This window comes from Rhodohalobacter sp. 8-1, assembly GCF_038150125.1.
Taxonomy (GTDB): domain Bacteria; phylum Bacteroidota; class Rhodothermia; order Balneolales; family Balneolaceae; genus SW132.
This window is the reverse complement of sequence record NZ_JBBVMF010000016.1, coordinates 1-115,343: the sequence shown is the minus strand read 5'-3', so window position 1 is coordinate 115,343 and position 115,343 is coordinate 1. Positions and strand designations below refer to the sequence as shown.

General features: G+C 44.6%; 81 protein-coding genes (1 of these 81 running past the window's edge). 32 read left to right on the top strand and 49 right to left on the bottom strand.

Features of this window, described 5'->3' with window-relative positions; translation table 11 throughout:
* The 18 genes from AABW11_RS14975 to AABW11_RS14890 all read right to left on the bottom strand — a co-directional run.
* A protein-coding gene (locus AABW11_RS14975) for a hypothetical protein (protein WP_340105937.1) crosses the window boundary here: on the bottom strand, positions 1 to 23 show its start. Its footprint begins 394 nt before the window's first position; only the first 23 of its 417 coding nucleotides appear in the window; it begins with the start codon at positions 21 to 23; the stop codon falls past the left edge of the window.
* A gap of 69 nt (positions 24 to 92) precedes the next feature.
* Complete coding sequence (locus AABW11_RS14970) at positions 93 to 3,857, bottom strand: FG-GAP-like repeat-containing protein (protein ID WP_340105936.1); 3,765 nt, start codon at positions 3,855 to 3,857, stop codon at positions 93 to 95.
* Between the two features lies 1 nt (position 3,858).
* Positions 3,859 to 5,796 (bottom strand): glycoside hydrolase family 97 protein, encoded by a 1,938-nt coding sequence (locus tag AABW11_RS14965; protein ID WP_340105935.1) that lies wholly within the window; start codon positions 5,794 to 5,796, stop codon positions 3,859 to 3,861.
* Positions 5,797 to 5,900: 104 nt separating this feature from the next.
* Complete coding sequence (locus AABW11_RS14960; RefSeq protein ID WP_340105934.1) at positions 5,901 to 6,845, bottom strand: alpha/beta hydrolase; 945 nt, start codon at positions 6,843 to 6,845, stop codon at positions 5,901 to 5,903.
* 238 nt (positions 6,846 to 7,083) lie between these two features.
* Complete coding sequence (locus tag AABW11_RS14955) at positions 7,084 to 9,651, bottom strand: glycosyl hydrolase 115 family protein (RefSeq protein WP_445263783.1); 2,568 nt, start codon at positions 9,649 to 9,651, stop codon at positions 7,084 to 7,086.
* A 35-nt stretch (positions 9,652 to 9,686) separates the two neighbouring features.
* A complete protein-coding gene (locus AABW11_RS14950; RefSeq protein ID WP_340105932.1) occupies positions 9,687 to 11,366 on the bottom strand; it encodes a glycoside hydrolase family 43 protein in 1,680 nt (559 codons plus the stop codon).
* 87 nt (positions 11,367 to 11,453) lie between these two features.
* Positions 11,454 to 12,653, bottom strand: a complete 1,200-nt coding sequence (locus AABW11_RS14945; protein ID WP_340105931.1) for an endo-1,4-beta-xylanase — start codon at positions 12,651 to 12,653, stop codon at positions 11,454 to 11,456.
* 340 nt (positions 12,654 to 12,993) lie between these two features.
* The gene (locus AABW11_RS14940; RefSeq protein WP_340105930.1) at positions 12,994 to 15,465 is read right to left on the bottom strand and encodes a glycoside hydrolase family 95 protein; all 2,472 of its coding nucleotides are present in this window, start codon (positions 15,463 to 15,465) and stop codon (positions 12,994 to 12,996) included.
* A gap of 257 nt (positions 15,466 to 15,722) precedes the next feature.
* Positions 15,723 to 19,448 carry an FG-GAP-like repeat-containing protein gene (locus AABW11_RS14935; protein WP_340105929.1) on the bottom strand — a complete coding sequence of 1,242 codons (3,726 nt, stop codon included), beginning with the start codon at positions 19,446 to 19,448 and terminating at the stop codon, positions 15,723 to 15,725.
* Positions 19,449 to 19,724: 276 nt separating this feature from the next.
* Positions 19,725 to 21,374: an endo-1,4-beta-xylanase gene (locus AABW11_RS14930; RefSeq protein ID WP_340105928.1), complete on the bottom strand. Its 1,650-nt coding sequence runs from the start codon at positions 21,372 to 21,374 to the stop codon at positions 19,725 to 19,727.
* 30 nt (positions 21,375 to 21,404) lie between these two features.
* Positions 21,405 to 22,457 (bottom strand): DUF5627 domain-containing protein, encoded by a 1,053-nt coding sequence (locus AABW11_RS14925; RefSeq protein ID WP_340105927.1) that lies wholly within the window; start codon positions 22,455 to 22,457, stop codon positions 21,405 to 21,407.
* Positions 22,458 to 22,506: 49 nt separating this feature from the next.
* Positions 22,507 to 24,276 carry a RagB/SusD family nutrient uptake outer membrane protein gene (locus AABW11_RS14920; protein WP_340105926.1) on the bottom strand — a complete coding sequence of 590 codons (1,770 nt, stop codon included), beginning with the start codon at positions 24,274 to 24,276 and terminating at the stop codon, positions 22,507 to 22,509.
* Positions 24,277 to 24,300: 24 nt separating this feature from the next.
* On the bottom strand, positions 24,301 to 27,171 hold the full coding sequence (locus AABW11_RS14915) for a SusC/RagA family TonB-linked outer membrane protein (protein WP_340105925.1): 2,871 nt from the start codon (positions 27,169 to 27,171) through the stop codon (positions 24,301 to 24,303).
* Between the two features lie 44 nt (positions 27,172 to 27,215).
* A complete protein-coding gene (locus tag AABW11_RS14910; RefSeq protein WP_340105924.1) occupies positions 27,216 to 29,090 on the bottom strand; it encodes a RagB/SusD family nutrient uptake outer membrane protein in 1,875 nt (624 codons plus the stop codon).
* Between the two features lie 25 nt (positions 29,091 to 29,115).
* A complete protein-coding gene (locus AABW11_RS14905) occupies positions 29,116 to 32,556 on the bottom strand; it encodes a SusC/RagA family TonB-linked outer membrane protein (protein ID WP_340105923.1) in 3,441 nt (1,146 codons plus the stop codon).
* Between the two features lie 43 nt (positions 32,557 to 32,599).
* Complete coding sequence (locus tag AABW11_RS14900) at positions 32,600 to 33,691, bottom strand: FecR family protein (protein WP_340105922.1); 1,092 nt, start codon at positions 33,689 to 33,691, stop codon at positions 32,600 to 32,602.
* Positions 33,692 to 33,853: 162 nt separating this feature from the next.
* Positions 33,854 to 34,432: an RNA polymerase sigma factor gene (locus AABW11_RS14895; protein ID WP_340105921.1), complete on the bottom strand. Its 579-nt coding sequence runs from the start codon at positions 34,430 to 34,432 to the stop codon at positions 33,854 to 33,856.
* A 1,243-nt stretch (positions 34,433 to 35,675) separates the two neighbouring features.
* Positions 35,676 to 36,164: a DUF1456 family protein gene (locus tag AABW11_RS14890; RefSeq protein WP_340105920.1), complete on the bottom strand. Its 489-nt coding sequence runs from the start codon at positions 36,162 to 36,164 to the stop codon at positions 35,676 to 35,678.
* A gap of 277 nt (positions 36,165 to 36,441) precedes the next feature.
* Here AABW11_RS14890 and AABW11_RS14885 point away from each other — a divergent pair, with 277 nt between their 5' ends.
* Both AABW11_RS14885 and AABW11_RS14880 read left to right on the top strand, forming a co-directional pair.
* Positions 36,442 to 37,134 carry a cytidylate kinase-like family protein gene (locus AABW11_RS14885; protein WP_340105919.1) on the top strand — a complete coding sequence of 231 codons (693 nt, stop codon included), beginning with the start codon at positions 36,442 to 36,444 and terminating at the stop codon, positions 37,132 to 37,134.
* A 201-nt stretch (positions 37,135 to 37,335) separates the two neighbouring features.
* A complete protein-coding gene (locus tag AABW11_RS14880) occupies positions 37,336 to 38,343 on the top strand; it encodes a 2-hydroxyacid dehydrogenase (protein ID WP_340105918.1) in 1,008 nt (335 codons plus the stop codon).
* Between the two features lie 244 nt (positions 38,344 to 38,587).
* On the opposite strand, the gene AABW11_RS14875 is transcribed toward AABW11_RS14880, so the two are convergent.
* The 4 genes from AABW11_RS14875 to AABW11_RS14860 all read right to left on the bottom strand — a co-directional run bounded on the left by AABW11_RS14875 (position 38,588) and on the right by AABW11_RS14860 (position 42,929).
* Complete coding sequence (locus AABW11_RS14875) at positions 38,588 to 38,836, bottom strand: TFIIB-type zinc ribbon-containing protein (protein ID WP_340105917.1); 249 nt, start codon at positions 38,834 to 38,836, stop codon at positions 38,588 to 38,590.
* Positions 38,837 to 38,849: 13 nt separating this feature from the next.
* Positions 38,850 to 39,146 carry a hypothetical protein gene (locus AABW11_RS14870; RefSeq protein ID WP_340105916.1) on the bottom strand — a complete coding sequence of 99 codons (297 nt, stop codon included), beginning with the start codon at positions 39,144 to 39,146 and terminating at the stop codon, positions 38,850 to 38,852.
* 394 nt (positions 39,147 to 39,540) lie between these two features.
* Positions 39,541 to 40,728: a hypothetical protein gene (locus AABW11_RS14865; RefSeq protein ID WP_340105915.1), complete on the bottom strand. Its 1,188-nt coding sequence runs from the start codon at positions 40,726 to 40,728 to the stop codon at positions 39,541 to 39,543.
* A gap of 905 nt (positions 40,729 to 41,633) precedes the next feature.
* A complete protein-coding gene (locus AABW11_RS14860; RefSeq protein ID WP_340105914.1) occupies positions 41,634 to 42,929 on the bottom strand; it encodes a mechanosensitive ion channel family protein in 1,296 nt (431 codons plus the stop codon).
* A 242-nt stretch (positions 42,930 to 43,171) separates the two neighbouring features.
* Here AABW11_RS14860 and AABW11_RS14855 point away from each other — a divergent pair, with 242 nt between their 5' ends.
* The 23 genes from AABW11_RS14855 (at position 43,172) to AABW11_RS14745 (ending at position 77,972) form a co-directional block, all read left to right on the top strand.
* Complete coding sequence (locus tag AABW11_RS14855; protein WP_340105913.1) at positions 43,172 to 43,993, top strand: N-acetylmuramoyl-L-alanine amidase; 822 nt, start codon at positions 43,172 to 43,174, stop codon at positions 43,991 to 43,993.
* A complete protein-coding gene (locus tag AABW11_RS14850; protein ID WP_340105912.1) occupies positions 43,990 to 45,351 on the top strand; it encodes a hypothetical protein in 1,362 nt (453 codons plus the stop codon). Before AABW11_RS14855 ends, AABW11_RS14850 begins: the two co-directional genes overlap by 4 nt.
* A gap of 208 nt (positions 45,352 to 45,559) precedes the next feature.
* Positions 45,560 to 46,174: a DUF4255 domain-containing protein gene (locus tag AABW11_RS14845; RefSeq protein WP_340105911.1), complete on the top strand. Its 615-nt coding sequence runs from the start codon at positions 45,560 to 45,562 to the stop codon at positions 46,172 to 46,174.
* Entirely contained in the window at positions 46,167 to 47,297 is a 1,131-nt protein-coding gene (locus tag AABW11_RS14840; protein ID WP_340105910.1) for a hypothetical protein, read from the top strand. The genes AABW11_RS14845 and AABW11_RS14840 overlap by 8 nt, the downstream gene beginning before the upstream one ends.
* Positions 47,298 to 47,315: 18 nt before the next feature.
* Complete coding sequence (locus AABW11_RS14835) at positions 47,316 to 49,082, top strand: phage tail sheath family protein (protein WP_340105909.1); 1,767 nt, start codon at positions 47,316 to 47,318, stop codon at positions 49,080 to 49,082.
* Positions 49,083 to 49,198: 116 nt separating this feature from the next.
* Positions 49,199 to 50,662, top strand: coding sequence for a phage tail sheath family protein (locus AABW11_RS14830; protein WP_340105908.1), 1,464 nt, complete (start codon positions 49,199 to 49,201; stop codon positions 50,660 to 50,662).
* Positions 50,663 to 50,734: 72 nt separating this feature from the next.
* Positions 50,735 to 51,169, top strand: coding sequence for a phage tail protein (locus AABW11_RS14825; protein ID WP_340105907.1), 435 nt, complete (start codon positions 50,735 to 50,737; stop codon positions 51,167 to 51,169).
* A gap of 13 nt (positions 51,170 to 51,182) precedes the next feature.
* Positions 51,183 to 51,650, top strand: coding sequence for a phage tail protein (locus AABW11_RS14820; RefSeq protein ID WP_340105906.1), 468 nt, complete (start codon positions 51,183 to 51,185; stop codon positions 51,648 to 51,650).
* 16 nt (positions 51,651 to 51,666) lie between these two features.
* Positions 51,667 to 51,828: a DUF5908 family protein gene (locus tag AABW11_RS14815; protein WP_340105905.1), complete on the top strand. Its 162-nt coding sequence runs from the start codon at positions 51,667 to 51,669 to the stop codon at positions 51,826 to 51,828.
* Positions 51,829 to 51,835: 7 nt separating this feature from the next.
* Positions 51,836 to 52,627, top strand: a complete 792-nt coding sequence (locus AABW11_RS14810; RefSeq protein WP_340105904.1) for a CIS tube protein — start codon at positions 51,836 to 51,838, stop codon at positions 52,625 to 52,627.
* An 11-nt stretch (positions 52,628 to 52,638) separates the two neighbouring features.
* Complete coding sequence (vgrG, locus tag AABW11_RS14805) at positions 52,639 to 54,378, top strand: type VI secretion system tip protein VgrG (protein ID WP_340105903.1); 1,740 nt, start codon at positions 52,639 to 52,641, stop codon at positions 54,376 to 54,378.
* 228 nt (positions 54,379 to 54,606) lie between these two features.
* On the top strand, positions 54,607 to 54,885 hold the full coding sequence (locus tag AABW11_RS14800; protein ID WP_340105902.1) for a PAAR domain-containing protein: 279 nt from the start codon (positions 54,607 to 54,609) through the stop codon (positions 54,883 to 54,885).
* 7 nt (positions 54,886 to 54,892) lie between these two features.
* Positions 54,893 to 55,300: a GPW/gp25 family protein gene (locus AABW11_RS14795; RefSeq protein WP_340105901.1), complete on the top strand. Its 408-nt coding sequence runs from the start codon at positions 54,893 to 54,895 to the stop codon at positions 55,298 to 55,300.
* Positions 55,301 to 55,303: 3 nt separating this feature from the next.
* Positions 55,304 to 58,822: a baseplate J/gp47 family protein gene (locus AABW11_RS14790; RefSeq protein ID WP_340105900.1), complete on the top strand. Its 3,519-nt coding sequence runs from the start codon at positions 55,304 to 55,306 to the stop codon at positions 58,820 to 58,822.
* A gap of 11 nt (positions 58,823 to 58,833) precedes the next feature.
* On the top strand, positions 58,834 to 63,804 hold the full coding sequence (locus tag AABW11_RS14785; RefSeq protein WP_340105899.1) for a hypothetical protein: 4,971 nt from the start codon (positions 58,834 to 58,836) through the stop codon (positions 63,802 to 63,804).
* A 12-nt stretch (positions 63,805 to 63,816) separates the two neighbouring features.
* Positions 63,817 to 67,335: an Ig-like domain-containing protein gene (locus tag AABW11_RS14780; protein WP_340105898.1), complete on the top strand. Its 3,519-nt coding sequence runs from the start codon at positions 63,817 to 63,819 to the stop codon at positions 67,333 to 67,335.
* Positions 67,336 to 67,338: 3 nt separating this feature from the next.
* A complete protein-coding gene (locus tag AABW11_RS14775; protein WP_340105897.1) occupies positions 67,339 to 68,991 on the top strand; it encodes a contractile injection system tape measure protein in 1,653 nt (550 codons plus the stop codon).
* Complete coding sequence (locus AABW11_RS14770) at positions 68,958 to 70,337, top strand: ATP-binding protein (RefSeq protein WP_340105896.1); 1,380 nt, start codon at positions 68,958 to 68,960, stop codon at positions 70,335 to 70,337. The genes AABW11_RS14775 and AABW11_RS14770 overlap by 34 nt, the downstream gene beginning before the upstream one ends.
* A gap of 88 nt (positions 70,338 to 70,425) precedes the next feature.
* Entirely contained in the window at positions 70,426 to 71,745 is a 1,320-nt protein-coding gene (locus AABW11_RS14765) for an eCIS core domain-containing protein (RefSeq protein ID WP_340105895.1), read from the top strand.
* A gap of 21 nt (positions 71,746 to 71,766) precedes the next feature.
* Positions 71,767 to 75,492 (top strand): polymorphic toxin type 15 domain-containing protein, encoded by a 3,726-nt coding sequence (locus tag AABW11_RS14760; RefSeq protein WP_340105894.1) that lies wholly within the window; start codon positions 71,767 to 71,769, stop codon positions 75,490 to 75,492.
* 2 nt (positions 75,493 to 75,494) lie between these two features.
* Positions 75,495 to 76,073, top strand: a complete 579-nt coding sequence (locus AABW11_RS14755; RefSeq protein WP_340105893.1) for a GAD-like domain-containing protein — start codon at positions 75,495 to 75,497, stop codon at positions 76,071 to 76,073.
* A 41-nt stretch (positions 76,074 to 76,114) separates the two neighbouring features.
* Entirely contained in the window at positions 76,115 to 76,627 is a 513-nt protein-coding gene (locus AABW11_RS14750) for a hypothetical protein (protein WP_340105892.1), read from the top strand.
* Between the two features lie 382 nt (positions 76,628 to 77,009).
* Positions 77,010 to 77,972: an endonuclease/exonuclease/phosphatase family protein gene (locus tag AABW11_RS14745; protein ID WP_340105891.1), complete on the top strand. Its 963-nt coding sequence runs from the start codon at positions 77,010 to 77,012 to the stop codon at positions 77,970 to 77,972.
* Between the two features lie 128 nt (positions 77,973 to 78,100).
* On the opposite strand, the gene AABW11_RS14740 is transcribed toward AABW11_RS14745, so the two are convergent.
* The 3 genes from AABW11_RS14740 to AABW11_RS14730 form a co-directional block, all read right to left on the bottom strand.
* A complete protein-coding gene (locus AABW11_RS14740; protein WP_340105890.1) occupies positions 78,101 to 78,484 on the bottom strand; it encodes a helix-turn-helix domain-containing protein in 384 nt (127 codons plus the stop codon).
* Between the two features lie 608 nt (positions 78,485 to 79,092).
* Positions 79,093 to 80,313 (bottom strand): S1C family serine protease, encoded by a 1,221-nt coding sequence (locus tag AABW11_RS14735; RefSeq protein ID WP_340105889.1) that lies wholly within the window; start codon positions 80,311 to 80,313, stop codon positions 79,093 to 79,095.
* Complete coding sequence (locus AABW11_RS14730) at positions 80,291 to 81,289, bottom strand: DHH family phosphoesterase (protein WP_340105888.1); 999 nt, start codon at positions 81,287 to 81,289, stop codon at positions 80,291 to 80,293. Before AABW11_RS14730 ends, AABW11_RS14735 begins: the two co-directional genes overlap by 23 nt.
* Before the next feature lie 115 nt (positions 81,290 to 81,404).
* Here AABW11_RS14730 and AABW11_RS14725 point away from each other — a divergent pair, with 115 nt between their 5' ends.
* Together AABW11_RS14725 and AABW11_RS14720 are read left to right on the top strand one after the other, a co-directional pair.
* Positions 81,405 to 82,058: a thiamine diphosphokinase gene (locus AABW11_RS14725; protein WP_340105887.1), complete on the top strand. Its 654-nt coding sequence runs from the start codon at positions 81,405 to 81,407 to the stop codon at positions 82,056 to 82,058.
* A complete protein-coding gene (locus tag AABW11_RS14720) occupies positions 82,055 to 83,470 on the top strand; it encodes a sodium:solute symporter family protein (RefSeq protein ID WP_340105886.1) in 1,416 nt (471 codons plus the stop codon). The genes AABW11_RS14725 and AABW11_RS14720 overlap by 4 nt, the downstream gene beginning before the upstream one ends.
* Positions 83,471 to 83,524: 54 nt before the next feature.
* On the opposite strand, the gene AABW11_RS14715 is transcribed toward AABW11_RS14720, so the two are convergent.
* The 4 genes from AABW11_RS14715 to AABW11_RS14700 form a co-directional block, all read right to left on the bottom strand.
* Entirely contained in the window at positions 83,525 to 83,809 is a 285-nt protein-coding gene (locus tag AABW11_RS14715) for a hypothetical protein (RefSeq protein ID WP_340105885.1), read from the bottom strand.
* 27 nt (positions 83,810 to 83,836) lie between these two features.
* Entirely contained in the window at positions 83,837 to 84,250 is a 414-nt protein-coding gene (gene tsaE, locus AABW11_RS14710) for a tRNA (adenosine(37)-N6)-threonylcarbamoyltransferase complex ATPase subunit type 1 TsaE (protein WP_340105884.1), read from the bottom strand.
* A gap of 2 nt (positions 84,251 to 84,252) precedes the next feature.
* On the bottom strand, positions 84,253 to 85,800 hold the full coding sequence (gene porX, locus AABW11_RS14705) for a T9SS response regulator signal transducer PorX (RefSeq protein ID WP_340105883.1): 1,548 nt from the start codon (positions 85,798 to 85,800) through the stop codon (positions 84,253 to 84,255).
* A gap of 87 nt (positions 85,801 to 85,887) precedes the next feature.
* Complete coding sequence (locus AABW11_RS14700; protein ID WP_340105882.1) at positions 85,888 to 86,415, bottom strand: ComEA family DNA-binding protein; 528 nt, start codon at positions 86,413 to 86,415, stop codon at positions 85,888 to 85,890.
* Positions 86,416 to 86,481: 66 nt separating this feature from the next.
* Between AABW11_RS14700 and AABW11_RS14695 the strand changes: the two genes are divergently transcribed.
* Positions 86,482 to 87,279, top strand: coding sequence for an alpha/beta fold hydrolase (locus tag AABW11_RS14695; RefSeq protein WP_340105881.1), 798 nt, complete (start codon positions 86,482 to 86,484; stop codon positions 87,277 to 87,279).
* A 96-nt stretch (positions 87,280 to 87,375) separates the two neighbouring features.
* Here the strand turns inward: AABW11_RS14695 and AABW11_RS14690 are convergent, their stop codons facing one another.
* Together AABW11_RS14690 and AABW11_RS14685 are read right to left on the bottom strand one after the other, a co-directional pair.
* Positions 87,376 to 87,597, bottom strand: coding sequence for a cold-shock protein (locus tag AABW11_RS14690; RefSeq protein ID WP_445263782.1), 222 nt, complete (start codon positions 87,595 to 87,597; stop codon positions 87,376 to 87,378).
* Positions 87,598 to 87,851: 254 nt separating this feature from the next.
* Positions 87,852 to 88,028 (bottom strand): hypothetical protein, encoded by a 177-nt coding sequence (locus tag AABW11_RS14685; RefSeq protein ID WP_340105880.1) that lies wholly within the window; start codon positions 88,026 to 88,028, stop codon positions 87,852 to 87,854.
* A gap of 252 nt (positions 88,029 to 88,280) precedes the next feature.
* On the opposite strand from AABW11_RS14685, the gene AABW11_RS14680 reads away from it, so the two are divergent.
* Positions 88,281 to 89,018: an NYN domain-containing protein gene (locus tag AABW11_RS14680; protein ID WP_340105879.1), complete on the top strand. Its 738-nt coding sequence runs from the start codon at positions 88,281 to 88,283 to the stop codon at positions 89,016 to 89,018.
* A gap of 30 nt (positions 89,019 to 89,048) precedes the next feature.
* Here the strand turns inward: AABW11_RS14680 and AABW11_RS14675 are convergent, their stop codons facing one another.
* The 13 genes from AABW11_RS14675 to AABW11_RS14615 all read right to left on the bottom strand — a co-directional run bounded on the left by AABW11_RS14675 (position 89,049) and on the right by AABW11_RS14615 (position 104,406).
* Entirely contained in the window at positions 89,049 to 90,794 is a 1,746-nt protein-coding gene (locus AABW11_RS14675; RefSeq protein ID WP_340105878.1) for a Na/Pi cotransporter family protein, read from the bottom strand.
* A 161-nt stretch (positions 90,795 to 90,955) separates the two neighbouring features.
* Positions 90,956 to 91,729: a M90 family metallopeptidase gene (locus AABW11_RS14670; protein WP_340105877.1), complete on the bottom strand. Its 774-nt coding sequence runs from the start codon at positions 91,727 to 91,729 to the stop codon at positions 90,956 to 90,958.
* A 70-nt stretch (positions 91,730 to 91,799) separates the two neighbouring features.
* Positions 91,800 to 94,202, bottom strand: coding sequence for a PAS domain S-box protein (locus AABW11_RS14665; RefSeq protein WP_340105876.1), 2,403 nt, complete (start codon positions 94,200 to 94,202; stop codon positions 91,800 to 91,802).
* A 594-nt stretch (positions 94,203 to 94,796) separates the two neighbouring features.
* The gene (locus AABW11_RS14660; RefSeq protein ID WP_340105875.1) at positions 94,797 to 95,186 is read right to left on the bottom strand and encodes a hypothetical protein; all 390 of its coding nucleotides are present in this window, start codon (positions 95,184 to 95,186) and stop codon (positions 94,797 to 94,799) included.
* Positions 95,161 to 96,171 carry a hypothetical protein gene (locus AABW11_RS14655; protein WP_340105874.1) on the bottom strand — a complete coding sequence of 337 codons (1,011 nt, stop codon included), beginning with the start codon at positions 96,169 to 96,171 and terminating at the stop codon, positions 95,161 to 95,163. Before AABW11_RS14655 ends, AABW11_RS14660 begins: the two co-directional genes overlap by 26 nt.
* Positions 96,172 to 96,174: 3 nt before the next feature.
* Complete coding sequence (locus tag AABW11_RS14650) at positions 96,175 to 96,522, bottom strand: hypothetical protein (protein WP_340105873.1); 348 nt, start codon at positions 96,520 to 96,522, stop codon at positions 96,175 to 96,177.
* Between the two features lie 14 nt (positions 96,523 to 96,536).
* Positions 96,537 to 96,962 (bottom strand): hypothetical protein, encoded by a 426-nt coding sequence (locus AABW11_RS14645; protein WP_340105872.1) that lies wholly within the window; start codon positions 96,960 to 96,962, stop codon positions 96,537 to 96,539.
* A 17-nt stretch (positions 96,963 to 96,979) separates the two neighbouring features.
* Positions 96,980 to 98,713 (bottom strand): hypothetical protein, encoded by a 1,734-nt coding sequence (locus tag AABW11_RS14640; RefSeq protein ID WP_340105871.1) that lies wholly within the window; start codon positions 98,711 to 98,713, stop codon positions 96,980 to 96,982.
* Positions 98,714 to 99,324: 611 nt separating this feature from the next.
* Complete coding sequence (gene trxA / locus AABW11_RS14635; RefSeq protein ID WP_340105870.1) at positions 99,325 to 99,654, bottom strand: thioredoxin; 330 nt, start codon at positions 99,652 to 99,654, stop codon at positions 99,325 to 99,327.
* 254 nt (positions 99,655 to 99,908) lie between these two features.
* Positions 99,909 to 100,679 carry an SDR family NAD(P)-dependent oxidoreductase gene (locus tag AABW11_RS14630; protein ID WP_340105869.1) on the bottom strand — a complete coding sequence of 257 codons (771 nt, stop codon included), beginning with the start codon at positions 100,677 to 100,679 and terminating at the stop codon, positions 99,909 to 99,911.
* 106 nt (positions 100,680 to 100,785) lie between these two features.
* The gene (locus tag AABW11_RS14625; protein ID WP_340105868.1) at positions 100,786 to 101,772 is read right to left on the bottom strand and encodes a universal stress protein; all 987 of its coding nucleotides are present in this window, start codon (positions 101,770 to 101,772) and stop codon (positions 100,786 to 100,788) included.
* Between the two features lie 96 nt (positions 101,773 to 101,868).
* The gene (locus AABW11_RS14620) at positions 101,869 to 102,999 is read right to left on the bottom strand and encodes a DUF368 domain-containing protein (protein WP_340105867.1); all 1,131 of its coding nucleotides are present in this window, start codon (positions 102,997 to 102,999) and stop codon (positions 101,869 to 101,871) included.
* Between the two features lie 183 nt (positions 103,000 to 103,182).
* Positions 103,183 to 104,406 carry a spinster family MFS transporter gene (locus AABW11_RS14615; protein ID WP_340105866.1) on the bottom strand — a complete coding sequence of 408 codons (1,224 nt, stop codon included), beginning with the start codon at positions 104,404 to 104,406 and terminating at the stop codon, positions 103,183 to 103,185.
* A 111-nt stretch (positions 104,407 to 104,517) separates the two neighbouring features.
* On the opposite strand from AABW11_RS14615, the gene nth reads away from it, so the two are divergent.
* Together nth and amrB are read left to right on the top strand one after the other, a co-directional pair.
* Entirely contained in the window at positions 104,518 to 105,207 is a 690-nt protein-coding gene (nth, locus tag AABW11_RS14610; RefSeq protein WP_340105865.1) for an endonuclease III, read from the top strand.
* Positions 105,207 to 106,442, top strand: a complete 1,236-nt coding sequence (amrB, locus tag AABW11_RS14605) for an AmmeMemoRadiSam system protein B (RefSeq protein ID WP_340105864.1) — start codon at positions 105,207 to 105,209, stop codon at positions 106,440 to 106,442. Before nth ends, amrB begins: the two co-directional genes overlap by 1 nt.
* Before the next feature lie 267 nt (positions 106,443 to 106,709).
* Here amrB and AABW11_RS14600 read toward each other — a convergent pair whose 3' ends face one another.
* Together AABW11_RS14600 and AABW11_RS14595 are read right to left on the bottom strand one after the other, a co-directional pair.
* A complete protein-coding gene (locus AABW11_RS14600) occupies positions 106,710 to 107,435 on the bottom strand; it encodes a polyprenol monophosphomannose synthase (protein WP_340105863.1) in 726 nt (241 codons plus the stop codon).
* Positions 107,436 to 107,437: 2 nt separating this feature from the next.
* Positions 107,438 to 108,847: a sugar transferase gene (locus AABW11_RS14595; protein WP_340105862.1), complete on the bottom strand. Its 1,410-nt coding sequence runs from the start codon at positions 108,845 to 108,847 to the stop codon at positions 107,438 to 107,440.
* A 95-nt stretch (positions 108,848 to 108,942) separates the two neighbouring features.
* Between AABW11_RS14595 and tgt the strand changes: the two genes are divergently transcribed.
* The gene (gene tgt / locus AABW11_RS14590) at positions 108,943 to 110,070 is read left to right on the top strand and encodes a tRNA guanosine(34) transglycosylase Tgt (RefSeq protein ID WP_340105861.1); all 1,128 of its coding nucleotides are present in this window, start codon (positions 108,943 to 108,945) and stop codon (positions 110,068 to 110,070) included.
* Positions 110,071 to 110,085: 15 nt separating this feature from the next.
* Here the strand turns inward: tgt and AABW11_RS14585 are convergent, their stop codons facing one another.
* From AABW11_RS14585 to porZ, 3 genes are read right to left on the bottom strand one after another with little or no spacing between them, the layout of a single operon-like run.
* Positions 110,086 to 112,212 (bottom strand): glycosyltransferase, encoded by a 2,127-nt coding sequence (locus AABW11_RS14585; RefSeq protein ID WP_340105860.1) that lies wholly within the window; start codon positions 112,210 to 112,212, stop codon positions 110,086 to 110,088.
* Entirely contained in the window at positions 112,209 to 112,859 is a 651-nt protein-coding gene (locus AABW11_RS14580) for a glycosyltransferase family 2 protein (RefSeq protein ID WP_340105859.1), read from the bottom strand. Before AABW11_RS14580 ends, AABW11_RS14585 begins: the two co-directional genes overlap by 4 nt.
* On the bottom strand, positions 112,856 to 115,165 hold the full coding sequence (gene porZ / locus AABW11_RS14575) for a type IX secretion system anionic LPS delivery protein PorZ (RefSeq protein ID WP_340105858.1): 2,310 nt from the start codon (positions 115,163 to 115,165) through the stop codon (positions 112,856 to 112,858). Before porZ ends, AABW11_RS14580 begins: the two co-directional genes overlap by 4 nt.
* Between the last annotated feature and the right edge of the window lie 178 nt (positions 115,166 to 115,343).

The window sequence follows — 115,343 nt, the reverse complement described above, 5'->3', positions numbered from 1 at the left end:
GCAAAAAAAGATTTATTCTTCATTTTCATATTATGTTAGATTTAGATCTATTTGTATAGCTTAAACGTTTAGGGTGGCAACAATTTACTTGACTATTGCCCAATCACATAGTTTAATTGACCATCTTTTACATCTATGTTTTGCTTGGTACCATCAAACCAGAAAACTTCAATAGCTGCTACATTTTGAGCACGTCCCATGACCTGCGAAGCGCTGTTTTGCGACCAATACCCGGACCCTGCCTGGATTTCCCGACGCGGACCTTTTTGGCCATCTACATAAACCAGCCTGAGACTGGACCCAAAGGCATTTCTGTTTTCCGGAGGGCCTATCAGCCGTACACGTAATCCGGGTGATTCAGTACGGTTAACAAATAATCGTGTAGGCCCATCATTCTGACCAACCGCAAGATCAACCCGGCCATCCATATCAATATCAGCTAAGGCTGCTCCGCGCTGTTCACCGTATATGTTAATGCCACTTATATGACCCGGGATAGCAGTAAAACCACCATTTCCATCACCTCTTAACCAAAGGCCTCTACCAGCGTCAAATCGAGGCAACAAGGGGCGAACGGAAAAAAGATTTTGGCTCAGAAACAGGTCTTCTTTACCATCATTATCATAATCGGCCACATTTACTGAAAATGCAGCTGAAAACTGTGCCTCTGCCGGTAATGGGTACCCGGAAAACGTCCCCCCTTCATTCATAAATACCATTTGCTCCACTCTATTTAGCTCTTTAGATGGGATGTTTTCAGTATCAGTCCAAAGAAGATCCTGAAGAGTAGCGTTAGCAAAATCGCGATAACTATACACATTTTTCAGCATCGTTTCGCCTATAGACCCAAAAGCGAACGGACGTCGACGGGGAACATAGCTATCTTTTTGCGGATGATGATAAGCTTCAATAATGTCTACCCGGCTATCATTGTTGAAGTCCTGATAAAACATCTTGAGTGGTTGGCCGGTATTGAGCTGATAGGGAGAATTTTTGCCAATATTCGTAGCGACAATATCGGGGAGCCCATCGTTATTGAAGTCGCCCGTGGCAATCCCGTTCCACCAACCTTTGTACTGCTCCAGACCGGCGGACTGCGTTACGTCCCGGAAGTTCCCCTGCTGGTTTTGAAATAATTTGATAGATCCCCATTCTGTAGCCACGATCAGATCGGGATCTCCATCAAGATCGTAATCAGAAAAAACAGCACTGGTCACAAGGCCAATCTCTTCTAAAACTTTAGAATTTTCTTTGTCGAGCTGAAACGACCCGTCGTTATTGGTGAACATCCTTGAGTTGGCGTTCTGAGGATACCTGCCAGGAATAAACCGGCCGCCGACAAAAAGGTCAAGGTCACCATCGGCGTCATAATCGGCTGCGGCCATGGGGCCTGTTGTAGAATAGACTCCTTCCAGACCGTCGGCAAGTGTTTGTTCTCCCTCAATGGTATAACCATATGCTGATGGTACCTGCTCACTACCCTGTTCGTAGTTAGCACTGCCAACCATCAATTGCGTCCCCCCTGCAGCTTCCCATCCAAGCACCATGGTTTGGTCGCCGGGTGCCTGACGGCTTATGTTACCAAGTGTAACGGGCTCGAAATTTCCGCTGCCGTCATTCTGATAAATACCGATGGGTTGGCCCCGACCGGCTGCTATAAAGAGGTCGTCATCTCCATCGCGGTCATAATCAATCCACGATAAACCCGGACCCAGCCGACTCAGATGATAGGGCAACAATGGCTGTATTTGAAAATCATCAAAAGATGACTCTTGGTGAGTGTGGTCAATGGATGCAGAAATATCTTGAAACAGTGATTCCATAGGTGATGTAGAAGGATACTCAGTTTCCACAGTTTGTGGATCCTGAATTTCATAAATGCGGTTAGCCCTTAAGCTGTCAATACTGGTGCGCTTTCCATTTGGCCAGTTGATCATCAATTTATGATCGGGGTTGAAAAGATCCGCGGCAAATGCGATCATCTCTTCCGAACCTGACAGGTAATCACCACCGGCGGTTATCTGCTTTTTCTGTGTTACCGGTCCACCGGTAAGTTTGAGTGTAGAACCAATAATCGATCTGTTTTCGGGAGATGACACGAGGCGAATAGCGATTCTTGGTGCATCAGAACGATTTTCAAAGACAGTGGCTGTATCGTTTAATCGATTCAGAACTACATCCAGATCACCATCCTGATCAAAATCTGCGACAGCCATGCCGTGAGAAATATCCAGGCCTCCAAACCCCCATTCGCCGCTTTTTTCAGAAAAAGTCAGGTCGCCATTGTTGCGGAAAGCCTGGTTCGGCAATTCTAAAGATGGATAATTTATAATATGACCCATTGACTGTTCGCCCGTCTCGCTGTATCTCCGGTTCATCGCCTGTTGTGTGTCGAGGTCCAGCACATCATACGCAAATCCGGTAGTGATCAGCAAATCTTCATAACCATCTAAATCTACATCCAAAAACCGGGTGGCCCAGGACCACTCACTGGCTTCCAAACCGCTGAAATAGGCAATCTCAGCAAAGGTATTGTCCCCGCGGTTCAGGTACATTGAGTTGCGATTGTATTGCGGATCCCGGTCCGCATCAAATCTGATACCCGGAAACGGCTCTGAAGTCTGCTGGCGGAGGCGCCTTTCATGGACCTTACTGAGCATTTCCGTCACAAAAAAATCAACCGCACCATCCCGGTTAATGTCAGAAAAGTCTACGGCCATCGACGAAAAGCTTAAATTGCTAACCATATTAGGGTCAGCTGCTTTGAATACTCCCTCTCCCTGGTTGATCCAGATCCGGTCTCGTGTCCAAAAGTCATTAGCTACAAACAGATCAGGCAGCCCGTCGTCATTTAGATCCTGAAATTTAGCCGCCAGGCCCCAATCACGTCTCAATCCGGCCGGGTTTCCCTGGCTATCTAAAAAATGATTGTCCAAATTGTTTACTTCCGTAAATCCTCCAGATCCATCATTAATAAACAACTGGTCTTTCTCACCGATCTCTTGTCGTGCCGGACGTTTGCCCTCCTCTCCATGGGGAATCAGCGTGTAATAATCATCAAAAGGAGGTATAAGCGTGTATTCATCCCCGCTCGGTGAGCTTTCCTTATTTATGGTGTTCTCCCATTTAAGCTCATCAAGCTGCATCACATCATCTACAGAACGTTCACGATAATTAGTGACATAGAGATCCAGATCACCATCTCCGTCAATATCCGCCAATGCAAGGGTGGTATTACCTTTCTTTTGTGTGGTGTTGAAACTGTTTTGCGCACTCATCTCAAATTGGCCCTGCCCGTTATTAAGGTACAGGCTAATCCCTTTGTGGTACGACGATATCAGGAGATCAGGATCACTATCATTGTCGACATCGGCAAATACGACGCCGGCGGAATAATATCCCTCATGGGCAACCCCGGCTGAATCAGTTATTTCCTTAAAGGAAAAGCCACCAAGATTTTTGTAGAGCCTGTTGGGGCCATCCAGCTGTGCCAAATAGAGATCCATACGTCCGTCACCGTCCACATCTGCCGTAGCTACTCCAGAACCATTCAGGTAGTGATGGTTCCTGGCAATATCTTCTTTAGAAATGTGATTCGAAAAATTAATCCCCGTTTCTGATGCATTCACACGATTAAAACCGGGTTCATCAGATCTGCCCGTGTCAATTTCTGCCCATCGATATCCATCTTCCTGATTCCATTGAAGTTCCACTTGTTTTCGTGATGAGCAACCGGTCAATAGAAAACAGAGAAATATCACGTGCATAAAAGAGAGGCCTCTGGCACAATTTCCAGGACGGCAATCTCTGTACGCCATACCCACCACACTGTCACCTATATCAGACACTATTACCATATCATCGATTAATTATCACAAAGCCACCATTGGGCTGAATTGTAATTGAAATTTCTCCATCCTCAGGAACTTCAACCTGTTCCATATATGTCTCTTTATCACTGTCATCGTTATACATCGCCACTTCTTGCCCCGCAACCATAGGTAACTGAAGCGATAGTCTTTTTGCGGATCTTTCAGCATTTACACCGGCTATGTACCATTTTTGTCCATGGCGACGGGCGAGCACTGTAAACTTACCCGGGTAACCATCAATAAAAATTGTTTCATCCCATGTCGTTGGTATATTGCGCATGAAATTCAATTCAAACTCCGGTACATCATGCAGGTTATTGGGCGTCAGTGCAAACATCTGTACAGGGCTTTGAAAAAGAATACCTGTTGCCAATTGAAACGCATCGGTGGTCTGCCGTTTCTGGCCCTGCTCATTTCCTTTGTTTAGATAGTCGTTCAGCACAACGCCGCCAAACTCCATGCTTGCTACTGAATTTCTTATAAATGGATGTAATGATGCATAGAACGCTTCTTTTTGGCGAACGTCCTCAACAAAGACAAGCATTTCTGATGCCAGAACGGCCTCGTTTCCTACAAAATTAGGATACATCCGTTCCCAACCGCGGGGAAGGGTCGTCCCGTGGAAAATAACCTGCAGTCCATGATCATTAGCGTCTGATAGGATATTCTCATAGAGACGCATCGTAGTTTGTTTGTCCCCACCCATGAAATCTACTTTTATACCTTTTACTCCCATATCCTGCAGCCATTTCATCTCCTTTTTTCGAGCGATCGATGTGTGCATCTTGTCTCTGGGTGTCTGCGGAGCGTCATTTACGACTCCATTGGAATTATACCAAAGAAATACGCCAACGCCTTTCGAGCGTGCATATCGTATTAGCTCTTCAATCTTATTGTAGCCGATATTTTCATCCCACCATGCATCAATCAGAATGAATTCATAATTCATTGCAGCTGCTAAATCTATGTAGGTCACCTGATCTTCAAAATTCATGCTGCTATCCTGCCAGATAATCCAGCTCCAGGTACCACGCCCAAAATCATATGACTGGGAAGGCTCATAAAGAGGCTCAACCACATCCCATGAGATGGTTGTTTCAACAATCGGTTTCAGTGTCTCTCCAACCGTAATGGTACGCCAGGGAGTTACACCCGGAAGACCGATTTGTGCACCAGTACTACCGAAGCCATTATTTTGTTCAGCACTGGGATATTCAACCGTAAAAATTCCATCATTGTAGCTGCTCAGATGCGAGGCATTGTAATTGCTTCCAACTCCGGTTTCCGAAAGCAGCACCCAACCGCTGTCTCCTATCTTGAATAGCCCCGGATAAACATATCCATAGTCAGCATTGGTATTCTCAATGGGTTCATCGGCTACATACCCATTTTCATAGCTGGGTGCGGTACGAGCAAAGCCGGTCATAGGTGTCATCATCGGGGAAAGAAAACTTGTTGTTGAGGCTGGGAACTTGAAACCGGTGGTTTCCCGCTCAACTACGGCAGCCCTGGTTTCACCCCAGACGGGAAATTCATACCTAAACGCGATGTCATTATTGCTTACCTGGAAAAGGACCGAAATCTGTTTTTCGGCTTCATTTTCCAGAATAACGTTTAACGTATTGGCATGATATTCGACAAAGGACTGCTTGATTTTCCTCTGAGTATATTCCTTGCTGACCTCACCGGTCGTTGATGCCGCAAAACTCATATCAGACCTGAAATCCCCTTCATTGGTCACCAATCCGAGCGGAGAGTTTTCAAGCATCGTTTTCCCGTTGTAGGTAACTGAATAGACCGGATTGCCGTTGTCTACTGATACAGCTATTTCAAGATTCCCATCAGGACTGGATACCGTCATTGGAGTTTGTGAATATGTGACTGATGCCATCATCAGACTCAATAAAAATATTAATATTCTCATGGTAGTATTGATCCTTTAGTCGAAATGATTTTTAATTGATTCCTTTCCTTGGCGTATTAAATGGATGGTATTAGTTTTATTTCACAACAGATGTAAGTTTCATATCAAAGACCGATCCATCCGGCATTTGTCATCCACTTAAAAATTGGCGCCATCCACTCGCTGGTTGGTTGCGATAATACAAATCCATGTCCCCCTTTGGGATAAAGGTGTAATTCCACAGGCACGCTGTTGCGCTGCAAACTCTCATAATAATCGATGCTGTTATCTACAATTACAAGATCATCATCTCCGGTATGGGTGATGTAGGCAGGAGGTGTCTGCTCAGTTACTTGCAGCTCATTTGAATATGCATTTACATATTCTCTCAAAGGAGACCTGCCCAACAAATTGTTACGTGACCCCGAATGGGTCAGATCATCCCGCATACTAATGACGGGATAAATCAAAATCTGGAAATCAGGTCGCAGGCTGGTATTCTTCTCATTGGGGATGAGCGCTTTTTCAAAATATGTTGCAGCCATTGACGCCAGATGTCCTCCGGCCGAAAATCCCATAATACCTATTTTATCTTCATCAATTTCCCATTTATCTGCATCTTCCCTAACCGATTTTATGGCTTGCTGTGCATCCTGTAAAGGACCTATTGTTTTGTTCTCCATGGTGGCATCCCGCGGCAGCCGGTACTTCAAAACAAATGCAGTCACTCCATTTTTTGCAAATTCTTTGGCGGTAGTTACTCCTTCACTCTCATACACAACCACACTATAGCCGCCACCTGGACAAATCACAACGGCCGCACCAGTAGCGTTATCTTTTTCCGGTAAAAATACTTCAAGGGTGGGGGTAATCACTTCACGAAATACGCCCGATGTTAGTTCGGTATCAGACTCCGACAGGTCACTGCTTTTTGAATTGGGAATTGCACCGGGATACAGGTTAAATACTTCCTGAGCACATAAGGCATCTGCAGATAGGAATGATAACATAAAACATGCAGCAATCACCACCCATTTATCCTGAACTTTAATAAATCGATTATTAACCATTTGTTCGTATCCGTTAAGTGACTCTGTTTAAAGCGGTATCGTAGCGTAATGATCCTAAATCCAACACCAAAAAACAGGATCCCGATGTTTCAATTATTCCAGGTCAGTACATAACTTATTTTGGAGTGTCCCCTTTCTCCCGAAGGAATCTATTACGGGGAAAGGGAGACGTATATCTTTTTCCGACCCAAAGGGTCTGCAAATTAAACCATTTACATATTAAATCGATTGTTAACGTTTATTCCCTTTCGTACGGGCTTTCCGGCATCTTGAGATGTGTTTGTTCATAACCACCATCATCAATAATAATCTTATGAAATACCACGCCGGGATTTAGCGGCCGGATAGTTAGGGTGTGAATACCGTCAGCACTGTTGGACAGCTGTAACGTATGGGTCGTTTCAATGATACGATCTGCAGCAGTGGGGTACATCAGCGAGTAATTATTCTCCCAGGTCAGATCTTCGTTGATGTTCCAAATAACTTCTTCCCCGCCATTGATAGAGGCAGCCACGCGATGCCCCTCCCCGTTAAATGGAAGCGTCGTTCCGAAAATCGTCCGAAGCTCTACGGTGTCCGCTTCTGTATCCAGCGTGAATTTGTATGTAAGCTCGGCACCATCCGGCATTTCTGTGTAGGGCATCAGGGCAAGTCCTGACAGAGTCCGCCCCATATCCGGGATGATTGTCCATTGGGTATTTTCAGCTGCTTTACTCTCGTAATAGTGTTCGGCTTCCATAGACACCACGTTATGCTCACCCTTAAAGGTGTATCCACCTCCCCGGTTGGCTATGCTTGAATCTACACGTGTTACTTCCGGCATTTGATCACCGCCCTGAGGAGCGTTCCAAGAAGTATAACCAATATGGGCTTTATCCATCATGTGGTTCCATTTGCCATCGGCAATGCTGTGATACTCCTCCGTAAGCTCGTCATCGTACGCAAAGCTATCTTCGGCACGATCGGCCCAGTAGTTGGCCCGGGGGTCATTCTCGGCTGCTAACTTGCGGTTCATAGCCACTGAATAATAGAGATCGTATAGATTGGCCATCGCCTGTACCGGGAACAGAATTAGCTGGTGGTAGGAATCTTTATACTCTTCCTGCAGACCGCGGAATTGCCGCAGCGCGCGGGCCTCGAGTGCCATGTAGGCATCGCGAACCTGGCGAAACTCACCGCTCTCCAGGTTATAGGTGTTTTCATCCAGCATTTCTGCAGTAACGCGGCTGTTGTACTTTGTAGAGGTAGTTAAAATATCGGCTGCCTCTTCTGCTTCTGCAGTACCAACTTTCTCTCGCAGAAATTTCTGTGCATAATCTTTAAGATTATGGGCATTAAATGAGTCAGGATTCCATGCCATATCAAGGAAAAAGGTCATCGGGTATTCCATAGGCTTGAGATCGCCCACATTCAGGACCCATACTTTATCCACGCCATAGTCGTAGGTGAGCTGCAGCTGCTCCCACATGTGGGGCAGCTGATTCATGTTCAGCCATTCGTAAGAGCGGGGCGCACCGTGATAATCTACATGATAGTACATGCCGTATCCACCGGGGTGTTTCGGCTCATTGAGATCCGGAAGCCGTCGAACGTCGCCCCAATTATCGTCAGCCAGTAAGATGATAACATCATCTGGCACTTTCATCCCCTGCTCATAATATAGCAAAACCTCTTTATAAAGCGCCCAAACCTGCGGCGTTTCAGAGGCCGGTTCCCCCGTAACATCTTCGATAATATTACGCTGGTCGGAGATAATGCGCTCCATAAGGTCGATATTTTTCTGCATGCTGCCGGCACCCTCCATCGCCATGTCACCATCTCCGCGCATCCCCAGCGTCACCAGGTTTTCATACTCGTGATTTCGCTCAAAACCATCACGCCAGAACTGCTTTAGACCTTCTTCATTTGTCAGGTAATTCCACTCGCCGTTGCCGTACTCATCACCGTGTGCCGTCCACTCGGCCTGGGCCCTCATCATTGGCTCGTGGTGAGAAGTCCCCATCACAATACCATACTCATCAGCCAGTTTCGGATTTTTCGGATCGTCCTCGTTGAACGCCTTGCCCCACATAGCCGGCCACAGGTAGTTCCCCCGCAGACGGAGAATCAGCTCAAACATATGTGTGTACATATCACTGTTAATGCCGCCAAATTTTTCTCGTGCCCATCCGCCAAAAGCCGGTTCTTCATCGTTAATAAAAATACCCCGATATTTTACGGCGGGCTCACCTGAAGCATAATAACCAGATAAGGCAAAAGCTGACGAACGCTGTATCACCGGCACATCGGCCCACCAGTACCACGGAGAAACGCCCAGTTGTCGGGATAATTCATAAATGCCATAAATCGTACCGCGCATATCACTGCCGGCTACGACAAGGGACTTTTCCACACCAGGACGTGGATTTTCAACCGTAGTTATAACGAAACTTTCCCACTTCCCTTCCAGGTCTTTATCGTCAAGCTTGTCTTCAGACACCATTTTATCAATCAGCTCACTTTTGCCAAGCGTGCCGATGATAATCTCAAGATCTGAGAAGGGCCCCGATGTCATCATTTCAGGCTTCACTCCTGAGACCGTATCTATATCGGACTGCAGGTCGCCAATGGCCCGAATCACTCCTCCATAATCATTGGGATCATAACGCAGGGGTGCCGCTTGCTGATCTTCGTTTACAATCGGGAAATCCTCTTCCGATTCTGCCTGTGTGTTAATAATTGTTGATGTTAGTCCGCTTGTTTGCTGTGCCAGAACAGGCAGGCAGAATATAATGCTAAGCAAACATGATAAAATCATCTTTCCCATGGTGTTCATCCTTCAATAGTTTTTTCACTTTCTAATTAGTTGGTTTGGTGCAAACCGGGCTCTACCCTGAAATAATCGAAATCTACTGACCCTCCGGCTGTCTCCGTTGCATAGTTGAACAGGGCAAACCGGTATCCTACAAAGTGATCCAGCGTATACTGCATCTGCAGCATATCGCCAATTTGTTGCCATGATTCACCATCCAGGCTGTAGTAGAAATAGGCTTTATCGGTCCTGTTTTCAAAGTCAAACGCAACTCTGAGGTACACCTGGTCTTGAACCAGTGGAAGAATCTCTATCTCCTCCTGATCCTCAGGTGTCTCTTTCATCATCACAAGATGTGTAGTTCCATTTTCTTTTTTTACGCCCATAAAACCGTTTATACCCTGTAGTGCGCCCAATCCTGCGTAATCACCATCTTTCATATTTTGGGTATCCATCAAAACGGTGCCGGTACATTGCGGCCCGAATGTCCGTTGAGTGAGAGTATTCCGGGTATTTACCCAGCTGGTGTCAATCTCGGCGTTGGTCAGCCGAAGGTAGCCGAGACGTTCGTCGAGCGACCAGTGCTCGGAATCGGGGTTGTGATTCCACTGCCATGCCAGTGACAAGCCTGACAGGATTTCAGTTTCATCGTTATATTGGGCAGGCCCCGCATCTCCATCAAATTCATCAGAGGAAACAATTCCGGCCGGATCATCATCCTCAGCCTGAATATTCAACAGCTTAGGAACTTCGCCGTCAACACCAAATATTGGCCAGTCATTTTCCCATCGAACGGGAACTAACTGAGGGATGCGACCTACTGCCCCGTGATCCTGAAATAAAAATGCATACCAGTCGCCGTCAGGCGTATCAATGAGCCCGCCCTGGGCAATCCCTTCATATTGCAGTGATACACGCCCCGTATATTCACCCAACAGACTGTCCGACCTGTAGGTTAGCTGAGTACGTCCATCACCGGCCGGCCAGGAAATCAGAGACACATAGTAGTACCCGTTTATTTTTTTGATGTGGACTCCCTCCGCCGGCACATAAAACTGGTCTCCTGCAATACTTTTAGAGTCAGAAATGAGCACGCGGTCAACACCGCCGGATTTAATAGCCGTAGCATCTGCCGCGAGTTCAACAATTCTGATATCATCGACACCATACAGCAGGAAGGCGCGTCCATCGTCAAAAATGAGGGACGGGTCGTGGAACAACCGGTCTATGGTGAATCTCTCCCATGAACCGGATTCGATATCGTTGGTGCGGAAAACATATGTTTTCCCGGTTGTATTCGAAAAGGTAGCCAGATAGTACGTTCCGTTATGGTACCGGAGACTGCTGGCCCAGGTACCCTCTCCATACGCATTCCGGCCATTTTGGAGCAGAAAAGCGTCACTATCAGCGAGTGTATCATACACATAATTAACAATCTTCCAGTTGACCAGATCATTCGACTTCATGATTGGTACGCCCGGATTAAAATGCATGGTAGTACTGCTCAAATAATAGGTATCTGCAACCCGTATAATTGAGGGATCAGGCACATCAGCCCATATTACCGGATTTTGAGCACTATTTGTGGCAGCATCTGTATTGTCTTCTGTATCAGGACCAGCGACCGGCATTGACGTGTTTTGTGCACACCCAGCCTGTACAATCATCAGGACAAATAAAAGCAGTATCCCCTTTAAACTGAATTCTTTAAACGACATTGAACTATCCATCTGCACAGTTTATAAACTTTATCAGATTGCTTGTAAATTTCGGTTCTTCTAATTGGTTATTCGTTTGAAATGGGCACGGCCAATCCTCTAATCCTCAGCAACTTCCAGGATGCCAAAAAGGGCCGGTTTGGGTTCATAATTCCTGTCAAAAAGTAGCGGATGATTTGTTCTGTTCGGAATAGGAAAACCATTTAGCCATGTGTTTCCGTCATCCAGTCCCCATAACGTGACCCGATCTATCTTATCCTGTTGTTTTTTGAAGAGTTCAAACAGCTCCACATATCGATCTTTGAGAATCTGCTGCATGTAATCCGGAAGTCCATTCGTGAAAGGATTTAATTCTGATGGTACCGGCTCTCCGGAATCGGGATCATAATCCACATCAACTTCATTTTCAGATGGCAGTACATTGACGTCGAGCTCCGTAATCATCACTTTGACACCCAGCTCAGAGAATGCAAGAATACTTGCTTCAATTTCTTCGATCGACGGGCCATTGATGCCATAATGCGCTTGCATTCCAATGCCGTGAATAGGAATATTATTTTCCTGAAGCCGCTTCACCATATCAACAACCGTTTGCCGCTTACCGGAAGCCCACAAATTATAGTCATTGTAGTAAAGCTCAGCGCCGGGATCGGCCTCATGGGCATATTGAAATGCTTTATCAAGGTAATCTTCCCCAATAATCTCTAACCACTTCGACTGGCGAAGCCCATCCGACCAGGTTGCTGCCTCGTTTACCACATCCCAGGCGTCAACACGTCCCTTGTAACGACCCACTACCGTATCGATGTGATCTTTCATTCGTTGCAGCAACGCTTCGCGGCCAAGCTCATCCCCGTTTTCATCTACAAAGGTCCAGTCCGGAATTTGGGAATGCCATACCAGGGTATGCCCCACTATAAACATGTCTCGTTGTTCTGCAAATTCGACAAACGTGTCCGGGCCATCGAATGTGTATTGGTTGGGCTGTGGATGGATGCTTGTCCACTTCAGTAGATTTTCAGGCGTTGCAGAATTAAAATGTTTATTTATAAGCGGTATGGCTTCCGGTTGATTACCATAGACCTGTGAACTATTCAAGGCTACCCCTATTTTAAACGTCCCTTCATAAGCACCGGATAATGATGCAGGTTCTTCTTGTACTCCTCCATTATCTACTTCCTCATCAGGTTCATAAATCACTGTATTTGTTGAATTATCGCACCCAACGAGCAAAACAACTAAAAGCATTGCTACTGCCTTAATGTTACTTAAATCGAGGTTTCCTTTTGAAAAAATCATGGTTTTGTATTTAAATTAATTTATGATAATAATCAGAACAGATGCCGGGTCAGTCCTAATCACTTACGTAGTTACCACTAACCTCGATAAGGTTTAATTTATAGACGTTCATATAGCATTTTATGTTCTACTAATGGAGCGACAATGTCATATGTCAAGTCATCGACCGCCAATACTTTTAAGACTGTAGTTATATTCCTTAATTGCAATGGGTTGGTACATATTTGTAATATTGAACTGCTTTTACTCATTGATGGCTTCTGTTTGGGATTTTAAATTTGGTGCATTATCATAGAATTTTCAGCTTAAATAAAGCCCGTTGATATTGGCTGCCCATCATTTACTTCCCTACCAGTGTATAGGTTTGGCCTTCTACGGTGTCGAAATCATATTCAAAGATGTCAGAAACATTGGGTAAATTCAGTTCGGCGTCGGGCGATACCAACGGCTCCGGGGTTTCCACTAGCTGATAAAAACTGTTTTGATTGGTCCCGGTAGCTTTCTGAAGAGTCAGGCCATTGGTTCCCAATATCTCACCTGCAGCCCTAAGCCGAACGTTGCCGCCAAGTGTAGATTTTATTTTCAGTTCGGAAACCCGCCCATCCTCCCATGTCAATGATTCTATGATAAACCCGCCCCGGGCCCTCAGACCACTGATCCGGCCACTGTCCCATTCACTGGGCAGCGCCGGCAGCAAGTGGATTGCTCCGTCATGGCTTTGCATCAGCATTTCGGCAATACCGGCGGTGCATCCAAAGTTGCCGTCAATCTGAAACGGCGGGTGTGCGTCAAACAGGTTAGGATAAGTTCCGCCACCTCCCAAGTTCCGTTCTGAGCCGACTGGTGCCAGCTGATCTTCAATGAGTTTTAGGGCGTGATTACCATCCAGCAGACGCGCCCAAAAGTTCACCTTCCAACCCATCGACCAGCCGGTGGACACATCCCCGCGGTATTCCAGTGACGTACGGGCTGCGTCAAATAGATCGGGCGTACGGTAAGGAGAAATCTGGGCGGCCGGATATAGGCCAAACAAATGTGAGACATGGCGGTGTTTATCATCCTGGCTGTCCAGGTCTTCCATCCACTCCTGCAGCTGCCCCAATCTGCCGACTTGCATCGGGGGCAACTGAGCTCGTTTTTCTTTGAGTGTTTCTACAAAAACAGAATCTCGTCCTAATACCTCGGCCGCCCGTATCGTATTGGTAAACAGCTCAAAAACAAGCTGATTATCCATAGTAACCCCGGCTGCGATTGAAACACCCGAGCGGCTTTGGGGCGCATTTTCCGGTGAATTACTCGGAGCTACCACCAGCCAGCCATGTTCCGGCTCCTCCACAAGGAAATCCACATAAAAATCTGCACTGCTCTTTAATACCGGGTATACTTCTTTCAGATATTCTTCATCGCCGGAGTAAAGATATTTCTCCCACAATTGGTGCGTCAGCCAGGCACCACCCATCGGCCACATGCCCCAAAATACGCCATCAACCGGGCCGGTGATCCGCCATATATCGGTGTTATGATGGGTCACCCAACCATCAGCACCGTACATTACGTCGGCCGTTTCTTGTCCGGTAATGGATAGCTCTTTGACCATCTGGATCAGCGGCTCGTGCATCTCATCCAGGTTGGTCAGCTGGGCCGGCCAGTAGTTCATCTCCGCATTGATGTTGAGGGTATATTTACTATCCCAGGGTGGTGTCATCTGCTGATTCCAGATCCCTTGCAAGTTAGCCGGCTGTGATCCGGGACGCGAGCTGGAAATCAACAGGTATCGTCCAAACTGGAAATACAGCTCAATAAGTTGTGGATCGGCACCCCGAGCAAAATCTGCAACACGTTCGTCAGTCGGCTTTCCGGGTGCCCCAGCGCTCCCCAAGTCTAGTTCAACCCGGTTGAAAAAGGTTTGATAATCGTCCGTGTGAGCTTCGAGTATCTGGCTGTAAGATTTTTGCCGGGCATGGTTTAAATAGTCACGGGCCAATGCCTGTTCATCCGCGCTGATATCATCATACCTCTTGAAGTTTGTGACAATGGAGATACGTATAGTAACCTCATCAGCTTTACTCACATTCACGGTTGAATCGGTAGCCACTACAGATCCTTCCTTAGTCTCAAAGGCGGTAATAGACTGAAACCGTACTTTTCCCGGAATACCTTCGTGATCACCTGACTTTCCTGATAAAATCAATTTCCCGTTTTTAACTGATACAGTTGATTGCTGGGGACTTTCCATAGATGCGGAAAAAGTGATAGATTCCGGGTGACTGGCCGAAAGCTGTATAACAATAACATCATCAGGCGCGGAAGAAAACACTTTCCGGGTGTACTCTACCCCATTCAACGAATAACGGGTGGTGGCCACGGCGGTTTCCAGGTTCAGGTCACGGTAGTAATTTTGAACTTCTCCATGTCCCGGAAAAGATAACAGCAGGTCGCCGACGGTTTGATATGGCATCCCATACGGACCACTGAAGAAAGTTTCTCCTGCCAGCTGCTGAGCCTGCTCGTGTTTTCCTTCAAAGATAAGCTCGCGTACCTTCGGCAAAGCCTGGCGTGCAGCCGGACTGTCGTTACGGTAGGGACTTCCCGCCCAAATCGTATTTTCATTCAGCTGTATCCGCTCTATGTGGGTATTACCATATACCATGGCACCCAGCCGGCCATTTCCAACCGGCATCGCTCGCACCCATTCTTCCCCGGAAGGTTCATCATACCACAGCAACAGATCCCCAGCCGGTTGGCTGCGGGCTACTTCACCCATTATGAGGAATGCCGAAACAATGCATAGAAATATCATTACTGGTTTCATCTTATCAGTGGATTGAGCTCTATAAGATACTGTTCAACGAATTCCAATAGCCGGGTTGGTCCATGTTTCATTAATGTTCCAAGTTTGGTTGAAGTTTTAAACGATTAATGTGCTTCGCAAAACCTATGCTGAAACGTTTTTACAGGCTTATTTGCGCTCTTTTTAGGTTCTTCGGCTAAATGAATGTCACCTGTGTATGAAAATATTTAAGTAATGATCAGGTACAGCTTTTTTTGATTCGATTAGCAGACCTTCATTTACTCCTCATACGCAATCACATAATTCCATCTTTCAGGTTCAATTGAGATGTTCTCAGATTTCCCATCCGGCCATCGCACTTCAATAGCTGCCGGTTGATTATCATCTGAATACCCAATGACCTGGATTGATCCATTCTGAGACCAGTAGCCTGCCCCGGCCTGTAGTTCTCGCATTGGGCCTTTTTGACCGTTTTTATAAACTAACCGCATGCTTGCACCAATTGCATCACGGTTATTCGCCGGACCTAAAAGCCGGATCCGAAATCCACGTTTTTCTGTCTGATTTTCATAAAGTTTTGTACGGTTTCCATTTTGGGTAACCACTAAATCTATACGACCATCGGCATTAAAATCGCTAAGTGCTGCTCCTTGTTGCTCACCATATATCATTACACCGCTTTCCTGGCCAGGCAAGGCCCTAAACTGACCGCTGCCGTCTCCTGCCAGCCATAGTCCCCGGCCACCATCCAGACGGGTATCACCCGGGGGCAGATCAAAGAAGTTCTGGCTCAAAAACAGATCCTCATTTCCATCGTTATCGTAGTCGCCTATGTTCGCACTAAATCCGGCTGTCAGTTGAGCCGTACGCGGCAATGGATGAGCCTCAAACTCTAAGCCATTTTTGTTGATAAATACCATGCTCTGAAGTGTATTTATCTCTTTATATGGGGTGATTTGAATCATAGCTCCAAGGATATCCTGTAGTGAAGATTCAGCATAATCCTGGTATGAACGCAGGTTGGAATATATCGGCCTAAATCCTGAGTAAAACTTTAGCCCTCGTATAGGCACATATGCCTGCGTCTCTGTATTATAATTGGCTTGTATAATATCAAGTGAGTTATTTCCATCAATGTATCCGTAATACATGCGCATCGGATGATCTTCAACAATCTCATACCGGCTATTTGTGCCCCAGTTTGTGGCTATAATATCTGGCCGGCCATCACCATTAAAATCTCCTGTGGCAAGTCCATTCCACCACCCCTGATATTCATCTAATCCCAATTCTTGGGTTACTTCCCGGAACTGCCCCTGATCATTTTCATATAGTTTAAGGCTGCCCCACTCTGTGCTGACCAGTAAATCCGGCCAGTCATCACCATTATAGTCGGTAAAGACCGCACCGGTAACCAACCCGATGTCTTGCAAAAGCTCAGTGTTGGCTTCATCCTGTACAAACTGCTCATCATCGAGTGTATATAGCGCTGAACTTGCTGATTCAGGATATTCACCGGGAATAACCCGGCCGGCTACAAACAGGTCAAGCGTTCCATTCTTGTTGTAATCAGCTGCGGCAATAGTTCCGGTACTTGAACCTGTTCCCGGTAATTCTTGAGTGTTTACTACTTTGCCATCACGAATCATATAATGATAAGCTGAAGGCACTCCCGTGGAAGGCTGTTCGTAGTCTGATTGCCCCACTACCACGTTCATGCCTTTATCTGTTCGCCAGCCAATTATTGCTGTTTGGTCACCGCCATGGGTGCGCTCATGATCTAAGCCGGGAATATTTTGCCTGGTAAATTCCCCTCCGCCCTCGTTCCGGAATACTGCCAACCTCCCATCCTCTGCTGAGGTCTGCATAAAATCTTCCCGATTATCATTATTGTAGTCGAGCCAAGCCACACCAGGCCCAAGCTGGCTCAGCATTACAGGTATGAAAGGCTGCCGCCGATAATCTTGAAACTCATTTTCAGGATCAGACATATTAATACGATCAGAAACATCTTTGAAAATCGGCTGAGCAATGCCTGTATCGGTATCAGTGCCCGACCGGACTGAAATGCTATCCTGGTAAATTTCGTAGATGCGATTGGCACTAACATTTTCAATAGTACTCTCTTTCCCATCAGGCCATCTGATATTTAACGCCTGATCAGGTTTTTCTGGCTTAATGGCAAACATTAGCTGAGGTGCTGAGCCTGACATGTAGTTGCCGCCAGACACGATGCGTTTAACCTGCAGAGGCTCAAAACCACTCAGAGTTACCCTTGCACCTATAGCCTGGGTGTTTGGCGCTGAACCAATCAAGCGAACAGCTATGCGAGACTCTCCGCTGGCATTTTCATAGATAGCGGCCTTATCATTCATACGGCTGGAAACCATATCAAGCGCTCCGTCATTGTTCAGGTCAGCAATAGCCAATCCCTGGGACACATCCTCCTGAGTGAAGCCCCACTCAGAGCCTACCTCAGAAAACGTTAAATCTCCTCCATTTTTATAGATACGGTTTTTAAGATTCAGGGATGGATATTGCAGTTTCGTTCTTAGATAGCGTTCAAGATTATAGGGTTCCTCATTGTTGCTCTGGCTCAATCGTGCACTTGAATCCAGATCCTGTGCATCATATTCATAGCCGGTAGTAATAAACAGATCCTGCAAACCGTCTAAATCCGCATCAATAAAAGATGTTGCCCACGACCAGCCACTGGCTTCCACCCCGCTATAATTGGCAGTCTCTACAAAACTATTGTCCCCCCTATTTACAAACAGGGTATTTTGGGTATACTGAGGCTGGTTTAAAATCTCTCCAGGGCCAACCGGTACGGGGTCCATATTTATAATTTGGCGCATACGGCGGCTGTGAACCGGGCTAAGCATATCGGAGATAAACAGATCGGCGTGTCCATCATTATTCACATCACCAACCGCTACTCCCATTGATGACAAACTCATGTGCCTGAAGTTGTGCGGATCTATTTTTTTAAAAACTCCATCTCCCTGATTGATCCAAAACTGGTCAAGCGTCCAAAAATCATTGCAGACATACAAATCGGGCAGGCCGTCACCATTGATATCCTCAAATCGAGCCGTGAGCCCCCATTTTTCGCCAACACCAAGGGGTTCTCCATTTTCATCTAAAAAATGATCTTTTAAATTCTCAACTTTTTTAAATCCCTCCCAATCTTCACCGATTCCACCTTCATTTAAATAGAGTTCGTCCACCGTTCCTTTTTCTCGGATGGTTGGGCCCATAACGCTGGTTATATTGGTGTAATATTTTCGAAACTCCTCTTTAATATTGTAGCGGTCACCTTCTCTAACAGCCACATTACCACCAATAAGATCTCCCGGAGAGTACAAATCTCGTACTCTTTCATTAATATAGTGTGTTACATATAAATCAAGATCTCCATCCCCATCAATGTCGGCAAGGGCCATGGTTGTTCCACCCACTGTAGAAGAATCTAAACCACTTTGTTTAGCATGGGTAAATTCAGCCTCGCCATTATTTAATAGCAGTATGGTTCCATTATCATAGGTAGTTACTAATAAGTCTAAATGACCATCTCCGTTTACGTCAGCAAGTACGGTACCTGCTGATTTATAGTCATTCAGCTCCACATCGGCTACCTGAGAGATATCATTAAAGCGAAAGTTACCTTGATTGATGTATAGTTTGTTGGGTCCATCAATTTGTGTGAAATACAAATCAGTCCAACCATCACCATTAACGTCTCCTGCCGCAACTCCTGACCCGTTAAGCAGCACACTATTATTTATATAGCTTTCTTCTGCTAAATTACTGCTAATCGCTATTCCCGTCTCTGATTCTGTTAATTGCTTAAATCCCGCTTTTCCCTGGCCAGGCAACTGCAGTTCAGACCAGCGGTACCCTTCTTCCTGATTCCAGTCAAATTCAATATTCTCGCGCTCGGTGGTGCATTGAGCCAACAAAACCGACAGCAATAAGAAGAAGAATAACTCTTTAAATTTCATAGAGTTAAGATTAGTCAATGGGTGTTTTACAGAACGTTTTTATTATAGACTCATACACTACAACGGTTAGCAAATATCGAAAGGATTTAAAAACCATGACTTTTACGAAATCACCCGACAACGAACCCACATTATATGTAAAAGCCTTATTACCAACACAAGAATTAATCCTGGCCGGTAATAAGGCTAATTTGTTGTATAATATTTCAGAGGCACTTAGCTGGTGGTCTACCTCAAATTGGCAGATCCTCTAACCGTTGCACTTAACATGATATATTAATTACCGCTATTTAGTCCGTTCATAATACCAGAAGCAAAGCCTGCATATGCTCTTTTTCGAACATAATCCTGTGTCCAGAGACCTGCTGGATTATCAGCACTGTCAAGTGGGTTCCAAACGGTGATACCATATTGCTGATTACCCGGTACAATACTAAAGTACTCATCTACCACAAACTGGTACATATCGGCCTGAGCTTGATAAAGTTCAGGAGAAGCAACACCTGCACTAACTCCTCCAAGCCCAACAGTAAGGCCTGAAATTTTTACCATTTTTCCGGTTGCTTCCAACAGCTCAAACATTTCCGATATGTCTTGCTTGCTGGTATTGATACTAATATTCAGGTGGGTACCTATGCCATCAACTGTGGCCCCGTTACTCTCTATGTATTCAACATAGTTTAAGAGACCATGAGTTTTCGAAAGGTTTTCCAATCCAGTATCGCTTATAAAAAGTATAGCATCATCACCGGCATGCTCTCTGGCCACTTGAAAAGCTTGAACACCATATTCGGGTCCTAAGTATTCTTGCCAGTTGAACGAGCCATCACTTTTTAATTCGTAACCATTTTCGCTGCCGCTTGCGATTGCTCCGTTAACCACATTCCAGGCATTTATGCTTGATGCAGTATCAACGATTGACGAAACCCATGACTCCAGTTCAAAACTCAGAATTTCCTGTTTTTCTTCAGGTGTTTTTTCCACAGTTTCGGTCCCGCCTTCAGTGTTATAGTACCAAACCTGCATGTTGTCAAAATAGTATGTGGTTGCAGTTGCTCCTAGATTAAAAGCTATCGTTCCTGCACCCGCCTGTTGTTCACTAACCGTAATTTGTCTTTCATAAACTGACCATTCCGATGAAGCACTAATTGTGCCAAAGAAATCCCAGTGCAAATACTCATAGGGTACCCTATGAGCCTGTGTCGAAAAACTAACATCCTGCTCTGCACGCACATTCGTAACAAATCTAAACTGATCACCTGCTTCCACCTTGGGTTCAAATGTCATAAATAACTGGCTTTGCCAATCGTTATCTCTAACTTCAGCATTAACGACTTTCAGAGCTCTTCCATCCCCTTCGAAACCTTCACCTTCAGCGGTAAAAGATGTAACAGCATTATTGTTTGATTGGTAATTTGAAGCATTATCCGTTTCAAAGTCAGCTTCTGAAACCAATTCCCATGATGGTTCACTTACACTTACAGTTTCAGGTGCAATTAACTCATTCAGATAGGATTCATTCTCATTCTGTGGTGAAATAATGGCATTACCAAACACTGAAATCCCGGCTTGCCGGGCTGCGGCCATAAAACTATTCATACTATCCAGGTTAAGACTACCGTCTGCCTGAACAACATCACCATGGCTTATTCCGTAGGGAGTAACTTCCAGGAAGTTACTGTTCACCAACCCATAAATTGCACCCTGATCAGCATAGGCTGAAGCCGAAATACCGGCGCCGACTTTAAAGGTTGTATTCTGATTTTCTACGTACGATTTCAGCGGAGAATAATTGTTATCCACTGAATCCTGCACCGCTACACTTTGCGGCTTTTCCATAACAAAGTTAGTCGTGTTATCCTTTGTACAGGACGCTAACATTATCAAGGCCGCTATATAAAGTCCTACATTAAGTAACTGTTTCATAATATTCTTCTGCTCTTTGTTAATGAAAATTTAGGGAAGTACCGGGCTAAATGTTTCTAACCCGATTCCGCGATCACGCATCACCAACGTATCCGCTGTTTCTAAGCGACGCTGTGATTGATCCCAATCGATCTCATAGTCGAGGTAAATTGCAGCACGGTTTTCGCCACCCCAATTTTCCTGCGATTCACTCTTTTCAAAAAAGGTTCCGCTTCCGCTTGCGGTATAATCAGCTGCATTGTCAGATACAGTAATATTGCCCTGGTCATCAAAGTCGAGTAGAAGTGTAATGTTAATATTGTTGCCCTGGCTATCCTGAATGATTAACGGAAATGTTATCTGAGTTAGACTCTGTGTATTTAACTCAACAACTTCATCCTTCACAATGGATTCTGCACGGCGGATGATGGTCTCAGTATCACCATTCACATCTGTAAAAACATCTTCTCCGCGTCGCAGATAAAACCCATCATACTGATTAATATACTTTACGGCATAGAAAGTGAAATCCTTAGGCTGAACGTCCCAGTCTCCGGCAACTCCTCGTCTTGGATTGCTAACGATCTCTTTCGCTTGCCCTTGCAAGATGGTGTCGGCATTAGCGACACTCATCATTTGTACAGGAAGCACATAGGTTGTATTGAAAGCATCAGGGTCTTGAAAAAAAGCGTCCGTGAGTTGTACGGTAGCTCCACCTGCCAGTTCTCCCTTCGGAATCATTAACTGATCGGAATTAGACACAAACTCATAATAGTTTGTCGGTAACGACTGAATTGGATTACCACTGCCATCGAACACGAAACCATCAACCATAGACGGGTCAACTACAAAGTCAATCATCACGTCGTTTTCATTTACATAAACACCACCCGTGGTAGCCATGACTTTGAATTGACGCTGATTATCTATCTCATTGTTGAATGTATAATCTCCCAGGATTATGGTTCTCACCGGGTATTGATAAGAAAAATACACGGATTGGTACTCATAATCGGGGAAATTCCAGTCCTCATTTTGACAGGATGTCAATAAGGTCATGGCCGTCACTATTAAAAACGCGGTTAAAACACTCTTATTTTTCATCTTTCCCAGTTCTATTTTTAAATAATTATTAAATATCATGCTAAATCTACTACCATCCATAATTCTGTTCTAAACCGAATTTTAGTACCTCATCGAATGGGATAGGGCCAAATTGCATGTAGGGTTGATATTCCCGCGGCTCAACGGTCACCCTATTAAAGTTACCATTTACAATACTTACTCCATCTGCTGGTACTGTCAGATCCATGTTCCAGCGGCGCAGATCCCAGAATCGAAAGTTTTCAAACGCAAGTTCGATTCGGCGGACACTACGGATGAGTTCACGCATATCCGCTGTGGAGGTAATATCATTCTGCATATACTGGTCAGGCTGGTCAACGCCCTGGCGTGCACGGATAGCTTCGATCACGTCATAAGCAGAAAAACCAAATGACCCGGTGCCGTTTGGGCCCCACGCTTCGTTGGCTGCTTCTGCATAAGCAAGGTAAATTTCGGTGTAACGTATGCGGGGGTTATAATGCAATTGATTGTTAGTGCTTGTTGGATCAAGATTAACATCCTGCCGAAGTAGTTTCTTCATATAGTAGCCCGTGCGGGTAGACGTCGATACCTGGTTTAAAGCATCATTAGTGTTCCCATCTGCGGCAGTGATAATTGTGGTACTATTAACTCCAGCCGTACCTCCATTTACCAGGATGTATTCATTTAACAGAGCAACTCTGTTTTGGTAGGGATTTGTAGGGTCATAGTTGCTATTCGGATGGTCTATTGGATACCCATTTGCCATAGGAAACGCATCTACTAAACTCTGCGTCGGATTTATCCGGCCATTTCCAAAAAGAGTTGGAGGAAAGTGCTGAGATTCCAAAGCATTACTTTGACCAATATTCGTTCTCCAAATCATCTCAGGTGGGTTGGCCCCCGATCCAATACTTGCCATATCAGTAGCATTGTACCAGTTATCTCCTTCGGGTGCTATACCTGTTATACCACCATTTAATTGTAACAACTCTCCGGCATAATTGGCAGCATCTTCCCAGGAAGTAGTTGTACCAGCAGTGTATGCAGGGCTGGCTGCTAAAAGAGCCGCTTTAGCTTTTACAGCAAGTGCAATACGTCCGCTCATTCTCTGTTTGCCGTCATCGCCAAATACACGGTTAAATCGGCCTAAATCATCATTGGTGCTTCCAAAACCATCCGGCAACTGGCCAGGACTTCCCACATTTCCATAATCAAGTGGAAGTAAATCTCCGGCACTTTCGATATCGCTGTATATTTGCTCCATGCTTGCTTCAAAAGTATCCCGGGGCGTTTGAAAATCGGAATCTTTGTCTTGTGGCTCTAATATTATTGGTATACCCAGTAGCTCGCCACTTTGATTGCCCCCTGTCCACCCTGAGTGGTTACGCAACAAATGATACGTAAAAAGCGCTCTTAAGCCATAAGCTTCACCCTTTAGCCGGTTGTTGAATAATTCCTTCGTAGCATCATCATCGGCCCACTGCACCTGGTCTGCATTTGCAAGAAAGATGTTTAAATATTGAATGGCTGCCCGGCTGTTTTGCCATTGATTCAACGGATAATTGTCTGCGGTCCACTGGCCGGTGGCCATCTGACGAAGTGCAGCATTATTATCGTTGGTCACAGCATTGTCTGTGGCTACATCCGTAAACGTCCATCCATTACTGGGAAGCAGGTTGTAAGCGTTAGCCAAAATACCTTCGGCGTATGACGCATCGTTGTACATGTCTTCGAGCTCATTGATATTCTCGTTGGCGGGACTTAATACGTCACTGCAACTGCCAATGAGAACGGCAACAAGTATAAACAACAAGTATGCTAATATCCTTTTATACATAATCTCTGTCTCACTAAATCTTAGTTAAAAGTTTGCTTTTATTCCCAGATTAAAAAACCGCGTTTGGGGATTGCCACCCACATTTCGCTCCATAATATCGCTATTGGGAGAAATGGTCAGCAGATTTGCACCGGTCACGTATAACTGCAGATCTCGAATATTTGAACTCTGAAGTACACTATTAGGTAAGTTATATGTTAACTGTACCTTCTGCAGGTCGAATCGATCAGTGCTGTACATCCAAAATCTTGATGTGCGGTAGTTGTTACTGCCACTTTGAGTTGTAAGACGTGGGTAGGTTGCAGTATTTCTGGTCTCCTCGGTCCATCGTCCACGGACTTCAGCAGAGTATTTATCGTCCCCGTTTACCCAGTAATAGTCGCCATTTTTCATACCATACGCACCGAATTGTCCGGTACCCAATGTAAATAATGTGAAATCTTTCCATCGCGCTGTCAGGTGAACACCAAATTCCATCGGTGCCCCATTCCATCCGGCTTTACCGAGAAACACCTGATCCTGGGCGTTTACGAGATTGTCATTATTTTGATCCAGATATTTTATGTCGCCTGCTTGTACCGTTCCAAATTGCTGGGAAGCATCATAATTATCAATATCCTCCGGACTCATGAAAAAGCCCTGGCTTTCCAGCCCCCAGATACCGTCTAACGGCGTTCCTTGTCTGTTTTGAAAGTCAAACCTGTTATTTTCAGCCCGTCTGACAGCCTTACTGTCAAAATAGGTTCCCGCCAGTCCCAGCGTCCAGTTTACCCCGCCCAGCTCTTCATTGAGCCGCACATTAAAATCAATTCCACTTCGCTGATCAATGTTGTAATTGACATAGGGAATAAATGAATTCTGCGGAAATCCTGTTGAAAAGTAACTCGGGTACAGCGATGAAGCCTGAATAACTCCGCCGTTCATTCTATTGTAGAAGAAAGATGCATCTACCGCGAGTGAGTTTTCAAAGAAAATTGCATCGAAACCAGCATTCAGTTCTTTACGCTTTATGTAATCAAGATCGGGATTGGCTCCTCTAAAAGATTGAGTTCCGCGCCTTAGATTACCATCTCCCCATCCAAAATAAGAACCACTTGCTTGCGAATAGCTGCGTTCGTATAAGTGATATCCGGGAATGGGCATATCAGTATTCACGATACCGCCGGATACATATACTTTAAGGCTGCTAATTGCGGAAACATCAGCCATGAAATCTTCTTCACTGATCTTCCAACCCAGTGTTGCAGTTGGAGAGAAAGCCCGGCGATTGCCCTCCGGTAGTTTTGCTGAATGAGGAACGGCAGCACTAAAATCTAAGTAATACCTTTTCTGGTAATTATACCCAAACTGTAAACCCAGGTTTAAATTACCTGTTCGGTGATACTCCCCGGAATACGTTAACTGGTGCACATTGGCAATAAGCATTCCCGAAACCTGATGGTCCTCATCTATGTTACGGTGGTAGTTAAACTGACCGGTGAATGCGAGTGTTTGCTGAAATATACTTGAGTTAACATTCTGAACTCCTGTCTTTGCATCTTGGCCGAATATATTCAGGCTGCTTATCTGATTATTCCCATTGTATGCAACCCAGTTTGGCTCATACACTGCATACTCATTATTGTAAGCCTGATTAAATGAAGATTGATAATCTACACCAAACTGGCCCTGAAATTCCAAGCCTTGAAGTAATCCTTTCAAGTCTATGTTGAGACCCGTGTTGAACTGAAACTGGCGGCCAACTGATTGGCTTGTTCCTCCTGCATAAACACCCGCAATAGGGTTTGTGGAGTTAAGCTGGTTACCACCCAGCAGAAATCTGTCATTTATAATATAGTTACTGTTCTCAACAAGCTGTTGCAGGTTCTCATTTCCATCCGTAAACATATCAATTGGAATGAGTGGCGTAAATCGATTTGGCCGTAATGAAGCAGCTTGTCCCCAGTAGTTGGTATTCACACCGTTTTGCTCATCATAGATAACCCCGGCACCAACCGACGCTGTAATGATTTCATTCAGCTGGAAGTCAACATTTGAACGAATGTTGAAGTTGTTACCCCTCATATTTTCAGCTTCCCCGAAATTCAATAGTGAATTTGAGGTGGCAAAGTTGATGTTGGTAAAATACCTGGCAGTCTGGTTACCACCCGCTATTTCAACATTCCCGTGGTAACGGTTTGTGAAATCTCTCAGGTATTGGGGTGAATAATAATCAACATTAGGGTAACGAAACGGATCATTACCGGTAGAGTGCCTGTAAATAGTCTCGTTACTATATAAGGGCGACAAGCCGTCATTCTGTAACGCCTCGTTATAAAGAGTCATATATTCAGCAGAACCCAGATAGTTTGGATATTGCTTTGGAATATTTATTCCACCGTCAACACGTCCGTTAATTCTGAGTTCATGCTCTCCTCCTCTCTGAGTCGTTATATATATTACACCATTGGAGGCACGGCTCCCGTAAAGTACACTTGCTGATATACCTTTCAGAAAACTAATCTGCTGTATAGCAGCCGGGTTGATCGTTCCCGGATCGCGGGGTATACCATCAACCAATACAAGATAATCACCCATGCCCCGAAGGCTTCCGTTGAACCCTCCCACAAAAGCCTGCATATTTTCCAGGCTGTAGGTCATGTAATTTTTCTCCATTATACTCGGCACGTCCACAACAGAGATACCGCCCATGAGGTCTTCTCTGGAAACTTTTCGAAATGCCCCTTGAACTGTTGACGGGCCTAATATATCAATGTTAGCCTCATCAACATTAGCAACTGTATCCTGGACCGACTGTTCCAGCCCATTCATATTTGTGTCCTGTGCGATTAATACAGCAGGGAGAAAGAAGAGTACTGTACACAGTAATGTTTTGATTCGTAAGTATTTCATCATTTCTACGTTTTTTAACTGGTGTAATTTATCTCCATGGTTTAGCATCACCATCCAGGATTTTGTTCAAAGCTACTGCTAATATTCACGTCAGACCTTTTTAGCGGTAACCAGTAGTGCCGTTGGTTGTAATTCCGCTCTTTAAGCATCATTTCGGTCAGGTTCTGTACCTGGTTTTCTCTTGGATTATCGGGATCGAAATTTGGACCGCGCTGAAAGAAATGGCCTGTTTTTTTGGCATATCGATCGTCTGTTAATAATAACCAGCGGCGCAGATTTGTGAACCGATTTTTCTCAAATGCCAGCTCAACTGCCCACTCTCGCCTTACTTCTTCCAGAAAGTCGTTGACGTTGCCTAAATATCTATTATCAACAGGATTAACCCCGGCCCTTTCACGTATTACGTTAACGGCATCTTCCGCGGTCATACTAAAATTGTTAGCCGATCCGTCAGCCGATAGATTTGCAACAGCAGCCGCTTCAGCATACATGATGTATACGTCGGCCAGGCGCATCCAGGGAAGGTGAACATGCAAATTACTGCCATAGCTCATACCCTGGTCGTAATTATTGGCCGTCAAAGGTATAAATTTCCTCAGGGTGTAGCCGGTTTGAGTTCCGCCAGGACTAGTTCCGTTAGCGAATCTATAGCTTCCCCCGGTATAGAGATTAGCATAGCGATGCTGTTCTTCTCCACTGGGCATGGTTCCCTGAACTACCTGCAAGCCATCAAAGACAAACGTTTTATAAAAACGCGGGTCTCGATCTCTCCAGGGATATTCATTGTCGTAACCGGAATCCTGAACACTAAGAGGAAGCCCGTTAGCCATACCAAAGTTTTGTACATAGTTTGCTGTAGGGAAAAAGTTACTGCCATCCAGCAATACAGTAGGCTGGAACTGTTTACTTGTATTCCAGTTTGATTGCCATGCATCAAAATATGGACCAGTAAATATGCGCTCAGTACCACCAGGCAACTGCCAGTTTTGGCCATGAGTATAAAAGTTCATGTGCCAGTCTTCGAAGGGTAACAGCTCATATTTTGTATCACCAGATTCAACAAGACTCAATAGCTCACCGAAGGCATCAGCTGCCCGCTGGGCATATTCCTGGCTATAGCTGCTTGCTGTTTCATCAGCTCCATTGTTCATTAAAGGACTGGACGCCCAAAGCAGATTTTTACCAAGATACCCAAGGGCCATTACTTTATTTATACGCAGGCCATTATTACCAGATGTTCGGGCACCTGGCTCAGTATTATCCCAATCAATAGGTAAAAGATCGGCTGCTCTTCTAAAATCTTGTGCTACACTATCGGCAATGGCCTGATAGGGTAATCTTTCCTGATCAAACTGCGTGTCAGCGGGCAGGGGATCACTCATGTAAGGTAAACCGCCAAAGTATTGCATGAACTGGAAATAATGCCAGGCCCTGAAAAACAGTAATTGACCTTCAATCAAGTTTTTCTCCATTGTTGTGCCCTGGAATTTGTCAAGGTTATTAAGCCCGACATTTGCCTTGCGTATAGAATACCAGCCGTGATCCCATAGCTCTTTGTCAAATCGGCTGGAACTACCAGTAGGAGGATTTCCCGCTTTATCCAACCAGGATGTATTCCATCCGTTATTTTCGGATTGCCAGCCCCAAAAATTACCCTCATCGAACATATCCACGATGTGGTAATCCATGTCATTACTGGTAATTATATCATCACCAAAATTCCAGTTACTAGTCCAATATGAATTGGAAAAATCTGGAATGGTGTTATATAACTCTTCAGTATAACCCTGGAAATTGGTAAAGTTTTTAAATGCTTCTTCTTCAGAGATATTTGTTTCTGGTGATTTCGAGAGGAATTCCTCGCATGAAACCAGCAGCACTGCGCTCAGAAGAATACAGAAACCAAATATTGTATATTTCATCGTATTCATTTTCATAACAACAAATTTAGAAATTAACATTAACCCCAAGGTTAAACCGTTTTACTGTTGGATAAGCACCCTGACTGGGCACTGCACCACCTGCAAAATTAGATTCCCGGTCATCGGGCATGTCGGTCCACAACAGAAGGTTATAACCATTTAAATAGACCTTAAAACTGCTTACACCAAGATTTCTTGCAACGCCTGATCTTGAATCAAATGTGTAGCCAATTTGTGCATTCTTCAGGCGTAAAAAGGATCCGTCATACATCCATCGGCTGCCTCTGCTAAAGCCACTTACATTGGTATTCCAGCGTGGCATCTGGGTATTCGCATCGGGATTGTCCATGCTCCAATACCCTCCATCTACGGCATATGCCAATTCATTGCCGCCAAGGCTTCCAAAGTTAGTCCACCGATTAACATTATTAACTCCGTAAAACTGAGCAAATGCACTTAACCCCCTCCAATCGAATCCCACTGTAGTATTGTAGGTGTTTTGTGGTGTGCCGGAATAGCCGTAAGGAACACTGTCCTGATCATCAATTATTCCATCTGAATTGTAATCAACGATATATTTCCCGCCCGGTAACTTGCCTGCATCATTTGTATTAAACGGAGCAGACGCATAAACTTCATCCCAGGAATTATAAAAGCCGTTATCTACGTGTGTTCTCGCCTGACCAACAGCGAAACCTGCCTCCTTCTGATATTCTGGGGTCAAGTCGGGATCATCACGCTCAATCACTTCATTTTCTGCGTGTGTAATATTCATCTCGGTCCACAGACGTAATCCGTTATCAAACCTTTGATCTACATTAAGGGTAAGCTCATACCCCTTGTTATTAACCTCTCCCAGGTTAGCGACGGGAGCTTGCTGGCCAAAGTAAGAGGGAATAGCCCGCTCGGAACCACTGATAAGAATATCTTCTCGCTGATCACGAAAAATATCGATAGATCCCGATATCAAACCTTGGAAAAGTCCAAAATCAATCCCAAGATTCGCTTTTGTTACTGTAGCCCAGCGTACATCAGGGTTACCAAGCGATTGCACTCTGTACCAGGTATATGGGCTGACCGGAGCCTGAATTCCTGATGTACCAATACCAGTATTACCCCCATAAACCCATTCCGACCTGTAAAGCCAGCGGCCGTTGGTATTATCATCCCCGATTGTTCCGTAAGATGCCCTGAGCTTTAAATTATCCAGGAAATCAAAAGAACTCATAAATTTTTCTCTGTGAATGTTCCAGCCGAAACCTCCTGAAGAGAAGAAACCAAAGCGGTAACCTTCACCAAACTTCTCTGATCCGTTATAGGACCCGTTATATTCAAGAATATATCTTTGATCGTAATTATAGGTTGTACGAAACACCCAATTTTCCCTGGCCCGCGGAATAATACTACCGACAGCATTTTGTGTACGGTTTACAAGTACCATCTCACTAAATTTATGTCTGTCACCCAGCGTAAAATTGTAGTTTAACTGTAACTGATAGTACAGTCTTCGATACGTCTGATTATTATTGACCGACCCTCCATCTGTATTCCACAGACTACCAGACTGAAAATCGAATTGTGTACCCGTATCATACAGGGGCTGATATGTCTCTGCTCCGCTTATCGGGTCAACGTATTTATTTCTTGCAGAATTATATAAGTCATTAATACCCCTGTTTCCTTCTATAAAAGTATTATCAACAGCGATCTGACCTCTAAAATCTAATCCCGGCACAAGCATGTCCAGGTTCTGATCAAGCTCAAAATTCGTGGTCAGATCTGTACTGGTTATTCGTTCAATCCCGCTCAATGCCAAAATTTCTACTGAGTTACTACTCCCGCCGGTTGCATCAGGATCAAATCCATAACTGCCATCAGGGTACCTTGGTAAATACTGTGTTGGCGATGCACTGTAGGCAGCTATCCAAAATCCGTAATCGCCACCTGAAAAACCCCAGGGTCTTTTTCTTGCTCCGTACGAGCCGGCAATTTTTGCACTTAACGTAGTAGAAGGCGTTATCTGAAAATCAAGATTTGAACGGGCATTCAACCTCTGGTATCCAAATCCGGACTGATACCCACGGTTGTTGTCAAATTCTTTAAATAGATCTCCTTCATTCAGATAGTTGGCACTTGCAAAGAATTGTACAAATTCCGATCCACCTCTGACATTCAGACTCGCATCATAAGATTGTGTGTAATTTCTGAATAGTTCATCACTCCAGTCTACATTAGCATACCGAACACGGTCTTCTGGTGATTGAGGTCTCTGGTACCGGTCGACAAAGTCCTGAGTATAATATTCACCCCAGCTTGCATTCGGTGCTCCCAATTCATTAGCAATAGCCTGGTTTCGCAACATGAGTGTTTCATATCCATCCATAACGCCGGGCAGTTGTGACGGTACTTTTACCGTATTTTTAAAACTACCTGAAATCTGAACCTGCCCCTCGTACCCGGTTTTGGTTTGTACAAGAATAACACCGTTAGCACCCTGCACACCATAGACGGCAGTAGCTGAGGCATCTTTCAAAACAGTTACGGACGACACAGTACTCATGTCGATATTTCCTATAGATCTTTCAATGCCATCCACCAAAATAAGCGGGGAGGAATCCTGCCATGTACTTCGTCCACGTACAAATATCTGAGGATCTTCTTCTCCCGGCAAGCCTGTACTACTTACAGTTACCACACCAGGCAGTTTACCCGAAAGCGCCATACTCAGGTTAGGTACCTGAACAGTCCGTTCCAGATCTCTTTCAGAGATAGAGGAAACGCCGGCAACAACACTTGCCCGTTCCTGGGTACCGAACCCAATAACAACCAGCTCTTCTCCGGTTATGGTCGAAAGCTCCATGGCTACATCAATCTGGCTGCGTCCTTCAATAGGCACTTCTAATCTCTGGTACCCAATAAATGAAAATACCAGCGTATCATTGGCAGCAGGTGCATTTAGAGAATATTCCCCGTCCAAATTGGTAGATGTACCCAGAGTGGGGTTTCCTTTTATAGTTATGTTAACGCCAGGCATCGTTTCTCTGGTTTCATAATCTGTGACCACACCCTCCACCATATGAACGGCTGTTTGTGCGGTGGTAACCAGAGCAACAGGATTACGTTTGATAACGTACGTACGATCATTCAGATTGGTAAACATCAGGTTAAATTGCTCCAGAAGCTGGTTCAATTCTAAATCCAAATTATCTGACGGGCGTATATTTTTTGGTTTAACGCGCATTCCGTTCAGCACATTGCTTTCATAAACAAAAGACACATCAAACCTGTCTTCAAATTGTTTAAGGGCATCTTCCAGCAGAATACTGGCTGTTTGTGCCCCGATATCCTCTTGGTCGTTTAGAGTTAATTGCTGGTCTGCAATTTGTGCATCTACAGAGGCTACTCCCGCAGCCAGGATAAAAAACAGGCATCCCAAAACGCGGATTTTCATAATTATATCTTTCATCTTTGTTCCCATTGATTTTGACATTGAAAACTGATCATTAGGTTTACTCATATTGAATTGACTTCCGTGAAATCAAAAACTCTTTGTCATTAACCTGCTCTATATGCAGGTCAAGAATTTCTTGAAGGCCGGCAAGCAAAATTTGCAAGTCAGGGTTTTGAAAAACCCCGGTTATCTGGCGATCCAGCAAATCCGGGGATTCCACATCAATCTTTACTCCGTAAGTAGCTTCAATTGATGTGAAAATATCTTTAAGTGGTGTGTTTCGGAATACTTTTTCGCCATTAATCCAGGCTGTAAACATCTTCACATCCACATTTTGAATCTCAATATCTGAGGAGGAACCGTTGATGATAGCAAGATTACCTGGCTTCAATATTTTTCTGCTGGACGCCAGGCCCAGAGATTCATTACCCGACACCTCTAACAGCCCATCCTCCAATACAACACTGGTTTTCCGGAACCGTGTATCCACATTAAACTTAGTTCCTAAAACCTTAATCTTTCCATTGTCAGTGTGAATGATAAACTCACGCTTTTCGCCTCCGGGGTTAGATGCAATATCAAAGTATCCTTCGCCCTGCAGCCAAACTTCGACCCGCTTACTGCCAAACTGATCCAGGTTGTAACGCAGTGATGACTTTGCATTTAACTGAATTAGCGATCCATCACTAAACTTGAGAGAACTAGTTTCTCCATATCCGGTTTCAGCTAAAACAAACTCTGACTCGATATTTTGTTCAGCAGATACCGTGAGAACACCGGGATTGAAAAGATAGAGCGCGCCTGCGATCGACAGCAGCAGCAAAATTGTAGCAGCAAATGCCACTCGGTAGATTCCTAAATCGCGCTTCAACTTAATTTTTTCACCTATTTTTTGATTCTTGTGCCTTTTAACTCTGACAATCCGCTTATTTAATCTGTCCAACTGCACTTCTGCGTCTTCCGCCGGATCCAGCTCCAATCGCATCTGAAAAAAAATCTCAGCATTTGCACAAAGCTCCCTGTGAGACGGATTTCTTTTTTCCCAGGCATCCCACCTCCGTTTTTCAGACTTACCGGCATTGCCTTGAATCCAGCGAGTAAAGGACTTATTACCTAATAATTCTGCTAATTCCTGATTTGGGGTGGCCAAATATGGTTCAATTTGTGATTTCTGATTTGATTTCAATGTATATAAAGAGAGTCACCTGACAGATCTCCACTAAAAACTTTTATTTTTTTGAAAAAAATTTGCCTGACGTTCAGACATTTGGATTCAAAGCACCCTGGTTTGCAAATTATAATATCAGGCAAATCAGCCGGCGAGTGAAATACTCATACTCTCTTTTAGAACACAGATGGCACGATACATATAGTTGTACACGCTTTCTTTCCTAATGCCCATAACGTCGCTAATCTCATCATTCGATAGCCCGCAGTAGAATTTCAAAAAGGCAGCTTCCTTTTGATGCCCGGTTAAATTCTCAAAAGCTTTCTTCAAATTTTCTTTTGTCTCTCGATTTATCTCTTCCACTATAAGTGACTGCTCAGTATTCAACCCAATTTCCTGGATTGTTTCTACAAAATACAACTGATCTCTTTTTTGCCAAATTTGAAACATTTCGACTTGCCTGAAGAGGGTTCTGCGAAAAGAAGTAAAGAGATAGGAACTCACATTTTCAATTTCAGATAAACGATCTCTTCGATCCCAAACCGTAAAGAAAAGTTCTTGTATACTGTCTTTGACCAGCTGCTTACGAGGCACTAACTGCAACCCATAGTTTAGTAGCGGCTTATAATATTTCCTGAATAAAGCGGAAAAAGCATCACCACTATTCTCGTTAACAACCCGCTTCCATAAGTTTATATCTTCTAAAAAATTGCTTCTGGTCATATCATTTCCCCTACATACCCTGTATGGAGTTCAGAACTTTAACTTATTTCACTATTTGACAGGTTAGACGGATCGTTCACCCCTTCACATCATGCCTGCCATCAAGTACACTTGCACTTGTACACAGCAGCTCACACACCTTTCATCCCATAAACATTTTTAAAAATAGGTTGAGCTGTCTATAATTGTTTTTTACCGTTGGCGAGACCTAAACGAATGCTGAGTCGATGAGAATATTACTCACATCTAATTTTGAGCAAAATTTGTTCAGATAACAGAGATCTAATCTTTGATATTTATTTCCCAACCAGCACTCTAACATCCTTTTTTCGCATCAAGATTCTAAAAGCGCTTCCAACTTTTCCAAGATAGTAAATGCGCAAAAGCAATACAAAATTTATGAGCAAATTTATTATAATATTGAACAAATTATTTGCGCAATTTCTTTATAAATCCAGCTTTTGGCTAGCAAATAACCAAGCAGTTTATAACAGGTTTTGTAACCTCCCTTAACTTCAATGATAACGGGGCCATCATTATAGATTTTATATACAGCTTTGTCGCATTCACTACACCTGCTCGCATATAAATTGTGGAACCCATACTGACATACAAGCTTTGCTTTCAGACGCAAGCAGCGACAATGGGATTCAATCGAGGATTAATCAAAAGCAATGAGCTTTAATAATGACATTGACCATAACCAGTTAAGCATCCATCATTTTCTATTCTGAAATGCCTGCCGTATTAAGTGGCCTTTTCAAAATTTGATTGTGTAATCGAACAGCTTTTATTTGTCTGATGCAAAATTTCTCAGTGATGTAATCGACCCGACGTATTTAATTAGAATACCAATCTTTCATACGAACCTGTATCCCACTGCCTGCAGCATCCACCAGCTGATCGCTGTACATGCCATCCATTACATCAACAACTGTTCGTGGCACGATAAAGGTTGTATTTTCAATATCAAGCCCCGTTAACGTTTCCGGGTTATAGTGATCAGCATGCGTATGGGTAATAAGAATGATGTCTGGCGGATCAAACTGTTCATAAAAAGCTGCGCCACCTTATGGATCCGCAAATACAGTTATTCCACCATAATTAAACACTACAGATCCGTGCATGATTTGATAGAGGACCAGCTCACTGTTGCCGGCAGTAAGGGTATCAGGTGGGGATGTAAGCTGGGCCTCAGCATTAAAAACAATGTAAGCTGATACGAGGATTATGAAAAAAGGAGTCACTCCTCCTTATACTTTTCGGCCAGCCCTTTCAGGAAGTAGCGCAGTAACTGATCGCCACAAGGGCGGTAATTACGATGGTCGTCGGCTCGAAACAGAGCGCTTAGTTCTGTTTTGGATACTTCAAACCCACTCATCTTCAACAATTCAATAATCTCCTCTTCACGGAGTTTAAACGCTACCCTAAGTTTTTTCAGTACTGTGTTGTTAGTGACAGGAATTTCAACCGGACGTGGTTTTGCATTTTTTTGCTTGCCGCGCCGGTGAATAATCAGTCCGTCGAGAAAGTGCGAAGTGAGCTCATGGCTGACATCCTTTTCAACCACTCGTCCGTCAATTCTCTTTTCAGTTTCCTTTTCGTCTGAAAAGATCATCTCGATCTCTCCGCGATCGGGCTCATACCCGCCAAGTTTGCAAATTTCAGCAATTTGAGGCTTATTGAGGTTAAGCGTGTAGCTGATACTTTTCAGAACGTCATCATTTCTCATTAGACATACGGTTAATTAATCAGGAACTGTTTTGTTAATTTGAATTGTATAGACAAAATAAGAAACATACTGCCGAATCGCGGAAAAGATTAGGATGGTTTTTTCAGCATAATCAGCCCTGTTGTAATTGGTCACCTATATTTTTTGGCCGCCTGAATTTAGCCGCCGTCCAACTTGAACCATCAGATATATTATCTTGTTAAATACGTATATACCATATATTTAAGACCATAAAATTTTATTCCTATTAACTCTATAAATACCTGATACTATGCCAATGACAGTTTCTCAAATTGTGGATAAGCAAATTAAAGAGTGGGATCACAGAACGGAAATGATTACCTCCAGTCATAAAAAGGAGGCGTTCTTTCCGTTGATCACTATCTCTCGGGAGTTCGGGGCCCTTGGCGGGACACTGGCAGAAAAGCTGGGAGATACTACCGGATTTGAGGTATGGGACCGGGAACTTCTTGGCGCTATCGCCGAAGATATGGACAGCGACAAAAAGATGCTGGAAACGCTGGATGAAAGGCGCAAACAGGACGTTGAAGATGCTGTATCAGCATTTATCAGCGACATCCACACCAATGTAAACTACATCCGGTCTTTAATTCGTGTGGTAAAAACGATTGAGGAACACGGTCGTGGTATCATTGTTGGGCGGGGCGGAAACTATATCTGTCAAAAACAGGAAAACCTGAACATCCGTCTTGTGAGGCCATTTAAATCGCGGGTAAAACATATAGCTGAAAAACATAAAATCCCGGAAGCCGAGGCACGTGATCTTATAAGAAAAAAGGATGAGGAGCGTCAGGAATACGTTGAGCGATTTTTCTATAAAGATCTGACAACAGCATCGGATTACGATCTTGTCATAAACTCAGAAACCTTCAGCCTCGACCAGATTGAAGAGATGGTAATTGACGCTTATAAAGTAAAAACCGGCCGGACGATCCCACCTAAAAGTTAACGCAACGGGATGCTGACTTACTAAGTTCAGGAAACGTACAGGACAACTCTTTAGTTGGTTGTTTGAAACTGACTGGCACGTGAAATCGGCACGGTATGTGTTTAGTGACTCGAAAAGCGCTGAACTTACATCATACCCTACTACAACTGGACGCTCCCGTGCTCATTTATACTCGCTCACAAATCAAACCTGACCTTCCACATGAACATCGCATTTTTCAGCACCAAGTCTTACGATAGAAATCACTTTGAAGCCAAAGTGGCTCAGTCAAACCACAACATCACGTTCTTTGAAGATGCTCTGACACTTCAAACGGCGAAATTGGTCTCGGGTTATAAAGCCGTTTGTATTTTTGTAAACAATCCAATGGATGAACCTCTAATTGCAAAAATTGCGGAGCTTGGCGTAGATGTCATCGCGCTGAGATCGGCCGGATTCAATCATGTAGATCTGGAAGCCTGCAGCAAGCATAAAATTACTGTATATCGTGTCCCCGCCTACTCTCCCGAAGCTGTTGCCGAACACACCGTGGCGCTGATTTTGACGCTTAACCGAAAAACCCACAAAGCTTATAACAGGGTTCGCGAAAATAACTATTCGCTTGAAGGTCTGACCGGCTTTAATCTTCACGGCAAAACTGTGGGAGTGATTGGGACCGGAACTATCGGAACGGCTTTTTGTAAAATTATGGCCGGGTTTGGCTGCGATATACTCGCATTCGATCCATATGAAAACGAAGAGGTGAAACAGATGGGCGGTACGTATGTCGATTTTGATGAGCTTGTCGAAAAATCCGATATCATCTCGCTGCACTGCCCTCTTATGCCACAGACACGTCACATCATCGATGGCAAATCCATCGAAAAAATGAAAGAGGGTGTTATGATTATCAACACCAGCCGCGGGGCCCTCATCGACACATCTGCCGTAATTGACGGGCTTAAGAGAAAGAAAATTGGCTTCCTGGGAATTGACGTATATGAACAAGAGGACGATCTTTTCTTTAAAGACCTTTCAGGAGAAGTAATACAGGATGACGAGATAGCCCGGCTCATGAACTTTCCTAACGTACTGATTACCGGCCACCAGGCGTTCCTGACCGATGAGGCCCTTCAGCAAATAACAGAGACTACCATACAGAATCTTACGCGACACGAAGAGGGCAAAGATGTTGAAAACGAGGTGACGGCCGCGAAAAATATTTCTTGATACCCGGGTAAAAAACTTATGCAGGGTTTAAGACAGGAATTTTTTAGGAGGGCCCGACACTTTTGGGTATTTAAAAACCTGGCTCCCTTACCATTCAGAGCGGTATTCATTTTCACTCTCTGCTTGATGACTTATCTCAGAAATATGCTGCCCTTTTTAAAGTTAAATAACCAATTCAACTTGATTTGGAGAGAATTTATAGAACCAGGTTTTGACTTCTTTAGAATGAAACTCAATGAGGATATTAAAAATCAAACAGCTCGCTCAAAAGACTCTTTTTCTTTTTTGGATACTGCTTCTTATCAGATTGATATGCATGTCTGTCAGTATATCGTTCGGCCTGACTGCTTTTAACGGTTTGTGAAGATCGCTCAATAATTTTATCAAGCTCTCCCCGATCAAGCCATACACCCCGACACTCCGGACAATAGTCAATCTCAACGCCACTTCTTTCTGTCATTACCAGATTCACGTTACAATTTGGACATTTCATAATATATACCTCGTTATTGTTTTATGATTTCTTCTATAGTTTTCATCTTCTCGCCGGAAAGAGAGTCAATTTTTGAAGTGGATTTATTAATCAATGAATCGATATTTTTCAATTTATCCCCATCCGCATTGAGGAGTGAATCAAGTGCCATAATCTTATCACTTCCTTTATTCCACAAAGAATCGAGTGACTCGGTAACTTTATTTAATTCATTGTACTTCTTCTCAACTTCTCTGCTTAATTCTCCACAAGACGTGAAAAATAGTATAGCAACAATCAGTACCAAATATTTTTCAAGAGTTATCTTCATTTTTAAATCTCGTTACGTTTATAGTGTACAGCTCGTGCTGTTTTAAGTAAAAAATAATTCTGTTAGAATATCTTGCCAGAGAAACAAAGTGACACTGCTGGTAAGACGTTTTAAAATTCTCTCTGCCAAATTGTAAATTTTATAACTCATGAAATCTCCGTAGTAGATAAGAAAGGCAATTGTCTACAACTCAATGGAAATAGTAACAGAGTAATTTTTTTAAAATATATCTAAATTAACCCTCTTATAATTCGAATTGGTTCCTGAATGAAAATTATTTGGGAATATTTTCACTCCTCAAAATCCATTCATCACTGACCAGGAACAGGGCAACTACGGATTATCTGGATCTTATTAAAGTGAGGTCTGCCTGGCTTGACAACATACGAGTATATCAACCGCAATTATTAACCAGATCCATTGTTCCGGTCTCAAAGACGAGATTTACCAGTATCAGTATTATCATAATCAAAAGATAGCTCGCCGGAAAACCCCATCTGCAAACTTTGAACAAATCAAAACTGCTTTGTTCTCTTTTTTCAAGGTTATGATTTATGGTGGCCGCAATAATGCCGAACAAAATGAACAAGTACCCAAACATGATCACATATTCAATGAATGTGTTATATGGCAGCCTGGGCAATATAGAGGCTGAGTAGAAATTGAATGCAACCACAGTAAGCATTAAAGAAAACCCTATGCCAATTTGCGTTCCAAAGTCCCGAATCCAGAAAATCGTGAATGATGCCGCTATGATTAAAAAGAGAGGCAGAAGCACCTGCCATATAAAATAGTCGCTGATCCGTTTCGCATGCACCTCAAATACGGCTTTTGAGTAGATTCCACCGTCACTCCCGGAAGTCATCGCGTCCGGAAGACCGTATGATGATGTATCCGTTACTACTTTGATGCCCGTTAGATTCCAATCCTTACCCAGTGTTGTATCGAGAGCTTTACAGGTGTCAGATGTATCCGGAAAGAGTGATAAGGTTTTAAATTTCAGGAAATTTTCATCATATGAAAACGGCTCTATTTCAACGACGAACTTTTTATAGTCGAAAGGAAATTTTCTAAAATTCATTTCTGTGTGGAAAATCCCAAAAAACCGTTCCTCATACGTAACGGTACCATTGGGTTCTATCGAGATAAGAAAGTGTTGTGTGTCCTGTTTGCCCTGAATATTGACGAATTCAAAAGCCGGAACCCAAACCTCAGATTTCATCACTTCTGAGGCTCGATCATTTTCAAAAATTAAATAAGAATCCGCAGATTCTGATTCAAAAGCCAATCGTTCATCAATCCACTGAAACTCTAGATAGCCGTCAATTTGATACGTCTCTTCAACAGAATTAACGTTGTAAATTTTATTGATGTAAAGATTGGCATCTACTTCTACGAGCGAATCCGGTGGGGCAATGTAGCCAAGCTCCTGAATATCATTGGACTGTGCCTTTACAACGTGTCCCGGAGCAAGCAACAGCCCTATTGCTGGTATGAGTTTCTCCGCAACTCTCATTTTTTTCATAAATACCAGGAGATAACGACTAATATCAGACAGATGAGCCAGACAAACTGTTTTCATTTGATTAAATATATCGTTTGTTAGCGGGTAACTTTTCACCCCTAAATACAGACTGGATGAACTGTCTTTTCATTATATGTTGAAGTGATCTTACCTTAAACTTGTTTGCACTACCCCCTCATCAGAAACCTGCGTCTAAGGCTAATAAGTTATTGCTCCCTTAAGCCGTCATAAAAAAATCCGCAGCTAAGCACCTCAACGTCTTTCTGTAAAGATTACTTAAATAATTGTGACAGTATGCAAAAGCTGCCATTAAATTCAAAGCATACATTCAAATACACGCTAATGATTTTATGCATTTTTGTCGATTGATCGGCTCTTGATGCTTACGATAGGAATCTGACCCGGATTATTCACAAAGATAAGCGTGATCCAATGTAAAGCACTAAAAATATTACACGTATGAAAAATGGAAAGCAGCCCAAATTTGGGCTAAAGGTATTGCGGCGAAATTATCCTGAGTTCGACAATTATAGAGTGGTAATTTTTTATTCAACAAAAGCAATGAGTAAAATCATCCGTGTTTACCATTTTGGGTGTCCCAGAACCTTGTCACAGTATCAGTTATCGCAGTAAATACCGTTCTCTCGGGCTTTCTGCTTGAACTGATATCATCACTTTCTAATGTAGAAAAACTAGCCCTTAGAAAGTTAATGAATTTTATAAAGTCGGTGACTGATTGTAATCAATGCTATTAAGCCGCTTTTTGTCTTGGCTATAGTTCGTTTAGTCGCTCAAGATTTTTTGCCCATTGCTTCCTGAGATATTAACCTACCATTTTACGATCTCGTCTTCGCACAACTACGGCATCTATTTCTGCTATCTGTTTAATTCCCATTCCTACTTATCCGATTCGAATACACTTGATGATATGAATTTATCGAGAGCATCAGGAAAAAATCCGGTTAGTTCAGAGAACTCAGAACCCTGAAATCACGGCCGGTGGGCTGTTGAAAAATATTTAGCCCAAACTCAGGGGCAATGGCAAGCAGGTGATCAAATATATCGGACTGAATTCCCTCATATTCCGCCCATACGGTGGTATCTACAAACACATACACTTGTAGTGGCAGGCCTTTTTCTGTCGGCTCCAGCTGACGAACCAGCATGGTGAGATCTTTTTTCGCATTTGGATGTTTTTTCAGATACTCAATGATATATGCCCGGAACGTACCTACATTAGTGAGCCACCGGCCGTTGGTAAGCGTGCTTGAGCTCGTCTTCAGATATTCGCTGTTATAGTCGTGCACGTCCTTCATTTTTTCGTTGATATAGTCTTTAAGCAAAATCGATTCCCTCAGCCGCTCGATTTCGTGATAGGTAAGAAACCGTATCGATGAGATATCAATATTCAGGGAGCGCATGATGCGCCTGCCACCCGTCTCTTGCATTCCGCGCCAGTTCCTGAAGCTGTGCTCAAGGAATTTATGGGTGGGTATAACGGAAATAGTCTTATCAAAATTCTGAACCAGTACGGTATTCAGTGCTATGTCAATTACATCTCCATCGGCGCCGAACTGGGGCATTTCGATCCAGTCGCCCACTCGGATCAGGTCGTTATTTGTCAGCTGAACACTGGCCACCAGCGAAAGCAATGTATCCCGGAACAGCAGGAGAATAATAGCCATCGCGGCACCGATACCGGTAAGAAAGTACCACGGTGATTTATCAGCAAGGCTCGACACTATAAAGAGTCCCGCAAAAACGTATACAATCACTTTCCCGAGCTGAATATAGCTCTTGATGGGTGCCTTATCAGGACCGGCATTCATCAGGTAAAGCGTATGAACGGACGACAACAGTGCGTCCAGCGCTCTTGCCCCCACCAGAACCATTGTGGCGGCAGTAAGCCGAATAATAAAGTCTGTAACCTCTTCGGGGATTTCAGGAACCAGGTTCAGACCGTTATAAATTATCAGCAGCGGAATAATAAAAAGCGCACGCTGCGGCAGCTTATGCTTCAGGATAACAGCATACCACTCAGAGACCGTTTTTTCATCCAGCTTATGAAGCAGATGGATGATCCAAACACGGATAACCAGATGCACAAGTGCTGATACAAAAAAGATAATAAACAGCCCGACTGTCGGCACAGTATACTCCCCCTGAAGTGATTCAGGAAGGATGTTAACGATTGAGTCGATCAGCTCGGACTGGGTTACTGCGGTAAGAAAAGTTTGGCCACCAATTATAGGAGACATCAGTGTATGGAGAATTTCTGAAAATATAGTCAGCATCCGTAATTTATAGAAGTTTATCCCGATTTTTGAGACCGTAAAGGTAATGAGAATTTTTCCCTATTCATGAAAAAGTTCATCAAGCTTACCCTTCACGGTGGCATCACACCCTTTTGTAAGTGTTAGATTTGTTCACTTAAATAAATTACATTTTCTAATCAGGTGACCATGATAGTTTAAACAAAAAATTAAATCCAGAGGGTATCATGAAAATTAAGGAACACAAGATTGATTCAGATCACGTATCCATAGATGAAATTGACAAAACCAGCGGTTCATTTGAAGAAGGATTGCCAGATACTATTGTCATTCACTACACAGCTGGGCCGTCGGTTTCCTCCGCTGTAAATACATTTAAAGATCCCTCTGTAGAAGCGTCCGCACATGTAGTGATCGACCATGATGGATCCATCACACAGCTTATACCGTTTAACAAAATAGGCTGGCATGCCGGGGAAAGCTCCTGGCTCGACCGAACAGATCTGAACAACTATTCCATCGGTATTGAAATTGTAAATGCCGGGAGGCTTGAAAAAACCGGGTCTGTCTGGCGATCGTGGTTCGGAAAAACCTATAGCGAAGACGATGTGCTCCGGGCTGTGCACCGGAATGAGGAAGAAGAGTCTTGGTGGCACGTCTATACCGAAAAGCAGATCACGGCCACACACGATCTGTGCCGGAATATTATGAATGCTTACAATATAAAGCACATTTTGGGCCACGAAGAAATTGCACCAGGCCGAAAGTCTGATCCGGGTCCGGCCTTTCCTCTTGACAAGCTCAGGAACCGGCTGCTTCACTCTAATAGAAAAGATCAGGGCGAAGATGACGCGGACAAGAAAACCGGCGTTGTCACCGCATCGGCCCTGAATATACGCTCAGGCCCGTCTTCATCCACCTCAACAATCGCTAAACCGCTATCCAAAAATACCAAAGTTTCTATTTTGAAAGAGCAAAACGGTTGGTATAATGTAGAGGTAAAGCTGCGCGGCTGGGTTTTTAAAGAATATATTCACAATACAGAATGAGCAGATCACCTTCTCACCTGACCGGTGGAATTGTCTGGAAAAATATTAAAGGGCATCAACGCATCGCCATCATTTCTGATGATGGTACCGGAGTAGAGTGGAAACTCCCTGTTGTCGTGCAAGATCCCTACAGCCTAACGAAAGCCGATCCATTTCAGGACATTGCAAAGCTGGTTGGCACAGAAATAAAAGATCCCATCTCCGCCGATACGCTCTTCTATCCCGATCTTGATCCGCCCGAATACGCTATCTTCTGGCACCTTCGGGTCAGGGCTAACACCCGTCAATTCTCTCCGGCACGAAACCACAATGTACGCTGGGTGTCTCCCGCTGAGGCAGTTAAAAAGCTCACCCTTGAATCGGAAAAAGAGCTGATCAAATCGATAGAATTCCCGTCAGATTTTTATGATTCAGCCAGCGGCAACATAACTCTGCGTTACGATTACAAGGCACCCGTAAAACAATACTTAGACAGCGACGCACTTGCACTCGAGAGGCTTGAAGGTGACCTTAGAGCCCATAGTGCTGTTCTTGAATACAGGATACGGGAAAACTCACTCGAGGATGGAAGTATACCTGCATGGGGTGAGCAGGCCGGGGCTCTTGTGACTATGGCTTATGAACAGATGAAACGCGGTAAAATAGACCCGGCGTGGAAAAGCCTTCATGCCTCGGTCAGGCTCTCCATTTTTGGGATGGAACAGAATCAGCTCAATGATCTTGCCAAACGGTTTCGTCAGGAGGCCACGAATCTTAATGAATGGCGTCAAAAAGCCGTCTACCGACTTTTGGGCGAATTTGAACAACCGGGTCAAAACCTCTCTGCTTCTTCCCTCTATCTTGCCGCCGAAATTCGGGATGAACATTTCAGCAACAACTATTACAAGAACCGCCTCACAAAATCGGTTATCAACACGCTTCTTGTTCTATTAACGGTTACCATTGTTTTTATTTTTGTCTACATCGCATATATAACTCAATTATTTCCCGTAGCCCTCATCTCGTCTCCAGGGGGTGACCGTCTAATCCAAACACTGCCGACGCTAACCGGCGTGATGTTGTTCGGATTGTTCGGCGGCGTGATGAGTTCACTGTTCCGGGTTAAGAAAACCTCAGACAATCTGAAGAATCCAGAGTTAATCAGCTCCCACTTTTTCACAACCATTCGTGTGTTTACGGGAGGTGCCGCAGCCATCGCTTTTTTCTTTTTTCTGGAGTCGGAATTCTTCAACCTTGTCTTGCCGGTACTTGACCTTCAACCTGCAAGCGGCACAACCTATTTCGTGATATCATTTGTCTGTGGCTTTTCAGAACGGTTATTGATACGGGCTGTGGCTTCGGTTGCGGATAAAGAATAACAACAAAACCTTTTCTCATCCTATATTTCCACCCCTGAAACCTCAAAGATTACTATCTGATTGGGACCAGTCTGCTTAAAAAATTCGGTAGTAATATTCGGTAGTAAAGATGGGTAGTGAGACTCAGTGATTTATTATATATAGTGAAAAGAGATCATTGAGTTATCCACTTGCAATAACATATTGAAGCCTCAGAGGGAACAGTTACATGATTCACACGTCGCTATCTTTTCTTACCCAGCAGATCAACGAATATTTAAAGCTACGGACTGACGACCTTAACACCGAGCGGATTTTTTTAACAAGTGTTGCCACAGAAAATGGCATCGTCATTCCTCCCAGTTCCCTTGGGCTTTCACTGATCAATATTGAAGAAGAGCGGCATTTCAAAGATCAGAAAACCACCGTTCTGAATGAAAATGGGGTAACTGAACAGATGAATCCGGAAATAAAGCTAAACCTGTTCATTCTTATCTCGGCTAACTTTCAGGACACACTGAATGATGACACAACCGACGATTACGTGGAGGGGCTGAAGCAGCTTTCGTATGTGATCTCATTTTTTCAATCAAAGAATGTTTTTACGCCTGACAATTCACCTGAAATGAGTGAAGAAGACCCGGACCTTCGAAAACTGGTTGTGGAGCTTTATTCCTATTCGTTTGAGCAGCTCTACAACTTCTGGAGTGTGGTGGGAACCAAATACCTGCCCTCGGTTCTTTACCGTGTTCGGCTGATCCGCTTCCAGGAGAAATCGATAAAATCAACGGCACTGCCTATCGAGAAAATTGGAATTAACAGTCACGGAGCTAATCATGGTTAGCATCAACTATACAAGGCTGTTTAATCTGAGGATGAGTCACTCGTATTACGATGATAAACGCGCCCGGGGTCTTTACCTTCGGCCAACACGCCGAACGCTACGTCTGCTCAGCGGGGCAAACATGCTTTTCAAATCTATACCAAACGGTATTGTCATTTTATACAGGGCCGAAGCCGATGAGATCACACCGGTGGTTACCTTGCCGCCCGATCAGCAGTTTACATTTGTGCTGATGGCCGACAACCGTGCTGAGTTTCAAAACATTACCCAGCTCGATGTCTCTGCCGATGACAGGTTTTCATCAACCAGTGTGCTTCACTTTATCAATGATCCCGATGATGCAACCGGTGATGCCGATAATCCTGAAGAGCTGGTGCATTCGCTAATTGACGATATTAAAAATAGCCTTTTTACGCATAGTATCAGTCTGGACCCACCACCGAACGAGATTTTGCTTCGAATAACCAGCCCGGACGGCACTACAACCGTTCCTGCAGGACAAAAAACTGACGGTTCTTCTTTGCCGGATCCGCTTCCCATCACAAAAGGTGATGACGATGTCTTCAGGCAGCAAATAGATTTACGCCAGCGACCGCCCGGGCTCTACACCTTTACCATTCGCAATACCGATGATGATAGCACGCTGAAAGAAGATCGATTTTACATCGATGACGATCTGGCGTCACAAAAACTCCTGGGAATTGTTGACATCAAATATAAAAATAGCCCGAATCATCTCTATGGAGAAACCGAGGAGTCCGAACTTGTCTTTTCTCGCAAAGAGACTGTCTGGACCTACTATGTAGTCAACAAAAACGGATACGTCATATTTGATGACCACGATTTAGAGATCAGTGATCCCGGCTCTGCAAATTACCCGGCTGTTGCCTTTAACCGCGAGGGAGACGAGCCACACACCGATATTAAAATCAACGGCTTCGAAACAGTTGTATTCAAATCAAATGTGCCCATTCCGTTTAAAGATCAACCCAAGTCTAACTTGCAGCTTTTGAGAAACCCCGGAGGCACAGTTCTGGTCAAGCACCTGCCAAATCCATCGCATTCCGGTGTTGTGAAAAAACAGAATGGCCAATTAGAAAGCGAAGTTTTTGTTTTCATTTAACTTTTAACTCCTGTACCTATGCCCGATTATAAAACACCCGGTGTCTACATTGAAGAGATCTCAACCCTGCCGGCTTCCGTTGCAGCTGTTGCTACCGCTATCCCTGCGTTTGTAGGCTACACACAAAAAAAAGAGCGGAATGGGGAAACCATCCTCGATGCCACTCCCGTCCGTATCACTTCCATGCTGGAATACCAGGAAATATTTGGTATGCCGTTTGATGAGCAGTATGCGATCACACTTTCCCCCAATCCTGATGATCCCGATATCACGGATATTTCCATTCCGGAGCCATCGGGAGTGTCGCCCTACCTGCTTTACTACCAGCTACAAATGTTTTATGCGAATGGCGGTGGCCCCTGTCATGTGGTTTCCGTGGGAACGTACGTAGATGCCCCTGCTTCATCATCCGACATAAGCGTGGGAGATCTGGAAGCAGGTATTACCGCGCTGGAACAGGAAGATGAGCCTACGCTGCTGGTCGTTCCGGAGGCTGTTCACTTAGATTCAACCGACCGAACAACCATTCATAATCAACTGCTGGCTCAGTGCAACAAGCTGCAGGACCGTTTTGCCATTATGGATGCGCTGGCTAACCCCGACACCAATACGGTAGTTCAAGATGCTGCAGCTTTCCGTGATGAGGTGGGTACAAGCAATCTGAAGTATGGAGCATCCTATTATCCCTCGCTTAAAACCAGCCTGAATCGATATTACAACGATGCTTCTGTGCTGATTACCGACAATCGGCCAACCGCCGGTGAGGGGCCCTATCATTTAAGTTCGCTGAAGGTGATTGGAGAAGGGGACAATTACGCAGTTGGGCAGATTTCATTTTCCGGCAATGATGTTGTAGGCGATGTATTTGACATTGATGGCGAAACATTTGAAGCGGTGGCCTCAGAAGGGGATGATCCGGTTACAGGTGATCACGGTTTTGTGCGAGGATCTGGCCCGGCTACAACGGCAGCCAGCCTTCTGGAAGCCATTCGTGAAGCCGGCAATGAGAACTACACGGCTGAGCGATCCGCCGAAATTATCACCCTCACGGCTACAGCTGAAGGTACAGCGGGGGCAGGCATTGTTCTCACATACACCGATAACGGAGGCGGGGAAGCCAGTGTATCCGGTAACGGCACATTTGAGATTATAGATCCTGACAAAACCCTCTACAACAGGATTAAAAATCGGCTTGACAGGTCTGTTGAACTCTACCCATCCGGAGCTATGGCAGGCATATACGCCCGTGTAGACCGTCAGCGCGGTGTTTGGAAAGCTCCTGCAAATGTAAGTGTAAACCGTGTGCGTGAGCCCGGCCTTCCCATCAGCAGCCAGGACCAGGAGGGGCTGAATGTGGATGCAACCACTGGAAAATCGATTAACGCTATCCGTCAGTTCGCCGGTAAAGGGACTATGGTTTGGGGAGCCCGAACGCTGGCCGGCAACGACAACGAGTGGCGCTATATTCCCGTGAGACGGCTGTTCATATTCGTTGAAGAGTCTATCGAGAAAGCCACGGAGTTTGTTGTGTTTGAGCCCAACGATGCCAAAACGTGGCTGCGAGTAAAATCGATGATAGAGAATTTCCTGGCGAAACTCTGGAGAGATGGCGCCCTGGCCGGTGCCACACCGGATGAGGCCTTTTTCGTGAAAGTAGGCCTCGGGCAAACGATGACGCCACTCGACATTCTGGAGGGGCGAATGATTATTGAAGTTGGCCTTGCAGCAGTGCGTCCGGCTGAATTTATCATCCTGAAATTCTCTCACAAACTGCAGGAATCGTGATGGACAACTATCTAGAATAATTCAGGAGTATGCCCCTTTCCATCACACCAGAAAAGTGGACTTTATGAGAATCAATTTTAAATCAAACTAAGGTAATAACAACAAATCCCACTACTATGCCAGACTATAAAACACCCGGCGTTTACATTGAAGAGATCTCCACACTGCCCGCTTCTGTAGCTGCAGTGGCTACTGCAATTCCCGCATTTATTGGTCACACGGACAAGGCAGGCAAAAGGAATGATCCGGAAGAGCTTCGCGGAGAACCCACCCGCATTACCTCCATGCTTGATTATATTGAAATTTTCGGCGGGCCAAATCCCGAAGAGCTCGAAGTGACCGTAACGGATACCTACACCGGAACAGACGGTGAAGAGGCAGAAATGATTGACCGGAAAATTGAAGCGAAACTGCCTGGCACCATCAGCAATTATAAAATGTACTACGCCCTGCAGATGTTCTTCAACAATGGAGGCGGGCCTTGCTATGTAGTATCGGTAAACGATTATGACAACGCTGTTGATCCCGGTAATGACACCACACCCACAAGCCTGATCGGCGGACTTACAAGACTGGCAAAATACGATGAACCCACTCTGATCGTTTTTCCCGACCAGCTGGGAATTGCCGACTATAAAGATGTGTACGAAGCCGCCCTTACCCAGTGCCGTACTCTGCGCGACCGCTTTGTAATTATGGATGTAAAAGAGGTAACGGATGATCCCATTGCCGATGCCGGCACTTTCAGGAATGACGGAATTGGAAAGGGGAACCTTAAATATGGCGCAGTGTACTATCCCTACCTAAAAACCAGCCTCAGCTATGGCTATCATGATTCAGAGGATGAATCCCTGGAAATAGAGAGGGTATATGTGTACGAGGGAACCGGCACTCCGAATCCCCCTATCCCAACAAATGGAAATGAAAATCTTTTCGATATTTCAGAGAATGATCCAAGCTTATATCGCTCCATCACCGCCGAACTTTCCAAATTACGGGTGGACCTGGCGCCCTCGGCCGCGATCGCTGGAATTTATGCAAGGGTTGACCGCCAGCGCGGTGTCTGGAAGGCCCCGGCCAATGTGGATGTCCGCTCGGTTGTTGGCCCTACCCTGAAAGTATCGCATGCCCAGCAGGAAACCCTGAATGTGGACGCCGGTTCCGGAAAATCGATCAACGCCATCCGGACGTTTACAGGCAAGGGAACGCTTGTATGGGGTGCCCGAACACTGGCCGGCAACGACAATGAGTGGCGCTACATCCCCGTAAGACGACTCTATATTTTTGTGGAAGAATCAGTGAAAAAAGCTACGGAATTTGTGGTTTTCGAACCGAACACCGCCAACACCTGGCTGCGTGTAAAATCGATGATCGAGAACTTCCTATCCAAGCTTTGGAGAGATGGCGCCCTGGCTGGGGCCAAGCCCGAAGAGGCGTTCTTTGTACGCGTGGGCCTGGGGCAAACGATGAACGCGATCGACATCCTTGAAGGACGAATGAATGTAGAAATCGGGCTTGCTGCCGTGCGGCCCGCCGAGTTTATCATCCTGAAATTCTCTCACAAACTGCAGGAGTCCTAATATTTCGAGATAGCAATACACATATTCTATTATCCAAATACGATTAAACCAACAAACCAAACCTGAACGATTATGGCTGTTAATTATCCAGTATCCGCATTTCACTACCAGGTTGAGTCCGGCATGACCCGTATCGGGTTCACCGAAGTCACCGGGCTGAACGTAGAACTACAAACCATCGACTACAGGGAGGGCAGTTCGCTTGATTACCAGGTGAGCAAGATGCCCGGCATTCCGCAGTACTCCAATATCACCCTGAAGCGGGGTGTGTTCAGATCAGATAATGAGTTTTTCCAGTGGCTGAACACGGTAAAAATGAACAACATTGAGCGTCGTGACATTACCATCAGCCTGCTGAATGAAGAGCATGAGCCGGTGATGGTATGGAAAGTTCGGGAGGCCTGGCCCTGCAAAGTTGAGGGACCCTCGCTCAACTCCACCGGAAACGAAGTGGCTGTTGAGTCGATTGAACTCTGCCACGAAGGTCTTGTGATAGAAACTCCGTAAACAAAGGTTCACCATGGCTCAGTTTCATCCGCCCACCGGTTTTCATTTTTTGGTCAGGTTTGAAGGACTTCAGAACATATACCCTGGCATTCCTGATGTGGGGTTCCAGGAAGTATCCGGAATCAACGTGGATATCGGTGTGGAGGAGTACCAGGAAGGCGGCGAAAACCGGTTCGCGCACAGGCTCCCGCAGCCGGTAAGCTACCCTAACTTAATAATGAAACGGGGCATCCTGATCGACTCTCAGCTTGTACAGTGGTTTAGAGGAGCCGTGGAGGGATTCACATTTGAAGCAAACGACATCAGCGTTGTTTTGCTGAATAATGACCATGACCCACTACAGGCGTGGAATTTCATCAACGCCTGGCCTGTAAAATGGTCGGTTGACGGACTTCACGCCGAAGAAAACAAGATCATGATTGAGAGCATTGAGTTTGCCTACCAGTACTATCGGCGAATCAATCCTGTTTCCATATCGTAACCTTAAATCAGCCAATATGCCAATTGAAGTTCGGGAACTTGTGATAAAAGCCGTTGTGAACAACAAGGACAAACCGACATCGGGAAAAATGACAAGTGATAAAGAGGCTTCCCGCAAAAATGTGGAAGCCGGTCTGGAAGAAGTGCTGAAACTAATTAGAAACCGAAACGAGCGGTAGTAAACGTATGGGCTTAAAAGATATCTTTTCGCCGCTGGGCGGCCTCGAGAAACTAAAGATTACTGCTTTTGAGGATGATGAGTATTCAGCGACAACAGCCACCTACGTGGTGATGTATAATCCCACATCATTCAGCTACAAGGTAACCTCAGACTGGCTCCCCGAGGAAGGTGTGGATCCTGATGCGCGACAGCTGCAGTTTCGCGCCAACAAATCGGACAGCGTCTCTTTTGAGTTCCTGTTTGATGCGACCGGCGCATCTCCTCCCGGCAACGATATGTCTGGCGACCTCGACCTGGACTATCTTGGCGATAATAGCATCAACCGCGACCTGATCAGCAACGAGCGTGAAAGTGCTATTGAGATAATCCAGGAAGATAAACATGTGGACCGTGCGATAACCCGCTACCTGGAAATCACACAAAATATCCAGTCATCCACCCATACACCAAACTACCTTCAGATCAACTGGGGGGCCTACCAGTTTCGGGGGGTGGTTCAGGATACAACTATCAGCTACAAGCTCTTTAATTCTGCCGGTCTTCCTATCCGCGCCACGGTTAGTTCTAACTTTGTACAGTCTCTCTCCCGAAGAGAGCAGGCGGCCCTGGCGGGACGAGAATCGGCTGATCTTACCCACAAACGGATTGTAAAAGAGGGAGATACCCTGCCTTTGCTGGCTAAACGAATATACGGTGACCCATCTTTTTACATCGAAATTGCAAAAGCGAATAATTTGAAAAATTTCAGAAATCTAAAGGCAGGGCAGGAACTCGTTCTGCCACCTGTTCAAAAATAAATTAACCTACTGTGCCTGTAATACCCACACAAGCCAATACAAACCTGGCAACCTTCCGGATCTTTTCTAACGGCGAAGAACTCCCCGATGAAATAGGTCTTTCCTCAATATTCATTACCAAAAGTGTGAACAGTATCCCAAAAGCAACCATTGAACTATTTGATGGAAGCCTCGCTAACGAAGATTTCACACTGAGTGCCGGTGAGTTATTCACCCCCGGTAACGAGATTGAAATTAAGGCGGGATACCGGTCCGTTGAGGATACCATTTTCAAAGGCATTTTGATTAAACACGGCATTGAAGCGAAGACAGATCAACCCTCTAAACTTCGGGTTGAACTGCGTGATATGAGCGTTAAAATGACCATTGGTCGTAAAAACCGCTATTTCGAAGAGGTGAGCGATAGCGAGATCATCGAAGATCTGCTGGAGGGTTACGGCCTTGATTCAGAATTAGAACAAACAGCCGTCACGCATAAGGAGATGGTTCAGTATTACTGTACCGACTGGGATTACATGCTTACCCGCGCAGAGGTAAATGGGCAGCTTGTGTTTGCGGATGACGGAAAAGTCACCGTAAAAGCCCCCTCTTTTGACGACCCCATATTAACACTGCATTATGGGCAAAATGTATTTGAATTTGAAGCCGATATGGACGCCCGTGACCAATACTCCTCCACGGTTGGCAAGTCATGGGATTTTATAAAACAGGAGGTTACAGAACTGGAGGCCGACGACAGTGCTCCCGATGCCCATGGTAATATTTCCGCTGCCGATCTGGCTGGGGTGATCGGACTCGATAACTGGACGATGCAGCACAACGGACACCTGCCCGACCAGGAACTGCAGCTATGGACTGATGCAAAACTGATGCGAAGCCGACTGGCTAAGATTCGCGGCCGGGTAACCATCATCGGGTTCACCGACATCAAGCCGGGACACACGATTGAGCTTGAAGGATTTGGTGGCCGTTTTAATGGCAAAGCCTTTGTCTCTTCCATTTTTCACGAGTTTGCCCCGGATAAAAAATGGGTGACACACATCCAGTTTGGGCTCGATCCGCAGTGGTTTTCACATAAATATGATGACATCATCGAAAAACCTGCGTCCGGCCTTCTCCCTGCTATCCAGGGCCTTCACCAGGGAATCGTCACCGATCTCGAAGATCCCGATGGCGAAGGACGTGTAAAGGTTCGCATTCCGGTGATTAGTACGGAGGAAGCGGGAATCTGGGCACGGCTTGCCACACCAGATGCGGGAGCTGGCAGAGGCGTCCAGTTTTACCCGGAGCCGGATGATGAAGTAGTGGTAGGGTTTTTTAACGACGATCCGCGCGACCCGGTCATTTTGGGAGGGATTCACAGCAGCTCAAAAGCCCCACCCTATGACGTTAACGAAGATAATTTCGAAAAAGGAGTTGTAACCCGCAGCGAGCTAAAACTGACGTTTAACGACGATTTGAAAAGTGTGACCATAGAAACCCCAAACGGGAACAAATTGGTCATCAGCGATGATGAAGGGGCAATTCTTCTGGAAGATGAAAACGGAAACAAGGCACAGCTGAGCAGTGACGGAATCACTCTTGAAAGTGCAACTGACCTGATCCTGAAAGCCACGGGGGATGTGAAGATTGAAGGAACCAACGTAGAAATTGCAGCTAATGCGCAATTCAAAGCCGAGGGCAGCGCAGGGGCCGAAATTTCCACCAGCGGCCAGGCCGTGCTGAAAGGATCGATTGTGCAGATTAATTGACCTTTACAGGAAAAGTATGCTTTCGACAAATACTCGTGAACAAGAAATTTGGTGAGATAAAAGGAATCATAATGAATCTTTTAATGGCGATAGATACAAATTCGAATGTTACTCATTACATAGCCCCCCTCCATATGGAGTGTTTTTGCGACATAGGAGCCTGTCCTACTACCGGCGGAAGAGGACGGGGGTGGGTCAGAAATATCAATCACCCAATTGGAGGAATATATGCCTGCAGCAGCCCGAATGTCTGATACTACAACCCATGGCGGAACCATAGTTGGGCCAGGAGAACCTACCGTGCTGATAGGCGGAATGCCTGCGGCAGTAATGGGTGATAACCATGTTTGTTCGCTGCCTCCAAATTCCCATCAGCCAACTGTAAGTCCGTTTTTGATTGGCAGTACAACCGTGCTGATTGGCGGTAAACCGGCCATTCGTGTCGGCGATACCTGCCTGTGCGGAGCTGGTGCTGCTGTGGGTGAACCAACCGTAATGATAGGATAGAAACACAATGGCAGAACAGAACTCCATATTAGGAAGAGGGTGGTCATTCCCGATACGCTTTAAGAAAGGCAGTTCAACCGCAGAGCTTTCGGAAGATGAGAAAGATATCCGGGAAAGCCTGATTATACTGCTGAAAACGAGTCTCGGAGAGCGTGTCATGCGGCCGGATTACGGTGCCAATATGGAGGACATGCTCTTCGAAGCGATCAATGTCACGACGGCAAGTATTATCATCAACCGGCTGAAGCGCGCCATCCTGTTTCACGAACCGCGGGTAAAGGCCAATAATATTGACCTGGTGCCGGATCGTGCCGAAGGGCGTATACAGGTCACCCTGGAGTATACCATCATTGCAACCAATTCCCGATCGAATCTTGTATTTCCCTACTACCTGGACGAAGGAACAAATATCTGATCCATGAGCGACAATTGCCGACATAGCAACCTACTGAAACGCAGCGGCACCAGCCAGCAAGACCGGCTCCTGAAAGCGCTGCTTCCCGATTATGTGGCGGTAGATGAGCGTAAGATCGAGGATCTCAAGTCTTTTGTGCGCGAATATGCCAAACAGATTCAATACTACGATTACAACCAGGATCCTGATGAAACCCGTCCCGACTGGGAATCATTTTTTGACAAGAAGATCGACCCGGATAGATATACCGAACCTCATTACGCGCTTTTCATGGCGTTTCTTCAGCTTTTTAAAATTGCGCGCGATGATCTGAACCAGATCACGCGGAAACATCTCAATTTTTATTATCGTGATGTCTTACAGCTTCGGGAAAAGCAGCCTGTCCCCGACCAGGTGTTTCTCATTTTTGAGCTGGCCAAACATGCAGAACAGCACCGGGTGGAAAAAGGAACACAATTAAAAGCCGGGAAAGATGAGTCGGGTGTTGAGCTGATCTATCAAACAGACCGCGAAATTGTTCTGAATGACGCTGAAGTAGCAAACCTAAAAGCTGTTTTTAAAGATAAAAAAGCTGATTCTAAAGATGAAAACAGCAGGATTTACGCCTCACCTGTTGCAAATTCAGCCGATGGTGAGGGAGCCGAGATTGAATCGTCTGAGATGAACTGGCGAACATTTGGCAAACCTTTAGGTGAATGGCCCGATCAGGATCGCACACAGGCTGAAGTGGGCTTTGCTTTTGCCTCTCCACTTCTTTTTTTAGCGGAAGGTGAACGAGAGATCACTATTACACTTACGTTGAAGGAAAACAATAGTAATACCCTGAGTGAAGAGCTAAAAGAATTAAACCTAAGAGAAGCTTTTCGGGTGCAGTTCAGCGGAGAGGAGGAATGGATTGAACCTCTCTCTTATGATGAAACAACAGAGAGTGAAGGTGTATCGACGGAAGTGGCAGAGCGTATATTTAACTTTTTGAACCGGGCGGAAACATGGCAGGATATTGCAGGTGTTGAACCTCAGGCCGGACCGGTATTTGATGATCCGACAACCGGGCACAGCGGTTCCCGTCCGGGGTATGACATCGGGAAAAAGACAGCGGATGAGATTCTGAAATACCGTAAAGATGAATCTAAGCTTCCCAGTGGACAATTCGAATCACTTGAGGAGGTCCGCACGGTGCCCGGAGTTGGAGAAGATAAGATCAACGACCTGATATACACGTTTCGCAATCCTGTCAACCAAACAACGGTCGATCCCGGTAAGCGTCAGATCATCATCAGAAGAACCATCACGAAAGCGCAGGACCCTATCGTGAAATATATCCAAAATGACGATGCCCTGACGGATCCCTTTGATACGAATTGGCCGGTGGTCAAGATCACCCTGCGAACCGACCAGGATCCATACCTGTACAGTGTTCTGAAAAAATTTGAAGTCGAAAAAGCAGATCTTTCCGTACACGTAAGTGAAGTGCGCGAGCTAATCGTGCAGAATGATCAGACTGTGTTAGATCCCGGAGGCGATTTTCAGCCGTTTGGAATGCGCCCTGTAAAAGGTTCTAATTTTTATATCGGCAGCCGGGAGGTCTTCTCAAAGAAGCTGGATGAACTTAAGATCCATCTCAAATGGCACGATCTTCCGGATGACGAAAACGGATTTGAAGGCCACTATGATCTCTATAACGGTGCATCCAGAACGAATGACTCCTTCCGGACGGACCTTTTTATGCTCGATCAGAAAAAATGGAAACCTCTCTTTACGGAGCCGGCGTCTTCCCCGCTATTTCATCAAGATGATGGACTGCTTTCTGAGGATCACGTAATCTCTGTGAAGGACTCTGAAAAGCTTCAGAAGGTACAGCGTGATCCGATACTGCAGGAAGCAGATTCATTTGATACCCATACCCGGAAAGGGTTTCTGAAAATGGTACTGGCAGGGCCTGATTTCGGACATAAAGATTTCCAGCCCTCTTACTCCAAAGCTGTGATGAATGCGCTGCAGCCGGATGGAACCTTTACGGATGACCCTCCGCTTCCAAACGAGCCCTACACGCCGGTTCTGAAAGAGATCTTTCTCACCTATCAATCCTCTGCTGAAATTGATCTGACAAATAATTCCTCAGAAATTGAGAAGACTCAGGCATATGAACAGTTCTTCCATGTGGGCCCATTTGGTGTTTCAGAGCAACGTAAAGTGAATAACAGTACTCCGGTAAAATTATATCCGCAAATAGACAGCGAGGGAAGCCTCTATATCGGGCTGGAGAATTTCACCGCAGGGCGGACGCTCGCCCTTCTTTTCCAGGTTGCCGAGGGCAGCGCAGATCCCGACCTCGAACCTCAGCCTGTTCGATGGAGCTACCTCTCGGACAACCGCTGGATCAATTTTGAACCATTTGATATCCTGTCCGACAGTACGTCTGGCTTGCTTGCATCGGGCATTATCCGGTTCAGTGTGCCCAAAAGAGCTTCTGATCAGAATTCTATTCTTCCCGCGGGCCTGCACTGGCTCAGGGCCACCGTCAAAGAAGATTCAGATGCGGTTTCTGACATTATTCAAATATCGGCCCAGGCAGTTACTGCAACCTTCAAAGATCAGGATAATGATCCGGGACACCTGAAAGAGGCCCTTCCCGCTGAAACGATCAGCAAGCTAAAAAATGCCGATTCAGCCATTGGCGGAATTGAACAGCCGTTTTCCTCCTTCGGCGGTAGTACAAAAGAGAAACAGAGTGATTTTTATACCCGTGTAAGTGAACGCCTTCGCCACAAAAAACGAGCAATTACCATATGGGATTACGAGCGACTGGTACTGGAAGAGTTTCCATCGGTCTATAAGGCAAAATGTCTGAATCATACCCGCTATACCGGAAGCCTGAGTGCCTATTCAGAACTTGCCCCTGGCCACGTAACACTGGTCGTGATTTCCAATGTGCGTAACAAAAATGCGGTGGACCCGCTGCGACCGAAAACCAGCCTGATTACTCTCACCAACATCAGCCAGTTCCTCTCCGGGATAAATTCATCGTGCGTGAATCTGCATGTTAAGAATCCCATTTATGAGGAGATCAAGGTGAAGCTGAACGTAAAATTTTACGAGGGATTCGATAATGGTTTTTACGGTAAGCAGCTTGAAGACGATCTGAAAGGATTTCTTTCCCCCTGGGCAGTTGATGCCGGGTCCACACTTGAGCTGGGCGGCACCATTCACAAATCGGTCATTTTAAACTACGTGGAAGAGCGGACCTACGTAGATTTTGTTACCTGTTTTGAAATCTGGCATATCATTTTTGACCCGGCTACCGATGAAGAGATTTCCCGAAAAAACGTAAACCAAGCGGAAGCGAGTACAGCCGTTTCCATCCTCGGATCAACTGGTCAAATGGGCCGTTATGGCGACCACGATATCACCGTTCTGGAGTCAGACGATTGTGAATGCACCGGCAATGAAATTCAAACAACTGCCACGATCGCCTCAGCGGATGACTGCGGATGTGAAGAGGATCAACAGTTTAAAACGTAAGATTTAAATGAATGGATGAACCTGTAACCATATCAAAACTTGCTCCAGACCAAAAGAGTATGGATTATGAGCTGCTCCGTCAGGAAGCCATCAGCTACATTCAGACGGTTGCGGGAAAAGTGTGGACCGATTTCAACGCCCATGATCCCGGAGTGACCATTCTTGAGGTATTGTGTTTTGCCATTACCGATCTCGGGTACCGTACTTCCTACGATATTAAAGACCTCATTGCACCGGACCCGGAGAGTTCTGAAAACTCAGTGTTTTACGATTTTTTTACAGCGGCTGAAGTCCTGCCAAATTCTCCCGTCACCGCCAATGATTACCGTAAACTGATGATCGACGTAGCGGTAAAAAGTTCAGAAGCCGGGTGCAGCAGTGTTGGTGTTAAAAATGCATGGATCGAAAAGGCGAAGGGAACGGAACACGATATCTTTGTGAACAAACAGGAGAGTCATCTGGCCTACAAATCGGTAAAAGCGGGAGATAAACCGCTAGATCTGAAAATTTTGCATAATGTACTACTGGAGTTCGATGAGTGCGAGACCTATGGGGACCTGAATGACAATAAACTCGTCCGTGATTTTATCCTAACTGAGCACGCTCCCGACCCGGAGATTGAGGGACTCACCATCCGGATTGAGGTTGAGTTTCCGCGCTGGGATGATGAAGAAACGGACTTTGAGGATGAACAAAGCATTGCTGAAGGAATTCGCGATACATACCTCACCTTCCTGAATGATGGCGGAAATTATTCCTTCAGCTACAGCCTGAATTCCGTAAATGAGGTGATTCTTTCAGGCACAAAAATGTCTGCCTCCGGCCCGGTTCCGATTACCGGAATTGAAGACCTGACGCTGAAACTGAACCAGTTCATCTATGATCCCGATGAAGGGATGGTTCACTTCTATCGCAGAAAAATTGCAAAAATCCGGAAGATCGTCGACCAGGTGGAAGCACGGGTTCATGCCAACCGAAACCTCTGTGAAGATTTTATGCAGTTTAATGCGCTGCGGATTGAGGAGATTATCGTATGCGCAGATATCGAACTCACGGCCGATGCTGACGTAGACCAGGCCCAGGCTGCAATCAACCACGAAATTGAGCGTTTTCTCTCTCCAACGGTTTATTTCTATTCTCTAAAAGAGATGACCACCAGATGTTTTGATCAACGCCGCTATGACCTCACAGCTGTAGATACACAGCAAAAGATCTTCAGCATCGCGGGAGTTCCGGACCCGCTGCCGGAACCCGGCTCGATCGTCACCATAACCGGTTCAAGTAATAATAATGGCCGTTATACAATCACCGGTGCTCAGGTCAATCCTGATCATGAAGACCGGCTCGACCTATTTGTACAGGAATCGATCCCATCGGATTTCCCTTCAGATGAAGATCAGCTTATTCTTGCAGATCTCGAACAAGAGCAGTGCTCTCCCACAGAATCGATCTTTGAAGGGCCTTTGCTGAATCATGGATTTATAGATGACGATGAACTTGAACAAGCCGGCCGCAGAGAAGTGATTTATGTCTCGGACCTGATTCAGATCATCATGGACGTGCCTGGCGTTACGGCGGTCAGGGATATCCAGATTGCCAACCTTCCGCAGGATAATGAAGATGGAAGCATTGACACCAAAAGCGTGAAGTGGTGCCTGAAGCTTGCGTACGATGAAAACTATGTTCCAAGACTGAATTCTGATCGATCCAGGTTTACGTTTTATAAAGATCAGCTTCCGTTCCGGGCCAGCCGGCTGACGGTGGATGAGATGATGTCTGATCTTCGATCGGCTGAGCGTCCTCAAAAATTTTACCCGTCGGGACCTTACGATATCGCTCCGCCAAAAGGGGAATACAAAAACCTGGAAGAGTACTCCACCATACAGAATGATTTCCCTCTTGTATATGGCATCGGTGACGAGGGAGTGCCCACACGAAGCGACCAGAGTATCGGTTCAGATCTGCCCACTGAGATTGACGCCCTCCAGCTTAAAGGGTTCTTGATGCATTTTGATCAGCTCCTGGCCAACTACCTCTCGCAGCTTGCTCATGTGAAAGAGCTGTTTTCAATGAATCCTCAAAAAGATGAGTTCGGGAACTTTGTGATTGGCAGAACCTACTACACACAGCCTCTTTTTCAAATCGTCCCCGATTCGGCGAAACTCTATTTTGACAAAAACGGTCATACGGTTGATTTGAACGCTATTGCGGAAACACCTGAACAGTTTCAGGATCGCCGAAACCGGTTCCTCGACCACCTGATTGCCCGGTTTTCGGAGCAGTTTACAGATTACGCCCTGCTGACCAGCCGTCTGTCCAGATCAAAAGCACAGGAGGAATTGATTGAAGATAAACTGGCTTTTTTGAACGGCTACCCTGAATCGAGCAGTCGCCGGGGCACAGCTTTTAATTACCGGGACCGCTGCATGCTGTGGCATAAAGATAATATCTCCGGCCTGGAGCACCGCGCGGCACTGCTCACCGGAATAGATGAACGGGATGCATCCACTCTGCATTTTAGTCCGCATTTCAAAATCACCGGGTCGGAACCGGACCTTCATTTTTCCATCGAAAACAGTTCCGCTGAAAGTGTCCTGGAATCACCATCACCATTCGAAACAGAAGCTGATGTAAAAGAAACGCTCGAAAAAGTGATCATAGCAGGTCTTCATAAGGACGCGTTTGAGCTCTATTCAGATGAGGGTTCAGATTATGGATTTCAGCTTATTTGTGACGGCGAGATCATTGCAAAAAGCACAAAATCCGATTACACCTCGGGGACGGCCGGCGGAGATGCAGACATAGCCATTGATGAGGTGATCGACATTCTTACCGCAGAGTTTTTTGAAAATCCGGAGTCAAACCGGCACAACCTTGTCTCACCCCTGCTCAACTATTTTAGTTACTCTATCGGACTCGATATGGAGGCCAACCCACCTGAATTCACAATCTCTTATGAATTGTATGAGAAACCCTTTGAATTCGGATCCGGTGACCCGATCTTGAACGGCGAATATACCGGGGAAGGCCGGCCAAAAGAGCCCGCTGCAATCGAAGAATCAGACCCTGCAACATCAACGTTCAAAGTTGCCGGAAAAGTCACGGAAAACCTGGTAGAGGGTGATGTGGTACTTGTTCGGAACTCAGTATCAAATGATGGTGTGTATACAATCTCCGCCTTTTCTGAGATCGGGGATTCTACTGAAATTATTGTGGATGAGCCCGTTCCGTCAGACACCGGCCCGCTTGGCCAGCTACTTTACAACATTGAAACCACAGGTGAACTTACGGAACAGGCTGAAGAGACGGCAGAAGACGTGTTCTGGCGGGTTGTTAGTTTTGGCGTTCGGCGGACAAGCTACCGGTTCACCCCATCTGCTCCACCATATACGTCGCCCTACACGTTCCGGATTTACGATCGCAGCGGAAATCTGCTTGGAGAAAGCACGCAGTTTGATTTCAACGAGCAGCCTGTCAATGAGATTCAATCAGTGGGCAACGGAACAGTTTTTATCTCAAATCCGGATGGTGAAACAGAACCTGAAGAGTACAGCACCGTAAATGCCACGGCACACGGTCCTGTGATTGACGTGGAAGTAGACACCGTACCATCCCCCCAGCCGAAGCACGGATGGCTTCTGGAAATAGCCGATTCATTTGAAGTGACTGCGCTCAATCAGGCCGGGCAAACATTTACTATCGACGGTGATTTAACGGACAGAATTTCACCAAAAGATTCAATAAAAATTTCCGAACATGTCTCTAACGATGGCAGCTACACCGTTCTGAAAATCACAACAGACGGTTCAGAAAGTGAGGTTGTTGTGAAGGAACCGATCCCCTCTGGTGATTCGGGAGAAGAACCGTTTTTTCTTAGCTACTCCAAAACGTTCGAAATCACGAAATCATCTGGAAGCGTTGTTACAATCAAAGGCGGCGCTGATGAGCTGGCCGTTGAGAAGATGATCCGTTTTATGGAGAAAACGTTTTACAGCCACGAGGGAATGCATCTTGTGGAACACCTGCTTCTAAGGCCCAAAGTAAACGGCCTCCATTTTGTGGAAGCCGATACTTCCACGCTTTCAGACGGCTTGGCCGACCCGGGAATCCTGACCTTCACCCGGCAGTTCCCCATTGCTGCTGCAGATATCTCATCCCGGATATTTTTGATTGAAGGAGACATCACGTCGGATCTTTCAGCCGGGAAGGAGATTTTCGTAGAAAACACGCCCCTTACCAATGGCGCGTTTACGATCTCCTCATTTACTTATAACGATCCTCATACGGAAATTGTGGTAGATGAGGTGCTGGTAGAAGGAATTGAAGCTGCATCCCCCACCGGCACACTCTCCTACCGCTTAGAGAACCCGATCACGGCTGTTGATGCGGATCAGATTACGATTACTATCTCCGGAAATGTTGCCGAATCGATTCAGGCGTACAGTTTGCTTGAGATTTCTGGTTCTGCAGAGGGTGAAAACGACGGACGGTACACGGTTCTGAGCACAGCAGATGCCGGGACTGATACAGAAATAGCCATCGAAAAAGTGGAGCGGATCGTACAGGACCGGCTTTTGTCTATCAACCTGGATAAAGAGTGCGAATGCTCACTCACCGATCCCTACACCTGCATGGCGCATGTGGTGCTGCCCTACTGGCCGGGCCGTTTTATTAACAACGATTTCAGAACCTTTTTTGAAAAGACCCTGCGTCGCGAAGCCCCGGCTCATGTCTACCTCAATGTCTGCTGGGTGAGCAACCGCCACATGGCCGAATTTGAGCGTACCTTCAAACGGTGGCTTATCGAAAACAGCAGATCTGCCATTGACCCCGGTGATCTTTCTGACGCACTGGGCGAATGGATTGCCAGTATTGAACAGCTCAGGAACGTCTACCCCACCGGTACGCTGCACGACTGCGATGAAGATGAAAATCTTGAAAACTCCATCATTTTAAATCATTCCGTTTTGGGTGAACTTTAAATCCAGCCTATTATGAGCACTATAATCAACACATATCCGGTTTTTGAAAGCAGCCAGGTTTTAACCAGCTCCCAGCTTAACCAGGTGGTTTCCTATCTCGACCAGCAGGGACGCCTCACCCGCACACAGCTGATCGGCATGGGCATTGTTTGCGGACTGGAGCTCAGCTATGATCATTCTGACGGTGATCATCAGGTTACGATTTCGAAAGGTACCGCCGTCACGTCTGAAGGATATCTCATCAAGCTGGGTAAATGTGAAACCTCGTGGTATCGTCCCTACCAGCTTCCCGATAGTGTAGCATACGCTCCCTTTGACAATTCCAATCCCCCGTTTGATCTCTATGAGTTACTGCAGGAAAAACCAGAGGACGAATCCGATGTAAAATCACTTGGAGAAGATCTCACTTTTTTGAAGAACAAATTCGTCTTGCTGTTTCTTGAAACATACGACAACGACATCAAACCGTGTCTTGGTAACACCTGTGACGAGCTGGGGATCGATCGTATTTTCACGGTGAGGAAACTGCTGATCAGTAAAGATCACCTGGATGAACTCCTGGAGCACTCCGCCAACGTTGGGAATCTCTATCCGAAGAAGTTTGAGCTGCCGGAAATCGTAATGCCGCGCACTCTGTTTGATCCCGATGCAGATCACAGCCGGGAGATGTCGGCGTTTACCGGTCATCACATCTCATCCATTCAGCCGGTCTTCACCTCATTCTTTGGTGATAAAACCGGCGATGGCGAACGAACACCGGGAGCCCTGCACCAAACTTATTCGGTATACGATCTTCTGCTGGGAGCTGAATACGATCTGCAAAATCCGTTTGACAGCGCAGAAATCAACGGCGTAATTGACAACTTTGAATCCTATCTCGCAGACGCATCGGATTCAGGCACAAATACACCCGGAATACAGTATTTCTCCGATTTTATGAAGGATCTGATCCTGGCCTACGATGAATTCCAGGAAACCGCGTTTGAGCTGGTATCCGAATGCTGTTCGGATATGTCGAGGTTTCCAAAACATGTGATGCTGGGACGTGCCGTAACAGAGAAGGAGTCGCCGGAAGAGGCTGTTGCATATCGCCATGGCTTCGTTCAGCCGCCGATTTACAACCATCAGAAAACCCTGATGGAAAAAGCGATGTCGCTTCACAAGCGCCTCGTGCTGATGGTGGAGTCGTTCAATTTGGATCGTATTCAGCTGCCGGATCCCGATGGCGAAGATCCTGATCTGATCCGCATTACACCAAGCGATGAAAAAAACACGCCGCTGAGCCGGCGATCCATCCCATTTTATTACGACATCAAAAGCGAGGGTCAATTCACCGGGAAAGAGACGCTCGAACAGCACTGGAATTTCGATCGTAGCCGCAGAACCGGGCCTGGCGTGAATGTCACGGTATTGAACTATCACAACCAGGCGGAGGATCATGATGAAATAATCAGTCCAACAGAAACGCCGCTCCATTACGACCTGGACAGCTACCCGTTTCTGAGGATTGAGGGACTGCTTGGCCGACACCATGGAGAGGTGATCGAGCGCCTGAAAACCCTGCAAAAAACGTTTAACCTTCCGTTTGATCTAATCGCTCTTCAGCTTGATCCGGATGCGGAGCTTTTGAACCCTGACTACAGCTGCGGTTTTGAAGATCTTCAGGAGGAGTATAAAACCGCACGCAGAAACTATTGCGGCTTCACCCGGGATTTGATGCAGCTGCTGGGATATGCATCAGAACACCAGGAACCCCTGTTCGGATCCGATGAAGAGACAACTGAGGATCTGCATAGTCTTGTGGATATTTCGAAATCCTTCCAAACAGTATGCAAACAGCTTCCAGAATGTCTCGATGAATTTAGTTTTGTTGATTTCCAGCAAAGCTATAAAGAAGCTCTTCAACAGCTTCTCCATTTTATTCTTATCGAAAAACGCCTGCTGGAAGAGATCGATTTTAACGAAAGAGAAGAGAGTGAGAAGGTACAAGCCATTAACGGTTTCATTCAGCATCTGTCGCCGCTTCTTTACCGGTTTATAGATCTGTTGTTCTATAACACATTTTTGCGCGTGTACCTCTCGTTCAGGCGCCGGGAGTATTACCTGCAGCGGGAGAAGAACGTTTTCTCAAGCTATCTTCACAACCACTCCGGGGTTGATCACCAGGCCGGAGTTCCAAAAGGCGGCACGTTTGTCGTTCTTTATAACAGTGCTGAAGAGCCTGCTGTTATCGCGGATTTTGCCCTTCCTTATCTCTGTTGCGATACAGATCGCTGTGTCCCCATGTGTGATGATGGTGATTTTAGAGTAGAAATACCACCATTTGCCCGTCCCGATTTTGCAGTAACCACGATTGGCCGGCCGGTTGAAATAAATGTTATCGTGAACGACTACGGAATGGAAAATCGCTCCTTTACTGTGGAAATTGATCAGCAAGAGACAGGAGGTGGCTCTATAGATATAGATGAAGAGGGGACTATTCTCTACAAACCCCATGAAGAATACCAAGGTGTGGATCGGTTCCACTACACGCTTACCGATAAACAATCCGGGATTTCGGACAGAGGCCTTGTCACTGTTTTGGTGAAAGAAGAGGATTTCGAGCGGCCTGCCGGCTGTTACCCACCTGAAGTATTGATTTGCTGGGCTGATGGGGACTTAGACTTCTTACACCAGGTCTATTTTCTAAGATCTCCTGACGACAATCGGTTTGATAATATAGATGAACTTGCTAAAATTCTGCATGATAGTTTGCAAAAAACCGGGGGGTTTTCTGATACTGAAATTGATCAAACAGAGGTTTTAGGAAATGAAGCCTTCCGCAGAAATTTGCTTCGATGCATTGATCCTGATCTGCCAGTAGAACAGATGGAACGGGAAGAGCTGGGAGCAAGAATTCGCGAATATCAGGAAGAAAACTGTGGAACTACCCGTCCGAGTAGAAGATGTTACAGCTTGGAAATTCTGGACTGCCTGAAAATTGATAGTGTACGATCTCTCGCTCAACAAAGAGATATAGACATTGATAGCCTTGGCCAGGAACAGGTCAAAGAAGAACTGCTGAAAAGTCTCCGTGAAACGAATGGTTTCACTATGAATGAGTTAGAATCGGGGCACTTACAGGTAGAGGGAAATCTTCGGGAGCTCCTAACTTGTATCGGCCTGAAATTTGAAGAGGATACTCCGATAGAGAGACTGAAAGAGTTACTCCTTAGTTATCAGAATAAAAATTGTGGAGGTCGACGGATAGACCGGGAAGACAATCCACGAACTGAATTTAAGGAGAGTGAATTTACAGAGAAAGATTTAAGAGCTGTCTTGAATTTTAGAGGTGAGAGTATTCCGCAGGACATGCCAGTACCGGAGATGGTTGCCCGGCTTAAAGAGACAGATTCAGGATTACAATTAACTAAAGAGGAGGTTTCACTTTTTACAAAAGACAGAATATCGGACATTCTGGAAAACCGCGGATTGGAAGCCCCATCCAGATCCAGAAAGGATGCCCTGACCAATAAATTATTCGGGAGATAAACCATGAGCCAAAACCACTTGATCTACAAGCAGATTTTTGAGGTTGAGTTCCCATCCAGGAAGGTCGGAATGGATGGACAAAACAGGCTCAGTCAGATCTTTAAGCGGGATCTTATTCCCCTGATGCAGCAGGTTTTTGATGAGGTGCTTTCCACAGATGATCACCTGAGAATCCGGCGTCTTGAGCTGGACCTCGGAGAACTTTCAGCTGGAAATTTAGAAGAAGATTTGGCAGAAAAATTCGCCTCACAACTTCGGGATCAGCTGTATAAACAGCAAAAGACTGCGCGACGAACCCACACGGGCAAAAATATTAAACCTTCCGCAAAAAAGTGGCTGGAGGCAGAAGAGGCACGCTTCAGGTCAACACAGCAGAGTGCGTTAGAGCAGTTTTCGTTCTTCATCCAAACGGGACAATATCCCTGGTGGGCCGGAAAAACCACCGCAGCTACTTCCGATCAACTTGCCCGGGTGCTAATTGATGAAAAAGCCGGGGAATTTAAAACGCTTTTCGCAACACTTTATCAAACTGAAACTTATAGCCGCCGGCTGATCCACCAGCTTTCAGACTCTACCCTGGAACAGATTCTGCTGCTGGCCGGGAATCGTATGCCGAACAGGAAGATTCGCTCTCTGATGGATGATTTGATGAAGCTTCACTCTATTTCTTCGTTAGCTCCCCTGAACCGGGCCAATTTCAGGCTGCTGGTTTGGCGTACAGTTTTCGACATTTGGGTGAAAAAAGATGCGTATCAGAAGAGCATCCAGCCTGAAAGATCAAAAACAGGTCCTAAACCATCAGACAGGAAGAGAAACCAGATTGAAAAATCCCTGGAGTTTTTCCTGTTCAGTTTTTTGAATAAGCTTGCTGTTAGTTTTGGAAAAAAGCATCTCCATCCTGACCGGCAGCACTCCCTGCAATTGCAGATCCGGTTTCTGCAGCGCAGTGTGTCGGCCGCCGGCATGCAAGGAGGACCACTCGTGAAGTTGTTACATTCAGTGAGTTCTATTAAACCGGCAGAATGGAAATCAATTGAGCATAAAACAGGCCTTCAGGATGACATAAGGGGAAAAGAATACTCAAAAGCGCGTAAACAGGTTAAGGATCGTTCTCAGCAAATGGATAAGGACAGAGAGACCGACGCAAAAACGGATGTCGACCGATTCGAGGTTAACAACGCCGGACTGGTTCTGATTGCCCCGTTTCTGCCCATCTTTTTTGATGCGCTCGGCTTGCTAAAAGAGAAATCCTTTTCCACACCACAGGCCGCTGAACAGGCCGCACTGATTCTGCAGTATATTGCTACGGGAGATACCGAAATGCCCGAACATGATCTAATACTGAATAAAATTTTATGCGGCATCGATGTGGATGAACCTCTGCCACAACATCTTGAGATCGGAGACCGGGAAATCGATGAAGTAAACAACCTTCTGGATTCTGTGATCGAACACTGGTCGGCACTGAAAGGGACTTCCGTTCGCGGGCTTCGCGATACATTTATTAACAGGGAAGGTACGCTTATTCCTCAGCAAAATGGATGGAAACTATTCGTTGAGCGAATCACTCCTGATGTACTGATTGACCGGCTGCCATGGAGCATATCTATCATTAGACTCCCATGGACGAACGACATCATAAACACAGAATGGTGAAACAAAATGTTCAACATAACGCCAGGGATATCGGTGCCGAGCTCGATTGGTTCAGGCAGATACTGAAGATACGATCGAAGCTAAATGCCCGGGAGGAAGCCGAGACAGACGATGTGTACAACATCAAACCGCCCGTTTTTAATGGAAGACGGACGGCTTATGCCAGGTTCATTAAAGAGCATAAACTCAATTTCGAGGAGCGATTTCTGCTCATCCTGGCGATGGTTCCCCATATCAAACCGGAACTGCTTGACCTGTTTCTGGCCAAAAATAAAACCACTCAACAAATTTATACGGAGTTTGGCGGTAAGAAAGGTAAAAATCACCTGGGATTTATCCCTACTGGCGAAACGGCGGCATTCATACTGGCAGGCGGAGATCTGGAACGACGGTTTTCAATTCAAAACGCATTTGATGCAGACCGCACATTTTCCAGATTTGATATATTGGGGTTGGAGGAGGTGGAAAAAGGGGAACCCCAACTCAGCGGCGCGCTTCAACTCTCGCGGCAAGTGCTTGACCTGCTGATATTGGGTGAACATCGCAAACCACAATTTAGCACAGAGTTTCCCGCACGCCTGCTAACCACGAAGATGGAATGGGATGACCTGGTTCTGAATGATTTGATCCTGAGGCAACTGTCTGAGATCGAAACATGGATCCTCCATAACAGCCGGTTAATGAAAGACTGGGGCATGGGGAAGGTTTTAAAACCCGGCTATAAGTCTCTCTTCCACGGTCCACCAGGCACCGGAAAAACGCTGACCGCAACCCTGCTTGGCAAAAAGACAGGTCGTGATGTCTATCGTATTGATCTTTCGCAGACCGTTTCTAAGTATATAGGAGAAACAGAGAAAAACCTGGCCAAAATTTTTGACAGGGCTGAAAACCAGGATTGGATCCTTTTTTTTGATGAAGCTGATGCACTTTTTGGTAATCGAACTGCCACTAAAGATGCCCATGACCGGTATGCCAACCAGCAGGTCTCCTATCTTCTGCAGCGCATCGAGGATCATAATGGGCTCGTAATTCTGGCATCGAACTTGAAAAACAATATTGACAACGCCTTTCTGCGCCGTCTCCAAACCCTGATCCACTTTCCGTTGCCGGGTAGCCCGCAGCGACTTGAGCTATGGAAAAATGGGTTTAGTGAGTCGGTGGAGCTGGAGTCGAATATTGATCTGGAGGCGATCGCGAAAGAGCATGAACTCTCGGGCGGAACAATCATCAATATTGTTCAGCACAGCTCTTTAAAAGCCTTAGGCAGAGATAGCAATATAATCAGAAAAATTGACCTGCTTGAAGGAATCAAACGAGAACTTAACAAAAACCGCCGGACATTTTAATGAAATATGGGAGGTAAATATGTGGGCAGAACCAATTACATCATCAAAAAAACGACCCTCGTTGTTGAACGCTAAAAAAAACTCAATCATGCCGAAACTCAAGATCGGCAAACCGAGCGATCGTTTTGAACAGCAGGCAGACCGGGTTGCGGATTCTGTGATGCGGATGCCTAATCATCAAGCGGAGCACCAATCGGTTGAAAAAGAGGAAGGTACAGTACAGATGAAATCCGGTGAGAAAGAGGAAGAGCTGCAAATGCAGACGAAAAGTGAAGAGGAGGAAGAACTACAGATGCAGCAGATCGAGGCAGAGGAAGAGGAAGAAGAAACGCTACAGATGAAATGTGAAAGGTGTGAGGAAGAAGAAAAGATGCGAATGGCCCCTGCCATTCAGATGAACGATAACGGTACAGCATTTGCATCGGCAGAAATGGGTGATCAAATTAAGAGCTCCAAGAGCCATGGGCGCCCTTTGTCTTCTGATACTCAGCAGGAGATGTCAACTAAAATGGGGGCTGATTTCAGGGATGTGCAGGTGCATACCGATTCTCGCGCTGTACAGATGAACCGCGCATTGAGAGCCAAAGCGTTTACTGTTGGCAATAACATTTACTTCAACGCTGGGCAGTACGCTCCCCAATCAAACCAAGGAAAACACCTGCTTGCTCATGAGCTGGCCCATACCTTACAACAGGGCGGAGATAAACGTATTCAGCGTGCGCCAGCGCTAGGCGCCGCCGCACCAGCCGCAGCTAACTGGCAAGTAGTACCGAATAGCCACCAAGATCGGGTTAACGCCGCCCTGGATTTAGTCGGTACCGTAGTCAACAATCGACGGTGCCAGACCTACTTTGAGGATAATTGCACTGACGGACGCGGAGCCAACTCGTTACAACATGCCTATGATAACGCAGTGGTCTTTAACCTGAACACCAACGATTCTACTTATGGCAGCTCCCTTAATAACACGAATGATATCGCCTACAATAATACTGCCTATAACACTGGGCGCTGGTTCCTGGCCAGTACTCTGCTGCATGAAATGTTCCACACTTGTGATCCCGCGATTGATGCACAGGATGAAATTGATGCGGAAAATGCAGTTGAGGCCTGTCGTCTCTATACACCCATTCTCAGTTCTGTATCACCGGCCATTGCCAGTGTGGGTGATACAGTGACGCTACGAGGCATCAGTTTTGGTGCCTCACAGGGAAATAATGACAAGGTGTATTTCAACAACTTAGATGCCGGTGCTGCCACCAGTTGGGGATACGCAGGAGCTGCGGGCAGCTCCCAGGGGCAGATCGATATAAAAGTACCCGCCGGTGCAACGTCTGGCACCATAAAAGTTGTAAATAACGGTATTGCCAGCAACGAAAAACCGTTTACGGTAAATGCTGCGCCATAATAGCCGTAACTAAGGGATAGTATGCCAACATTAGCTGCCAAGCCTAAGCCAAGAACGCTTGATGAAAGGCCCCCTGCCTTTGATGACGAACTTGATACGTCATCTATCGAAACCAACTCACCTGACATAAATTCGGCAGAATCCCAAATTCACACAAATGGCGAGTCGTCGTTTCAGATGGCTCCAAATCCCAGCTCTGACACACCTCCTCCCTTGAACGGAAATAGCGCTCCATCAATTGATATGGCTCCTGTTTCAAGTTCTCATGCCGAACCATCCATGATGGTGGAAGAAGAATCTGTTGAGGAGGAATCACAAGAATCGGAACTTCTGGAATCTGAAGTCTCAGGCGGACTGCCTGGTACCCCACCTGAGGACGAGGAGGAGCGAAAGCAAGAAGAGGAAATCTCCGGCCGGGAACCAGGTACAAACCCCTCATCACCGGACACCCTGCCACAAAAATCCGAAGCGGGAGTATCGCAAGATACGACTACTGGTGAAGCTAACGGGCAACCATTGGAGATGGAACTCAGTCAAGAAGATCAGGCCGCACAAGATACAGAGGGCAATGAGGAACAAGAATCCAAAACCAGCGACACTGAAGAGGAGGCACCTGAGATACCCCGCTCACCTGAAGAAGATCCTGAATTCCAGGCGGTAGTTTCTCGCTCTGAACAGCGAGCTTCCGGTCAACAGGCACATCGCCCGGCGCAAACAGAGGTAAGCTCAGCACAATCGGCAGCCCCATCACCAGGTAATGAAACCGAAAGCCGGGCCCAAGCCGCTCAAGTTGAGGAGATGGATCAACAGGAGCCTGGCACATTTAATGCGGATGCGTTTAAACAGCTGCTCCTGGATCAAATAGCCGCCATTCTGCCAACAAATGAGAAGGATGCTGACAAGTTTTCAAAAGATGATCGCATGGATCAGGTCCAGAATGCCGCATCCAACCAGGTCGGTCAGGAAAAAGAACGCGCGGCTGGGTCAATTGAAAATAGCACACGGCAAGAGCCCGATACCAGCTCGGTGGAAGAGCGTCAGCCAACTGACCTGGAACAGCCTGATCCCGGTCCCGAACCCGCTGATATCGCTGCGGATGAAGCAATGCCGAATGCGCGACCTGCTGCAGAGGTAACCGCACCCCTCCAGGAAAATGCTGTGGAAATGGATCAACAAATGCAGCAGGCGGAAGTCACTGATGAGCAGCTAGCCAATTCAAATGAACCGCAATTCACGCAGGCGCTGAACAAGAAAAAAGAAGCTAAACAACACACCGAACAGGCACCCACGCAGATGCGGCAGCAGGAGCAGGTGATACTTGATAACAGTCAGTCACAGGCTCAGGCAACCGGTCAACAGCAATTAGAGGGGATGCATGACAACCGAAGCAGCCTTCTTGGCCAGGTTATGGGGCAGCAAGAGGAACTAATGGGCCAGAATACTGCGGAGCGGCAGCAGGTGGCGGACCATATCAATGAAATCTATGAAACTACCAAAACCGATGTCGAGGAAATCCTCTCTGCGCTCGATGAAGAGGTAAATCACCAATTCGAACAGGGCGCTGAAAAGGCTAAGATTGCATTTGAAAATCATGTGGATCGCGAGATGAAGGCCTACAAAAAAGAGCGCTACGGAGAGTGGTTTGACGTGACAGGCTGGGGCAAGCGTCTGGGGGATGCCGTGACCGGGCTGCCTGATGAGGTGAACAAATTTTTCAAGGAAGGACGACAACTCTACATCGATAAAATGGATATTGTGCTCACGGGGATATCTGAGTTCGTGGCCAATAAACTAAACGAGGCTACGGAGCGCATCAACACTGGCAAGCAGAATGTGCAAGATTATGTGACCAGCCTGCCAGAAAACCTGCAGGAAGCGGGTCAGCAGGCGGCGGAAGAGATCCAGTCTAAATTCGATGAACTGCAGCAAAATGTAAACAGCAAGCAGGACGAGCTGGTTGATTCCCTTGCCCAACAATACAAAGAAAGCCTTGACGCAGTGGATGCCCGTATTGAAGAGATGAAAGCTGCCAACCGGGGGTTGGTCGATGCGGCACTCAGCGCCCTAACTGGAGTGATTGAGACCATTCTACGGATCAAAAACATGCTCTCCAATATGCTTAGTGGAGCCATGGCCGCCATACAAGCGATTATTTCAGACCCAATCGGATTCCTTGGCAACCTTATTCAGGGTGTAAAAAACGGCTTAATGAACTTCATGAGCCGTATTCTTGTGCACCTGCAAAGTGGCTTGATTGGCTGGTTAACCGGTGCGCTTGGTCCCGTGGGCATTCAAATTCCTGATGATCTGTTCAGCCTGAAAGGCATCTTCAGCCTTGTGGTGCAAGTACTGGGACTTACCTGGGACTATGTACGTGAAAAAGCCGTGCAGCTTTTTGGTGAACCTGTTGTAAATGCGCTGGAAACCGGACTGGAACTTTTCCAGACCTTACGTAATGAAGGTATCACCGGCCTTTGGGAGTATGTGAAAGAGCAGTTTACGGATCTCAAGGAAACCGTCATTGGGGCCATTAAAGAGATGGTGATCACCCAGGTGTTACAGGCGGGTATTAAATGGATGATGGGATTATTAAATCCGGCTGGAGCTTTCGTTAAAGCCGCAATGCTGATTATCGATATCGTCAAATTTTTCATAGAGCGCGGCAGCCAGATTATCGAGCTCGTAAATGCAATTACGGAATCGATCCGCGCCATCGCCTCCGGCAATGTCGGAGAGGTAGCGGCCAAGATAGAGAATGCACTGAAGCGGGCCGTGCCGGTGCTGATCGGCTTTCTTGCTTCACTGCTGGGTATTAGCGGATTGGCGCGCAAGGTTCAGAACCTGATTAATAAGATTCGAAAACGAATTGACAAGGCGATCACCAAAGTATTGATGAAAGCCAAAAAAGCTGCCGGCAAACTGCTGGCCAAGCTTGGCATCGGCAAAGACAAGACCAAGCCCGATCCGCGAAGCCAGGAGGAAATACGGAAAGATCTTGACGACGCCACAAAAGAAGCCAACAGCTACCTTGATGAGAAAGATGCAAGTCCTGAAGAGGTAAAAGACAAGCTGTCTGGTCTGAAGATGAAATATGACCTGAACGAAGCAGAGCTAAAGCAAAATCCCAGCAATGAAAAGTATTATATTGAGCTTAAAATAAATCCCTTGAGTAAGACTGATGAAGAACAACTTGAAGGAAAAAAAGATGGCATATATGAACGAATTGCCCCTTATACTGTCAAATTTAATTCTCCTAAAGAGAAATACGAAAGGGAATTCCCCGGTGAATATGAAACACAAATAGCAGCTCAAGTGGCTGGACTGAATCAGATGAAAGTCAGCCGCTGGCTGAAGAACAGAAAAGCTTTTATTAAAAGAAAAGCCACCTCCAGATCGGGACGAGATCCGGAAAGTGCAAAACTGCAAAGAGAATTCAGACGCGAGAAAAAATTAGAAATGATTCAAGATTTGATGGAAGAGAATGAGGAAATGTTATATAGTGAGGCTGAAGAAATCGTTGAAGAAAGAATGTCTGAATTAGCTGCTTTACATGATCCAGACCAAATAGCTGGTGGTGAAGCCAGTGGTATCACAAGGTTAGGTGCAAAAAATATCAATAGTTCAATCGGTGCTCAGTGGAGATACCGAATTGGAGGATTAACGACACATGTAAAAAGTGAAATGAAAAAAGTTCCGGATAAAAATAAATCAACAGTAAAAATGAATGTAGACTATAAGTTAGGCTAACTATGGATATATTTTCGAAGTTTGATGAAAAATGGGGGGGAGAACAAAATAGAACCGATACTCCCAAAGATATCTTGAACGTATACTCTGATATACTTCCCGATCAGTTATTAAAATTCTGGAAAGTTTATGGATTCTCCTCTTTTGGTAATGGCTTATTCTGGACGGTGAATCCCAAAGAATATGATGAAGTGATAAAAGAGTGGCTCGATGTCTCTGAATACCACCCTGTTGTTTTTATGAGAAATTCCTTCGGGGGACTACTAATTTGGAATACAGAACTTGAAGGAATTCATTATTTAAATGTTGTCAAAGGTGAGAGTCGAGTACTCATAAGAAGTGTATCTATGTTCATGAACAGAGTATTAACCGATGATAAATTTATTGAAAACGATTTTTTATACGATTTTCATCAAAAAGCATATGAAAAACTGGGTGCGGTTGGTGTGGATGAATGTTATGCCTTTGAACCAGCCATTGCGATTGGGGGAGATATGGATGTCGGTAATATCACAAAACGCAAAACAGTACCTCATCTTTATCTATTGTCGCAGGTTACTGAAGTAGTAGATTTAGATTAATCGACAATAGTTTATAGCTAAAGTATAACGCCTTTCCAATCATGAAAACAATCAGCTTTACAATAGCCATTTTGTTGATGCTGGGTCTACTGCTCGGCCTCGGATGGCTGGGGTACGTAACCATAGATTTTTTAATTGGCCAGTTTGGCGTTGTGGATTCTCAGACTTCCGCTGTCCTGACTATTGCAACTGTCAGCGTTTTATTAAGTGCATTAATCATTGCGGCAGCTATAAAATCGTTGGCAAATAGCATAGTAAACTCAAATCATTCCCGAAAACTTGAGCTCTACAGTCAACTTATAAATGAGCTACAAAACCACGACCAAAATAATCACTTGAGCTTGGAACAACTGAGAAATCATCTCATAATTTGGGCTAATGATTCCGTTTTGCAAGAGTATAATAGTTACCTCGAGCTTGTATCCAACACGCCCCCTAATTCGAATGACCTCAAAGAACAAACAAAGAAGCTCATAAAAACTATCAGACAAGATGCAAGAAACGGCCAATCGACCATTAACTCAACGACCCTTTCAAGCCTATTAGATAGATAATCTTTTTGAATTGCGGAAGACGAATTGGAAACCAATCGAAAGTGATTTTGAAAAATACAGGCAAACCTCCGGGTATTTATTTTTATACCAGCTCTGTCCATTCCGCTACCCAGCCGTATTGGATAGATTGACTCATATTAGCTCAGGCAGCTGGTGACTTTTTGTGAAAAATCCGACAGTAAATTTAGGTAGTGTTTATAACATTTAAATTCAGTTTTTTTATCGAGAGAAGTCGTTTATTTGGAATAAACGAAATCATTGTTGTTTTCAGAACTGCACAACAGGGACTTCTCCATAAAAAATATAGATAGCTCATGGGTATGGCCCAGGGTATAAATTATTTAAATTTTGGGAGTGGAATATATATAATGTGTCAAAAACAATGCCTCAAATAACCGACATACCCCCCGAATTTGTACAGGCTGAACTGGACGCACTTGAAATAAGTCTGGGGCAAATTATACCGCCCAAGCATCTCGATCATAATGTTTTGATAGCGACCTGGAACATACGGGCATTTGGCGGGCTAACCGAACAATGGGAGGAGGTTATAGATGGCAGCCCTAAGCGCAACCTACATGCACTTATATGCATTTCGGCTATTATCTCGCGATTCGATGTAGTTGCTATACAAGAGGTAACCGGGAATTTAAAAGCCTTGCGTCACATGCTAAAGTTACTGGGCCGCCACTGGAGTTTTATTCTTACCGATGTAACCCGCGGTGATCGCGGCAACAATGAACGGATAGCTTTCCTTTTCGATACCCGTAAAGTAACCCTGTCGGGATTGGCCTGTGAATTGGTGCTACCGGAGGATGAAGCAATTCATGAAGGGGCATTTGTTCGCCAATTTGCCCGTACTCCCTATGCAGTAGCATTTCAGTCGGCCGGCCATACCTTTATTTTGGTTACGGTGCATATTTTGTACGGCAGCAACCCGCAGGATCGATTAGGTGAACTTGAAGCTATCGCGCAATGGCTTGAACGCTGGTCGAAGGAGGCAAATGCCTGGGACCACGACATTATTGTGCTCGGCGATTTTAATATCGACCGAATGGATGATCCATTATACCAGGCATTCACCTCCACCGGTTTGTATACACCTGAAGATTTAAACGCCGTGCCGAGAACAATATTTAGTGCGCCAGATGAGCCGGATAAAGCCAAGTTTTATGATCAGATTGCTTGGTTTACTGATAGTCATGGATACCCCCGTTTATCCATGGATTATGCCCGGAGCGGTAGTTTTGATTTCACAAAAGACGTAATGACTTCTTTAAGTAATCAAAAACTATCCTGGAGAATGTCTGATCATTATCCGCTTTGGGCGGAGTTTTTAGTATAAATAAGGTAGTGAAATACGGACTTTATCCTTTTTTAAATATAACCCGTACCCGGTACTTATAGAACAAAGTTGAGTAACAGAAGTGATAAAAAACTTTGACCATGCATATTGAGTAGAACTTTCAAGTATTAAACTCTATTTCTTTCCCAAGTCTCCATTCCCTGCATCACTTCCTCCAACTCAACTTCTCTTAATCGTTTAAGAGCCGTCGGCGAAAACCCCAAATGGTAGTTTACAAATTTATTCAACGCTATTTCGTCTGCTATACCATGAGCACGGGCAATTTCAAAGTTAGACCACTTCCCATCCCTGAGCTGATTTGTGATACTTTTTATCCTTACAGATTCCAGAATTTTTTGGGGACGTGTTTCAAAGTGGCGCAAAAACATCCTTGCAAATCGCTTGGGACATTTGTAGCCCATCAGATCAGCCCATTCAGACACCCGGGCGGTTTTTGATAGATTAGCTCTTAATACAGTTACTGATTGATCTATTTCAACGGTTCCTCTCATCTTTTTCTCCTCCGATATTATAACAGATCCCTCTCTCGTTTATCTGCTTACTGACAGCTCTTTTTTCAAACCTCTCTGTTTTTTAAATCTGGTCTGATTTCCAACAGATATACATTTCTCCGAGATTGTGAATCTGCGTTTCAACGTTTACGTGTACAATGCAATGTTTCATTAATTAACATTATTTGTGACAAATAGTCCAACAAAAATCTATAAATTTAAAGAGTTTCTTATAATTTAATTTATGACTAAAAAATTAAATTTTCTGACCACTAAATGAATACTATACAATTAAAGATTGAATGTTTAATAAAATTCAGGGTTGAAGTATCCAGGTCGTACCTGATAATGATCGAAAATAAATGCACCGCCAACTAACTGTAATCATTACATTTACAGATTCGTTAAAAATTAATTTAAAAAAAAGTGTAAGGAAGTGGCTTTTTTTTGATCATACTACCGACTATTGATTAAGGTAGAATAGAATATTCAAGCAGAGGGCTAACGAATTTAGTCAGTTTTTAATAGAAGAGAAGAGATATCAAGAGCGAATAGCCACATCCTTTGTTTTTAAAAGCTGGATGTGGCTTTTTTGTTTTTGAAGGGTATTACTCAGCGGATGCCGATATCTTTTGGCGAAGTATCATTTCTGTTTCATAGCGGTTATTATCACGAAGCAACTCTATTTTCATTTGCTGACCCTCATCATATTCCCGGAGAAGTGCCCAGGCATGCATCTCACTCACAACTCGTTCATCACCAATCTTGAGAATAATGTCGCCGGGCATAATGCCGCATTCGAATGCAGGTCCATCTTTGTTTACACTCGTAACAAGCAACCCCTGAACGTATGGCAGCCTGTACCTATAAACCAGTTGTTCGGTCATGCCGGTAAATTCCATGCCGGGGTTATAGTCAAGAACAACACTACCGCTGGAAAGAAGCTGGGAAATGATGCGGTCGATCCTGTTGCTCGGTATGGCAAACCCTAATCCTACAAACCCACTGCCTGTTCCACCGGTGAAAATAAATGTGTTTATACCGATGACCTCGCCTTCGCTATTGAGGAGCGGCCCGCCAGAATTGCCCCTGTTGATAGACGCGTCGGTCTGAATCATATCCATATAAACTCTAGGGTTTGATGGATCCGGCCTGAAGTCTCTGTTCCTGGCACTCACAACTCCAACGGTAACAGTTGGCTGGCCATCTTCAAACAGCCCAAATGGATTTCCAAGTGCAATTGCCCATTCACCAACCCGTACGTTATCAGAATCACTAAACTCGATAAACAGGAACGGCTCGTCTGATTGAATTTTTAGCAGTGCTATATCCGTAAGCTCATCACTGCCAATCAATTCTGCTTTATAGGTAGATCCCTGCATTGTTGAAATCATAATTTCAGATGGGTTATTTCCTACCACATGCTGATTCGTTACCACAAGTCCGTCGTCACTGATTATAAATCCCGAACCCATCTGGGTGTTTTCGCGCTGCACCTGATCTCCAAAGAAATGCCTCAGAAATTCATCCCTTGAAAAACGCGGACTTTGTACCTGACTTGTTACCATGATGCTGACAACTGATGAGCTGGCTTTCTCAACCGCCATAGTTATTGCGTTTTCGCGACTGGTGTCTATTTGTCTCTGTGGAGTGCGTTCTGCACCAGGATCGGCGATTGTATCAGTGTTATTCGCATCTTCTTCTACCAGTGCGGCAGAAAATGGCATATCCTGGCCGGATTCCTGGGAAGAATCATCGTAGGGACTGCACTGCCACAAGAACAGCAGCGCTGCAGTGAGCCAGAATTTATAATGTTGTCTGTTCTTCAAGTTCAAGCTTTTGAATCTGTTTGGATCCGATCTCTACGGTTTCTTTAATAGCTGCTTCAAGCGGGCCTTTATGCCATGCGCCGGCCGCTTTTTTATGGCCGCCGCCACCAAGTTCACGTGCCCATTTATTTACGTCAACATCGCTCTTTGAACGCAGGCTCATCTTAATACCATCATCATCCAGGTCTTTTAAAAGTACGGCCGCTTTTATGCCTGTTATACTCAGGGCATAGCTCACAAAACCACCGGTATCTGCATTCGTCGTCCCCGTTTCATCTAACATCTTCTTTGTAACGGTCATTACGGCAATCTGATTGTTTTCAAAAAGCTGAATTGTACTTAATGACAAACTGAGAAGCTTCAGTTGCGGAAGTGTCTGATTAGAGAATACCCGCTCAGCCACGAGGTTTGGCCTGAAATCACCAAGTTCAAGCAAATGGGCAGCAGCATGCATCGTCTGCGGTTTCACGCTATCGTACTGCAGAGACCCGGTATCCGTAATCAGGCCTGTGTAGAGCGCCTTAGCTACATTTTCATCAATCTGGCTGATGTCGTGCTCTTTATACAGGTTATAGATTAATTCGCAGGTAGAGGAGGCATCATCAACAGAAATTGACAGATCAAACGCATCTTCCGGATTGGGGTGATGGTCGATCATGAACACCGGCCGAGGATCTGCTTCCTGAAATTTTTTATAGGATCCGAAACGATGCGGCGCGTTACCGTCGAGCACAATCAGAAGATCACAGGCTTCAACGCTCTCTTTTGTGGCTTTTTCGATTGGAAAGTAGTTAGTCAGCCAAACCAGGTTTTCTGCGATATCGTCATCGTTAAATGCAACAGGCTCAAATCCATTTTTTTGAAGCCAAATACAAAGAGCTACCTGCGCACCGATACAGTCTCCATCAGGACGAATATGTGAATACACGCCAATTCGATGATGCTTCTTTACGTTTTTGATGAATTCTTTAAACATAAAATCTTTATCCTTAGCATGAAAAATAGCCTGTTAAAATCAGGGTTCCTGCAATGGGAATCAAATTAATTTTTATATCAGATCTTACTTAACAGTCTGCAATTGGTCTGCGTTTATGAAAAATGAATTAAAATCTGCAGTGATTCTCTGCAACGGACAACCCCCTGATCGCGCACAAATTGTTCATTCACTCAAAAAAGCAGATCTTTTTATTGCCGCCGATGGAGGGGGAAATACTGCCCGGGCCATGAATATCTCACCCGATATTGTTATTGGTGATCTCGACAGCTATAAACCTGAAAAGACGGATCCATGGAAAGTGATTGAAAGACCCAATCAAAATTTTAATGACTTGGAAAAAGCCCTGGATTACGCCCATAGTAAGGGGATCGCGGATGTTGTGGTTTACGGCGCCACAGGATTACGCCTGGATCACACGGTGAAAAATCTGTCCGTTCTAAAGCAGTATCACACCTTGTTTGATTCTATTTATTTTCGCGATCTGTATTGTGACGTTAAATTGATAGATTCACCCTTCAGAGAAAACTTCTCCCTTCATACTGAAGTATCGCTATTCCCGCTTTCGGGCATTGTTCGCGGCGTGACCAGCAGGGGCCTGAAATACAATCTTTCTAATGATACACTCGAAAACGGAATATTTGATGGCTCATCGAACCTGACTGTCGCTCCGCGTGTTGAAATCACATTCGACAGTGGCGACTTACTGTTTTTTATAAATCATAAAACAGACTCAAAATCTAACCAGTGACAGCTCAGCTTTTTTCTTTTGACTGGCTCATCATACTCATCTACTTTCTTTTTCTTATCTGGATTAGCTGGAAAAAAGGCTGGCAGAGTGATGATGAAGAAGAATTCCTTTTAAGCGGGCGCAAAGTGACTATACCTGCATTTGTCGCAACCCTGGTGTCTACATGGTATGGTGGGATACTTGGCGTTGGAGAGTTCAGCTACCAGTTTGGTATATCACAATGGCTGGTATTCGGAGTACCCTTTTACCTTTTTTCTGCAATTTTTGCAATTTACCTGGCCGGGAAAATTCGGCTAAATAAAGCACTTACCATCCCGGAAGCTATCTCAAACCGCTATACGCCTGCTGCCGGGAGAATCAGTGCGCTCCCGATTTTTATTTTAGTGAGCCCCGCACCATACATTCTTATGATGGGCGTGCTCTTTCAGTTTATGATTGGAGGCGACACGCCCTACCTCACTTATGCTTCACTTGTAGCTCTGTTCTCTGTTATTTACATCACCATTGGCGGTTTCGGCGCCGTAATCCGCACAGATATTCTCCAGATGATTCTCATGTTTGGCGGCTTTGCGATGCTGCTGCTTTTTGCAATCGTGGATTTCGGCGGGTTTGGAACCCTGTTTTCAGCACTGCCGGATCAGCATAGAGACTTCACCGGCGGATTCAGCTGGCAGTACATTATTGTTTGGTTTTTTATCGCGCTATGGACGTTCGTTGATCCCAGTTTCCATCAGCGTGCAGCGGCGGCAAATTCTCCGCAAACAGCTCGTAACGGAATTTTTATATCCATCGGATTTTGGACCTTGTTCGATTTCCTAACTTGCTTCACAGGGCTGTATGCGTTCGTTATTTTGGGGAGTGGTATCGAAGAACCCATTCTCTCTTATCCCATTCTGGCCGATCAGCTACTGCCGGTTGGTTTGAAGGGACTCTTTTTCGTAACGCTGCTGGCAACCATTATGTCAACCCTCGACAGCTACCTGTTTATTTCGGGGCAAACACTTGGGCGTGATTTTCTTGGCAAATATTTTCCATCAATTAAACCAAACCTTCTAACACGTGCGGGGATTCTTGTGTCAGCACTATTGGGGATTCTGCTTACTGTCATCTATCCCAGCGTTATTGATTTGTGGTATGTTATCGGCTCAGTCTGTATTCCCGGACTCTTAATACCGGTACTCGGCATTTACCTAAGGCCTTTCCGGCTCCGTCGCTCCCGGGCTGCTGTAGCGCTTATTATGCCGATTCTAATCTCATTTGGCTGGCTTATCTTAGGCACTCTCTACCCTACAGGCAATCAGGGCTATCTCTATCTTGGTGTGGAACCTTTTTACCCAGGGCTCTTTGTTGCAGGTGCGATATGGCTGATAGGCCGCAAACGAAGAGATTCTGAAAAGGCATCTACAGATTGAATCAAAAAAACAGACGCCAATTAACAAATAACCATCTAAACTAATAAACTGTACTCAGGTAGACTTGAGAATATTTCCCAGGTTAAGCTTATGAATCGGAATAATATATTTGTTAGCAAACACATCTTTCTGAATGCCAAGCAGGCCTGTTCCCCTGAAATCGACGATGCAGTACTTTTCACTCGTGTCAACCACTTCCCCAATTCCATAATATTCTGGCGATGGCCCATAATACACCAGGTCACCGAGCTGTACTATATTTGTAGCACGCCGGTGATAGGGTAAAATTACCGGAAGCAGGTCAAGTCTGTAAGAGAGTCGTCGCTTTTTAGTTGCCATCTGGGTTCAATTCTGCTGATAGAACAGTCAGGTGATTGTTATTTTTCTTGTTGATCTATTTATCGAAGCTATATGAATTTGCTTAACATCTTCAGGTAAAATTGCTTCAACACGTTCAGGCCATTCGATAATTGAAACGCCTTCACCATAAAAATATTCTTCTGACCCAATTTCAAGTGCTTCCTGCACATTTTCAAGTCTGTAGAAATCAAAATGGTACACCGGAAGCGTTCCGCTGTATTCCTGAATTATAGAAAATGTCGGGCTTGATACGGCCTCCGGGGAAATTCCAAAGGCTGTTACAAATCCTTTCACGAAATGTGTTTTACCGGCACCAAGTTCCCCTTTCAGGCAAATGATGTCCCCCGGCTTTGCTTTCTCACCCATTTTCCGGGCGAGATCCATTGTGGCCTTCTCGCTTTTGCAAATAAATGAGTCCATTGCTATCGGCGGGGTTTTAACGTGGCAACCGGCAGTATCATCTCCTCCATCGAAGCACCTCCATGCTGGAACGTATCTTTGTAAAGATTCTGAAAACGGTGGTAGTTCGTCGGGTACACAAAATAGTAGTCTTCTTTTGCAATGATATATGAATTCGCTGTTTTTGGAACCGGCAAATAGTACTCCTCGGGCTTATCGATATAAATTGCAGCATTTTCTTCTGCCTTCAAATTGCGTCCGTACTTATACCGCAGATTAGTCGCCGCATCACGGTCGCCAAAAACTTTAGTGTCGCGCATAGACCGAACCGCACCGTGATCGGTCGATACTACGATGGTCACATCTTCATCAGCAAGCTCTCTGAACATCTGCAGCAGTGACGAGTGCTGAAACCACGATTCAGTGAGCGATCGAAAGGCCGGCACATCCGGCGATAGCTGCTTCAGCACGTCTGAATCTGACCGGCTATGAACAAGCGTATCCACAAAATTATATACAATAGCGGAGAACTGAGATTGTGCATAGTTCTGCATTTTGCCGGCTACTTTTTTACCCTCTTCAGGCCTGATCACCTTCTCGTACTTAAACGGTTCTTTCAGATGGTGCCGGGCCAGGTAAATACCCAAAAGTTCTTCTTCATGCTGATTTAAAGATGTTTCATCCTGCCCCATCTCCCAAAGATTAGGGTAACGCTCCTGAATCTGCAGCGGGAAAAGCCCTGAAAAGATAGAGTTTCTTGAGTAAGGTGTAGCCGTTGGCAGGATTGAGTAGTAGAAGTCTGTTTCTATTGAAAAGTACTCAGTCAGAATTCTCTCGAACAAAACCCACTGATCGTATCTCATACAGTCAATCAGAAAGAAAACCACTGTTTCATCATTAGATAACTTAGGAAATACTTTCTCTTTCAAAAGGTCGGTACTTAAAATCGGCCGGTCGCCGGACTCCTTATTTAGCCATGATTTATATTCCAGCTCAATGAACCTTCCAAAGGCTTGGTTTGCCTGCTGAAACTGATCCTGAAGCACTTGCTGAAGCCCCTCATCACTGTTCTCCAGGTTCATCTCCCAATTGGTGAGGGTGCGGTAGATGTCTATCCAGCCTTTCCAGTCAGTCTGTTCATTAAACCTGCTGGAGAGCTGATTGAAATTTTTGAGGTAGGATTGGGCAGATTTCTCATTTTCAATCCGTTTTTTATCGAGCGTCCGTTTGATGGAAAGCAGAATCTGGTTGGGATTTACCGGTTTGATAAGGTAATCCGCAATCTTACTTCCAATTGCATCTTCCATAATCGACTCTTCCTCGCTTTTGGTAATCATCACTACAGGAAGAGATGGCTGCAGGATCTGGATTTGCTCGAGAGTAGCCAAGCCATCCATGCCAGGCATCTGTTCATCCAGAAATACAAGATCGAAGACTTCCTTTTTGATCATTGAAATGGCATCTTCGCCATTCGTAACCGGGGTTATAGAAAATCCTTTGTTTTCAAGAAAGATAATATGCGATTTTAGCTGATCGATTTCATCGTCAGCCCACAAAATTTTATTTGCCATAGATATATTTCCAAATTACCGCAGCAAGTTGTCGCTACTTAAGTTTTATAAAATACAGAATGCATGCGGCGATTGGAAGCCCGATGATTACAATACAATCATAGTTCTTATTTTTTCCAATCGTACCGGGCCTATTCCGCGTATTTCAAGCAGTTGTTCTACACTCGAAAAATTACCATGTTCATTTCGCCACTCAACAATACGCTCTGAATATGCCGGCCCGATCCCCGGCAGCTGTTGCAGCTCTTTTGCACTTGCTTTATTTATATTAATACGTATCGTATCTGGTGAAGCTTGTGCGGGTTCCGGTTTTTCAAGGGATTTAATGTTTGCCACTGGCTCATTCATTTGCACAGCCTCTTGCCCGGTTGTATTTCCGGCGGCCGGAGTGTACCTGGCCATAATGGCGGCGTGCTCTTGTTGTTTGATTGCTGATCGCTCACGGAACACCTCTTCCAGATCGGCGTACGTCTCGTTATCAATCGACGGGGCCGGATCGATAAATACGATCGCGGACGTCAATAGTAGCATTAGCGCCATGAGAACGGAAATAGCGATTCGTTCGCTTCTGCTAATTTGTAAACTATCTAACCAAAAGAATAATTTTCTCTTCATTGTTTTCTGTTTTATTGTTCACCCTTATGTTTATGATCAAAAATTTGCAACTCCCTTACATGTTCCATGGAAATTAAGTCAAATAAATACCACTACAATGGGTTAGACATTGCTTATTACAAGGTTGGGGCCGGGAAACCACTCATCATGCTGCATGGCTGGGGAAGCAGCTCAGCCGTAATGATGCCGCTTGCAAAGAAACTCGCCAGCCAACGAACGTGTATTTTGCTGGATCTTCCTGGATTTGGGGAGTCACCGGAACCCCGTTCGGCCTGGTCAGTTGGCAACTATGCCGGGATGGTACTGGCCTTTCTTCAGGAAAACTATCCCGATACATCTGTAGATTTCCTGGTCCATAGTTTCGGCGGACGAATTTTACTGAAAATATTGTCGATGAAAGACCGGCCCGTTCAAATTGATAAAATGATCATCACGGGTGGTGCGGGTTTAAAACCTAAGCGCTCTCTCTCCTTTCACGCAAAACGGCTGACAGCAAAGCTATTAAAACTACCCGTTAAACTTGTAATTCCTTCAAAACGCGACGCAGTGATGAATCGGCTTCGAAAAACACAGCTGTGGAAATCACTGGGATCGTCGGACTATCAAAAACTGACGGGAGTGATGCGCGAAACATTTGTGAAATCTGTTACAGAATTTTTTGATGACCAACTATCTTCTATCGATGAGGAAGTGCTGCTGCTGTGGGGAAAAGATGATGCTGCCACACCGATGGACCAGGCCAAACGACTGGAGAAGGGACTTAATAACAGCGCTCTGGTGGAGATTGAAGAGGCAGGACATTACGCATTTTTGGATCAGCCGGCGAAATTTACCGCCATTGCCCGGGCTTATCTTGAAGGGTGATGGAGTGATTTGAGAAATCACACCCCTTATTAAACACAAAAAAGCCCGTATTCACTTAAGAATACGGGCTTTTAAAATCACATTAAAATGTGGTGCTTATTCGTAAATAAGACTTACAACGTCTGTAGCACTTAGACCTTTGGGAGTCTCTTCTACATTAAATTCAACGGCTTCGCCGTCTTCAAGACCCTCTTGGAATCCAAGATTCTCGATGTTGTTTCTGTGACAAAAAATGTCTTTTCCGCCTTCATCTGGCTGGATGAATCCAAAACCTTTTTCTGCGTCAAACCATTTTACTTTTCCTGTTTGCTTACTCATAATAGTATATTGTAGAGTTTATACACCTAGGTGTTCATCTAATGAAAAGAAGGGCAATACCGTGTCGTTTTCAAAAAAATTACCGAACCGTTGGTGGGATTTCAATTAACAATTTTAATATACGAGTTATTCAAACCAATCCCTAAAAAAAAGCTTGAGTCTAAATGGTTGTACTCCAACTGGCCTTTTTAAAAATGGAGAATGACTTTCGCCAGCCCCCATTGATCAGGTTCAACCATGCGAATTTACAAGATTTAGTGAAAAGCGCCTTTTCGAAAACTGGTGCAGTTACCTTCTTCTTTTCCGTTCTTTTTGCACTCTTCTTCACTCTCGAATCCTTGTTTCGAGAAAGCTTCAATATCACCCTTTTTATTTTGTCGTCTCCATCGCCACTCGCCTTTCACATCTTTATATAGTTGACACTTTGGCATTGCTTAACTCCTTTTCAATTGTGTGTTTATATTAATTCGGCCTCTTCAAGGCTCACATATATTTCAACCTTTCGGTAAGCTTTTACTGATAGAACATTTACCGAGGCATCATTATCCTTATAAATACAAAATCATTTGGGTATTTATCAACTTTCCTCTAAAATTGTTTCTACATTGAAACCGAATATTTATTTCATTTCTGCCCCATCATTATTTGTCCGGCAGAATCAACAGCAATTATAGAGCAGTACAATGGATCAAAAAAACACTGACAAACTCGCTATTCTCATTGATGCCGATAATGCTCAGCCCTCTATTACAGAAAACCTACTTGCTGAAATCGCCAAATATGGAATTGCAAATGTAAAGCGTATTTATGGCGACTGGACTCAGCCTCAGCTGCGAAGCTGGAAAGACCTTTTATTACAACATTCAATTCAGCCTATCCAGCAGTTTGGCTATACAAAAGGAAAAAATGCTACAGACAGTGCCCTCATTATTGATGCAATGGATCTCTTGTATACAGGTAGCTTTGATGGGTTTTGCCTGGTAAGCAGCGACAGCGATTTTACCAAACTTGCAGCCCGGATCCGGGAATCAGGGCTGACCGTTTATGGATTTGGAGAAAAGAAAACTCCTGATCCGTTTGTAGCTGCCTGCGATAAATTCATCTACACTGAAGTATTGAAAGATGATGAAGATGAAATTACACGAAAGAAAAGAAAACCAATCAATGAACTGAAGCAGGACACAAAGCTGGTGAACCTTGTACGAAATGCGGTAGAAGCGTCATCAGACGAAAGCGGCTGGGCGCACCTTGCACCAGTCGGCAGCAACATAGCCAAGCAATCGCCGGGGTTTGATCCCAGAAACTATGGGTTTCAGAAGCTGGGAGACCTGGTTAAAGCTATGAACCTCTTCGAAATCGAAGAACGATCGGTTGGCGAAGGTCAGTCAAAAGCTATTTACATTAAAGATAAACGTAAGTAGCTAAAGATTCGCTAATCTCTCTTCTGCTTGCTACTTGCGCTCTTCCATAACGGTTGCATAGGCTGATTTTACTTTACGCCCTGCAATCGCCTCACTTACGTTAAACAGGTGGTCCCCGATTTTCTCCATTCTGTTCATGTAATCAAGATAAATGAACCCGGCTTTATTGGAGTATGATTTGTCTTCGAGTCTCTTGTAATGCTTCTCAAGTAATTCATCCCGCATTGCATTGATTTTCTTTTCAATGTCGATAGCCTTTTGCAGGTCAAATCCACCATTATCCTGATCCAGATTATTTCGCACAAGCCGAATCGCTTTATGCAGCAGATCAAGCATCTTCCCTATCTCTTCACTGGCATCTTCCGGAAGGTTTATCTCATTGTTCTGCATCTCCTCAAACGTTTTCGACATCTGGAAATAGATATCACCCACACGCTCCATATCATTGATCATACTGTGCATAGCACGGATCTTACGGGTAGCAGAATCTGAGAGATTAAATTTGGAAATATTGGTGAGATACTCAGCAATTTCCAGTTCAATATTATCTGTAATCTGCTCTCGTTTTTTAATCTTTTTCAAGAATTTTTCCTGCTTCTTCTGCTTTTTAAAAAAGAGTCCCTGAAAACTAAAATGCATTTTTTCGAGCAGTTTGGCGAAGAGCTGAATCTCCTTATGTGCCTGCTGGATCGACATCTCGGCAGATGACATCATGCCTGACGAAATGTACTGAAGACGAAATTTACTGTCTGATGACGTTTTCTCTTTCTGTATTCGCTCAACAAATTTGATGATTTGCGGTACAAACCCAACGAGCAGCAGCACGTTAATAATATTGAACGCCGTGTGAAACAGTGAGAGTGCAAGCGTAGCGTTTGCCCGCTGCAATTCACTATTTGCTACCATCACAGATCCCAGTTCGGGTGAGAAAAAGCTCATAACTTCATCAATCCCTGTCAAGAAAGGCTGAAGCAGTATCAGCATCCAGACCACCCCAAACACATTGAAGATAAAGTGGAACCTCGCCGCCCGTTTTGCGTGGACGTTTCCTACAATTGCTGCAATATTTGCGGTTACGGTTGTACCGATATTTTCACCCAGAACCATCGCTGCCGCGATAGGAAAATCAATCCAGCCCTGGAACAGCATGACAAGCGTGATAGCTGTAGAAGCTGAAGATGATTGCGTAATCAGCGTCAATAGTGTACCAACAAGCACAAAAATAAGAATTGAGAGAAATCCAAACTCCGTGAAGGAGTCCACGAACATGAACATTTCGGGATTGTCGCTTATATTCGGCACGCCATTTTTAATGAAATCAAGCCCGATAAATAGAATACCAAACCCGATCATGGCTTCTGCGAGGTTTTGCAGCTTCTCTTTCCCAAAAAACATAAAAGGGAAAAATATACCAATCAGCATAATAGCTATTGGCGTAATCTGCATTTTAAACCCGAAGATAGACACCATCCAGGCTGTTACTGTTGTGCCTATATTGGCACCCATAATAACACCTGTTGACTCTAAAAAGGTAATAAGTCCTGCATTAACGAAACTGACAACCATAACCGTTGTAGTACTTGACGACTGCGTGATGGTAGTAGCACCAAAACCGGTTAAGATTCCCCGGAATCGGGTGGTCGTCATACCTTTAAGAATGGCCCGAAGTTTACTTCCTGCCACTTTCTGCAGCCCGTCACTAAAAACTTTCATCCCATAAATAAATACCCCAAGGGATCCGATTAGCTGTAGAAAGTCAAAAAAAGTGTAGTTCATACAAATCTTGGTTTTTTCAACGCAGATTTAACCTATTACTGATCATATTAACTGAATTTTTTTCAGATTCACAATATAAAACTTGTTGACCTTTTTTTAAGGAGAATCCGGAAAATGTATGTTAAGAAATTGTTAAACATCCTGTTCACCGCCTCATTTGCTCAAAAATCCCAAATTCGTCCAGGATCATATCCAAAAAAATCTGCAAGTAACCGGTAGGCGGCGCCATAAGCTGACTGAAGTTTCCTGGGCGATTCAATAAACGCTTCGAGCGTAACCGCAAAGCATTCTGCCGGATTAGTTGCCCCATACAAGTCCAGCGGATGCTCTCTCCGTCTGAACCGGTCCGCCTCTATCAAATCGCGATAAATTTTCGCTAATTCTCCGGTCCAATCATCCGTCTGAAGCGGCTTACCTTGCAACGTAATACCCGCCGATAATCCATACTGATCATCCAGTTGATGTGCGAATTCATGAATAATTAGATTATGGTTATTCTCCCTGTTGAGCGTTGACTCACGAATATCACTCCACGACAGCACCACGCTTCCTGAGTCCCACGACTCTCCCTGCCGTCGCTCTGAGCCCTCCGTGATCACACCCCCGACTTCTACCTGGTACACCGGTGCTACGTAATCATCCGGGTAAATCAGGATTGCACGTAAATCGCTGTAATAATCTGAAGGTTTTTCCATGATGAGCAATCCTGCATACGCAGAAATCACCCCCTTCATTTCATCAGTAACCGTTAATCCGCCGCATCCCTCAAAAATCTTTTCGGACAGCAACACGCTCATTCGCTTTTCAAGTCTGCTTTTTTGTGACGCATTCAGATACCTGTAAAAAGAAATGGATGTCTGCAGCTGATCTTTATAGTGAGCCGGAAGTGGCCGCCGAATGGAAAAATAGCGTTTCAAAGATCTTAAGAATGGCATAAAGCGCTATATTACAATTACTTAATGATAATTTTTCTGTCGTTCTAATAACATCAAAGAAAGATTCGACTTAGGTGTGCAACGATTTATCGGCTTTCTTCTGGAAGGATAGAGTGAAAATTGAACCTTCTTCGTCAGATTCAAATTTGAATGTCCCGAAAAGCTGGTCCGACAGCGTTTTTATAAGCTGCATGCCAAGTGTCTTCGTTGATTCAGGATTAAAATCTGCAGGCAGTCCTACACCATTATCTTTTATCGCGAGAGTAACAGTTTTGTCATTTTGATACAAACGTATGACCACACTACCGGTTTTGCGCCCTTTAAAACCATGCTTTATAATATTTGTGATCACTTCATTAACGACCAGAGAGCAGGGAATTGCCTGATTCACACTCAAGCGAACTTCATCACACTCGAATTTTAGTGATATATCGACAGAATATTGCATTGTATCTACAATTTCGCCGACGAGCGTTTTCAGGTTATGAGCAAAATCAAGATTTGAAAAATCTTCCGTTTTATATAAGTGCTCATGTATCCCTGCCATCGACTTTATCCTAAGCACACTTTCGAGGAGCTCTCCCCGAACATCTTGGCTTTCAGATTCCATTGCCTGAAGCTGCATCAGGCTTGCTACGACCGCGAGGTTATTTTTTACGCGGTGATGTATTTCGGCAAGCAGTGTTTCTTTTTCTCTCAGACTGTCACGAATTTTGCTCTGAGCCTCTTTACGTTTTGTCACATCGGTCAAGGATCCTGCAATGGAAACGATCTTCCCATCTTTAATAACCGGGGCTTCATTCACCTCGACCCATATTTTCACACCGTCACCGCGAACCAATTCCAGTTCAAAGGGGGGCTGTGGCTCACCCGTTTCGATTGCCCGCTGGGTTCGGTGAAACCCTTTTTCGTTGTCCGGATGATCAGATACAAATTCTATCCAGCGCCGTTTAGCTTCATCCGGATGATATCCTAAAAAGTCGATCGATTGCGGACTCAGGTATGTAAGTTTGTGATTTACATCGTGCGTGTAAAATAAATTGGTACTGTGTTCAATTATTTCCCTGAGTTTCTCTTCTGCCTTCTGAAGCCGCTCTTCTGTCTTTTTAATTTCGGTGATATCGGTTCCTATACCACCTACTGCATTTTCGAATCCAGATATTCCTTTCAGCAGAAACTTATTGACCATAAAATGACGCGGCCCCGAAGCCGTTTTAATAAGCTCCTCAAATATTACCTGTTTGTTATTTTTTACAACTGACCGGTCTGAGGCAATCATTTCATCGGCGTGCTTCTTTTCAAAAAAATCACGTAATGAAGCTCCAATTACTTCTTTTTCTTCCAGCCCAAAAATTGATTTCCATTGTTTATTCACAAACAGAATGTCACCACTATCATTTCTCACCCACACCGCCACCTCTGTTTGCTGGGTGATGGCCTCTAACAATCGTTTATTTTTTTCAGATTCTTGTTCTGCCAGTTTACGCTTATGTATATCCTGAACTATACCATATAGCCGAACACATTTTCCATTTTTAAACTGGGCCTGACCGGTATCACGCACCCATTTTGCGTTTCCTTTTGCCGTCTTGATTTTAATTTCCAAATCATAGGGTTCACCTGTAATCTGAGCACGTTCAACTGCCTCCATCACTTTATTTTTTGAGCGTTCATCATAAAACAAATCTGCAGCCAACTCACCGTTGGGTAAACTTTTGCTATCCAGCTCAAAAATCTCTTTTGTTACTTTGGACCAGCTAAAATTACCAGACTTGATATCCATCTCCCATGTACCTATCTGAGCTTGCCTGTAAGTACTGTGAAGCTGCTTCTCCAAGTCTCGCTTTTCAAGAATATTTCGTAACTGAAAAATAATCGGGTGCAAAAGATTGAGTTCTGAATCAGACCATTTTCGGTCTTTATGGCAGCTATCCACGCGGAGCATCCCGTATAATGTAGTGTTGCTTCGAACTGGCAGAACCAACATCGACAAGCATTTATCCGCCTGCATAAGCATTTTTAACGGCCCGATGTCTTCTTTGTCCGGGGTCGTCTGAAAGGAGCTTCTATTTCTCATCCTTTCAAAAAGACTGCTGTATTTGCGCTGGGAAAGGAACGTTGGAGAATTCCCCGGGTCGAATAAATCTCGGGATGACTGCGCCTGCCAAACTACTTCCGGTATCAATCCAGGCTCACCGGTTTCGGCCTTAAATGTGAAGTTGTAATACCTTATACAGTCAGCCTGTATCCCTTCACCAATTTTCTGGATGCAATTCCGAAAAAAAGCTTTCCATTCATTGCGTGGTATCTCCTTCCGGCCTATTTGAGACAATTCATGTACGAGATCGTTATGTCTGAGAGATTCTTTATGAGCCTTTAGAATTGCACTTATTTCATTTCTTTCGCTATTAGTTAGTGTCTCTTCTGTCTTCTGAACTTTCTTAGCCAGATGATCGATCGTCTGTTTATTCATGAAGGTAAAACCACCGAAATTTTTCCGAATTATAGAATTATCCTACGAGTATAGCGAATCATTTACCGCAAATCATCTATCTAAATAGATTAAATACAATGTGCTTCAGATAATCCCTTATTAGAAAAGGAGTCCGCTAAATTTGTACTTCAGTTACCCAGCCGATCAATCAGGCTGCATAATCATAATTCATCTTTTATCGGTCAATCTGCAACTATTTAAAGCAATAAAGCGATCCCTTTTAAATAGTTTGGTTTCAAATTGTCACGGGTTTTAGGCCAACGATGCAGAGCGAGAAACTCTGCCAAAAGTATACTTTCGTGTTATTAGGAGTTAAAATAATGCCCCCTGAACCACTATCGGCTTTGCGGCTCTAACTACATGTATAGGTGAGTTACACAGGCTGTAATTGCAAGCCCATTCTCCTTCGTTCAAAACCTGAAGAATTCTACCTTCGCTGCTAGTGCCATGTCATTTCTCATTTGTCGAATAAAGACGTGAGCATTCCCGAGGCCGGTGTTTTTCTGGTACCGAGCCCTCGGTGCTTTTCCGGGTTTCTCAGGTTGATTATGAAATTACATACATGACGCAACACTACTTTTCTTCTAAACTAAAAATAATGTGCAGTTCATCAATCTGTCCGGTATTTATTTCCAGGTTATTAACTTCAAACATATTCAGGGAAAATGTGCCTTCCGGATCTGTAATCGAAAGCGAACCGGCAAAAGTCACCTGTTCATGAGTCCAGTTTAGTTCTACATTATCGTTGCCGCCTGGCTGTAATTTCAGCGTCCAGATTTGTTTTTCACTAAATGCGTTTCGGAAATCCTGAAACAGTTTTTTGTCCTGGGTTTCAAACCAGGCGTGAAGCGATTCTCCGGGCGGCGACGGAGGAGATTCCAGGTCTAAACCGGAATCAAAAACGTCTGTTGCACCAGGAACCTGACCAAATCCCATCTCAACTTTGAAGGGCCAGGTCAGCAAACCCGAGATCTATACCACCATCCAGAATAGAGCAATATTGCTGAATACTGTTTGATTCTGTTCCCTCTTCAGAATCAAACAATGTGTGAAATTTTATTTTACAGGTTCTATCATCTGTCAGATCAATGTCGAGATCCGACTGCATTATGATACTGTATTCCATCTCACTGCTTTCTAAATCAATACTGAGATCTCCCAGCACAAACGAAGGTGTTAGTGATACAACAGAGTTTTCTGATAAAAATGGTTCTTTTTCAAAGTTAGTACAGTTAAATGATGTCGAAATATTGCCGGTAAAGTTCATATTTTCAATCGTACAGGGAGCATCCACACCATTCATTATAACATCCCCTTCTGCCGTCAATCTATTTTCGGGAAAGCTTCCGGTAAGCTGATGAATTTCAAAGTCTACAGGCCCGTCATCAAACCGAAAGAGAGGAGATCCGCGTGCGCGCACAATGCCTGATATTCCCGCCGATGTTAACTGAAGATTTCCTTCTGCTTTGAATGTTTGGAGATCGGGAGTGACCAAACTGACGTCAGCAATCAAACCTGAATTCAAATCCCAGGTAACCTCATCGAATTGCACAAACTGTAAATCCGGATATATTGCATTATATGGATCGCCTTCGAATTCAACACGGCCACCCAGGAAAACCGGGTTTGATAAACTTCCTTTCTGCACTTCCAGATTGATAGCCTGTGCCCTCACCATTACCGGGTTTAAAGTTCCGGGCACATCAACCAGCGATTCCACGGTTCCATTGATAATATAAGTTGAACGAGTTTCTATAATGCCTGCCTGGTCAAAATTGGTCAACTCAACCAGGTTCTGGATCAGCGGAAAAGTGGTGAGTCCTTCCGCAACACCATCTGAACCACGTTTATCTTTATAGGTAAAGGTGTAAATTTCGCTGACACCTTCGTTTTGCAGCGGCATTTGTCCACCTGAATTTCGCGCCGTCACCTGCCAGGCGTAGGTCATTCCCTACTCAAGAGGCAGATACTCGAGCGTGTAGGGAAGCGTGGTTTGACCGGACAGAGTCACGGCTGCGTGTTCACGATTACTGTTTATGGCCTGGAGCGGACTTTGACGGTTAAACACCTCAACAAGCAGAAATTCATATTCAAACATACCACCCATTGAGCTTACCACCGGTGTCCAAGAAAAGGTGGGGCTGTCAATATTTACATTCGCATTATTCTGGATGGAAATCAAAATAGGCGGCTGCGGATACCGAACCGAAAATATGGACAACCCCTGGATTGAATTAATCCCGCTTGATCCGGTAAAGGGCCTTGCTTTAATCTCGAGCGCGTAGTTTCCCTCAGGCATAGAACCGGATTGAATCACCTGGTTTTCAGGTCCCTGTTTAGCTGACCCAGGATATCATCTGATGTTTCACGAAATTGGATCTCCTCAAAAAAGGACGTAAACACGTAACTTCCCGGCGTGTATGCTCTTGGAACAGATGTAATCTCAAAAAGTATACGGTTGTTCCGGGTTAACGCTACATCAAAAACAAAATCAACAGGCTGACTGCTAAAATTCGAGTAGTTGAATATAACCTGATACTGACCACTCTTGAATTTGCTCTCAATATCGTCTGCATACGGAGATGAAATGACTGGCGGTATTCCAACTATGTTCACCTGTGTTGAACTTTGAGCCTGTAAAGGATGGCTCAATATTGTAAGCGCAGGATAAGATACCATCACAACCAAAAGGGCGTGTTTTATAAATACGGCATATTTTTCTTGAACCCTGTATGTCATCGCTAGTAGTTAGTTGGTTAGAATCTTCTTTGATATTGAAAGGTGCCTTCCAATTCACTGAACTGTCTGCCGCCTCCCTGAATCACCCTATTGCTGCGGGTTCTTATCGTAATTGAAAATGAATCTTTGCCTGTCAGCCGATAGCTGGAATTCAGACTTCCCGATAGTTGCTGCAATTTGTTTGTGGTACTATTGCCTGTAGTATTTTCACGCTCACTTGAGTTGTTACTGAATCCTGCGTTTGCACTAACACTAAGTTTGCGATCAAAAAATGAGTAGCTGCTGCCCAGGTTAAATCCAAGGTTTTGGAGGTCCAAATCCCCCGATTGGTTTATCAGATAATTAGCTGAGGATGATACAGACATACCGGAAGGTAGTGTTATGGTATAGTTAAGTGCTGAGGTAATCGACGTCGATGAGAAGGATCGGTTCGGGGTTTGATTTTGACTGTCAAACTTGCTTTCTATGGTCAGGTAGCCGCCTGTAATTGAGATATTGTGAGTATACGTATCTCCCCGAAAAGTAAAGCCGGGCTGCAGCAACAGATTGTGAGATATTTGAGAATGGCCGCTGCCGGGAATTTCATCGTTGACAGCTTCAGACGTAATATTATTTAAAATCAGTCCGTAGACGATATTCAGGTTTATTGTTTCTGAGAAAACAACCTGTACGTTATTGTTGATAGTTGAATTACGCTGCGTCTGAATTCGATTATTCATCAAATTATCGCGTCCAAGGGCAATATTTGAACTGATGTTTAGCCGGTTATTGAATAGTCTGAGAGCGGGGTTAATGAGTATTTTTTCCTGATCATCCCGAACTCTTCCCCTGCCCAGCGACCGAAACCCCGGTTGTATCCTTTCGTAGCCCAGTCCAAGATTGAATAGATCCAGGTTTAAATTTGCGCTGGCCGTTCCGGCATAGTTAATACGGCTGCTCGATCTGGGCGTATAAAACGAAGAGAAGAATCGCGGAACACCTCCCTCTTCCAATGAGAAGCTTCCGCTGTTAAGATCACGTGTGTAAATTGAGGCTGTTACTTCGCTGCCGATCGTTAACCGCCCCTTGAAGATGTCAATCTGAAAATCCGGGGTTAACGTTAGATTTTCCCTCGGAGTTATTTCAATATTCGAATCTGTTATAGATAGCTTTTCATCAATAGCATAAAACGAACTTAAATGAAAATAGGTCGATGAAGGATTTCCATATCCAATTTTTCCGCCGGCAGCCCACTGCTCAAATGCCGGCTGCCTGAATCCCGACTCACTACTTGGACGTACTGCACGCTGAGAACGACCTCCGGTAAGTTCCAGAAGAAAATTACCCGGCTCCATTCTGATGTAACCGCCTCTTATAGTTGTACCATTTAATCCATATTGAGACAATTTTGAGTTTACGTCTCCTGCCTGAACATTGAGCCATTTCCTGGTTGCATTAAAGGAGAGGTTATTCATGTTTTGACGCAATCCAGTGTCATCGGTGGAATAGTTTAAATTAAGACCGGACCTTAATCCAAACACTGAAAAATTCATATTGGCATTGGCCTGTACCACTGCCGGTGAGCGTCGGTTTTCAATGCCATCCACAGCATAGGCGCTTGCAGAAAACCCAATGCTGCCCCCGGCTGTAAGAGGCCGAAGACTCGACTGATCCAAAAAAGATCCTTGCTGAGCGAATAAAACCTTTCCCTCACAAAGAAATCCTGTCAGAATCAAAATAATGAATCCAGTATATCCCGTTATTCGCTTCAAATACGACCGCATGAGCAGTTTGAAATTTCAAGGACAGCTTTAAATCTAAGCTTTCCTTGTTTTCTTCATTAGCGACGTAGGATTGAAAATCTTCTCAAAATTATTTAAAAAATTTCAGAGAAGGAGGGATTTATCTTTTTTTAGCGGCATCTGATATTTAAAAACCGCACACTATAGAAAGGACGAGCACTGCAGAAGTCACCGGTTTATTCCCACAATGCGGGCAGAATGACAATGATTTTGCTGGCGAATGATGCGCCGTAACGATAAGGCGAAATTAAAAAAAAAGACTATTGTGTTAACGCCGCCTACGTGCCAACCAATAAGCGTGTCATCCCGCCGGTCAATTTAGGCGGCAAGCCATATTAGTTGATGGCACAGAATTACGAAGGGATGTTATCAAAGGATCTTCAAAAGCAATCGCCTATATTTTTGGAATATGGTATTAAGTGGTTCTTTCCAAATTTTACTTTTAACCCATAAACTTTTCATTAATACCAACTTCATAATTACACAATGAACCACAAGCTTTAAAAGCCTTCTTTTCTGTGCAATTAATAGATCTGCTAAATGACTGCAAAGGTCAGTCCTCTTAATTTAACTAACACCCTTTATACTTCTGCCTCTTCTAACTTCTGATCTATAATCTGCTTTAGCTGGGGAGCCTGCACCACGCCTGACTGCTGCCAGAGAATGCGGCCATTTTTGAATAGAATTAGAGTGGGTACACCGCGAACCTGGTATTTGATTGCGGCATCTGCGTTCTTTTCGGCATCAATTTTCAAAATGTTGATAGAATTGCCCATCTCCTTTTTCAGATCTTTCAGGATGGGTGTCATCATTTTGCATGGACCGCACCAGTCGGCGTAAAAGTCTACCAATACAGGTGTATCACTTTTAATAATGTCGCTGAAACTCTTCTTTTTTACATCTTTAGCCATGGTTTTATCTAAAATTTGTTTTTGTTAGATGGTGTAAAGTGCTTGTAGGTCTTTGAGACTACACAAAGTTATGTGCCGCAATGATAGGCGGCATTTCCCATTTTCCTTTTGTCTGATGCGTTTTATGATGGGAGATCCCGGCTCAGAGGCCTGGATGACTTTTCCGGAAATCTTATCCTAGCCTCACTGAGATGACTATTCCAAGCTTTTTACAAAGAATTATACCTCAAAAATAGTGCCTAATTCCCAGTCTGTCACGCCGTCATACCGCCGTCAATTGAATAAGCAGATCCTGTAATAAACGAGCTTTCATCTGACGCCAGAAAAAGAACCAGGTTGGCAATATCAGCGTTATCTGCGTAGCGCTTGAGCGGTATCATCTCTTCGAATCCTTTTTTTGCTTCTTCAGCTGATCCGGGTGAAAATCCTTCTTCCAGCGAACGCATCATACGGTTGTCTACCGGTGAGGGATGAATGCTGTTCACCCTGATTCCATGCTCGGCACCTTCAAGTGCCGCTACCTTCATCGATCCAACAACGGCATGTTTGCTTGTTACGTAAGCCATCACGTTTGGCGTGCCCTGACGACCCGCAACCGATGACGTGATAATCACACTTCCGCCTCCATTCTCTTTCATATGTGGGAACGCATGCTTCAGCCCAAGCCAGACGCTTTTTACATTTACGGCCAGTACCTTGTCGAACATCTCCTCGGGATACTCTGTGAGTGGTTTTACGACCCCCTCAATTCCGGCATTCAGAAATAGTATGTCAATTCTTCCAAATTCCTGAATAGCTTTTTCGATATAAGCCTTCGCGTCGTCGCTGCTGGATACATCACCTCTGAAAAACTTAACCTTATCGCTCTCCAGTCCTTTAGCAGCATTTTTTAACTGGTCCTCTTTAATATCAACCAGTAAAATACCTTTTGCTCCCTCATTTAAAAATCTCTTTGCCGTTTCGAGTCCAATGCCACCGGCCCCTCCTGTAATCACTGCCACTTTGCCTTCAATTCTCTTCTCCATAACTCCTCTTTTTTATAATGAATAAAATTTTGGCTCGTCTCTCGACTAATTCCGAACAAAGGATCCTCCTTCTCAGTCAAACACCGTGACCCGAAACCGAGACCCTTTATTTAAACAGTTTTTTTTCAGGCCTTACGGTTATAACCGGCTTTTTAATATACTGCGCTACTTTTTCAGCGGTTGAGCCCAGAATCAGGTGGGCAAACCCACTGTGCCCGTGCGTGGCCATAACAACCAGGTCAGCACTGTCGGAAGCGTACGACTCGATTTCGTAATGTGCAGAGACGCCACGCTCCACTTTGGTCTCAAGAGGTATTGTCCGGCTTTCCCCACCTTCCTCAATGGTGATTTCATCTTCAAACGACACACCACTTCTTTGAATATGAATAGACTCAATTCCCTGGTCTTCAAGAAATTGTTTCAGGCGCTTGATAACCTCTTCATAAACAGCGACCACTTCGTCCCTGCTGGGTTGAGGCATATTGCCAAGAACTGAGTTGCCGTATAGTTCCAGGACCTGGAAAAGCGTCAGCTTCGCGTTGAATGTATCAGCCAGTGCGACAGACATCGGGAATGCAGCAAATGACAATTTCGACCCGTCAGTTGGCATAACAATGTTTTTAATATCATGCTCATTCAAGCGGCCTTCAATTGAAAATACCGGTACCTTGGATTTTCGTATCACCTTCTCAGTGGTACTTCCGCGAACCATTTTTGTCAGATCTTTGCCTTTTGCGCCTATAACAATCAGGTCATAATTTTGTTTTGAAGCATATTCAGAGATGGTTTCCGAAGGCTTCCGGTCGATCATGACTTTACAATCGCCCTTAGTTTCGTCTTTTATATATTCGCGCATTGCTTTTTCAAGCTTGTGTTCCGCCTCCTCGAACACTTTTGGGTAAATATCCTTATTCATGTCAATCGGGGCCCCAAGTTTTTTTGCACTTTCCGCCAGATATTTTATAGTCGGAACCACGTGGAAAAGGTCAACTTTTCCACCAAACGTGTCTGCAATTTTTTGTGCAGCGGCATATGCACTTTCTGCTCCTTTCGAAAAATCGGTCGGTACTAATATTTTATTAAACCGGATCATGTTAGCCCCCATTTCTGTTTGCATTTTTATCTATAAACAAGATACTTAGAAATTGTGAAAGTAGTGTAAATCATCGGCTTACGCTTGTTTCATCTGCTAAACTTTTCTCAGGTATGATATAAACAAAATCATTACCAAACCGCCGGCCATACCGTATACGCCACCCCAGATATCCACATCTTCATCACCGGATTCTGGTATAAAAGGTTGGCTGGTTACCAATTTTCTTGATACCGTTTCTACTTCTACTTTTTTGAGAGCATCGAACGACGCACCCGGGTTGATGATCTCTTTGATACGTCTGTATTCAGGCAGGTTTGGCGGCTCTTCCCGTTCCAGAATATTTTGGACTACCGGGTCTGTGTACTCCATGATTTGGGACGATCGAACTGACACCTTGAACTCCCTCTCCTGGTAAGGCCAAATCACGTAAAGAGAGCCGACCAAAAATCCAATAAGAACCAAAAGTGTGGTCGCGTGATAATGTTTCAACAACCAGGATAGTATTCTTGAAAAAAGAATGATTCCCACTGCCGCTCCCACAAAAAATGGAAGAAGATTCAGAATAGCGGTTCCGGTATCTACCGTACCAATGCTTCCAAGCTGCGTAAGAATGTACTCATATTTTCTCATGATCAGCAGCAGATACGATCCGGAAATTCCGGGCAGTATCATAGCGCAAATAGCAATTGAACCGCTCAAAAATACAAACCAAGCTGATTCGGGGGTGTCTGTTGGCACGAGAGTAACAATCCAAAACCCAAATAAAGCTCCTGCAAGCAGTGGCAAGAGGTTAAGCCAACCCCTGCTTTCGGGAGATATCTCGGCAACCAGCAGAACAATTGATCCTACAATGAGACCGAAAAAAAGACCATAAACTATTTCAGGATCCGTAAACATATAAACCTGAAGCGGCACTACTTTCGTGAAAAAGGCGATTGCCAGAATAATGCCGGTAAAGAGAAGAAGCAGGAATTTCCAGTGAAAAGTGTCAAATATCTTTGATATCCTGAGCTTCAGAAGATGGGAAAGAGCGTTCTTATCCGCGCTTTTAATTGCAAAGATCAGCCTATCATAAATACCTGTGATGAGTGCCATCGTTCCGCCGCTTACACCCGGAACGATGTCGGCAGATCCCATCAAAAAACCCTTGATAATCAGGAAAGGTGATTCCGTCCATTGGGTTTGATCCCGGTTGGTGTCATCGATGTCGTTTTGAGTTGCCAATGTGGTTTGGGTTGATTGGTTTTATTTTTCAGTGTAAGGGTACGGAGGTAGCGCTCATTTCACAAGAACAGGTTTACCCTGGAAATTTTACGCTAAATTTATTGATAATTGTGTAACCCATTTTGGTATATGAGCTTATGAAATAATTTACGCGTTAGTAAAAACTACAGAGGGTTTTCCGGGTTATTCCAATTTATCATTTTCATAAGTTCTCATGGCCAGCAAAAACGCAATTGTACTTCCAATACTGCATATTAACATCACAAACATCACTGCCTTTGACGGGCCGTACAAACCCGTAAAAACGTCATCCATCAGCCAGCCGGTTACAGGAGGGCCGAGCCCAAAGCCCGCAATGCTTATTACAAAAAGATAGAGGCCTCCGGCAAGCGCCCGGTTTTGGTCCGGTACGAGATATTGCATTAAGGCTGCAGCAACCCCGTTATAACATGATGAGATCATCACGCCGACTCCCATCAAACCGAACCCCCATGCAGCACTGCTATTAAACAGGCCAAATGCATAAAACGGCAACCCGCCCAGGGCAGCTATAATGCCAATCCAAAAACGATATTCCGGCTTCCGTTCCGCGAGTTTATCTGCCGCCTTGCCCGCCAGGATTACGGTGCCCGCCACGCCGAAAAGAAACCAGCCATATTGTGGTGTTAAATCTGCGCGGTTAAAAACATCATTGAAGACCGTTCCTGCAAACGCCAGGACGGTATAACCTGTGCAGGCAAGCAGTGAAAATCCGATTAGATGATATTGAATCGTCCTTTTTTTCAGCAGGGCAACGGCATCCTTGAACAGGTCATTTTCATGTGTATGACGGATGATGGTCCGGTCGGGTTCCTTCACAAACCAAAATACGAAAGGAACAAGGATCAGTCCCGGAAGACCCACCGCAATCATGGCCGTTTGCCAGCTGTACTGCAGCGCGATGGTTCCGCCTGCAAGAAACGAAAACCCGATTCCTAAAAATATACCGCTGGCATAAAAAGAAAAAATTGTAGCCCTTTTTTGGACTGAAAACATCTCGGCCAGCAACGAATAGACAGCCGGGCTCAGCATCGACTGACTTACACCTACCAGCAGCCGGGCAACGACCAAAAAAGCGAATGATGTAGCATACCCGCTCAGTACCGTCATCAGGCTCCAAACCAGCAGTCCCGTTGCAATCATCCAGCGCCTTGAGATACGATCTGCCAGCCTGCCCATTGGAATACCTGCCACGGCATAAATAATCGAAAATGCGGTTCCGTACAGCAGACCTATTTGAAGGTTTCCAAGCTGAAACGCCTCACGTATATCCACGCCTAAAACCGCAACGATTTGGCGAGTAAAAAAACTATTCAGATAAATTAATGTGAGCAGAATAAGTGCGCTGTAGGCCGCAATTTTTTTCATGGCTCAATAATAGTAAAATTTAAACCAGATATCGCCCGTTTCTACTTTCAAACGAAATCTCAGACATTTACCTTTGATAATTGAATTAACCAACTACATCCATCATCATCTATGGCTAAATCCGGTCTTCCCCGCAAGACAAAAGAACAGAAAGAACGAGCACGAAACCTTCTTGAGGACCTCTATAAGCACTATCCAAATCCCCATTGCGAGCTGGATCATGAAAACCCGTTCCAGCTGCTTATCGCCACCATACTGAGTGCCCAGTGTACCGATGTACGGGTCAATAAGGTAACCCCGGCGCTCTTTGAAGCCTATCCCACACCGGAGGCCATGGCGGAGGCCTCACCCGAAGATCTCGAGGAACTGGTTCGAACAACCGGCTTTTACAAGAATAAGGCGAAAGCTTTGAAAGAAGCCTCAACAACCATTGTTGAAGAATTCGAAGGCGAAGTTCCGCAAACGATGGCAGAGCTTTTAACGCTACGCGGTGCGGCCAGGAAAACTGCAAATGTTGTACTCGGAAACGCCTTTAATAAGAATATTGGGGTTGTGGTGGATACGCACGTAAAGCGGCTGTCGAACAGATTTGGACTTACACGTGAAAAGAAGAACACGGATAAAATTGAAAAACACTTGATGGCCCTTTTTCCCCAGGAGAGCTGGACGGACCTCTCCCATTTGATGATCCACCACGGGCGGAATGCCTGTAAGGCAAGAATCTCTGCGCCGCCAGATCACCCAATTTGCATCAAATATGGAAAGAAATGTGAATGCTGGAAAATGAGAGGGCAAAAGTAGTGAATCAAAATATATTTAATTCCAAAACAGATATTATCCCACCGGTTCGGCGTGATCTTCAGATTATCCCCGTTGAAGACAATGGCAGAGATCTTTTGCTTTTTTACGACACAATGAAAATATCCGAACCGGGATTCGCGCTCGATAGATCAGTTGAGCCCATATTGTCTCTGCTTGATGGGAGAAAAACCCTGCGGCAACTCACCGCTTATTTCGGAGAGGATGTCGCTGAAGATAATATCCTGTCGTTTATCAAAATGCTGGATAAGCAACTGCTGCTTGAAAGTGATTATTTCAGAAAAAAAGCTGAAAATATTGAATTGAAATTTGAAGATTCTGATATCAGGAGACCTGCCCTGGCAGACTCCATCTACCCGTCTGATCCCTCTGAGTATTCGGCCTTTATCGACAACCTTTTAAAAAAGGCATCAGATGAAACAAACGCCTTCAATACAGAACCCAAAAAAGCTCTTTATGCACCTCATATCGATCTACGTGTCGGAGCCACTCAGTATGCCGAGGCTTTTTCAACCCTGAAGGTTCTACAGCCAAAGCGGGTCGTGATCCTGGCAACTTCGCATTACAGCGGCTATTATCCTCAGCTTTATACTGGATTTCCTTACGTTGGATCAACAAAATCGTTTGAAGTTCCGGGCCGGACATTTAAAACCGATCAAACTGCTATAAATTACCTTTCTGATTTTGGGTCCGAGATTGGATTCACGACTCGCGATCGTGCCCATCGGATTGAACACAGTATTGAAACGCACCTGCTATTTGCCGGGCATCTATGGCCCCACGATTTCGAAATCGTCCCTATTCTCGTTGGAGGAATTGATGAGATTTTTTATAAACAGGATGGTGAGATGGGCACCAAAATATCTGCATTTTCTGATGCTCTGCGTGTCCTGGATACCGATGATACATTCTACCTGATCAGTGGCGATTTGTCGCATATTGGGAAGAAATTCGGGGATTCTGTGCCTGCCTCCTCAATGCGATCGACTGTTGAATCATTTGACAAAACGTTCATGCATGCAGCTGTAGAAAACAACAGTGAAAAAATGATCACTCATATCTCAGAAGATTATGATCCTTACCGGGTTTGTGGATTCCCGCCGCTATATACATTCATGCAATCATTTCCGGATCTTAAGGGCCGGTCGCTCAACTACCACTGGTGGGATGAACAGGAGCGCGAAAGTGCCGTTTCGTTTGGATCTATTGCCTATTAAACGTATTGGAGAATCTATCTTCGAAGTTAAGATGTAATCGTTCAGCGAAATACTTGAGGGGTGTCTATATTATATAGGACTGAGGTTCTATGAATCGACGGCTCTTAACTTCAACCTTTTTTGAGACGGCATTTACGACGATACAAAAACCAAATGATGAAAGATTGAGGTTCTTGGTAATAAAATTCCTCAGCCATAACCTCCACCGAAGAGTTAACATCCCACAGGGTTCCTGCATCTCTCCTTAAATAAGGCTCTTTTCTAACCTTAAAGCTGTCCGAAAATACTTCTTATTTTCAGTGCCCAAACGCGCCAAATTGCTTCCCGGACAATCGACTTCGACATTTTTGATACACCCTCTTCACGTTCTTTAAAAATGATAGAAACCTCTTTGAGGCGAAAGCCCTCAATCCAAGCCCTATAGTGGATTTCAATCTGAAATGCGTAACCATTAGATCTTATCCTGTCCAGATTAATTGATTCCAGCACCTTCCGGTGGATGCATTTAAACCCTGCTGTTGTATCCTGTACGGGAAGGCCTGTAATTGTCCGGGCATACACATTTGCTGCAAAGGAAAGGATCAGGCGGCTGAGCGGCCAGTTCACAATGCTGATTCCATCAGAATAACGTGACCCAATCGCCAGGTCAGCTTCGTCTGCTTCAACTGGCTCAATCAGGCGGGGCAAATCCTCGGGATTATGAGAAAAATCGGCATCCATTTCACAAATAAATTGATAGCCGTTGCTGAGTGCAAATTTAAATCCTGTTACATATGCTGTGCCAAGTCCCATTTTTCCTTCACGTTCAATCAGGTAAATGCGCTCAGGAAATTCATCTTGCAGGGTTTTTACGATCCCTGCAGTGCCGTCAGGTGATCCATCATCCACGATCAAAATATCAACCTGCTTTTCCAGAGATAACGTGATCTCGATCAGGCGCCTGATATTATGCGACTCGTTATAAGTAGGTATGATGACAATTGATTTGTTCATCGTTACTGGCCTTTAGCTCTAACCATAGAAAATATGGTGTTAATCAAAATTTTAAAATCCATTCTCAAAGACATGTTTTCAACATAAAACAGATCATACTTGGTTTTCTCTTTCACATCGTCCAGCGAACCGTCGTATTTCCACTTAACCTGTGCCCATCCCGTTATACCGGGACGAACCCGAAGCCGACGTGTGTACATTGGAATTTCATCTTTAAACCGGCTCACAAAGTAAGGCCGCTCGGGCCGTGGTCCAACCAGGCTCATCTCTCCTTTCAGTACATTGTAGAACTGCGGTATTTCATCAAGTCGTGTTTTCCGAAGCCACGCTCCTACCTTCGTGATTCGGGGATCATTTTCCTGCGCCCATGTCGGTCCTGTTTCAGCTTCAGCATCCATTCGCATAGTTCTAAATTTATACATCGTAAACAGCTTACCTTTTTTGCCAACCCGCTCTTGGCTGTAAATTGCTGGTCCTTTTGAGGTCAGCCTAATCACGATTGAAATCACAATAATTACCGGTAACATTACTATAAGTACGGCTACCGAAATTATTACATCAAGCAGCCGTTTCATCAATTTCTCCCAAAACGGCATGAGGTCTGGTGAAATCTCAATTAGCGGAAGCCCAAATATCTGGTTTGTTTTATTAAGCCCGCTCACAAGCTGGTAAAAGTCGGGGAGAAGCTTTAGTGTGACGTCCGGATTATTCACCCGGCTTAATACTTTTATCAGATCTTCCCGTTTCTCAGGCTCAAGAGCAACTATCAAATCTTGTATTTCGAGTTCCTGAATAATCAGGTTGATATCGTCAAGTGACCCCATTATTTCATCCGGATCAACATACACCTGGTCGCCATTTTTTCCATTCGGCACCTCTATAAAACCTACAACCTGCATACCCAATGACCGGTTACGATTCAGATCATCAAAAGCTGATACCGCATTTTTACCTGTTCCAATGATCAATGCACGATGCAGTCCCTTACCCTTCAGCGCATAAAATCTCTGGATACTACGAATCACAAACCTGTTTACCGTTATCAAACCGCCCACAAGAAGAACGTAAACTGTAACACTGGCCAGCCTGTCCCTCATCTGCAGATCTCCGTCGATGGTACTGTAGAAGTATAAAATAAGCGTACCAATGAGCGTAGCCTTCACTACCTTAACAAATTCATCAAACCTTGAAATCAGGTATAACCGCTTGTACAATCCCATCAGGGAGAACACGATCAGCCAGTAGACTGTATGAATTCCGCCAGCTACAATAATTGATAAGTTTTCTCTTTCCGCGATATGAGATGTCAGCTCCGGCTTTATCTGCGTTAAGAAGTACCATGCCATACAGAGTACGAGCCCGTCAAGCAGACCAGTAAAAAGCGTTTCCCGATTTCGATTTATCGTAGGCAAAGGGTTATCTTCCGTTCGAATTGACTACTAAAGCCTTTTTTTGATTACCAGCTTGACAATATAAAAGGTAAAATTGGGATTAAACACACAAATTCTTGTTCAAATTAGAGAAAACACTATCAACGACAAAAGCGCGAACCGGAACTTTAACGACCGATCATGGTGATATTAAAACGCCTATTTTTATGCCGGTGGGTACACAGGCAAGTGTAAAAGCTGTAAACCAGGATGATCTTGTGAATCGAGTGAAGGCTCAGATTATTCTCGGAAATACTTACCATCTATATCTGCGCCCCGGTAATGAGATTATGATCGCTGCCGGAGGACTTCATTCATTTATGTGTTGGGACAAACCGATCCTTACCGATTCAGGCGGTTATCAAATATTTTCTTTGTCTGATAACAGAGTACTCGAAGAAGAGGGAGCTACTTTCAAAAGTCACCTGGATGGCTCAAAGCATCTGTTCACACCCGAAAATGTTGTGGAAACGCAGCGGATATTGGGATCCGATATTATGATGATTCTCGATGAGTGCCCACCCTACCCTGCCGAGCGAAGCTACGTCAAAAACTCGATGGAATTGACGCACCGATGGGCAAAACGCGGCCGTGAAGCTTTCTTAAATGGTTCACCGCACTATGGGCATTCGCAGGCTCAGTTTGGAATTGTTCAGGGAGGAACATTTGATGATTTACGGAAAGAATCGACGGAATATATGACCTCTCTCGATTTTGAAGGACTGGCAATTGGTGGCCTGAGCGTGGGTGAGCCGATCGATCTTATGTACAAAATGACAGATCTTAACACAGATTTTTTACCTGAAGATAAACCCCGATACCTGATGGGCGTGGGTACGCCGGCCAATCTTTTGCAATGTGTTGCCCTGGGCGTTGATATGTTCGATTGCGTGATGCCTACTCGAAATGCCAGAAACGGATCTATTTTTACAAGACACGGAAAGATAAATCTGAGAAATGCGAAGTGGAAACATCACCACAAACCTCTGGATACCGGATTTCCGAGCGATCTTTGCAGCAAATATAATATGAGCTATCTACATCACTTGTTTAAAGCAAATGAGATCCTTGGGCTCGAACTGGCATCAAAGCAAAATCTAACGTTCTACTTATGGCTAATGAATGAGGCTCGGCAAAAGATTCAGGACGACACATTCCAATCTTGGTATGGCCCTATGAGTGAAACAGTGGATCAAAAAATATGATCGTTATTTCGTCGCTCATTCACTTTTGGCAAGGAAAGTCCCCGTAAGTGAATCTTCCCTGATGAGGGCCTTAAAAAGAATATCGAGGTCAAGCCAGATGGAGTAGTTCTGTAAATAGTGGAGGTCGAATTGCTCCCTGTCTTTTTGATTTGTTATGCGATCCCTGTTGATTTGAACATAGCCGGTGAGCCCTGTTTTATACCGCGTGATGTCCCCTTCGTGAACCGGGCCGGCAGCAGATCCCACAACACTAATGTCGCCTTTGGCTATCTTGTAGCAAAGTGTCAGGCGATTGCAGATTTTGGAAGCAAACGAATGGTGATCTGTTAGACTGATCGTTTTCTTTACAGATCCATCAAATATAGTGATCCCTTTTTTCGAGTCAGACTTTACTTTTAAACAAGCCCAGCTTAATGGGAGAAGCACCAATAAGCCCAGGCAGCCCAGAACTAAATCAAACGATCGTTTTAGTAATTTTTGAATCGGGTTAAAAAATGGAAGCTCCAGGTCTACAACAGCTATATCATCGAGATACTCCACATCTGCTTTACCAATAATAAAATTCATATTCTGTGGAATTACTTTTATTTCCACATCAACATTCCGCAGATTTTGAATAGATTCGAGGAGCTCCTTATGAGAAACTGATTCAAGTAAAAATACAACAATGTCTGAGCGGGTGGTTCGAATGAGTGTTTTAAGATCTGATATACTACCTGCATCATAATCCGAAAGATCAGAGTCTTCAATTGCCGCTTGACCTTTTTGCCGAACAACGCCAGCTATCTCAACCTGCCAGCGAGCTTTTCCTTTAATCTTAGACACAAATTGTTTTGTATTGTCCCCTGCCCCAACCAAGAGCATTCGTAGTGGGGAGACCATACCTCTCGAAAATTTTGTTGATTTAGTCTGATTGATCCGCCGAAACCGAATAAAACCAATCACAAATAATCCAATCATAACGGATACTGCCAATATAATTCTGGAAAAGGCCAGGCTCCGGATAAAAAATGTAATCGCTACAAGTATTAAAAAGCTAAATAGCACCGCTTTTAAGCTCCCTACAATTGAATGCTTGTGTTCATCAATAATACCGTACAGCTGGGCGAAAAACAGATATGACATACTCCAGATGAGATTAAGCCATAGAAACTGGGGATTCAGCATGGAAAGAATTCCGGCCTGGTCAAAGCTGGCTCTGATAAACATCCCGATGAGTAATGCGGCGTTGATCACTACAAGATCAGTTATGATAAAACGATGTGCACGCAAATTATTCACAAAAAATGACGCCAGTGCTCTGAACTGAATAGCCCAAAAAATCAGGAATTTAAAGAGGTGGGAGTATCGGCTTGTGTAGTGTTTATCGAAGAACTTGTAAATCGCATCATTGAACACTTTATGATATGATAACTCATTCTTTTTTGTACTTTCTCCTTTATAGTGAATGATAGATGTTTCGGGAACGTAATGTATTTCCCAGCCGGCCTCCGATACCCGGTAACACAGGTCGATATCTTCTCCATACATAAAAAATCGCTCGTCGAACCCGCCAACTTGTTTCAGGCAGCGGGTCCTGAAAAACATAAATGATCCTGAGAGTACAGGGACTTCACCCCTCTCATCTTCACCTTTCCACCCTTGGTAATAGGCACCGAAATGTTTGTTATTTGGAAAAAGAGCTGTAAGCCCGATTGCTTTATATATGGCAGCGGAAACTGTGGGAATGGCCCGTCTTGATTCCGGGGCAAACGTACCATCAGGATTTAGAATTTTACACCCGCAAGCACCGCATGAATCATGATTGCTCATGTATCCGATCAATATATCTAAGGTATCTTCCTGCAGAAGTGTATCGGGATTGAGCAGAAGTGTATAGGTTCCAGTCGCCTTTTCAATTGCCTGGTTGTTTGCCTTTCCAAACCCTACGTTTTCTCTATTCTCGATGTAGGTTACATCATCAAACCGTTTTTTTAGAAAAGGGATTGAACCATCGGATGAATCGTTGTCAACCACAAACACTTCTGTAGAAATCTCTTTAGAAGCTTTTCTCACGGATTGAAGACAGTTTGCCAGAAACTCCTTTACATTGTAGTTCACTATAATAATTGACAGGTCCACCGATCTCTCTGTCTGACTCATATACCCAGCTTGTTTAATACATAATCAAACTTTCCTTTGAGGCCCAACCCATATCCAAACTTTGATGCCGTTCCTCTCCATAAATGGTCGATATATTCTTCCATTGGGAAATGGATAAGTTCATATCCATTATTTTGGGCTTCCCTGAAATTGTGCAGTACAGGCTGGCCATGATGGAAAAAGGGAGGGAATTTTTGGTATGGCTCGGTTTTCATCAGCAGATATGGCGTTAAAATAATCGGTATGCCTTCCGGGTCTTTAAATCCCCGTTTATTAGCTTTTAGTTTATAGCCCAGCGCATAGTTCTTTTTGCTCATGGATAATATATCCACACCTTTTTCCAGAAATCCTTTCTTCTTTGTAACTGTATCACTGTCCAGGAAAAAGCAGAATTCGGTTTTCACCAATTCAGTAATTGATTTATCCAGTGCAGGTCCGTGAAATATATTTTCCTCTTCAAAGTGGGTGTGGATAGAATCAGGGTATTGATTCTGAATTTTGGCTACAACAGTTTTTGAATCGTCTTTGCTGCCATTGTCGAAAATCAAAATCTGGGTTTCAGGATAATGCTCTTTGAAGGAGAGAACAGCATTTCTGAGGAGATCCGGCGTTTGATAGTTTACAATGACGGTGGTTACTTGTTTCATCGAATGATTGCTACTTTTCCAAACCCGCGCTCATTGCCGTCTGAGTCAAGCGCTACCACTATATAAACTCCCGAGCCGACTTGCCGCCCGCTGGAGTCCATTCCATTCCATTCTGCTCTTCCTCCACGGTTCTCAAAAGTTCGAACCAGGGTACCATCAATCCCAAGTATACGAATGGTAGTTACATCAGATAAATTTTCAATCAATATCCTGTTATGCGAATCGTATAAAAATGGGTTTGGATAAACTTTCAGTTCGTCCATTGATGGAGATGCAGCTAACGGAACATCCTGGTAAACACTCAAGCCCGCGTCAGTTGAGATATAAACTTCTCCTGTTTGATCATTTACTGATATATCACGGATTGCATCTGAAAAAAGAGGGCTATTCTCTGATGTAAATCTTTTAAGAATTGAGCTGCCTGTGTCGTTCAAAAGCCAAACCCCCTCGGCGGCAGTACCAATCCATTTTTGATTTGCGGCGTTTACGGCCATCGCTGACACATTAATATCTCTCAAAAGAAAGGGTGAGGCAGCATCGGGATCTTCATTTATCAACCATTGTGCACGCCGTTCTTCTGATGATCCTGTGATTACAAACTGTGGAAAAATATAGCGAGCTATCCCCCTTTCGGTTCCAACCCATATCTCACCATCTTTATCTTCAATAACTGAGGTAACCATCGCATTCGGCAAGTTTCCATTTCCCTGGTCTTCAGTAAGTTTTACGCCGATTGATTCATTCGACTCAATTGGACTACCTGTATCAAGGACAAGCAATCCTCTACCGCCACCACTAGTTGACTGAAGTGAAATCCATTTTTGATTGTATGAATCAACAAACAGATATAAGTATTCATCATTTGAACTCAGTACTGAGGACTTTCCATAACTAATCCATTCGTCTTCACCCGGCAGCTGCACATATAAGGGATTGGTGGCATACCTGCTCGTTGCCCATACGGCACCATTTTCATCTGTTTCCAAACCCGATATGACCGGGAAATTGGGATCATCATCCGCCCACCCGCGGAGTGTTGAATTCGAAGAGTCAAACACATCTATATCATTTGTTACTCTGTTATGACGAGCAATACCCTGTCCCCAGCTACCAAAATAGTAGTAATCATCCGTGTATGTGGATGTAAATGCCTGCTGAAACTGAGCCCGAGTCAACACATTATTAGTATTCCGATTGAAGTTACGCCAGCCACTTTCATCCCGAATATAATAACCTTTCCCCCTGTCGAGAGTTGAATTTCGTTGAGATATGGAAGTCGTTCCCGAAATGAACGTTCCGTTTAGAAAAGACATGCCATCAAAAAAATTAAGATTCGGTCCAGTGGGTGTGAAATATTGAAAATCATTATTACTTATTTCTCCAATACCTAACCCTACAGAAAGCGTAGATAGAGAAATTTCGTCTGAGTTCTCCCCCATAGAAATAATATCTGAAATACCGTTTATACCGGGGTTGGTGATAGTCAGGGTTCCATTCCTATCCACAGTAAGAACACGATTAATAGTATGAGAAAGCAGGTTGCCATTGCCAGTCACTTCTATAAATGACACACTATTATAGCCACTTAATAAAGAAAAGGTCTCCCAGACACCGTTACGTAATACTTTGGTTGAAGTATTTGTTGATAACAATACCTCCCCGTTAAATAAAATTATGGATTGAACTGAAACATCTTCAAGTCCATCGCTTGCATTATAATTGATCCATGATGCTTCTATATCGAGGTTAGCATCTAAACTAGCAATAGCAGCACCTTGCTGGGAAGCGACATATATACGATCGTCTTTGATATAAATATCAAATATAGGAGTACCTCGATCAAAACTGCCAATTTTTGTATATGAGTTTGAGACCAGAAATGTATTTGTATCGTAAACCACAATTCCAAAATCCGTAGCTACATATAGACTCCCATCATACACTTCAAAATCATTAATCTGTTTTGATGTAAATGCCTGGACTCTGGATATGTCTTGTATTTGCTCAAACCTCTGTTCCTCAATACTATAAAGATCAATCATACCGTCAATGTATCCTATAGCTACACTATTGATATTTTCGATGTATTTTAAAACTGAGCCATCAAGTCTGTACATACCATCAACTGGTGTTAACATCCTTTCAAAGGATTGATTTTCAAATGAAAAAAGTCCACCATTTGAAACTCCCCAAATAGTTCCGTTGGAAGACATATCAATGCTATTGACTGTATTATATGATGTGATGGAGGACCAATTACCGGTTTGCTGTGCAAAAAGGTTTTTAAACTCTATGGTTGAGAGCAATAAGGAAAGGGTAATTAATAAACCAGAATAGCGAATGACTCGTCTCAAACTGCTGCTTTTGTATAGAATTATTCTAAAGCTTTAGAATACAAAAAGTAGTGGAATTTTTAATAATAAAAAAAGCCCCTGTCGCGGAGCGACGAGGGGCTTTGGAAAAACGATGAGGCGGCGACCTACT

Bases quoted from the DNA above. Each gene is read 5' to 3' on its own strand.
- AABW11_RS14970 (WP_340105936.1), bottom strand. From the start codon at position 3,857: ATGGTAATAGTGTCTGATATAGGTGACAGTGTGGTGGGTATGGCGTAC.
- AABW11_RS14965 (WP_340105935.1), bottom strand. From the start codon at position 5,796: ATGAGAATATTAATATTTTTATTGAGTCTGATGATGGCATCAGTCACA.
- AABW11_RS14960 (WP_340105934.1), bottom strand. From the start codon at position 6,845: ATGGTTAATAATCGATTTATTAAAGTTCAGGATAAATGGGTGGTGATT.
- AABW11_RS14955 (WP_445263783.1), bottom strand. From the start codon at position 9,651: ATGGGAAAGATGATTTTATCATGTTTGCTTAGCATTATATTCTGCCTG.
- AABW11_RS14950 (WP_340105932.1), bottom strand. From the start codon at position 11,366: ATGGATAGTTCAATGTCGTTTAAAGAATTCAGTTTAAAGGGGATACTG.
- AABW11_RS14945 (WP_340105931.1), bottom strand. From the start codon at position 12,653: ATGATTTTTTCAAAAGGAAACCTCGATTTAAGTAACATTAAGGCAGTA.
- AABW11_RS14940 (WP_340105930.1), bottom strand. From the start codon at position 15,465: ATGAAACCAGTAATGATATTTCTATGCATTGTTTCGGCATTCCTCATA.
- AABW11_RS14935 (WP_340105929.1), bottom strand. From the start codon at position 19,448: ATGAAATTTAAAGAGTTATTCTTCTTCTTATTGCTGTCGGTTTTGTTG.
- AABW11_RS14930 (WP_340105928.1), bottom strand. From the start codon at position 21,374: ATGAAACAGTTACTTAATGTAGGACTTTATATAGCGGCCTTGATAATG.
- AABW11_RS14925 (WP_340105927.1), bottom strand. From the start codon at position 22,457: ATGAAAAATAAGAGTGTTTTAACCGCGTTTTTAATAGTGACGGCCATG.
- AABW11_RS14920 (WP_340105926.1), bottom strand. From the start codon at position 24,276: ATGTATAAAAGGATATTAGCATACTTGTTGTTTATACTTGTTGCCGTT.
- AABW11_RS14915 (WP_340105925.1), bottom strand. From the start codon at position 27,171: ATGATGAAATACTTACGAATCAAAACATTACTGTGTACAGTACTCTTC.
- AABW11_RS14910 (WP_340105924.1), bottom strand. From the start codon at position 29,090: ATGAAATATACAATATTTGGTTTCTGTATTCTTCTGAGCGCAGTGCTG.
- AABW11_RS14905 (WP_340105923.1), bottom strand. From the start codon at position 32,556: ATGAAAGATATAATTATGAAAATCCGCGTTTTGGGATGCCTGTTTTTT.
- AABW11_RS14895 (WP_340105921.1), bottom strand. From the start codon at position 34,432: ATGACCAGAAGCAATTTTTTAGAAGATATAAACTTATGGAAGCGGGTT.
- AABW11_RS14890 (WP_340105920.1), bottom strand. From the start codon at position 36,164: ATGAGAAATGATGACGTTCTGAAAAGTATCAGCTACACGCTTAACCTC.
- AABW11_RS14885 (WP_340105919.1), top strand. From the start codon at position 36,442: ATGACAGTTTCTCAAATTGTGGATAAGCAAATTAAAGAGTGGGATCAC.
- AABW11_RS14880 (WP_340105918.1), top strand. From the start codon at position 37,336: ATGAACATCGCATTTTTCAGCACCAAGTCTTACGATAGAAATCACTTT.
- AABW11_RS14875 (WP_340105917.1), bottom strand. From the start codon at position 38,836: ATGAAATGTCCAAATTGTAACGTGAATCTGGTAATGACAGAAAGAAGT.
- AABW11_RS14870 (WP_340105916.1), bottom strand. From the start codon at position 39,146: ATGAAGATAACTCTTGAAAAATATTTGGTACTGATTGTTGCTATACTA.
- AABW11_RS14865 (WP_340105915.1), bottom strand. From the start codon at position 40,728: ATGAAAACAGTTTGTCTGGCTCATCTGTCTGATATTAGTCGTTATCTC.
- AABW11_RS14860 (WP_340105914.1), bottom strand. From the start codon at position 42,929: ATGTCTCCTATAATTGGTGGCCAAACTTTTCTTACCGCAGTAACCCAG.
- AABW11_RS14855 (WP_340105913.1), top strand. From the start codon at position 43,172: ATGAAAATTAAGGAACACAAGATTGATTCAGATCACGTATCCATAGAT.
- AABW11_RS14850 (WP_340105912.1), top strand. From the start codon at position 43,990: ATGAGCAGATCACCTTCTCACCTGACCGGTGGAATTGTCTGGAAAAAT.
- AABW11_RS14845 (WP_340105911.1), top strand. From the start codon at position 45,560: ATGATTCACACGTCGCTATCTTTTCTTACCCAGCAGATCAACGAATAT.
- AABW11_RS14840 (WP_340105910.1), top strand. From the start codon at position 46,167: ATGGTTAGCATCAACTATACAAGGCTGTTTAATCTGAGGATGAGTCAC.
- AABW11_RS14835 (WP_340105909.1), top strand. From the start codon at position 47,316: ATGCCCGATTATAAAACACCCGGTGTCTACATTGAAGAGATCTCAACC.
- AABW11_RS14830 (WP_340105908.1), top strand. From the start codon at position 49,199: ATGCCAGACTATAAAACACCCGGCGTTTACATTGAAGAGATCTCCACA.
- AABW11_RS14825 (WP_340105907.1), top strand. From the start codon at position 50,735: ATGGCTGTTAATTATCCAGTATCCGCATTTCACTACCAGGTTGAGTCC.
- AABW11_RS14820 (WP_340105906.1), top strand. From the start codon at position 51,183: ATGGCTCAGTTTCATCCGCCCACCGGTTTTCATTTTTTGGTCAGGTTT.
- AABW11_RS14815 (WP_340105905.1), top strand. From the start codon at position 51,667: ATGCCAATTGAAGTTCGGGAACTTGTGATAAAAGCCGTTGTGAACAAC.
- AABW11_RS14810 (WP_340105904.1), top strand. From the start codon at position 51,836: ATGGGCTTAAAAGATATCTTTTCGCCGCTGGGCGGCCTCGAGAAACTA.
- AABW11_RS14800 (WP_340105902.1), top strand. From the start codon at position 54,607: ATGCCTGCAGCAGCCCGAATGTCTGATACTACAACCCATGGCGGAACC.
- AABW11_RS14795 (WP_340105901.1), top strand. From the start codon at position 54,893: ATGGCAGAACAGAACTCCATATTAGGAAGAGGGTGGTCATTCCCGATA.
- AABW11_RS14790 (WP_340105900.1), top strand. From the start codon at position 55,304: ATGAGCGACAATTGCCGACATAGCAACCTACTGAAACGCAGCGGCACC.
- AABW11_RS14785 (WP_340105899.1), top strand. From the start codon at position 58,834: ATGGATGAACCTGTAACCATATCAAAACTTGCTCCAGACCAAAAGAGT.
- AABW11_RS14780 (WP_340105898.1), top strand. From the start codon at position 63,817: ATGAGCACTATAATCAACACATATCCGGTTTTTGAAAGCAGCCAGGTT.
- AABW11_RS14775 (WP_340105897.1), top strand. From the start codon at position 67,339: ATGAGCCAAAACCACTTGATCTACAAGCAGATTTTTGAGGTTGAGTTC.
- AABW11_RS14770 (WP_340105896.1), top strand. From the start codon at position 68,958: ATGGACGAACGACATCATAAACACAGAATGGTGAAACAAAATGTTCAA.
- AABW11_RS14765 (WP_340105895.1), top strand. From the start codon at position 70,426: ATGCCGAAACTCAAGATCGGCAAACCGAGCGATCGTTTTGAACAGCAG.
- AABW11_RS14760 (WP_340105894.1), top strand. From the start codon at position 71,767: ATGCCAACATTAGCTGCCAAGCCTAAGCCAAGAACGCTTGATGAAAGG.
- AABW11_RS14755 (WP_340105893.1), top strand. From the start codon at position 75,495: ATGGATATATTTTCGAAGTTTGATGAAAAATGGGGGGGAGAACAAAAT.
- AABW11_RS14750 (WP_340105892.1), top strand. From the start codon at position 76,115: ATGAAAACAATCAGCTTTACAATAGCCATTTTGTTGATGCTGGGTCTA.
- AABW11_RS14745 (WP_340105891.1), top strand. From the start codon at position 77,010: ATGCCTCAAATAACCGACATACCCCCCGAATTTGTACAGGCTGAACTG.
- AABW11_RS14740 (WP_340105890.1), bottom strand. From the start codon at position 78,484: ATGAGAGGAACCGTTGAAATAGATCAATCAGTAACTGTATTAAGAGCT.
- AABW11_RS14730 (WP_340105888.1), bottom strand. From the start codon at position 81,289: ATGTTTAAAGAATTCATCAAAAACGTAAAGAAGCATCATCGAATTGGC.
- AABW11_RS14725 (WP_340105887.1), top strand. From the start codon at position 81,405: ATGAAAAATGAATTAAAATCTGCAGTGATTCTCTGCAACGGACAACCC.
- AABW11_RS14715 (WP_340105885.1), bottom strand. From the start codon at position 83,809: ATGGCAACTAAAAAGCGACGACTCTCTTACAGACTTGACCTGCTTCCG.
- tsaE (WP_340105884.1), bottom strand. From the start codon at position 84,250: ATGGACTCATTTATTTGCAAAAGCGAGAAGGCCACAATGGATCTCGCC.
- porX (WP_340105883.1), bottom strand. From the start codon at position 85,800: ATGGCAAATAAAATTTTGTGGGCTGACGATGAAATCGATCAGCTAAAA.
- AABW11_RS14700 (WP_340105882.1), bottom strand. From the start codon at position 86,415: ATGAAGAGAAAATTATTCTTTTGGTTAGATAGTTTACAAATTAGCAGA.
- AABW11_RS14695 (WP_340105881.1), top strand. From the start codon at position 86,482: ATGGAAATTAAGTCAAATAAATACCACTACAATGGGTTAGACATTGCT.
- AABW11_RS14690 (WP_445263782.1), bottom strand. From the start codon at position 87,597: ATGAGTAAGCAAACAGGAAAAGTAAAATGGTTTGACGCAGAAAAAGGT.
- AABW11_RS14685 (WP_340105880.1), bottom strand. From the start codon at position 88,028: ATGCCAAAGTGTCAACTATATAAAGATGTGAAAGGCGAGTGGCGATGG.
- AABW11_RS14680 (WP_340105879.1), top strand. From the start codon at position 88,281: ATGGATCAAAAAAACACTGACAAACTCGCTATTCTCATTGATGCCGAT.
- AABW11_RS14675 (WP_340105878.1), bottom strand. From the start codon at position 90,794: ATGAACTACACTTTTTTTGACTTTCTACAGCTAATCGGATCCCTTGGG.
- AABW11_RS14670 (WP_340105877.1), bottom strand. From the start codon at position 91,729: ATGCCATTCTTAAGATCTTTGAAACGCTATTTTTCCATTCGGCGGCCA.
- AABW11_RS14665 (WP_340105876.1), bottom strand. From the start codon at position 94,202: ATGAATAAACAGACGATCGATCATCTGGCTAAGAAAGTTCAGAAGACA.
- AABW11_RS14655 (WP_340105874.1), bottom strand. From the start codon at position 96,171: ATGACCTACGCCTGGCAGGTGACGGCGCGAAATTCAGGTGGACAAATG.
- AABW11_RS14650 (WP_340105873.1), bottom strand. From the start codon at position 96,522: ATGCCTGAGGGAAACTACGCGCTCGAGATTAAAGCAAGGCCCTTTACC.
- AABW11_RS14645 (WP_340105872.1), bottom strand. From the start codon at position 96,962: ATGACATACAGGGTTCAAGAAAAATATGCCGTATTTATAAAACACGCC.
- trxA (WP_340105870.1), bottom strand. From the start codon at position 99,654: ATGGCTAAAGATGTAAAAAAGAAGAGTTTCAGCGACATTATTAAAAGT.
- AABW11_RS14630 (WP_340105869.1), bottom strand. From the start codon at position 100,679: ATGGAGAAGAGAATTGAAGGCAAAGTGGCAGTGATTACAGGAGGGGCC.
- AABW11_RS14625 (WP_340105868.1), bottom strand. From the start codon at position 101,772: ATGATCCGGTTTAATAAAATATTAGTACCGACCGATTTTTCGAAAGGA.
- AABW11_RS14615 (WP_340105866.1), bottom strand. From the start codon at position 104,406: ATGAAAAAAATTGCGGCCTACAGCGCACTTATTCTGCTCACATTAATT.
- nth (WP_340105865.1), top strand. From the start codon at position 104,518: ATGGCTAAATCCGGTCTTCCCCGCAAGACAAAAGAACAGAAAGAACGA.
- AABW11_RS14600 (WP_340105863.1), bottom strand. From the start codon at position 107,435: ATGAACAAATCAATTGTCATCATACCTACTTATAACGAGTCGCATAAT.
- AABW11_RS14585 (WP_340105860.1), bottom strand. From the start codon at position 112,212: ATGAGTCAGACAGAGAGATCGGTGGACCTGTCAATTATTATAGTGAAC.
- AABW11_RS14580 (WP_340105859.1), bottom strand. From the start codon at position 112,859: ATGAAACAAGTAACCACCGTCATTGTAAACTATCAAACGCCGGATCTC.